The 115,343-nt window shown below is 71.3% G+C and carries 97 protein-coding genes and 2 riboswitches (1 of these 99 running past the window's edge); of the genes, 51 read left to right on the top strand and 46 right to left on the bottom strand.

From position 1 onward, the window contains the following. The 5 genes from MBA17_RS36665 to pgsA all read right to left on the bottom strand — a co-directional run. A protein-coding gene (locus MBA17_RS36665) for a DUF3048 domain-containing protein (RefSeq protein ID WP_238502117.1) crosses the window boundary here: on the bottom strand, positions 1 to 136 show its beginning. Its footprint begins 881 nt before the window's first position; the window shows 136 of its 1,017 coding nt (coding positions 1–136); the start codon lies at positions 134 to 136; its stop codon lies beyond the left edge, outside the window. Positions 137 to 311: 175 nt separating this feature from the next. Further along, the gene (locus MBA17_RS36660; RefSeq protein ID WP_238502115.1) at positions 312 to 854 is read right to left on the bottom strand and encodes a hypothetical protein; all 543 of its coding nucleotides are present in this window, start codon (positions 852 to 854) and stop codon (positions 312 to 314) included. After that, on the bottom strand, positions 851 to 1,990 hold the full coding sequence (locus MBA17_RS36655) for a glycosyltransferase family 4 protein (RefSeq protein ID WP_238502113.1): 1,140 nt from the start codon (positions 1,988 to 1,990) through the stop codon (positions 851 to 853). The genes MBA17_RS36660 and MBA17_RS36655 overlap by 4 nt, the downstream gene beginning before the upstream one ends. After that, positions 1,987 to 2,880, bottom strand: a complete 894-nt coding sequence (locus MBA17_RS36650) for a phosphatidylinositol mannoside acyltransferase (protein WP_238502112.1) — start codon at positions 2,878 to 2,880, stop codon at positions 1,987 to 1,989. Before MBA17_RS36650 ends, MBA17_RS36655 begins: the two co-directional genes overlap by 4 nt. Positions 2,881 to 2,887: 7 nt before the next feature. Further along, positions 2,888 to 3,535, bottom strand: a complete 648-nt coding sequence (gene pgsA, locus MBA17_RS36645) for a phosphatidylinositol phosphate synthase (protein ID WP_238502111.1) — start codon at positions 3,533 to 3,535, stop codon at positions 2,888 to 2,890. 217 nt (positions 3,536 to 3,752) lie between these two features. Between pgsA and MBA17_RS36640 the strand changes: the two genes are divergently transcribed. The 4 genes from MBA17_RS36640 to MBA17_RS36625 all read left to right on the top strand — a co-directional run bounded on the left by MBA17_RS36640 (position 3,753) and on the right by MBA17_RS36625 (position 10,976). Then, positions 3,753 to 5,876, top strand: a complete 2,124-nt coding sequence (locus tag MBA17_RS36640) for an elongation factor G-like protein EF-G2 (RefSeq protein ID WP_238502110.1) — start codon at positions 3,753 to 3,755, stop codon at positions 5,874 to 5,876. 227 nt (positions 5,877 to 6,103) lie between these two features. After that, complete coding sequence (locus MBA17_RS36635; protein WP_238502109.1) at positions 6,104 to 7,714, top strand: glycoside hydrolase family 10-like protein; 1,611 nt, start codon at positions 6,104 to 6,106, stop codon at positions 7,712 to 7,714. A 104-nt stretch (positions 7,715 to 7,818) separates the two neighbouring features. Then, complete coding sequence (locus MBA17_RS36630; RefSeq protein ID WP_238502108.1) at positions 7,819 to 9,972, top strand: alkaline phosphatase family protein; 2,154 nt, start codon at positions 7,819 to 7,821, stop codon at positions 9,970 to 9,972. 152 nt (positions 9,973 to 10,124) lie between these two features. Further along, on the top strand, positions 10,125 to 10,976 hold the full coding sequence (locus MBA17_RS36625; protein ID WP_238502107.1) for a DUF2382 domain-containing protein: 852 nt from the start codon (positions 10,125 to 10,127) through the stop codon (positions 10,974 to 10,976). Between the two features lie 215 nt (positions 10,977 to 11,191). Here the strand turns inward: MBA17_RS36625 and MBA17_RS36620 are convergent, their stop codons facing one another. The 10 genes from MBA17_RS36620 to MBA17_RS36575 form a co-directional block, all read right to left on the bottom strand. After that, positions 11,192 to 11,743, bottom strand: coding sequence for an HIT family protein (locus MBA17_RS36620; RefSeq protein ID WP_238502106.1), 552 nt, complete (start codon positions 11,741 to 11,743; stop codon positions 11,192 to 11,194). A gap of 56 nt (positions 11,744 to 11,799) precedes the next feature. Beyond that, positions 11,800 to 13,770, bottom strand: a complete 1,971-nt coding sequence (gene thrS, locus MBA17_RS36615) for a threonine--tRNA ligase (protein WP_238502105.1) — start codon at positions 13,768 to 13,770, stop codon at positions 11,800 to 11,802. Positions 13,771 to 13,813: 43 nt separating this feature from the next. Next, positions 13,814 to 14,419: a glycoside hydrolase family 25 protein gene (locus tag MBA17_RS36610; RefSeq protein ID WP_238502104.1), complete on the bottom strand. Its 606-nt coding sequence runs from the start codon at positions 14,417 to 14,419 to the stop codon at positions 13,814 to 13,816. Between the two features lie 11 nt (positions 14,420 to 14,430). After that, positions 14,431 to 15,606: a glycosyltransferase family 4 protein gene (locus tag MBA17_RS36605; protein ID WP_238502103.1), complete on the bottom strand. Its 1,176-nt coding sequence runs from the start codon at positions 15,604 to 15,606 to the stop codon at positions 14,431 to 14,433. Continuing rightward, positions 15,603 to 16,037 carry an MBL fold metallo-hydrolase gene (locus tag MBA17_RS36600; RefSeq protein ID WP_238502102.1) on the bottom strand — a complete coding sequence of 145 codons (435 nt, stop codon included), beginning with the start codon at positions 16,035 to 16,037 and terminating at the stop codon, positions 15,603 to 15,605. Before MBA17_RS36600 ends, MBA17_RS36605 begins: the two co-directional genes overlap by 4 nt. Next, positions 16,019 to 16,888: a sulfotransferase family protein gene (locus MBA17_RS36595; RefSeq protein ID WP_238502100.1), complete on the bottom strand. Its 870-nt coding sequence runs from the start codon at positions 16,886 to 16,888 to the stop codon at positions 16,019 to 16,021. Before MBA17_RS36595 ends, MBA17_RS36600 begins: the two co-directional genes overlap by 19 nt. A gap of 82 nt (positions 16,889 to 16,970) precedes the next feature. Beyond that, positions 16,971 to 17,867 carry a sulfotransferase family protein gene (locus MBA17_RS36590; protein WP_238502098.1) on the bottom strand — a complete coding sequence of 299 codons (897 nt, stop codon included), beginning with the start codon at positions 17,865 to 17,867 and terminating at the stop codon, positions 16,971 to 16,973. Between the two features lie 119 nt (positions 17,868 to 17,986). Beyond that, a complete protein-coding gene (locus MBA17_RS36585) occupies positions 17,987 to 19,141 on the bottom strand; it encodes a globin domain-containing protein (RefSeq protein WP_238502097.1) in 1,155 nt (384 codons plus the stop codon). Then, entirely contained in the window at positions 19,138 to 19,785 is a 648-nt protein-coding gene (locus MBA17_RS36580; RefSeq protein WP_238502095.1) for a pyridoxamine 5'-phosphate oxidase family protein, read from the bottom strand. The genes MBA17_RS36585 and MBA17_RS36580 overlap by 4 nt, the downstream gene beginning before the upstream one ends. Positions 19,786 to 20,007: 222 nt before the next feature. Further along, positions 20,008 to 21,066 carry a polyprenyl synthetase family protein gene (locus MBA17_RS36575; RefSeq protein ID WP_238502093.1) on the bottom strand — a complete coding sequence of 353 codons (1,059 nt, stop codon included), beginning with the start codon at positions 21,064 to 21,066 and terminating at the stop codon, positions 20,008 to 20,010. Between the two features lie 254 nt (positions 21,067 to 21,320). Between MBA17_RS36575 and MBA17_RS36570 the strand changes: the two genes are divergently transcribed. The 10 genes from MBA17_RS36570 to MBA17_RS36525 all read left to right on the top strand — a co-directional run bounded on the left by MBA17_RS36570 (position 21,321) and on the right by MBA17_RS36525 (position 31,330). Next, positions 21,321 to 22,682 carry a cytochrome P450 gene (locus tag MBA17_RS36570; protein WP_238502091.1) on the top strand — a complete coding sequence of 454 codons (1,362 nt, stop codon included), beginning with the start codon at positions 21,321 to 21,323 and terminating at the stop codon, positions 22,680 to 22,682. Beyond that, on the top strand, positions 22,679 to 23,557 hold the full coding sequence (locus MBA17_RS36565) for a terpene synthase family protein (RefSeq protein ID WP_238502088.1): 879 nt from the start codon (positions 22,679 to 22,681) through the stop codon (positions 23,555 to 23,557). The genes MBA17_RS36570 and MBA17_RS36565 overlap by 4 nt, the downstream gene beginning before the upstream one ends. Further along, positions 23,554 to 25,134 carry a prenyltransferase/squalene oxidase repeat-containing protein gene (locus MBA17_RS36560; protein WP_238502085.1) on the top strand — a complete coding sequence of 527 codons (1,581 nt, stop codon included), beginning with the start codon at positions 23,554 to 23,556 and terminating at the stop codon, positions 25,132 to 25,134. The genes MBA17_RS36565 and MBA17_RS36560 overlap by 4 nt, the downstream gene beginning before the upstream one ends. A gap of 190 nt (positions 25,135 to 25,324) precedes the next feature. Continuing rightward, positions 25,325 to 27,637, top strand: coding sequence for a sensor histidine kinase (locus tag MBA17_RS36555; protein ID WP_238502083.1), 2,313 nt, complete (start codon positions 25,325 to 25,327; stop codon positions 27,635 to 27,637). A gap of 63 nt (positions 27,638 to 27,700) precedes the next feature. Next, entirely contained in the window at positions 27,701 to 28,126 is a 426-nt protein-coding gene (locus MBA17_RS36550; protein ID WP_238502081.1) for a roadblock/LC7 domain-containing protein, read from the top strand. Continuing rightward, a complete protein-coding gene (locus tag MBA17_RS36545) occupies positions 28,123 to 28,509 on the top strand; it encodes a DUF742 domain-containing protein (RefSeq protein WP_238502079.1) in 387 nt (128 codons plus the stop codon). The genes MBA17_RS36550 and MBA17_RS36545 overlap by 4 nt, the downstream gene beginning before the upstream one ends. Continuing rightward, positions 28,490 to 29,092, top strand: a complete 603-nt coding sequence (locus MBA17_RS36540; RefSeq protein ID WP_238502076.1) for a GTP-binding protein — start codon at positions 28,490 to 28,492, stop codon at positions 29,090 to 29,092. The genes MBA17_RS36545 and MBA17_RS36540 overlap by 20 nt, the downstream gene beginning before the upstream one ends. A gap of 220 nt (positions 29,093 to 29,312) precedes the next feature. Continuing rightward, positions 29,313 to 29,684, top strand: a complete 372-nt coding sequence (locus tag MBA17_RS36535; RefSeq protein ID WP_238502074.1) for a ribosomal maturation YjgA family protein — start codon at positions 29,313 to 29,315, stop codon at positions 29,682 to 29,684. A gap of 157 nt (positions 29,685 to 29,841) precedes the next feature. After that, complete coding sequence (locus MBA17_RS36530; RefSeq protein WP_238502072.1) at positions 29,842 to 30,699, top strand: lytic polysaccharide monooxygenase auxiliary activity family 9 protein; 858 nt, start codon at positions 29,842 to 29,844, stop codon at positions 30,697 to 30,699. Between the two features lie 64 nt (positions 30,700 to 30,763). After that, on the top strand, positions 30,764 to 31,330 hold the full coding sequence (locus MBA17_RS36525; RefSeq protein ID WP_238502071.1) for a DUF305 domain-containing protein: 567 nt from the start codon (positions 30,764 to 30,766) through the stop codon (positions 31,328 to 31,330). An 82-nt stretch (positions 31,331 to 31,412) separates the two neighbouring features. Here the strand turns inward: MBA17_RS36525 and MBA17_RS36520 are convergent, their stop codons facing one another. After that, positions 31,413 to 32,546 carry an anhydro-N-acetylmuramic acid kinase gene (locus MBA17_RS36520; protein ID WP_238502070.1) on the bottom strand — a complete coding sequence of 378 codons (1,134 nt, stop codon included), beginning with the start codon at positions 32,544 to 32,546 and terminating at the stop codon, positions 31,413 to 31,415. Positions 32,547 to 32,617: 71 nt separating this feature from the next. Here MBA17_RS36520 and MBA17_RS36515 point away from each other — a divergent pair, with 71 nt between their 5' ends. Then, positions 32,618 to 34,087 carry a glycoside hydrolase family 3 protein gene (locus MBA17_RS36515; protein ID WP_238502069.1) on the top strand — a complete coding sequence of 490 codons (1,470 nt, stop codon included), beginning with the start codon at positions 32,618 to 32,620 and terminating at the stop codon, positions 34,085 to 34,087. Between the two features lie 213 nt (positions 34,088 to 34,300). On the opposite strand, the gene MBA17_RS36510 is transcribed toward MBA17_RS36515, so the two are convergent. The 6 genes from MBA17_RS36510 to MBA17_RS36485 all read right to left on the bottom strand — a co-directional run bounded on the left by MBA17_RS36510 (position 34,301) and on the right by MBA17_RS36485 (position 39,159). Continuing rightward, a complete protein-coding gene (locus MBA17_RS36510) occupies positions 34,301 to 35,869 on the bottom strand; it encodes an MDR family MFS transporter (RefSeq protein WP_238502068.1) in 1,569 nt (522 codons plus the stop codon). A 51-nt stretch (positions 35,870 to 35,920) separates the two neighbouring features. After that, entirely contained in the window at positions 35,921 to 36,511 is a 591-nt protein-coding gene (locus tag MBA17_RS36505) for a TetR/AcrR family transcriptional regulator (RefSeq protein ID WP_238502067.1), read from the bottom strand. Positions 36,512 to 36,695: 184 nt separating this feature from the next. Next, positions 36,696 to 37,415, bottom strand: a complete 720-nt coding sequence (locus MBA17_RS36500; RefSeq protein WP_238502066.1) for a TetR/AcrR family transcriptional regulator C-terminal domain-containing protein — start codon at positions 37,413 to 37,415, stop codon at positions 36,696 to 36,698. Between the two features lie 251 nt (positions 37,416 to 37,666). Beyond that, entirely contained in the window at positions 37,667 to 38,065 is a 399-nt protein-coding gene (locus MBA17_RS36495) for a hypothetical protein (protein WP_238502065.1), read from the bottom strand. Beyond that, positions 38,062 to 38,442, bottom strand: coding sequence for an SgcJ/EcaC family oxidoreductase (locus MBA17_RS36490; protein WP_238502064.1), 381 nt, complete (start codon positions 38,440 to 38,442; stop codon positions 38,062 to 38,064). Before MBA17_RS36490 ends, MBA17_RS36495 begins: the two co-directional genes overlap by 4 nt. 114 nt (positions 38,443 to 38,556) lie before the next feature. Then, complete coding sequence (locus MBA17_RS36485) at positions 38,557 to 39,159, bottom strand: PadR family transcriptional regulator (RefSeq protein ID WP_238502063.1); 603 nt, start codon at positions 39,157 to 39,159, stop codon at positions 38,557 to 38,559. Positions 39,160 to 39,242: 83 nt separating this feature from the next. Here MBA17_RS36485 and MBA17_RS36480 point away from each other — a divergent pair, with 83 nt between their 5' ends. Beyond that, positions 39,243 to 39,839: an NAD(P)-dependent oxidoreductase gene (locus tag MBA17_RS36480; RefSeq protein ID WP_238502062.1), complete on the top strand. Its 597-nt coding sequence runs from the start codon at positions 39,243 to 39,245 to the stop codon at positions 39,837 to 39,839. Positions 39,840 to 40,470: 631 nt separating this feature from the next. Here MBA17_RS36480 and MBA17_RS36475 read toward each other — a convergent pair. The 4 genes from MBA17_RS36475 to MBA17_RS36460 form a co-directional block, all read right to left on the bottom strand. Further along, on the bottom strand, positions 40,471 to 40,833 hold the full coding sequence (locus MBA17_RS36475; RefSeq protein ID WP_238502060.1) for a nuclear transport factor 2 family protein: 363 nt from the start codon (positions 40,831 to 40,833) through the stop codon (positions 40,471 to 40,473). A 185-nt stretch (positions 40,834 to 41,018) separates the two neighbouring features. After that, positions 41,019 to 41,168 carry a hypothetical protein gene (locus MBA17_RS36470; protein WP_238502059.1) on the bottom strand — a complete coding sequence of 50 codons (150 nt, stop codon included), beginning with the start codon at positions 41,166 to 41,168 and terminating at the stop codon, positions 41,019 to 41,021. Positions 41,169 to 41,264: 96 nt separating this feature from the next. Continuing rightward, on the bottom strand, positions 41,265 to 41,897 hold the full coding sequence (locus MBA17_RS36465) for a Pr6Pr family membrane protein (RefSeq protein WP_238502058.1): 633 nt from the start codon (positions 41,895 to 41,897) through the stop codon (positions 41,265 to 41,267). 10 nt (positions 41,898 to 41,907) lie between these two features. After that, a complete protein-coding gene (locus tag MBA17_RS36460; protein WP_238502057.1) occupies positions 41,908 to 44,922 on the bottom strand; it encodes an alpha-mannosidase in 3,015 nt (1,004 codons plus the stop codon). A gap of 183 nt (positions 44,923 to 45,105) precedes the next feature. Between MBA17_RS36460 and MBA17_RS36455 the strand changes: the two genes are divergently transcribed. Both MBA17_RS36455 and MBA17_RS36450 read left to right on the top strand, forming a co-directional pair. Next, positions 45,106 to 45,336 carry a hypothetical protein gene (locus MBA17_RS36455; protein WP_238502056.1) on the top strand — a complete coding sequence of 77 codons (231 nt, stop codon included), beginning with the start codon at positions 45,106 to 45,108 and terminating at the stop codon, positions 45,334 to 45,336. A gap of 31 nt (positions 45,337 to 45,367) precedes the next feature. Then, positions 45,368 to 45,646 (top strand): type II toxin-antitoxin system PemK/MazF family toxin, encoded by a 279-nt coding sequence (locus MBA17_RS36450; protein ID WP_238502055.1) that lies wholly within the window; start codon positions 45,368 to 45,370, stop codon positions 45,644 to 45,646. Between the two features lie 65 nt (positions 45,647 to 45,711). On the opposite strand, the gene MBA17_RS36445 is transcribed toward MBA17_RS36450, so the two are convergent. From MBA17_RS36445 to MBA17_RS36425, 5 genes are read right to left on the bottom strand one after another with little or no spacing between them, the layout of a single operon-like run. Further along, positions 45,712 to 47,103, bottom strand: coding sequence for a cellulose binding domain-containing protein (locus tag MBA17_RS36445; protein ID WP_238502054.1), 1,392 nt, complete (start codon positions 47,101 to 47,103; stop codon positions 45,712 to 45,714). A gap of 23 nt (positions 47,104 to 47,126) precedes the next feature. Continuing rightward, positions 47,127 to 48,386 (bottom strand): beta-N-acetylhexosaminidase, encoded by a 1,260-nt coding sequence (locus MBA17_RS36440; protein WP_238502053.1) that lies wholly within the window; start codon positions 48,384 to 48,386, stop codon positions 47,127 to 47,129. A gap of 25 nt (positions 48,387 to 48,411) precedes the next feature. Further along, a complete protein-coding gene (locus MBA17_RS36435; RefSeq protein ID WP_238502052.1) occupies positions 48,412 to 49,233 on the bottom strand; it encodes a carbohydrate ABC transporter permease in 822 nt (273 codons plus the stop codon). Then, positions 49,230 to 50,195, bottom strand: coding sequence for a carbohydrate ABC transporter permease (locus tag MBA17_RS36430; protein ID WP_238502051.1), 966 nt, complete (start codon positions 50,193 to 50,195; stop codon positions 49,230 to 49,232). Before MBA17_RS36430 ends, MBA17_RS36435 begins: the two co-directional genes overlap by 4 nt. Positions 50,196 to 50,208: 13 nt before the next feature. After that, the gene (locus MBA17_RS36425) at positions 50,209 to 51,453 is read right to left on the bottom strand and encodes an extracellular solute-binding protein (RefSeq protein WP_238502050.1); all 1,245 of its coding nucleotides are present in this window, start codon (positions 51,451 to 51,453) and stop codon (positions 50,209 to 50,211) included. Positions 51,454 to 51,605: 152 nt separating this feature from the next. Here MBA17_RS36425 and MBA17_RS36420 point away from each other — a divergent pair, with 152 nt between their 5' ends. Further along, positions 51,606 to 52,340 carry a GntR family transcriptional regulator gene (locus MBA17_RS36420; protein WP_238502049.1) on the top strand — a complete coding sequence of 245 codons (735 nt, stop codon included), beginning with the start codon at positions 51,606 to 51,608 and terminating at the stop codon, positions 52,338 to 52,340. A 306-nt stretch (positions 52,341 to 52,646) separates the two neighbouring features. Here the strand turns inward: MBA17_RS36420 and MBA17_RS36415 are convergent, their stop codons facing one another. The 4 genes from MBA17_RS36415 to MBA17_RS36400 all read right to left on the bottom strand — a co-directional run bounded on the left by MBA17_RS36415 (position 52,647) and on the right by MBA17_RS36400 (position 56,418). After that, positions 52,647 to 52,910 (bottom strand): DUF5999 family protein, encoded by a 264-nt coding sequence (locus tag MBA17_RS36415; protein ID WP_238502048.1) that lies wholly within the window; start codon positions 52,908 to 52,910, stop codon positions 52,647 to 52,649. Between the two features lie 246 nt (positions 52,911 to 53,156). Further along, entirely contained in the window at positions 53,157 to 53,894 is a 738-nt protein-coding gene (locus MBA17_RS36410; RefSeq protein WP_238502047.1) for an SDR family NAD(P)-dependent oxidoreductase, read from the bottom strand. Positions 53,895 to 53,910: 16 nt separating this feature from the next. Beyond that, complete coding sequence (locus MBA17_RS36405; protein WP_238502046.1) at positions 53,911 to 55,149, bottom strand: cytochrome P450 family protein; 1,239 nt, start codon at positions 55,147 to 55,149, stop codon at positions 53,911 to 53,913. A 183-nt stretch (positions 55,150 to 55,332) separates the two neighbouring features. Then, positions 55,333 to 56,418 carry an MFS transporter gene (locus MBA17_RS36400; RefSeq protein ID WP_238502045.1) on the bottom strand — a complete coding sequence of 362 codons (1,086 nt, stop codon included), beginning with the start codon at positions 56,416 to 56,418 and terminating at the stop codon, positions 55,333 to 55,335. 322 nt (positions 56,419 to 56,740) lie between these two features. Here MBA17_RS36400 and MBA17_RS36395 point away from each other — a divergent pair, with 322 nt between their 5' ends. The 10 genes from MBA17_RS36395 to MBA17_RS36350 all read left to right on the top strand — a co-directional run bounded on the left by MBA17_RS36395 (position 56,741) and on the right by MBA17_RS36350 (position 69,697). Then, complete coding sequence (locus MBA17_RS36395; protein WP_238502044.1) at positions 56,741 to 58,435, top strand: hypothetical protein; 1,695 nt, start codon at positions 56,741 to 56,743, stop codon at positions 58,433 to 58,435. A gap of 116 nt (positions 58,436 to 58,551) precedes the next feature. Continuing rightward, positions 58,552 to 59,319, top strand: coding sequence for an IclR family transcriptional regulator (locus MBA17_RS36390; RefSeq protein ID WP_238502043.1), 768 nt, complete (start codon positions 58,552 to 58,554; stop codon positions 59,317 to 59,319). Beyond that, on the top strand, positions 59,316 to 59,954 hold the full coding sequence (locus MBA17_RS36385) for a hypothetical protein (protein WP_238502042.1): 639 nt from the start codon (positions 59,316 to 59,318) through the stop codon (positions 59,952 to 59,954). The genes MBA17_RS36390 and MBA17_RS36385 overlap by 4 nt, the downstream gene beginning before the upstream one ends. Then, positions 59,951 to 61,003, top strand: coding sequence for a dipeptidase (locus tag MBA17_RS36380; protein ID WP_238502041.1), 1,053 nt, complete (start codon positions 59,951 to 59,953; stop codon positions 61,001 to 61,003). The genes MBA17_RS36385 and MBA17_RS36380 overlap by 4 nt, the downstream gene beginning before the upstream one ends. Before the next feature lie 2 nt (positions 61,004 to 61,005). Next, positions 61,006 to 61,824: an ABC transporter ATP-binding protein gene (locus tag MBA17_RS36375; protein ID WP_238502040.1), complete on the top strand. Its 819-nt coding sequence runs from the start codon at positions 61,006 to 61,008 to the stop codon at positions 61,822 to 61,824. Further along, positions 61,821 to 62,666 (top strand): ABC transporter permease, encoded by an 846-nt coding sequence (locus MBA17_RS36370; RefSeq protein ID WP_238502039.1) that lies wholly within the window; start codon positions 61,821 to 61,823, stop codon positions 62,664 to 62,666. Before MBA17_RS36375 ends, MBA17_RS36370 begins: the two co-directional genes overlap by 4 nt. Positions 62,667 to 62,695: 29 nt before the next feature. Then, positions 62,696 to 63,796: an ABC transporter substrate-binding protein gene (locus MBA17_RS36365; RefSeq protein ID WP_238502038.1), complete on the top strand. Its 1,101-nt coding sequence runs from the start codon at positions 62,696 to 62,698 to the stop codon at positions 63,794 to 63,796. Next, positions 63,784 to 65,169 (top strand): aldehyde dehydrogenase family protein, encoded by a 1,386-nt coding sequence (locus tag MBA17_RS36360; RefSeq protein ID WP_238502037.1) that lies wholly within the window; start codon positions 63,784 to 63,786, stop codon positions 65,167 to 65,169. Before MBA17_RS36365 ends, MBA17_RS36360 begins: the two co-directional genes overlap by 13 nt. Next, positions 65,166 to 66,842: a thiamine pyrophosphate-binding protein gene (locus MBA17_RS50690; RefSeq protein WP_238502036.1), complete on the top strand. Its 1,677-nt coding sequence runs from the start codon at positions 65,166 to 65,168 to the stop codon at positions 66,840 to 66,842. Before MBA17_RS36360 ends, MBA17_RS50690 begins: the two co-directional genes overlap by 4 nt. Positions 66,843 to 66,970: 128 nt before the next feature. Next, complete coding sequence (locus MBA17_RS36350; RefSeq protein ID WP_238502035.1) at positions 66,971 to 69,697, top strand: AbfB domain-containing protein; 2,727 nt, start codon at positions 66,971 to 66,973, stop codon at positions 69,695 to 69,697. An 87-nt stretch (positions 69,698 to 69,784) separates the two neighbouring features. Here the strand turns inward: MBA17_RS36350 and MBA17_RS36345 are convergent, their stop codons facing one another. Further along, positions 69,785 to 70,681, bottom strand: coding sequence for a LysR family transcriptional regulator (locus MBA17_RS36345; protein ID WP_238502034.1), 897 nt, complete (start codon positions 70,679 to 70,681; stop codon positions 69,785 to 69,787). Between the two features lie 105 nt (positions 70,682 to 70,786). Between MBA17_RS36345 and metE the strand changes: the two genes are divergently transcribed. From metE to MBA17_RS36300, 9 genes are all read left to right on the top strand, one after another. Then, the gene (gene metE / locus MBA17_RS36340) at positions 70,787 to 72,973 is read left to right on the top strand and encodes a 5-methyltetrahydropteroyltriglutamate--homocysteine S-methyltransferase (RefSeq protein WP_238502124.1); all 2,187 of its coding nucleotides are present in this window, start codon (positions 70,787 to 70,789) and stop codon (positions 72,971 to 72,973) included. Between the two features lie 93 nt (positions 72,974 to 73,066). Next, entirely contained in the window at positions 73,067 to 74,923 is a 1,857-nt protein-coding gene (locus tag MBA17_RS36335) for an ATP-binding protein (protein ID WP_238502033.1), read from the top strand. 15 nt (positions 74,924 to 74,938) lie between these two features. Continuing rightward, positions 74,939 to 76,090: an exonuclease SbcCD subunit D gene (locus tag MBA17_RS36330; protein ID WP_238502032.1), complete on the top strand. Its 1,152-nt coding sequence runs from the start codon at positions 74,939 to 74,941 to the stop codon at positions 76,088 to 76,090. Continuing rightward, complete coding sequence (locus tag MBA17_RS36325) at positions 76,090 to 78,549, top strand: AAA family ATPase (protein WP_238502031.1); 2,460 nt, start codon at positions 76,090 to 76,092, stop codon at positions 78,547 to 78,549. Before MBA17_RS36330 ends, MBA17_RS36325 begins: the two co-directional genes overlap by 1 nt. After that, on the top strand, positions 78,546 to 79,568 hold the full coding sequence (locus MBA17_RS36320) for a hypothetical protein (RefSeq protein WP_238502030.1): 1,023 nt from the start codon (positions 78,546 to 78,548) through the stop codon (positions 79,566 to 79,568). The genes MBA17_RS36325 and MBA17_RS36320 overlap by 4 nt, the downstream gene beginning before the upstream one ends. Before the next feature lie 411 nt (positions 79,569 to 79,979). Continuing rightward, a complete protein-coding gene (locus MBA17_RS36315) occupies positions 79,980 to 81,551 on the top strand; it encodes a bis-aminopropyl spermidine synthase family protein (protein ID WP_238502029.1) in 1,572 nt (523 codons plus the stop codon). A gap of 305 nt (positions 81,552 to 81,856) precedes the next feature. Next, positions 81,857 to 82,804, top strand: a complete 948-nt coding sequence (locus MBA17_RS36310) for a zinc-binding dehydrogenase (RefSeq protein ID WP_238502028.1) — start codon at positions 81,857 to 81,859, stop codon at positions 82,802 to 82,804. After that, positions 82,801 to 83,691 carry an LLM class flavin-dependent oxidoreductase gene (locus tag MBA17_RS36305; protein WP_238502027.1) on the top strand — a complete coding sequence of 297 codons (891 nt, stop codon included), beginning with the start codon at positions 82,801 to 82,803 and terminating at the stop codon, positions 83,689 to 83,691. Before MBA17_RS36310 ends, MBA17_RS36305 begins: the two co-directional genes overlap by 4 nt. A 91-nt stretch (positions 83,692 to 83,782) precedes the next feature. Further along, complete coding sequence (locus MBA17_RS36300) at positions 83,783 to 84,205, top strand: DUF6157 family protein (RefSeq protein WP_238502026.1); 423 nt, start codon at positions 83,783 to 83,785, stop codon at positions 84,203 to 84,205. Between the two features lie 220 nt (positions 84,206 to 84,425). On the opposite strand, the gene MBA17_RS36295 is transcribed toward MBA17_RS36300, so the two are convergent. After that, positions 84,426 to 85,283 carry a dioxygenase family protein gene (locus MBA17_RS36295; protein ID WP_455432923.1) on the bottom strand — a complete coding sequence of 286 codons (858 nt, stop codon included), beginning with the start codon at positions 85,281 to 85,283 and terminating at the stop codon, positions 84,426 to 84,428. A gap of 239 nt (positions 85,284 to 85,522) precedes the next feature. Between MBA17_RS36295 and MBA17_RS49860 the strand changes: the two genes are divergently transcribed. Further along, positions 85,523 to 86,848, top strand: coding sequence for an alpha-lytic protease prodomain-containing protein (locus MBA17_RS49860; RefSeq protein WP_274386503.1), 1,326 nt, complete (start codon positions 85,523 to 85,525; stop codon positions 86,846 to 86,848). A 230-nt stretch (positions 86,849 to 87,078) separates the two neighbouring features. Here MBA17_RS49860 and thiC read toward each other — a convergent pair whose 3' ends face one another. Continuing rightward, the gene (gene thiC / locus MBA17_RS36285) at positions 87,079 to 88,707 is read right to left on the bottom strand and encodes a phosphomethylpyrimidine synthase ThiC (RefSeq protein WP_238502122.1); all 1,629 of its coding nucleotides are present in this window, start codon (positions 88,705 to 88,707) and stop codon (positions 87,079 to 87,081) included. A 2-nt stretch (positions 88,708 to 88,709) separates the two neighbouring features. After that, a riboswitch (TPP riboswitch) is annotated at positions 88,710 to 88,821 on the bottom strand. Between the two features lie 138 nt (positions 88,822 to 88,959). On the opposite strand from thiC, the gene MBA17_RS36280 reads away from it, so the two are divergent. Next, positions 88,960 to 89,685, top strand: a complete 726-nt coding sequence (locus MBA17_RS36280; RefSeq protein ID WP_238502025.1) for a ThuA domain-containing protein — start codon at positions 88,960 to 88,962, stop codon at positions 89,683 to 89,685. Between the two features lie 7 nt (positions 89,686 to 89,692). Next, complete coding sequence (locus MBA17_RS36275) at positions 89,693 to 90,727, top strand: Gfo/Idh/MocA family protein (protein WP_238502024.1); 1,035 nt, start codon at positions 89,693 to 89,695, stop codon at positions 90,725 to 90,727. An 88-nt stretch (positions 90,728 to 90,815) separates the two neighbouring features. Here the strand turns inward: MBA17_RS36275 and MBA17_RS36270 are convergent, their stop codons facing one another. Beyond that, positions 90,816 to 91,448: a CHAP domain-containing protein gene (locus MBA17_RS36270; protein WP_238502023.1), complete on the bottom strand. Its 633-nt coding sequence runs from the start codon at positions 91,446 to 91,448 to the stop codon at positions 90,816 to 90,818. Positions 91,449 to 91,461: 13 nt separating this feature from the next. After that, positions 91,462 to 91,611: riboswitch (cyclic di-AMP (ydaO/yuaA leader) on the bottom strand. A 394-nt stretch (positions 91,612 to 92,005) separates the two neighbouring features. Between MBA17_RS36270 and ligA the strand changes: the two genes are divergently transcribed. The 4 genes from ligA to MBA17_RS36250 all read left to right on the top strand — a co-directional run bounded on the left by ligA (position 92,006) and on the right by MBA17_RS36250 (position 96,569). After that, the gene (gene ligA / locus MBA17_RS36265) at positions 92,006 to 94,084 is read left to right on the top strand and encodes an NAD-dependent DNA ligase LigA (protein ID WP_238502022.1); all 2,079 of its coding nucleotides are present in this window, start codon (positions 92,006 to 92,008) and stop codon (positions 94,082 to 94,084) included. A gap of 133 nt (positions 94,085 to 94,217) precedes the next feature. Further along, on the top strand, positions 94,218 to 95,312 hold the full coding sequence (locus MBA17_RS36260; RefSeq protein ID WP_238502021.1) for an LLM class flavin-dependent oxidoreductase: 1,095 nt from the start codon (positions 94,218 to 94,220) through the stop codon (positions 95,310 to 95,312). Between the two features lie 18 nt (positions 95,313 to 95,330). Beyond that, entirely contained in the window at positions 95,331 to 95,948 is a 618-nt protein-coding gene (locus MBA17_RS36255) for an FMN reductase (RefSeq protein WP_238502020.1), read from the top strand. Between the two features lie 249 nt (positions 95,949 to 96,197). Continuing rightward, positions 96,198 to 96,569 (top strand): VOC family protein, encoded by a 372-nt coding sequence (locus tag MBA17_RS36250; RefSeq protein WP_238502019.1) that lies wholly within the window; start codon positions 96,198 to 96,200, stop codon positions 96,567 to 96,569. 21 nt (positions 96,570 to 96,590) lie between these two features. On the opposite strand, the gene MBA17_RS36245 is transcribed toward MBA17_RS36250, so the two are convergent. From MBA17_RS36245 to MBA17_RS50930, 3 genes are read right to left on the bottom strand one after another with little or no spacing between them, the layout of a single operon-like run. After that, a complete protein-coding gene (locus MBA17_RS36245; RefSeq protein ID WP_238502018.1) occupies positions 96,591 to 97,232 on the bottom strand; it encodes an isochorismatase family protein in 642 nt (213 codons plus the stop codon). Between the two features lie 37 nt (positions 97,233 to 97,269). After that, entirely contained in the window at positions 97,270 to 98,415 is a 1,146-nt protein-coding gene (locus tag MBA17_RS36240; RefSeq protein WP_238502017.1) for an isochorismate synthase, read from the bottom strand. Positions 98,416 to 98,450: 35 nt separating this feature from the next. Beyond that, positions 98,451 to 101,543: a 2,3-dihydro-2,3-dihydroxybenzoate dehydrogenase gene (locus tag MBA17_RS50930; protein WP_475395193.1), complete on the bottom strand. Its 3,093-nt coding sequence runs from the start codon at positions 101,541 to 101,543 to the stop codon at positions 98,451 to 98,453. Between the two features lie 430 nt (positions 101,544 to 101,973). Between MBA17_RS50930 and MBA17_RS36225 the strand changes: the two genes are divergently transcribed. Next, positions 101,974 to 104,754, top strand: coding sequence for an AfsR/SARP family transcriptional regulator (locus MBA17_RS36225; RefSeq protein WP_238502015.1), 2,781 nt, complete (start codon positions 101,974 to 101,976; stop codon positions 104,752 to 104,754). A gap of 7 nt (positions 104,755 to 104,761) precedes the next feature. Here the strand turns inward: MBA17_RS36225 and MBA17_RS36220 are convergent, their stop codons facing one another. After that, complete coding sequence (locus MBA17_RS36220; RefSeq protein WP_238502014.1) at positions 104,762 to 105,544, bottom strand: SAM-dependent methyltransferase; 783 nt, start codon at positions 105,542 to 105,544, stop codon at positions 104,762 to 104,764. A 594-nt stretch (positions 105,545 to 106,138) separates the two neighbouring features. Here MBA17_RS36220 and MBA17_RS36215 point away from each other — a divergent pair. The 4 genes from MBA17_RS36215 to MBA17_RS36200 all read left to right on the top strand — a co-directional run bounded on the left by MBA17_RS36215 (position 106,139) and on the right by MBA17_RS36200 (position 112,041). Then, positions 106,139 to 107,047, top strand: coding sequence for a helix-turn-helix domain-containing protein (locus tag MBA17_RS36215; protein WP_238502013.1), 909 nt, complete (start codon positions 106,139 to 106,141; stop codon positions 107,045 to 107,047). Positions 107,048 to 107,310: 263 nt separating this feature from the next. Continuing rightward, positions 107,311 to 108,864 carry an MFS transporter gene (locus tag MBA17_RS36210; RefSeq protein ID WP_238502011.1) on the top strand — a complete coding sequence of 518 codons (1,554 nt, stop codon included), beginning with the start codon at positions 107,311 to 107,313 and terminating at the stop codon, positions 108,862 to 108,864. Continuing rightward, the gene (locus MBA17_RS36205; protein ID WP_238502009.1) at positions 108,861 to 111,395 is read left to right on the top strand and encodes a PEP/pyruvate-binding domain-containing protein; all 2,535 of its coding nucleotides are present in this window, start codon (positions 108,861 to 108,863) and stop codon (positions 111,393 to 111,395) included. Before MBA17_RS36210 ends, MBA17_RS36205 begins: the two co-directional genes overlap by 4 nt. 40 nt (positions 111,396 to 111,435) lie before the next feature. After that, complete coding sequence (locus MBA17_RS36200) at positions 111,436 to 112,041, top strand: TetR/AcrR family transcriptional regulator (RefSeq protein WP_238502008.1); 606 nt, start codon at positions 111,436 to 111,438, stop codon at positions 112,039 to 112,041. A gap of 42 nt (positions 112,042 to 112,083) precedes the next feature. On the opposite strand, the gene MBA17_RS36195 is transcribed toward MBA17_RS36200, so the two are convergent. Beyond that, positions 112,084 to 112,455, bottom strand: a complete 372-nt coding sequence (locus tag MBA17_RS36195) for a VOC family protein (protein WP_238502006.1) — start codon at positions 112,453 to 112,455, stop codon at positions 112,084 to 112,086. Between the two features lie 23 nt (positions 112,456 to 112,478). After that, positions 112,479 to 113,906: an FAD-binding oxidoreductase gene (locus tag MBA17_RS36190; RefSeq protein WP_238502004.1), complete on the bottom strand. Its 1,428-nt coding sequence runs from the start codon at positions 113,904 to 113,906 to the stop codon at positions 112,479 to 112,481. A gap of 65 nt (positions 113,907 to 113,971) precedes the next feature. On the opposite strand from MBA17_RS36190, the gene MBA17_RS36185 reads away from it, so the two are divergent. Further along, positions 113,972 to 114,982, top strand: coding sequence for a helix-turn-helix transcriptional regulator (locus MBA17_RS36185; RefSeq protein ID WP_238502120.1), 1,011 nt, complete (start codon positions 113,972 to 113,974; stop codon positions 114,980 to 114,982). On the opposite strand, the gene MBA17_RS36180 is transcribed toward MBA17_RS36185, so the two are convergent. Then, the coding region (locus tag MBA17_RS36180; protein ID WP_238502002.1) for a biotin/lipoyl-containing protein at positions 114,923 to 115,343 on the bottom strand (421 nt) is incomplete at its 5' end. The genes MBA17_RS36185 and MBA17_RS36180 overlap by 60 nt on opposite strands.

Genomic DNA, 115,343 nt, shown 5'->3' with positions numbered 1-115,343 from the left:
TGGGCGCCTCGGAGGCGGCGGCAGCCGTCTCAGGATTCGTGCCGGGCGCCGCCTTGTCCTCCGACGAGCACGCCACGAGCGGGGCCAGCACGGCCGCTCCTGCCAGCGTGACCGCGATCACCCGGGTTACCCGCACGACTCATCTCCTCGCTTCAGTCATGAACCGTGCAAGAGCTTACCTATGCCAGATAAGCGCACGTTCAAAATCTCTCCCATGAAATGCCGCAAACCATCACAAGCGTGCGTCACCAGCTCGCCTTGGGAGGAACGACACCAGCACCGCCCATGCGGCCCGGCGGGGAGAAACGGCGCTATTCGGCGGCCATGGTCAGCGGCGGCACATCGTCGATCTCAAAGAAACTGGGGTACTCGGTGTAACCGGCCAGGCGGAGGGTGCGGGCGAGCCAGCGGCGCTGGGCCGTCCGGGTCACGCCGACGGCGTTGTTGTAGAAGCGGCGGGAGTAGACGACCTTGGCCACGGCCGTGTCGAGCTCGTCCAGCAACCCGGCGCCGCCCGGCGCCTCGCTCAGCTTCTCCCGGAAGCGCTCCTGGTCGACGGCCGCCCGCAGGGTGCGTGACAGGTCGCTCTCGGCGTGCTCGCGCTGGTCGGGCCCCGCCGTACGGGCCTCGTGGGCGGCGGAGGCCAGGACCAGCGAGGTCGCCGGGTCCAGCAGGCGGGAGGCGGCCAGTTCGAGACAGACGGCGGCGCGCCGTACGAGTGCCACGTCGAGGGCCTCGCGGGCGAGTTCGAGCCGGATGTGCAACCGGTCGAGGCGGCCGGCGCGCCAGGAGATGTAGACGGCGGTGAGCACGAGCACCACCCCCACCACCAGGATGATCACCGAGGTCGTCATGGGGCGCTCAGCTTGTCCTCGACCACGCCCGTCCCGGGCGAGGTGACCGTCTCGTACACCCGCAGCACGTCACGGGCCACCGTGGACCAGTCGTACTTCAGCACGGCACGCCGGGCCTCCGCCGACAGCATCGCCCGCCGGTCGGGATCGGCCAGCAGCCGTTCCGCCTCCGCGGCCAGCGACGCGGCGTCGCCGTTGCTGAAGAGCGCCCCGGCCTGCCCGTCGCCGAGCACCTTGCGGAAGGCGGGGATGTCGCTGGCCAGGACGGGCGCCCCGGCCGACATCGCCTCGGCGAGCACGATGCCGAAGCTCTCCCCGCCGGTGTTGGGCGCGCAGAACACGTCGACCGAATGGTAGGCGCGCACCTTGTCGGCCTCGCTCACCATGCCCAGCAGGACCACCCTGTCGTGGAACTCGGCGGGCACCCGCTGGTAGACGTCGTCGGCGTCGCCCGGCCCGGCGATGAGCAGCCGCAGGCCCGGCCGCCGGGCGGCGAGGATCGCGAAGGCGTCGAGCAGGATCGGCAGGCCCTTGCGCGGCTCGTCCATCCGCCCGAGGAAGCCCAGCGTGTCCCCGTCGGGGCCCCAGCCGGGCAGCGGCTCGGCCTCGACGTAACGGCTCACGGTCACGCCGTTGGGGATCAGCACCGTGTCACCGCCGAACTGCTCCACCAGGCTCTTGCGCGCCGCGTCGGAGACCGCGATCCGGCCGCTGATCTTCTCCAGCGCGCTGCGCAGCATCGGCTCGGCCACCGCGATCGCCCGCGACCGCACCCAGGAGGCGTGGAAGGTGGCCACGATCGGCCCGTTGGCCGCCCAGCAGGCGAGCACCCCGAGGCTCGGCACCAGCGGCTCGTGGATGTGCAGCACGTCGAACCCGCCCTCGCGGACCCACCGCCGCACCCGCGCCGCCGACAGGAACCCGAACGACATCCGCGCGACCGACCCGTTGTACGGCACCGGCACCGGGCGACCGGCGGAGACCACGTAGGACGGCAGGTCGTCGTCGTCGGACGCGGGCGAGATCACCGACACGTGGTGCCCGTCGGCCATCAGCGCCTCCGCCAGGTCCCTGATGTGGGCCATCACACCGCCCGGCACATCCCACGCGTAGGGGCAGACCAGGCCGACCCTCATCGTGGCTCCAGGTCGTCGAGCCAGAGGCGCTGGAGCATGTGCCAGTCCTGCGGGTGCTCGGCGATGCCCTTCTCGAAGGCGGCCACCATGCCCTGCGCCACCGCGGTGACCTTCTCCTGGCGGGTGCCCTCCGCGGGGACCGGGATCTCCTCCTGGATGTCGACCCCCCAGTCGTCGCCCTCGAACCAGACGATCGCGGGCAGCAGCGCGGCGCCGGTCTGCACGGCCAGCAGCGGCGGACCGGCGGGGACACGGGTCGCGGCGCCGAAGAACTCGACCGTGACGCCCCTGGCGGTGAGGTCGCGCTCGGCGGGGAGGCAGACCACGCCGCCGTGGCGCACCCGGTGCGCGAGCGTGCCGTAGCTGTGGCCGTCGCCGCCGGTCAGCGGCAGCACGTCCATGCCCAGCCCTTCACGGAAGGCGACGTAGCGGCGGAACAGCGACTCGGGCTTGAGCCGCTCGGCGACCGTGGTGAACGGATGGCCGCTGGCCACCAGCCACGCGCCCGCCTGGTCCCAGTTGCCCATGTGGGGCAGCGCGATCACCGCGCCCCGGCCGGCGGCGACGGCCGCGTCGACGCGCTCCACACCGGTGGTGTGGCTCCTGGCGACGATCTCGTCCCGGTCCATCGACGGGAGCCGGAAGACCTCGTGGAAGTAGCGGAAGTAGGACCGCATCCCGGCCCGGCTCAGCTCGCGCAGCTCCCGGCTGCCGACGGCCAGCCCGGTGACCCTGGACAGGTTGGACTCCAGTCTGAGCACCGACTTGCCGCGCCGTCGCCACAGCTGGTCGGCGCCCACCCGGAACGCCCCGGCCGTCAGGCGCTCGGGAAGCCTGGGAACCACGGCCCACCCGGCCGCGAACCCCGCGGCGACGAGGCGGTCCGTCATGGAAGGCTTATCGGTCATCGCTCTCCCGATCGGCGGCGGAGGGTGCGGCCCCCGAGGGGACCGTGGTCTGGCGGTAGACGTGCAGCAGGCGCTGGCCGACGGTGACGGCGCTGGCCGCCGCGAGCAGCCAGAGCCCGGCGGCCAGGATGTACGGCACGCCGAGACCGTCGAGGCCGGTGGGCACGAGCACCGCGACGAGCCGTTCCGGTCGTTCCACCAGGCCGACGTCCGCGGTCATGCCCAGCCCTTCGGCCCGCGCCTTGGAGTAGGAGACCAGGGTGCCCGCCACCAGGCAGAACATCGACACCCCCGCGAGGACGAGCTGGTCGCTCAGCACGAACCAGAAGGTGAGCCCCACGAAGATCACCGCGTCGCCCAGCCGGTCGAGGGTGGAGTCGAGGAAGGCGCCCCAGGTGCTGCCGCCGCCACCGCCCATCCTGGCGACCACCCCGTCGAGCAGGTCGGCCAGCACGAAGACGGTGATCACCACCGTGCCCCAGAAGAGCTGGCCGCGGGGGTAGAAGAACAGCGCGGCGACCGCGGTTCCGAGCGTGCCGGCGGCGGTCACCACGTTGGGGCTGATCCCCCGGCGGACCAGCGCCCTGCCAAGCGGGGTCAGGACTCTGGTGACGGCGGGGCGCAGGAGTTTCAGCATCGCGGTCCGATCGTAGGCCACGTGGCGTGCGGGCTCGCATCCAACGCACGTGAGCCGAGCACTTTACCCTCTCCCCCTTGTGAGATCGGCCACATGGGTATTTGGTGAACACACCGCGTCTTGTCGGTGACCCGGAGTTCGACCCCGTACATCCATGTGACGCGGTGGCGAATCCCACTGCGGCCGCAGGGTCGCAGCAGACGACGCGGGAGGCGAAGTGGCGGACAGGACAACCAGCGGGCCTGCGGGAGCCGCGGGCAGGGCACCGGCGGCCGACCGGCCGGACATGGTGCGAAACGTGGTGCTGGTCGGCCACTCGGGTGCGGGCAAGACGACTCTCGTCGAAGCCCTGCTGACGGCCACGGACACCATCCAGCGCGCGGGACGGGTCGAGGACGGCACCACTGTCAGCGACTTCGACGAGGTCGAGGTGCGCCAGCAGCGGTCCGTGAACCTCACGGTCGCGCCGCTGGTCCACAACGGAATCAAGATCAACCTTCTGGACACGCCCGGTTACGCCGACTTCGTGGGCGATCTCCGCGCCGGGCTGCGGGCCGCGGACGCCGCGCTGTTCGTCGTCTCGGCGGCCGAGGGGATCGACGGGCTGACCCGGATCCTGTGGGAGGAGTGCGCCGCCGTCGCGATGCCGCGGGCGGTGGTGATCACCAAGATCGACCATCAGCGGGCCGACTTCGACGAGGTCCTCACCACCTGCCAGGCCGTGTTCGGCGACGGGGTGGCGCCGGTCTACCTGCCGCACGACGGCGGGCTGGTCGGGCTGCTGACCCAGCGGTTCTACGACTACACGGGCGGCACCCGCGCCGAGCGCGAGCCGCCGGCCGAGACTCTGGACACCATCGAGACGTACCGGGGCGGGCTCATCGAGGGGATCATCCAGGAGTCGGAGGACGAGTCCCTGATGGACCGTTACCTCTCCGGCGAGGAGATCGACACCAAGGTCCTCATCGACGATCTGGAGAAGGCCGTCGCCCGCGGCGGCTTCTACCCGGTGCTCGCCGCGGGCACCGGGATCGGCGCGACCGAACTGCTCGAACTCATCACGCAGGGTTTCCCTTCGCCGCTCGAACACCCGATGCCGGAGATCACCACCATCGAGGGCCGCCCGGTCTCCGGCATCACCTGCGACCCCGACGGCCCGCTCGTCGCCGAGGTCGTCAAGACCACCAGCGACCCCTACGTCGGCCGGATCAGCCTCGTACGGGTCTTCTCCGGCACGCTGCGGCCCGACATGACCGTGCACGTATCCGGGCACGGCCTGACCGACAGGGGTCATGAGGACCACGACCTCGACGAGCGGATCGGCGCCCTGTCCTCGCCGCTGGGCAAGCTGCAGCGCACGACGACGAAGTGCGTCGCCGGCGACATCTGCGCGGTGGCCAAGCTGTCGCGCGCGGAGACGGGCGACACCCTGTCCGACAAGGAACGGCCGCTGCTCATGACGGCCTGGAGCATGCCCGACCCGCTGCTGCCCGTGGCGATCCAGGCCAGGTCGAAGGCGGACGAGGACAAGCTGAGCCAGGCGCTCGGCCGTCTGGTCGCGGAGGATCCGACGCTGCGGCTGGAGAACAACGCGGAGACCCGCCAGCTCGTCCTGTGGTGCATGGGCGAGGCACACGCCGACGTGCTGCTCGACCGGCTCGCCAAGCGGCACGGCGTCGAGGTGGAGAAGATCGAGCTGAGGGTGGCCCTGCGGGAGACCTTCGGCGGCAGGTGCCAGGCGATGGGCCGCAACGTCAAACAGACCGGCGGCCACGGGCAGTACGCCATCTGTCATCTGGAGGTCGAGCCGCTGCCCTCGGGGGGCGGTTTCGAGTTCGTCGACAAGATCGTCGGTGGCGTGGTGCCGCGGCAGTTCATCCCGTCGGTCGAGAAGGGCGTCCGCACCCAGATGGAGCGCGGCGTGCTCGCCGGGTATCCCATGGTGGACGTCCGGGTGACCCTGTACGACGGCAAGGCCCACTCGGTCGACTCCTCCGACATGGCCTTCCAGATCGCCGGCGCGCTGGCCTTGAAGGAGGCCGCGGGGAAGGTCGCCACGCTGCTGCTGGAGCCGGTGGACGAGGTCTCCGTGCTGGTCGCCGACGACTTCGTGGGATCGGTGATGTCCGACCTCTCCGCCCGTCGCGGGCGCGTGCTCGGCACCGAGCCCGTCGGCACCGGACGGACCCTGGTCCGCGCCGAGGTGCCCGAGCTGGAGATCACCAGATACGCCATCGACCTGCGTTCCATGTCGCACGGCACCGGCTCCTTCCATCGGGCCTTCCTGCGTTACGAACCCCTCCCCGCCAATCTCGCCGGCAGGCTCCAAGCCGCCACGTGACTTCCGCCGGCCGGGACGGCACACCGTCCCGGCCAGATTTTTTTGCCCAGCTCCGTTAGTACAATTCACCTGAAACGACGGCAAAGGACCTCAAAACTTCCGTGGCGCTTTGTCATGGTTCTTACCGCCAAAGCGCCACACCCGGTCGCTCCGGTCACACAAGCATCACGAAACGATTTCTTTTTTCAGGCCAAAGCATGCGGACAGCGATGCCAGACTGAGGAACCATGCGAACCGGACACCGGGAGAAACGCCCGATCAAGGCGGCCCTCCTCGCCGCAGCGGCCCTCGCCGTGGCCTCGACCTCGGCCGCCTACTTCCTGGGCCCGAACGCGGCGGCCGACCAGCAGGCGGCCGACGACGCGAGGACACCCCTGAAGACAGGCGTTCAGGGTGCCACGGCGGCGGCCCTGAAGTGCGACGTGAACTCCAAGCGCCCCAAGCGCCAGCTGCGCGGCGTGTGGATCGCCACCGTCAAGAACATCGACTGGCCCTCCCGCACCGGCCTCTCGCGCGAGCGCCAGCAGGCGGAATACCGCAAGATCATGGACAACGCGGTCAAGCGCGGCCTCAACGCGGTCTTCGTGCAGGTCCGCCCGGCGTCCGACGCCTTCTACAAGTCTCCCTACGAGCCCTGGTCGCAGTACCTCACCGGAACGGCGGGCAAGGACCCCGGCTGGGACCCGCTGCCCTTCCTCGTCGCCGAGGCGCACAAGCGGGGGCTGGAGTTCCACGCCTGGTTCAACCCCTACCGCGCGGCCTACGACGCCTCGGTGAACAAGCTGCCCGCCGACCATCCCGCCCGGAAGAATCCCGGCTGGGTCGTCAAGCACGAGAACCTGCTCTACTACAACCCGGGCCTGCCCGACGTCCGCGACCACGTCACCAAGGTCGTCACCGACGTCGTCAACCGCTACGACGTCGACGGGGTCCACTTCGACGACTACTTCTACCCCTACCCGGGCGGCGGCGCCAAGTTCGCCGACCAGGCGGCCTTCAAGAAGTACGGCAAGGGCGAGAAGCTCGCCGACTGGCGGCGCGACAACGTCAACAAGCTCATCGCCCAGGTCGACGAGAGCGTGCACACCGCCAAGCCGTACGTGAAGTTCGGGGTCAGCCCGTTCGGCATCTGGCGGAACGTCGCGGAGGACCCCAGCGGGTCCAGGACCAGCGGCATGTCGGCCTACGACCAGATCTACGCCGACGCCCGCGCCTGGATCAAGGAGGGCACGGTCGACTACGTCATCCCCCAGCTCTACTGGCCGCGCGGCCTGAAGGTCGCCGACTACTCCGTGCTCGCGCCCTGGTGGGCCAAGGAGGTCAAGGGCACCGGCGTCCACCTCTACATCGGCCAGGCCCTCTACCGCGTGGGCGCCACCGACACCCCGGCGTGGACCAGGCCGGGCGAGCTGCCCGCCCACCTGACCCTCAACCGCAAGTACAAGCAGATCCGCGGCGACGTCTACTTCAGCGCCAAGCAGCTCGCCACCAACCCGCTCGGCGTGCTCGACCGGCTCGGCAAGGAGCACTACGCGCGTCCCGCCCTGCTCCCGCTGATCAAGGAGCGCGGCGGCGCGGCGCCGCCGACGCCGTCCGGCCTCAAGGCGGCGGGCGCCACGGTCACCTGGAACGCCTCCGAGGGCGCCCGCGGCTACGCGGTCTACCGGGTGGACGGCCAGCCCGGCGAGTGCGCGACGGCCGACGCCGGTAACCTGGTGGCCTTGGTGCCGACGGGCGAGAGCTTCACCGCCAAGGCCTCGGGCACCTACCTGGTGACCTCGCTCGACCGGTTGCAGAATGAGAGCAAACCCGCCCAGATCGCCGTCAAACTCCGGTGAGCCCTGAATTTCAGGGGTAGTTAAGGCCGAACACCTGGACGAACGACCCCCGGCTCCCCTACGGTCCTGCGAGTGTGTCGGGTAGCTACAGGGGGAGGTCGTCCGTGAGGCGGACGCTGGTCGCGTTTGCTGTGCTTGCCGGACTGCTCACCGCGGGAGTCGGCGGCGGGCTCGGACTGGGCGGGCTCGGCCCGGCGCGGGCGGCGGTCGCCGAGAGCGCCCCGCCCGGCAGCGGGCAGGTCGCACTCGTCGGCGTGCCCGGACTGCACTGGAGCGACCTGAGCCAGGAGAGCACGCCCCACCTGTGGCGGCTCGCGGGCGACAGCGCCCTCGGTTCCCTCTCGATGCGCACGGTGGGCACGGTGACCTGCCCCTACGACGCATGGCTGACGGTGTCGGCGGGAGTCAGGTCCGCGGTCGGTTACCGCTGCGGCCTGCCGCCCGCCCCCGAACGACGCGGCGGCGGCGCCGTCATCCCCGACTACGGCTACCTGCACAGCGTCGCCGGTCAGAAGCACGCGGGCACGCTCGGGGAGGCCCTGCGCGCGGCCGGTAGCTGCGGGACCGCGATCGGCCCGGGAGCCGTGCTCGCGCTCGCCGACCGCGGCGGCGCGGTCGGCGTCTACGCGCCGTCCCCCGCCGAGGTCACCGGTGCCGAGCTGGCCAAGTGCCCGGTCGTCGTGGCCGACGTCGACGACCTGATCCGGCCCTACCTCGCCGGCGGCTCGCTGGCCAGGACCCCCGAGCCGCTGACGCCGGCGCAGCGCGACGCCGCGCTGCGCCGCGCCGACGCCAAGGCGGGCGCCATGCTCGCGAAGCTTCCGCCGGACACCACCGTGATGCTCGCCGGCCTCGCCGACCACGACTCCGTGCCGCACCTGCGCGCCGCCATGCTGCGCGGCCCGGGTGCGGCGGGAGTCGTGCTGGGCGCGGCCTCCACCCACCTTGAGGACGTCACGATCCTCCCCGACATCACCGCCACTCTGCTGACCTTCGCGGGCGTCCAGATCCCCCCGAACGTGGTGGGGGTGCCGTGGGCGACGGGCGAGAGCCGTACGGGCTCGGTGGCCGAGGCGGCCGCGGCGTTCACCGGCGCCGACAACGCGGGACAGACGATCAGGAACATGATCGGCGTGTTCTTCTTCGTGCTCGCCGCGCTACAGCTGATCTTCTACACGGTGGCCTTCCTCCTGATGCGCCGCGGACGCGCCCCCGGCCTGGTCCGTACGGCGGCGCTGGCCCTCGCCTCCGTGCCCGTCGCGACCCTGCTCGTCAACCTGCTCCCGTGGGCGCGGGCAGACGTTCCGATGCTCGCGCACATCGGCGGCCTGGTCGCCTGCGCGCTGCTGGTCGCGGTGGCCGCCCTGGCCGGCCCGTGGCGGCGGCACCCCCTCGGCCCGCTCGCGGTCGTGGCCGGGGTCACCGCGGTGGCGCTCACCGGCGACCTGCTCACCGGGACCACCCTGCAACTCGACAGCGTGATGGGCTACACCTCGGTGGTGGGCGCCCGCTACTACGGTCTCGGCAACATCCCCTTCGCGCTGCTCGCCACCTCGGTGCTGCTGTCCGCCACCGTCCTGGCCCACTGGCTGCTCGGCCAGGGCAGGCGGGGGGCGGCGGTCGCGGTGGTGGCGGTGCTGGGCGGGTTCGCGATGATCCTCGGCGGCTGGCCCGGGATCGGCAGCGACTTCGGCGGCGTGATCGCCTTCGTGCCCGGCATCGCGGTGACCACCCTGATGATCGCGGGCCGGAAGGTGTCGCTGGTGAAGCTGGCGGGCTTCTGCGTGGCGGGCGGAGTGATCGTGATGGGGATCGCCTACCTCGACTACCTCAGGCCTCCCGGCTCCCAGACCCACCTGGGCCGGTTCGTCGGCCAGGTGTTCAGCGGCGAGGCGCTCGACGTGATCGGCCGCAAGCTGGGCGCCATGCTGGGCACTCTGCTCAACCCCATCCTGATGCCGGTCCTGATCGCCACGGCGGCCTTCCTCGTCTACGCGCTGCTGCGCCCTGGGGCCGCGAGCGCCGGCATCGTCCCCGCCGCGTTCGACCACAGCCCCGCCCTGCGGGCCGGCTTCCTCGGCACTCTGATCAGCGGCGTGGTGGGGATGCTCGTCAACGACTCCGGCGCCGCCGTACTCTCGATGGCCCTGGCCCTGGCCGTGCCGCTGGTCCTGTCCGTCGGCGTCAAGGCGCTCGGCGGTCCTCCGCGCCAAGCTGTTCCGTCTCCCACTATTCGGTCAACGCCGGTGGCGACCTGACCCTCCCGAATCAGCGGCCCGTACGGCGGTCGCTCAGCATGCTCACCGCGCGTCAGAAATACCCCCTTTTAGGGCTTTTGTATAGCAAAGTCGGTTTCTGTGAGACAGGGGGCGGTAAGCGACACATGAACCCGAACCAAGGGAGACGTGTCATGATCACCCAGCAGCAGATCCCGACCGTGATCCACCAGCACGTGTACGACAAGTCCGGCCAGCGGGTGGGCGAGGTCCGCCACGTGTACGTCGACGACGCCACCGGCCAGCCGGAATGGCTGGGCGTGAAGACAGGCATGTTCGGCACCAGGGAGACCTTCGTACCGGTACGCGACGCCGACGTGATCGCGGACCACGTGGAGGTCGGCTACGACAAGGAACGCATCAAGCACGCGCCCAACGTGGACGTCGACGCCGGCGGCCACCTCTCGGTCGAGGAGGAGCGCGACCTCTACCGCTACTACGACATCGACTGGGCGCAAAGCTGGCAGCGGGCCAACCAACCCGGCGAGGGCGGCTGGGCGCGCGAGGGCGGCCAGCAGGAGCAGCAGCGGCTCAGGGAGGACGAGCGGTTCCAGGGTGAGGGACTCGAGGAGGAACGCCCTCAGGCGGAACGTGCGGGCGAGAGCGACACGATGATCCGCTACGAGGAGCAGCTCCACGTCACCACGGAGAGCCACGAGACCGGCCGGGCGCGCCTGCACAAGTACATCGTGACCGAGGAGCAGCAGATCACTGTGCCGCTCACCCGTGAGGAGGTCCGCATCGAGCGCGAGCCGATCACCGAGGCCAACCTCGACCCGGCGATGCGCGGCCAGGACCTCACCGAGTCGGAGCACGAGGTCACGCTGCACGAGGAGCGCCCGTCGGTGACCAAGAGGACCGTCCCCGTCGAGCGGGTCCGCATGACCAAGGAGCGGGTGACCGAGGAACGGACCATCTCCGAGCAACTGCGCAAGGAACACATCGACGTCGAAGGCGACACGGACGAGCCCGGCCGCCCCTTCTGACGTCCGCGCCCCACACACAGGCTCGACGGGCCGCGTGCGGCCCACACCGCGGGCTTCGGGGCCCCGCGGCGGCCTGCGGCGCGGCCCCGCCGGCTCCGTCAGCGCGCGCGGCGGGGCCGGCCGTGACCGGCTCGCCCGCGGCGGCCGACGAATCAGGCCGAGATCGGGCCGATGGGTCAGGCCGGTGGATCAGGCCGATGGATCAGGCCGACGGGTCAGGTCGGTGGCCACGCCTCGGCGAGCATGGACCTGGTGTCCTGCAGGAGCTGAGGGAGGACCTTGGTGTGCCCGACCACCGGCATGAAGTTCGTGTCGCCGCCCCAGCGGGGCACCACGTGCTGGTGAAGGTGCGCGGCGATGCCCGCGCCCGCCACGCCGCCGAGGTTCATCCCCACGTTGAATCCCTGGGCGCCGCTCGCCTTGCGCAACGCGCGAAGCGACCGCTTGGTGAAGTCGGCGAGTTCGGCGGTCTCCCCCTGGTCCAGATCGGCGTAGTCGGAGACATGCCGATAAGGACAGATCATGAGGTGCCCGGAGTTGTACGGGTAGAGGTTCAGTACCGCGTAGACCGACGCGCCACGGGCGATGACGAGTCCCTCCTCGTCGCCCATCCGCGGGATCTCGCAGAACGGGCACCCGTCCTCGGGTCCGGCGCCCGTCGGCTTGTTCTCTCCCTTGATGTAGGCCATTCGGTGCGGGGTCCACAACCGCTGGAAGTTGTCGGGATTCCCCGCACCGGCCTGCTCGATCGGGTCGCTGTCGTGCATGCAAAGCAGCATAGGACGTGGGCGTCCGGAGAAAGGAGCCGCCCTAAGCCGGCGGATCAGACCTGGGCGCGGCGGGTGACCGCGTCGAGGATCTCCGAGACGGCCTCGTCGACGGGGACGCCGTTCTTCTGCTCGCCGTTGCGATAGCGGAAGGAGACCGCGCCCGCCGCGACGTCGTCGTCACCGGCGAGGAGCATGAAGGGGACCTTGGCCTTCTGCGCGTTGCGGATCTTCTTCTGCATCCGCTCGTCGCCCTCGTCGACCTCGACCCGGATGCCCTGGGCGGCCAGCTTCTCGGCGACCACCTTGAGGTAGGGGACGTGGGCGTCGGCGATGGGGATGCCGGCCACCTGGACGGGGGCGAGCCACGGAGGCATGGCGCCGGCGTAGTGCTCCAGCAGGATCGCGAAGAACCGCTCCACCGAGCCGAACAGCGCCCGGTGGATCATGTAGGGGCGCTTCCTGGTGCCGTCGGCGGCCTGGTACTCCATGTCGAAGCGCTGCGGGAACTGGAAGTCGACCTGGAGGGTCGAGAGCTGCCAGCGGCGGCCGATGGCGTCACGGATGTGGACATCGATCTTGGGCGCGTAGAAGGCGCCCTCGCCCTCGGCCACGATGTACGGCACGCCCGTCTTGTCCAGGGCGTGCCGGAGCGCGGCGGTCGCCTCGTCCCACTCGGCCGGGTCTCCGACGAACTTCTCCGGCCGGGTGGCCAGCTCGGCCTCGAACTCGGTCAGCCCGTAGTCGCGCAGCAGGTCGATCACGAACTGCAGCAGCGAGGTCAGCTCGTCGGCGAGCTGCTCGGGGGTGACGAAGATGTGCGCGTCGTCCTGGGTGAAGCCGCGAGCCCTGGTCAGGCCGTGCAGCACGCCCGACTTCTCGAAGCGGTAGACGGTGCCCAGCTCGAACATCCGCAGCGGCAGCTCACGGTAGGACCGGCCGCGCGCCTTGAAGACGGTGATGTGGAAGGGGCAGTTCATCGGCTTGAGATAGTAGGTCGCGCCCTCCATCTCCATCGGCGGGTACATGCCGTCCGCGTACCAGTCGAGGTGACCGGAGGTGATGAAGAGGTTCGACTTGGTCAGGTGCGGGGTGACCACGAACTCGTAGCCGGCCTGCTCGTGCCGTACGCGGGAGTATTCCTCCATCACGCGCCGCACCCTGCCGCCCTTGGGGTGCCAGATGGCCAGCCCGCCGCCGATGTCGGAGGGGAAGCTGAACAGGTCGAGCTCCGCGCCGAGCTTGCGGTGGTCGCGCTTCTCGGCCTCCTCCAGCATCTTCAGGTAGGCGTCCTGGGCGTCGCGGCTCTCCCAGGCGGTGCCGTAGATCCGCTGGAGCTGCGGGTTCTTCTCGCTGCCGCGCCAGTAGGCGCCGCCGGTGCGCATCAGCTTGAAGGCCGGGATCTCTCTGGTCGTGGGCAGGTGCGGCCCGCGGCACAGGTCCTTCCAGCACAGGTCGCCGGTCTTGGGGTCGAGGTTGTCGTAGATGGTCAGCTCGCCACCGCCGACCTCCACGTTCGCCCCGTCGTCGTCGGACGCGCCGCCCTTGAGCCCGATCAGCTCCAGCTTGTACGGCTCCGCCGCGAGCTCTTCCCGCGCGTCCTCGTCGGAGACGACGCGGCGGGAGAAGACCTGGCCCTGCTTGACGATCTCGCGCATCCGTTTCTCGACGCGCTTGAGGTCCTCGGGGGCGAACGGGTTCGCCACGTCGAAGTCGTAGTAGAAGCCGTTCTCGACCGGCGGGCCGATGCCGAGCCGGGTGCCGGGGAAGATCTCCTGCACGGCCTGGGCCATGACGTGGGCGGCGGAGTGGCGCACGATGGCGCGGCCGGTCTCACTGTCGATGGCGACGGGCTCGATGACGTCGCCATCGACGACCTGGGCGGCGAGGTCCTTGAGCTCACCCCCGGCCCGGGCGGCGATCACCGTTTTCCCGTCGGCTCCGAGCGCTTCGCCGTACGTCGTCCCCCCTGCCACCACACGCTCGGCTCCGGCGAGGGTGATGCGCAGTTCGGCGAGGGCAGACACGGCTGACTCCTAGATCGTTCTGGGACGATTGGCGTTAGGAATCCTATCGGTTGTCCAGACCCAACGAAGTCAGCTGCCGCCTGCTCCCGGCGAACACGTTGCGATCGACGGGGCTGTGGGCGTGCTGGTGGATGTGCCAGGTGCGCCAGGGCGGGGGGACCGCGGGCTCCCCCTCCGGCTTGCTCGGGCAGGAGATCCACAGCGGGTATCCCTCCAGCCCGGAGCAGTTGCCCGCCCTGGCGAAGGACAGGAAGGTGTAGACGAGCGGGCGCACCCCGCTGATCCGCTCCGCCACGTGGCACCAGCGGCGGGCGAAGCGGGCCACCCTGGCGGGCGGCAGCCCGTCGGCGCTCTCCAGATCGAGGGCGATCAGGTCGCCCCTGCGCAGCCCTCCGGCCGAGGAGATCACGCCGAGGAAATGCCTGGCCTGGTCGGCGGGGTCGCCCTTGGGCCGGGCGAAGTGGTAGGCCCCGCAGACCAGCCAGTTCTCCCGCATGCCCGCCCAGTTGCGGGCGAACCACTTGTCGGTGAAGGTGCCGCCCTCGCTCGCCTTGGCGAAGGCGAAGTCGACGCCGTCCCGCGCGTGCGCCGCCCAGTCGACCCTGCCCTGCCAGTTGGACACGTCTATGCCGCTCAGGATGCGTTTCACCTCGCGGGAGTTTAATGTCCCCGCTGTCCGCCGCTCCGCCGACGCGCCGCCGTGAGCTCGGAGAACAGCGTCTCCCAGCGAGGCATGACGGCGGTCGGGGCGTAGTTCCGCACGGTTTCGGCGGCGGCCTCGCCCATCCGTTCCCGCAGCGGGCGGTCGGCGATCACGCGGACGAGCGCGGCGCCGAGCGCCTCGATGTCCTCGGCCGGCACGAGGACGCCGTCGGAGCCGTCGGTGATGACGTCCGCCGGGCCGGTCGGGCAGTCGAAGCTCACGATGGGCAGCGCGTGCGACATGGCCTCGATCATCACCATCGGCAGCCCCTCGAACCTGGAGCTGAGCACGAAGACCGACGCCTTCGTCAGCTCCCGGTCGAAGTGCTCGGTCCGGCCCATCATGAAGACGTTGTTGTAGAGCCGCAGTTCCTCGATCTGTTCGCGCAGCCGGTCCTTCCGCGGGCCGGTTCCGTAGATCCGGAGCTGCCAGTCGGGATGGCGGCGCACCACCTCGGCGAAGGCGGGCAGCAGCAGGTCGAACCCCTTCTGCGCGAACAGCCGCCCGGCGGCGATCACGATCTTGTTGCTCTGGTCGGAGTGCGGCTGGTCGAGGGTGTGCACCGCGTTGGGGATGCGCTCGACGCGGGTGCCCGCCAGCGCCCGGGAGTATTCGACGCGGTCGCCCTCGGTGAGCACCACGACCGCGTCGAACTTCGGGTAGTGGCGCAGCACGGCCTGCCGTACGTCGGGGCGGTGGGTGGCGAGGTTCATGTGCTCCTGCGCGACCCGGACCTCGGCGCCGCCGCCGAAGCGGGCGGCCAGCAGGTTGAGGCCGGGCCTGGTGGTGACCAGCACCCCGTCGCGCAGACCGGCCAGGTAGCCGGTGACCGCGCGCTCGACCTCGGGGGTGAAGTAGCGGATGGCGAACTCGCCGCTGGGTACGGCACGGCCGCGCAGCCGGCGTGCCACCCTGGCCTGCAGCGTCGGTACGACGATGCCCGCCCGCTGGTCGACGAGGGCGGTGACGCGGACGCGTTCGTCGACGGAGAACTGCGGGCGGTCCCTGCGCCGGACCACGCTCACCAGCTCGACGTCGTGCCCGGCGACGGCCATCGCGTTCGCCTGGTTGACGACGGTGCGGATCGTGCCGCCCATGCCGTACGCGTGCAGGAGGAGATAGCGGATCTTCATGCGGCGTGCCAGTAGTCGATGGAGAGGTTCTCGTTCACGGTGTAGCGGGGCCGTACGTGCGTGAAGCCGTCGTCGATGGGCACGAGCTGCGCGGGGAAGACCATGATGGTGCTCTTGTCGCGGATGTCGTCGAGGCGCCTGCCGACGCGCAGCCGTACCTCGCCGGTGGCCAGGTGCACGTCCCACACGCCCTTGTCGGGGGCCTGGGGCGCGACCAGGTCGGCGATGGGCACCGTCGCCTCGAACGCCTGTCCCGACAGGACGGCCGGGTAGGCCAGCTCGGGGCCGCGCGGTTCGCGCAGCGAGAGGACCATCTGCCAGCCCTCCGCCGCCGCGTCCAGCCCGTGCACGAACCCCAGCACCCGGACGCGTCCCTCCTCCGGCCAGATCTCCTCGACCTCGGCGTGCGCGTTCACGGCAGGTACCCCCATGACTTGCAGATGTCCTTGAGCGCGTCGGGCACCTCATCGGCCGACGGCAGCGCGCGGCCGGGCTGCACGGCTCCTGAGCGGATCTTGTCCTTCCAGTCGCCGAGCCCCTTGCGGTACTCGTCGCGGCCGCCGTAGTCGAGCATCCCCGCCTCCCACGGCACACCGAGGAAATCGCAGATCCTCCGTGTCTCCGTCTCGGGGTCGGCGGTGAGGTCCTCGTAGCGGACGGTCAGCCCGGTGAGGGCCTTCCTGGCCCGCTGGACCGCCTTCATGTAACGCAGCGCGTCGGTCACCGCGGACGCCATGTCGCGCCGGTCGGGGCTGGCCTCCTGCCAGGACTGGGCGATGGAGACCGGGTGGCGCAGCAGGAAGACGTAGCGCGCCTGTGGCCAGCAGGCCGCGATGCGCTTGTACGCGAAGGCGTTGGCCGGGGTCTTGTCCACGATGATCTCTTTGCCGGACAGCACCAGCTCCCGGTGCAGGACCCGGTCCCACAACAGGTGCTCCAGGTCGGCCTGGTTGTGCCCGAGCGCCTCCATCGCCTTCTCCGCCAGGGAGGTGCCGAACCCCACGGTGAGCCGACGGACGTGGAGTTCGTGCGGTGCGTGAATCCGCGAATGGGCGCTGAGGATGACCCGCAGCAACGTCGAACCCGACCGTACGGGCGACAGCAGGAACACCGGATCCACCAAGCGGTCGACGGCGGGCCGCGCGGGCGGGCGCACCAGCTCGTCGGGCGCGGTGGCCGGCCGGTCGATCTCCTCGACCTGCTTGATCTGGATCCGGGTACGGCTGAAGCGGAATCCGGTCAGTTCACCGACGGTTTCGTTGACCTTGCGCTTCCAGTTCATGGCGAGGGAGGGTAACAAGAGTTCCTGAATATTTCCTGGGGGACCCATTCTCCCCACGCCGAATGCGTGGTATGGCCGAGTCTCAGCTGATATAGCCCCATGATCGGGCGATGTCCGTCAGCGCCTCCGGCACCTCGTCGGCGCCGGGCAGCGGACGGCCCGGCTGGACGGTGCCGGTGCGGATCTTGTCCCGCCAGTCGCCGATGCCCTTCACGAACTCCCCGTGCCCGTGCTCGCCGTACTGGATCATGCCGGATTCCCAGGCGACTCCCAGGAAGTCGCAGACCCGCCTGGTCTGCGCGGCCGGGTCGGCGGTGAGGTCCTCGTAGCTCAGCGTGAGGCCGTCGAGCCGGCTCCTGGCGTCCTGCAGGTACTTCATGTACTGGAAGGTGTGCCGGATCGCCTCCTCCATCGGCCGGGCGGCCGGGTCGGCCTCGTGCCAGGAACGGGCGATCGAGAGCGGGTGGCGGATCAGGAAGACGAACCGGGCGTCCGGCCAGCAGGTGGCCAGCCGCTTGAACGCGAAGACGTTGCTGGGCGTCTTCTCGACCAGGATCCGCTTGCCGCTCCTGACCAGCTCGCGGTGCAGGAGGCGGTCCCACAGCAGGTGCTCGACGTCGCTGTGGGTGTGACCGAGCGCGTCCATGGCCTGCTGGACCGGCTCGGTGGGCAGGTTGACCGTGACCCGCCGGACGTGCACCTCGTGCGGGGCGTGGATCTGGGAGTGGCTGTTGAGCATGACGCGCAGCAGGGTCGAGCCGGACCGCACCGGCGACAACACGAAGACCGGGTCCGCCAGCAGCCGGTCCGCGGCCGGGTCGGACGGCGGGCGCACCTCGTCGCCGGGCGCGCGCGGGGGCAGCAGGCCGGACCGCGGCACGCGGACGACGGGAGGCGGGACGCTCTCCGCCCGCACTCGCGTGAGGTTGTACCCGGTGATGCCTTCCAGAGTGGCGTTGACCCTGCGCTTCCATCTCATGTGACCGCAGGGTAGGAAGCGCCGGTTACCGCAGGGTGAACACAGCCTGGAAGTTGTCGCCCCCGAGGCACGGCGGACTGTGATCGGGACTCGGGCCGCGGGTACGCGCGGCCCGGAGGTCACCGTCCGCGGACCCCGTGCGGCACCCAGGGAAGCGCGACGCCGTCCTGGTCGACGGCCTCGGCGTGGATGTGGTGCCGTGGGACGCCGAGCGCCTGGATGCGCATGGCCGTGGCCTGCACCATGCCGGGCGAGCCGCACACGAAGACCTCGCTCTCCGGGTTGACGCCGTGCCGCAGCACGGTGTCGGCGACGCTCTCCCTCGGCGGGTGCGCGGGATCGTCGGAGACCGCCAGCACGAACCTCATCCGGCCGTGCCTCTCCCGCAGCCGCAGCAGGTCGGGCAGGTCGTACGCCTGGTTGCGGAGCCGTACGCCGTGGAAGAGGTCGACCGAGGGGCGTTCGTGGATCCACGCGCTCTCCTCGATGATCGCCTTGAGCGGCGCCAGCCCGGTCCCGCCCGCGACGAACACCAGGTGGGAGGCGTTGGAGCGGTTGAGCACCATGGTGCCCCTGGGCGGGCCGAGCAGCACGGTGTCGCCGACGGCGGTGTGCTGGGCGAGGGCGGTGCTGACCCAGCCGCCGGGCACCACGCGCACGTGGAACGAGAGCAGGTTGTCGGCGCGGGGCGGGTTGGCGATCGAGTAGGGCCGCCACACCTTCGGCCAGTGCCCGCTCTGCACGGTGGCGTACTGGCCGGCCTGGAAGGGGTACGGCGCGTCGGGCTGCACGATGATCACCGCGAGATCGAGCGAGCGCCGCTCGTGGCCCACCACGGTCCCCGTCCAGTACGGCGGAGCCAAGCCGGCGTCCTGCTCGGTCGCTTCGATCATCACCTTGGCGATGAGGTCGTAGGCGTCGATCCACGCGGTGTCGCAGGCGGCGGTCCACTGGCCCCCCGCGTTGGCCCGCATCGCGGCCACCAGGCACCGGCCGACCGCCGGGTAGTGCTCCGGCAGCACGCCGTACTTGCGGTGGTCGCGGGCCAGCTGGGCGAGGTAGACGGTGACGCTCTCGCTGTCCTCGAGGTTCAGCACGACCCGGGTCAGGGCGTGCAGCAGCCGGTCGCGCTGGGCGTCCATGGCCGGCGGGAACATGGCGCGGATCTGCGGATACCTGGAGAACAGCATGCCGTAGAAGTCGGCGGCGACCTTGGTCGATCGCGGCTCGATGAGGGACCAGCTGCGGCGGATCAGCCCGATGTCGAGGGTCATGGCGTGAGCGTCTGCCGCCCCTCGTCACTCGCGTGTTCCCTGGACCGCATCTCCTCGACGCCGAAGTGGTCGCCGGTGGCCGGCCTGGCGCCGTCCCTGCGGTCCTTCCTGACCATCCGGGGGATGTGCTTGGAGCAGTGGATGTACGCCTCCTCGACCTCGACCAGCACCCAGCGCTCGACGCGGCGGCCGGGCGCGGTGCGGTCGTCGTCGGTCAGTCCGTGCCTGCGGGAGGCGTCCAGGGCGGTGGTGATGCTGGCCTTGCCGTTCACGTGCAGCCCGGCCAGGTCGTCGAAGAAGTCCACGAACAACAGGCTGACGTGGGGATTCTCCAGGATGTTGCCCATGCTCGCGAGCACCCCGTTACCGCGGAACTCGGGGTAGGCGAGCATCGTTTCGCTCAGCACCCGGACGAAGCCCTTGGGGCCGGCCCTGAACGAGGTGTCGCAGTTACCCGACGCGTCGGCGGTGCCGACGAAGGCCATCTCCTGTCGCGCGATGAAGTCCTTCATCAGGGGGGTCAGCTGTTCGGCGACCTGCCGCTGGTAGAACCCCTGCGCCCGCTCACGCGTATCGAACAGCGACTGGAGCACATGCTCCCCATGCGATCCCGGCAGGCTGTCCGAATCCGTCTGGTGACCCATAAGTGATGCATCCTAAACCATGGCGACATCTATCCGGACAAGTCTTGACGAAATGCTGTCTGATCTGCATAAACGTCATTGAGATGAATCACGCTCATATTTCAGACAGCTAGTGGATCATCGACATCGCATCCATAACGGCCCACAATCAGGACTTATCATGACATGACACGGTAAAGATCATCCTGCCGGAAAGTCACACTCTGTGATCAACCGGGCGTGTCACACCGTGCGGTGGATGAGGTAACGCGCGAACGCCTGCAACTCCCCCGCCGCCTCGGCGTCCACCAGGACCTTCCCGGCGATGTCCATGGCCCGTTCCACATGCTCCCCGGCCCGGCGCTCGGCGAACTCCCGCCCGCCCGCCTCCTCGATCAGGGAGGCCGCCCGCCACAGCGACTCCTCGGCCGCCTCCCCGCCCAGCGGCCACCGGTCGTCCCCGGCCGCCAGCAACTCGGCCAGCCGCCGGCCCGCGGCCGAGTCGCCCGCGAGCGCGGCGACCACCGGGAGCGTCTTCTTGCCCTGCCGCAGGTCGCTGAAGGTCGGCTTGCCCGTCACCGCCGGATCCCCCCAGACGCCGAGCAGGTCGTCGACGATCTGCAGGGCCAGCCCGAGCTGACGGCCCATCTCGGACAGCCGGTCGACCACCGCGGACGGCGCGCCGCCGACGGTGCCGCCGAGCGCGGCGGCGCAGGCCAGCAGCGAGCCCGTCTTGCCGCCCGCCATCCGGGCGTACTCCTCGACGGTGACGGCGCGTCCTCCGGTCCAGTCGCGTCCTTCGAAGATCACGTCGTCGGTCTGGCCGTACACGAGTTCCAGCAGCGCCGCGGAGAGGTGGCGCACGGCCTGCTGACCGTGCGGGGCGGCGGCGAGGCCGCGCATCGCCAGCGCGAGCAGGCCGTCGCCGGCGAGCAGGGCCGGTCCCACGCCGTAGGTCTTCCAGACGGTGTCGCGATGCCGGCGCCGCTCGTCGCCGTCGATGATGTCGTCGTGGATCAGCGAGAAGGCGTGGACCAGTTCGACGGCCACCGCGGCCGGGATCGCCGACTCGGCCCTGGCCCCGACTCCCTCCGCGCAGAGCACGACCAGGGCCGGGCGCAGGCCCTTGCCTCCCGCGCCCTCCCTCGACTCGCCGTCGGCGTCGGACCAGCCGAAGGCGTAACCCGCGATCCGCGCCTGCCAGGGGTGCAGGCTGTGCACGGCGTCTCGCAGAGCGGGACCGACCAGCGCGCGGCATCGGGCGAGGGAGTTCGGAACAATCGCGGAGGCGTCAAGCGACACGGGATTCCTCACCTGCGGAGACCTTGGCAACGGGTACTGAGATTCCCCGCGGCACCTACCGACAAAACCGGTCAAGCCATCTAATAACACCCCGAGGGATCTTGTTCAAACGGTATGGACCATGTGATACTCCACCAGACAACGCGTGAACACCTTGAGTCAGAGCGTAACCCCCCACTCTTTCTCCTCCCCGTCTGGGTGTGTTCGCGCTGCCCACGAGTCGGAATCACCAAAGGTGAGGGATAAGTTCCGCGATGTCGCGCCGTACCAAGGGCGAGCCGTTCACGGTAGCCAGGACCCTGCCCTTCCGCCGTATCGTGCCCCCTCTGGTCCGGGACCCGGTCAAGGCGCTGGGCGAGATCGCGGCGGAGGCGGACGGCGAGATCGTCCGCCTCAACCTGGGCACCTTCCGGCCCTACCTGGTCACCCACCCTGACCACGTGCAGCAGGTGCTGCGCGGCAACGCGGCGAACTACGTGCGCGGCGGCGCGTTCTGGAAGCCGCTGCGCCGCCTGTTCGGGTCGAGCATCATGTCCGACGGCGACCTCTGGCACTCCAGCCGGAACGCCCTGCAGCCGTTGTTCACCGCCAAGCACATCGACTCGCTGGCCGAGATCATCGCGGATACGGTCGCCGACGCGATCGACGACCTGAGCCGCCGGACCGGAGACGGCGCCACGGTCGACGCCAGCGCCGAGCTGAGCCTGATCGTGAGCAGAACCGTCGCCAAGATCTTCTTCGGCGACCGGATCAGCACCGAGGAGAGCGAGCGGCTCATCCCCGCTCTCAACATGATCGCCACCTCGATCGTCTCCAGGATCATGCTGCCCCTGGTCCCCGGCAGGGTGCCCCTCCCCGGTGACCGCGCCTTCAACGAGGCCGTGGCGGCGTTCGACGACGTGATGATCCCGCTGGTCGCCCGGCATCCCCCCGGCCCCGGCTCGCACGACGTCTACTCGGCGCTGCGCCGGGCGCGTGACGCCGACCCGAGCCTGCCCGACAGCTGGGTCCGGGACAACCTGGTCGCCATCTTCGCGACCGGCAGCGAGACGGCGATCATGCAGCTGACCTGGCTGTGGCCGATGCTGGACAGCCATCCGGGAGTGGCCGCCAGGCTCCGCGAGGAGATCGACCAGGTGGTCGGGGACGACCGGATCCGGCCCTCGCACCTGCCCGGCCTCGTCTACACCAAGATGGTCCTGCAGGAGCTCCTGCGGCTGTACCCGGTGGGCTGGATGTTCTCCAGGATGGCCGTCGAGCGCGACACGCTGGGCGGGGTCACCATCGAGCCCGGCGCCGAGGTGATGATCAGCCCTTACCTCACCCACCGGCTCGAATCGGTCTGGGACCGCCCCCTCGTCTTCGACCCCGAACGGTTCGCCCCCGGGGCCACGGGGCGGCACCGCTACGCCTACTTCCCCTTCGGCGGCGGGCCGCACACGTGCATGGGCATGCACCTGTTCACCATGGAGGCACAGCTCGTCATCGCCGGGATGCTGAGCCGTTTCGAACCGTCCCTGGCCACGTCCATGTCGGTCACCCCGCGCGCCGCGGTGACATTACGCCCCCGTGCGAACGTGATGATGACCCTGCGGCCGGCGGGCCGGGCCGGATGACGGTCCAGCACATCGACGCCGGGCCGCTGACCGCGGGCCAGAGCGGCGCGGTCAGCGCCGTCGCCGGCCGGCTCCAGCGCGACATGCGCGAATGGTCCCAGGCGTATCCGTCCCTGTTCGACGCCAAGCCCTTCGACCCGGCCCTGTTCGGCACCCTGTCGCTGGCCTCGGCCTTCAGCGGCCCCTGGCTGTCCGCGGCCGAACTCCGCATGGCCAACCGGGCCTGCCTGTGGTGCTTCGGCCTGGACTGGCTGGTCGACTACGTCGCCACCTCACCCGCCGAGGTCCACGAGATCGTACGGCGGTGCCTCGCGGTCGCCGGCGGCCGGTCGGACCCGGACGACGACCTCACGCGGTTCCTGGCCGACCTGCTGCAGGAGACGGCGAGTTCCCCCGCCTTCCCCGCGCTCGGCACGGTCTGGCACGAGGAACTGGAGCGGATGCTGGCGGCGATGGCCAGGGAGGCGGAGTGGCAGGCCGCCGGCACCAGGCCCTCCTTCGAGGAGTACCTCGCCAATTCCGACAACCTCGGCTTCTCCTTCGTCTTCACCACCCACTGGATCGCCACCAGCCCCCCGCCGGACACAGGCGTCGAGGCCGTACGGCAGGCGAGCCGCGCCGTACAGCGGGTGATCCGCCTGCTCAACGACTTGGGCACCTACAGCAGGGACGTGAGCTGGGGAGATCTCAACGCCCTGATGCTCGGAGTCACCCGCGAGGAGGTGGCCGGGGAGGTGACCCGGCTGGCGGAGCTGAGCAGGGAGCTGATCCGGCCGCTCCGGGCGGAGCATCCCGCCCCCGCGGCCTATCTGGAGAGGCAGATGGACTTCTGCGCCGGTTTCTACCGGATCGCCGACTATTGGGGCGAGCTTTGACCATCCACGACCTGGTGGGCGTCGATGTGGCCGCACGGGCCCGCGACCTGGTCACCGAGCTGACGACCGAGCCCTGGGGCAGGGTCTCCCCCTCGGTCTACGAGACCGGGCGCATCGTGACCCTCGCCCCGTGGCTGACCGGGCACACCGAGCGGATCGACTACCTGCTGGCCGCCCAGCGGCCGGACGGCGGCTGGGGCGGGCCCGAGGGTTACGCCCTGGTGCCGACGCTCAGCGCGACCGAGGCCCTGCTCGGCGCCGCGCTCCGCGGCGACGCCGGCTTGGCCGCCGCCGCCGGCCGGGGGCTGTCCGCCCTGTTCGGCTGGCTGCACGGCTCTCCCCCGTTCACGCTGCCCGACATGCCGGCGATCGAGCTGATCGTGGCCTCGCTGACCGCCCGGCTCAACCGGCACCTCGACGAACTGGCCGGTTCGCCGGTGCCGGGGCTGGACCGGTGGCGGGGCAGTGCCCGCCTGGTACCGCCGCCCGGCATGGACGGAACGGCGCTGGACGCGCTGCGGTCGTGGCTGGCGTCGGGCGCCGATGTACCGGTCAAGCTGCTGCACGCGCTGGAGGTGGCGGGCGACGTGGCGGCCGGGCTGAGCGGCGCCGCGCTCACCCCGATCGGCTCGGTCGGCGCCTCGCCGGCCGCCACCGCGGCCTGGCTCGCGGGCACGGGGGAACTCGACCCCGGCCATCCGGCCAGGCGGCATCTGGAGTCGGTGGTGCGCAGGCACGGCGGCCCCGTGCCGTGCGGCATCCCGGTGACCGTCTTCGAACGGGGCTGGGTGCTGAGCACGCTGGCCCGCGCGGGAATCCCGGTCGACGTGCCCGAGGACGTGCTGTGGAGTCTGAGCGCCGCGAGCGACTCCGGCGGCACGCCCGCCGGGCCGGGGCTGCCCGCGGACGCCGACACCACCTCCGTCGCGCTCTACGCGCTGGGCCTGCTCGGCCTGCCGTACGAGCCGGGGAGCCTGTGGTCCTACGAGACGGACGCGCACTTCTGCACCTGGCAGGGCGAGCAGGGTGTCTCGCTCACGGTCAACGCGCACGTGCTCGACGCGTTCGGGCAGTACACCGCGCTCACCCCTGGCGCCTCGCCGCGGTACGCCGCCGCCGTACGGAAGGTGTCGGCGTGGCTGCGGGATCAGCAGCAGCCGGACGGGAGCTGGACCGACAGGTGGCACGCCTCGCCCTATTACGCGACCGCCTGCTGCGTGCTGGCCCTGGACGACTTCGGCGGCCCGGCGGCCCGGCCGGCCGTACGGCGGGCCGTGGACTGGGTGCTCGGCTCGCAGCGCGCGGACGGCTCCTGGGGACGCTGGTCGGGGACCGCGGAGGAGACGGCCTACGCGATGCAGATCCTGCTGATGTCCACCCCGTCTCCGGGTGTCGCACCACAGGTGGGAGCCGCCGCGGAGCGCGGTTACGCCTTCCTGGCCGAGCACCTCGACATGCAGCATGATCCACCTCTGTGGCACGATAAGGATCTCTACTCGCCCGGAGCCATCGTCCGGGCCGCGGTCCTGGCGGCGGTCCATGCTTTCCAGCGCAACTCGTTGTCAGAAACGCAGTAAAGTTCATATTTCTGACATATCAGACACATCTTGACCACTGCTGTAATGCTTCGACTTGAGTCGGATTAGCGGTATTGCTAGGGTTCCTGGGTCTGGCTTCGGCGCCGGTCATGTCGTATCTGCACCCCGGCCTGTTGGCGATCCATTGCGAACGCGCTGAGGTTTCCCTGGCTTTGCAGAATGGGTATATATGCGTTTCCGCAAATCCCGCATGGGCACCAAGATCATCGCACTCCTGGTGTCGCTTGCCGCGCTCTGGGCCTTCGCCGCCTGGGTGACCCTGCGGGAGGGGATGAACCTGCTCTGGGTGTCACGGCTCGACGCCGGAGTCGCGGCGCCCAGCGTGCGACTGCTGGAGGACCTGCAGCTGGAACGGCGGCTGTCACTGATCAAACTCGGCGACCCCGCCCGCGCCCAGCGCGAGGCACTGGCCGAACAGCGCCGGCGGACCGACGCGTCGCTGCGGAACTTCGAGGAGCTGACCGGCGGGACCGACGTCCAGTGGGCGGCGAGCCAAGCCCTGCTCGGGCGCATCGACGAGGCGGACCAGCGGCTGACGCTGGTGCGGGGCACTCGTAAGGCCGTTGACGCGGGGTCGATCGACCAGCGCAAGGCCGCCACGACCTACAACGACGCCGCCGACTTCATCTTCTACATCTACCAGTCGCTCGCGACGCTCGACGACGACAGCTTCGCCAAGGACACCCGCGCCCTCATCAACCTCTACCGGGCCAGGGAGATGCTCGCCCGGGAGGACGCCCACCTCGCGGGCGCGCTCGCCGCGGGGCAGTTCGGCAGCACGGAGTACACACAGTTCGTCCAGCTCGTCGGCGCGCAGCGGCATCTGAGCGCGGAGGCGCTGGGTGACCTGCGCGACGCCGACCCCGCCGCCCACGGGCAGGTCGTCAAGAGCGGCGTGCTCAACCGGGTCCGGTCGATGGAGGAGCTGGTGATCGGGACCGGCTCCAACGGCGCCTCGCCGCCCGTCAGCGGCGAGCAGTGGCAAGCGGTCACCAAGCCCGCGTTGACGGAGTTGCAGCAGGCCGTCGACGTCGCGGGCGACCGGCTGGTCGATCGGGCCACGCCCATCGCCGCCGGCGTCATCCTCCGCCTCGCCCTGGCCGGCGGTCTCGGCCTGCTCGCCGTCGTCGCGTCCATCGTGCTGTCCATCACCACCGCGCGCGCCCTGGTGCGGCAGCTCGACAAACTGCGCGTCGCGGCCAGCGAACTCGCCCGCGAGCGGCTGCCCGACGTGGTGAACAGGCTCGGGCACGGCGAGAAGGTGGACATCGCGGCCGAGGCTCCGCCGCTCGCCTTCGGCGACGACCAGATCGGCCAGGTCGGCCGGGCCTTCAACGAGGTGCAGGAGACCGCGATCCGGGTCGCGGTCGAGCAGGCGGAGCTGCGGCGCAGCATCCGCGAGGTGCTGCTCAGCCTCGCCAGGCGCACGCAGTCCCTGGTCCACCGCCAGCTCGCGCTGCTGGACACGATGGAGCGCAGGGAATCGGACCCGAAGGACCTGAAGGACCTCTTCCGCGTCGACCACCTCGCCACCCGCATGCGGCGCAACGCGGAGAACCTGATCGTCCTGTCCGGCGCCTCGCCCGCCCGGTCCTGGCGCCGCCCGGTGCCGATGATCGACGTGGTCCGTGGCGCGCTCGCCGAGGTCGAGGACTACACCCGGGTCACCGTGCCGCCGATGGGCGACGTGTCGCTGGCGGGCCGCGCCGTCGGCGACGTCATCCACCTGCTGGCCGAGCTGATCGAGAACGCCGTCTCCTACTCGCCGCCGTACACCACCGCCGAGGTCGTCGGCCAGGTGGTCGGCAGCGGCTACGTCATCGAGATCGAGGACCGCGGTCTGGGCATGAGCCCGGAAGACCTGGACGCCGCCAACGAGCGCATCACCAACCCGCCCGAGTTCGACCTGAGGGACACCTCCAGGCTGGGCCTGTTCGTGGTCAGCCGCCTGGCCGACAGGCACGGCATCCGGGTGTCACTCAAGGGCTCCCCGTACGGCGGGACCACAGCCGTCATCCTGCTGCCCAACGACATCGTGATCGGGGAGGGCGACGAGGAGCGCGGCCCGGAGACGGATCCCGGCACGTTGCTGCCGGTTCCGGCCGAGGGCGCGCTCTGGAACGGCGACGACGCGAAGATCGCCCGCAGGACCGCCGCATTGGGGGAATGGACCAGCATGTCGGAGCAGTCGGTCAAGCCCGTGTTGGCGGCGATCCCCGATCCCGTCCAACCGGCGCGGGAACAGGAACCGCCGCCCGACGACTCCGCCTTCACCCCCTCCGGCCTGCCCTTCCGGGTGCCGCAGGCCAGCCTCGCCCCAGCCCTGCGGACCGACGGCCCCCCGCCCGCCGAGGAGCCCACCGAGGACGAGCGCTCTCCCGAGGAAATCCGCCGGATCATGGGCGCCTACCAGGCGGGGACGGCCCGCGGCAGGGAGGAGGCGCTCGGCCGCCACGCGAGCGACGACCGCGATCCCCGCTGAACGAGCGACGACCGCGATCCCCGCTGAACGCCCCATACGAGCCAGCAGAAAGAGGACGCCCGAGTGGCCCAGAAGACAGCTTCCCCCGCCGACCTGGCCTGGTTGGTCGACGACCTGGTCAGCCGGACCAGAGAGGCGGAGCACGCGATCGTCCTGTCCACCGACGGCCTGCTCATGGCCTCCTCCGACGGGCTCGCCCAGGCTGACGCCGAGCACCTGTCCGCGGTGGCAGCCGGGATCCAGAGCCTGGCCAAGGGGGTCGGCGAGCGGTTCGAGGGCGGGGCCGTACGCCAGACGATCATCGAGATGCGTAGCGCCTACCTGCTGGTGACGGTGGCGGGCAAGGGCACCTGCCTGGCCGTGCTGTGCAGCCAGGACGCCGACGTGGGCGTCGTGGCCTACGAGATGGCCATGCTCGTCACCCGTGTCGGCCAGTACCTCACCTCACCCGCCAGGACCGCGGACGCAAGGAACGACGCCGCACGATGAATCCCTACGAGGAGCCGATAGAGGAGAAGTGGCACGACGAGCAGGCAGGCCCGATCGTGCGCCCGTACGTGATGACGCGCGGCCGTACCGAGCCGGTCCGCGGCGACTTCAACCTCATCTCGCTGGCGGTGTCCGTCCGCTCCGCGGGGGCGATGGAGGTCGGGCTCAATCCCGAGCACCTCGCCATCGTGCGGCTCTGCCAGGACCCGCTGTCGGTGGCCGAGGTCGCCGCCCACCTGGACCTGCCGGCCGGCACGGTGCGGGTACTGCTCGGCGACCTGCTCGACAAGGGGTTCATCGACGTTCAGGATCCCCAGCCGGAAGTGGACATGCACGATCTGAGAATGTATGAGGCGGTGCTGAATGGACTCCGCGCGCTCTGATCGCGTGAAGGCGCCCAAGAAGCTGCCGACCGCGATCAAGTTGCTGGTCGCGGGTGGGTTCGGGGTCGGCAAGACCACACTGGTGGGTGCGGTGTCGGAGATCCGGCCGCTGCGCACGGAGGAGGTCCTGACCGACCTCAGCGTGGGCGTCGACGACGTGGCCGGGGTCGAGGCCAAGAACACCACCACCGTCGCCATGGACTTCGGCCGGATCAGCGTGGGCGAGGAGTACGTCCTGTACCTGTTCGGGACGCCGGGCCAGGAGCGCTTCTGGTTCATGTGGGACGAACTGGCCGCCGGCGCGCTGGGCGCGGTGATCCTCGCCGATACGCGGCGGCTCGCCGACTGCTTCCCCGCCGTCGACTACTTCGAGCGCAGGAAGACGCCGTTCGTCGTCGCGGTGAACTGCTTCGACGGCGCGCGCACCTACGACCTCGACGAGGTCCGGCTGGCCCTGGGCCTCAACCCGGCCATCCCGATCGTGCTCTGCGACGCCAGGCGGCGGGAGTCCGGCAAGGAGGTTCTGATCACCCTCGTGCAGCACTCCATGGAGCGGAACAGCAAGCGCCCCACACCCGCCTGACCAGCGCGGCGGCCACAGCGGCGATCGTCATGAACCTGTTCGTGCGACCATCGCGACGCCGTGTCCGCCGCCGGACGCCTGCGGGCGGGCGTTCTCCATCGGGTTCCGCTCGACCGTGCCGCGCGGCGTCCGCCTGGGCGCCGCCGCGCTTCGCAGGACGGAGCGCGACATGTCCGCCGGGATCGTCACCGGGGATGACCGGCTCGGCTAGGGTGTCGTCGTGCGAGCTCTCGCCGCGCTCGCGGCAGTCCTGACGGTGGCCGCCGGTCTCTCGGTGCGCGCGTTCACGGACGGCGCGTTCGCCAAATACGCGGGAGACGCGCTCTACACGGTCCTGGTGTTCGCCCTGATCCTGACGGTCCTCCCGCGTCTGCGGCTCGCCGTCGCCGCCCTCGCGGCGCTCGCGGTGAGCTGGGCCGTGGAGTTCGCGCAACTCACCGGTGTGCCGGCCGAGCTGGCCGCGATCACGCCTTTGGCCCGTCTGGTGTTCGGCACGTCGTTCAACCCGCCGGACCTGTTCTGGTACGCCGTCGGCGCGGGGGCCGCCTGGGCGGTCGCCGTGACGGTGACCCGGCGTACGCGCCTCGCCTGATCCTCCGGGGGCCGCATCGGTGCGGCCCGGTGAGCCCGCAGGTTGCGCGAATCCCTTGCGGCGGCCCGGCTAATCGTGGTTAATTCTTAAGAAGGTTTCCTTTTTATTACCTGCGGTTCACCCTCCCCATCCCCCCAGAACTCCCGGAGGAGCTCAGGTGCGCGCACGACTCAAGACCGCCCTCGCCATCACCGTCCCCGCCGCCAGCCTGCTCGCCCTGTTACCCGCCACCGCGGCGAACGCGCACGGCTCCCTGTCGAACCCGCCGAGCCGGGTCTACGTCTGCAAGCAGGAGGGCCCGGAGACGCCCAAGTCCGACGCCTGCAAGGCCGCCATCGCGGCCGGCGGCACCCAGGCCTTCTACGACTGGCACGAGGTCTCCCTGCTCACCGCGGGCGGCAGGCACAGAGAGATCATCCCCGACGGAAAGCTGTGCAGCGCCGGGAGGGAGAAGTATCGTGGGCTGGACCTGGTCAGAACCGACTGGCCCGCGACGCGCGTCTCCCCCGGCCCGCTGACGGTCACCTACCACGCGACCGCACCGCACGCGAACAGCAACTTCGAGTTCTACATCACCCGCGAGGGCTGGAACCCGGCCATGCCGCTGCGCTGGGCGGACCTGGTCCCCGTCAGGACGTTCAACAACCAGAACCCGACGACCTTCACCAACTGGACGATCAACATCCCGCAGCGCACGGGACGCCACCTGATCTACTCGATCTGGCAGCGTGTCGTGGGCAGCGAGGAGGCGTTCTACACCTGCTCGGACGTCGACTTCGGCGGCGGCACCAACCCGACCCCCACGCCGACCCCGACGCCCACCCCCACCCCTACTCCGACCCCCACCCCGACGCCCACCGTCACCCAGCCGGGCGGCACCTGGGCGGCCGGCACCGCCTACACCCCGGGCGCCCGCGTCACCTACGGCGGCGCGACCTACGAGTGCAGGCAGGCGCACACCGCGCTGGCCGGCTGGGAGCCGCCGAACGTCCCGGCTCTCTGGCAGCGCGTCTGACCACCTCCCCGGCGGGCGAGCCCGTCCCGCCCGCCGGGAACCACCCGCCATGGGAGGACGCCCGATGAGGCTTCTGGTCACCGTCCTGGCCATCCTGCTGATCACGGGATGCGGCGGCGGGGAACGCGAGACGCCCGCGGCGGCGGACACCGTCTCCGCCGCCGACGTGATGTTCCTGCAGATGATGATCGAGCACCACAAGCAGAGCATCGAGATCGTACGGCTGGCGAGCAAGAAGGCGACCACCGAGGAGGTCAGGACCCTGGCGGGCGCCATCGCGGTCACCGAGGCCACCGAGGTCCACACCATGATGGAGCGCCTGCACTCCTGGGACCAGCCGCTGAGCGCGAGCGCCGACGCGCACGCCGGTCACGGCGGCATGCCCCAGACGTCGGCGAAGGAGATGACCGCCCTCCGGAAGGCGGATCGCGCGGACTTCGACCGCGACTTCCTCAACCTGCTGATCGCGCACCTCGACGACTCGGTGCAGATGGCCGACGAGGAGGTCGCCAAGGGCGCGAACCCGCCCACGGTCGAGCTGGCCCGCCGGATCAGCCGAGCCCAGACCGCCCAGATCGACCACATGCTCGGCCTCCTCGCCGGGCTGGACGCTCCCACGCCGAGCGCCTAGCGGCGTTCGGCAGGTCCTGGCGGCTCCGGTCCCGGCGGGCGGCGCCCAACTCCGGCGCTCAACGGCGGCGCTCAACGGCGGGTCAGCGCTCGAAGCGGATCCGTTCCGGTGAGACGCGCGACGGTTCGGGAAGCACCAGCGGGCCCCGTCCCGGCGTGATCGAACCGAGGATCCGCGCGCCCGCCGCACCGGTGCAGGACGGGACGGTCGCCGCCAGCCCGTGCGCGGTCAGCCAGCCGAACAGCGAGAACGCGATCGCCTCCTTGGCGTCCGAGGGCACCCCCAGTTCGTCGCTCGGCACCAGCCGGACCCCGCCCGCCGCCTCGGCCAGCATCCCCATCAGCACCGGGTTGCGCACCCCGCCGCCCGACACCACCACCGTGCCGAGCCGATGACGCCGGATCTCCGCCGCCACGGTCCGCGCGGTCAGCGCCGTGAGCGTGGCGAGCAGGTCGGCCACCCCCAGCCCGTACGGCGCGGCGACCCGTGCCAGGTAGCCGGCGTGGAACAACTCCTTGCCGGTGCTCTTGGGCGGCGGCAGCCGATAGTACGGCTCGGCGAGCAGTTCGCCCAGCAGCCCCTCGTGCACCTCCCCCGCCGCGGCCAGCCGCCCGTCCTCGTCGAAGGACGCACCGGTGGCGGCCAGCACCGCCGCGTCCATCAGCGCCGACGCCGGTCCCGTGTCGTAGGCGATGCCCTCGTCCCGCACGGTCAGGTTCGCGATCCCGCCCAGGTTCAGCGCCCCGGCGCGGCCGGGCAGCCCGGCCAGGAGCAGCAGGTCGAGGTAGGAGACCAGTGGCGCGCCGTGCCCGCCCGCGCTCACGTCGCGGGCCCGGACGTCGGAGACCACGGGCACGCCGGTCCGTTCGGCGATCCAGGCGGGCTGGCCGAGCTGCATCGTGCCGAGCACGTGTCCTTCCTCCACCCAGTGATACATCGTCTGCCCGTGGGAGCAGATGAGGTCGACGGGCCCGCACTCCTGGGCGGCGACGGCGAACGCCTGCCCGATCAGGGTGTCCAGCGCGCACACCTCGGCCATGCCGGGCCGGTTCGGCGGCAACGCCTCGACGATCCGGGCCCTGAGGTCGCGGTCGTAGGGCCGTTCCCCGATCCGCTCGACGACTCCGGTGATCTCGGTGCCGTCCGCCGACCACTCGACGACCGCGCTGTCGATTCCGTCGTGGGACGTTCCCGAGATCAGTCCTAGCACCCGCACGGAGACTCCTTGTAGAGAGTTTTCATGGCTATAGAGTTCTTCGGAGATTATCTACACGCAAAGGCACCCTCATGCACCACAGTCCCGATCTGAGCCGGCTGGCGCTCACCGTGCTCCAGCCAGGCTTCGACGGCACCGCGCCACCCGCCTGGCTGCTCCGCACGCTCGGCGACGGCCTCGGCGGGGCCGTGCTCTTCGCCCGCAACATCGAGGATCCGGCGCAGACCGCCGGCCTCGTCGCCAAGCTGCGACAGGAGAACCCGGGCGTGGTGGTCGCGGTCGACGAGGAGGGCGGCGCGGTCACCCGGCTGGAGGCCAGGACCGGTAGTTCCTGGCCGGGGAACCGCGCGCTGGGCGTGGGCGACGACGTGAAACGCACCGAGCGGGTCGCCGGCGAGATCGGCGCCATGCTCGCCGCCGCCGGCATCACCCTGAACTACGCCCCGGTGGCCGACGTGAACGCCGACCCGGCCAACCCGGTGATCGGGATCCGCTCCTTCGGACCCGATCCCGATCTCGTCGCCCGCCACACCGCGGCCTGGATCGCCGGGCTCCAGGCCACCGGGGTGGCCGCCTGCGCCAAGCACTTCCCCGGCCACGGCGACACCGTCACCGACTCGCACCTGGCGCTGCCCACCGTGCACGCGTCCGCCGACTTGTTCCGCGAGCGCGACCTGCCTCCGTTCCGCGCCGCCATCGAGGCCGGGGTCCGCGCGGTGATGTGCGGTCACCTCCTGGTCCCCGCCTTCGACCCGGCCAACCCCGCCACCCTGAGCAGGCGCATCCTGACCGGTCTGCTGCGCGACGAACTGGGCTTCGGCGGCTTGCTCGTCACCGACGCGATCGAGATGCGCGCCGTCGCCGCCCTCGGCTCACCCGCCGAGATCGCGGTCCGCGCGCTCGCGGCGGGCGCGGACGCCATCTGCGTCGGCACCTCCTCCCCCGGCGGGGAGAGCGTCCTCGCGCTCCGCGACGGCGTCGTCGAGGCCGTCCACGCCGGCCGCCTCCCCGAGGCCCGCCTCGCCGAAGCCGCCGCCCGCGTCCTCGCCCTCTCCTCGGCTCCGGCCGGCGTACCCGGCCACGTGCCCGACGAGGAGCTCGGCATGGAGGCGGCCCGTGCGGCGCTGCGGGTGACGATCGCGCCGGGCGGCGAGCCGTACGCGGTGTTGTCGGGTGCCCCGCTGGTCGTCGACATCGCCCCGCGGATGAGCGCGGCGGTCGACCTCGCCGCCCGGACCGGTCTCATCGGCGCGCTCACCGAACTGTGGCCCGATACCGAGGGTCACACGGTCACCGCCGCCGGCCACGCCCTCCCCGACCTCACACCCGACGGCCGCCCCGTCGTGCTGGTCGTCCATGACGCCGCCCGTCACCCGTGGGTGCTCGACCTCCTGGCCGACGCCGTACGGCGACGCCCCGACGCGGTCGTCGTCGAGACCGGTGTTCCCGGCGCTCCCGCCGGGGCCGTCCATCTCGCCACGCACGGCGTCTCCCGCGCCTCGGCCAGGGCCGTCGCCCGCCTGCTCGCCACAGGCACCTGACACCGGAGGCGCGCCGAACCCGGACTTGCCCGCTCTCCGATCACCTGAACCGGGCGCGCGCCGGGCTCGGGCCGGCAAGGCCGGGCACGCGGGTGCCGGGGCCACCCGGCCGTACGGTGGGCGCGCCACCGAGGTTTCCGCTCAGAAACCGACGCCGCCGGAGACGAAACCCGGCCGAGGGCCGATCGTCTCCGGCGGCGCCGGGCGAGGGAACTAGTGGGAGACGGGGGCCGCCTCCTGCGCGAGACGCTCGTCACCGCTGAGGGTGTTGAGCGGCTTCTCCTTGATGAACAGCACCGCCAGCAGGGCCAGCACGGTGATGGGGGCGCCGATCAGGAACAGCTCGGCGGTGGCGGTGGCGTAGGAGTCCTGCACCACGCGAACCAGCGGCGCCGGCAGGGTGGCGATGTCGGGCACCGCGCCGCCGCCGTCCGCCCCCGCGCCGAGCGGGCCGAGCTTCTCCGTGATCAGGCTGGTGACCCGGTTGGCGAGCACCGCGCCGAGGGCGCTGACGCCGACCGCGCCGCCCATGCTGCGGAAGAAGGTCAGCACCGAGGTGGTCACGCCGAGTTCGTGCGCGGGCACGTCGTTCTGCGCGGCCAGCACCAGGTTCTGCATCAGCATGCCGACCCCGACGCCGAGCACGGCCATGTAGATGCCCAGCAGCAGCGCGCTGGTCCGCGCGTCGATCGAGCTGAGCAGCAGCATGCCGGCCGTCATGGTGACGCCGCCCGCCACCAGGAAGCCCTTCCAGCGGCCCCACTTGGTGATCAGCTGACCGGCCACCGTGGAGGAGACGAGCAGACCGAAGATCATGGGCAGGCTCATCAGGCCCGCCACCGTCGGCGAGTGACCCAGCGCCACCTGGAAGTACTGCGAGAGGAACACCGTGCCGCCGAACATCGCCACGCCGACCAGCACGCTCGCCACCGTGGCCAGCGTCACCGTACGGTTGCGGAAGATGCTCAGCGGGATGATCGGCTCCACCGCGCGCGACTCCACCCAGACCGCCGCGACCAGGAGCACCAGCCCGCCGGCGACCAGGCCGAAGGACCAGGCGGACACCCACTCGAACTGGTTGCCGGCCAGCGACGACCACAGCAGCAGCGTGGACACCCCGACGGTGATCAGGAACGCCCCCAAGTAGTCGATCTTCACTTCACGCCGCACCACCGGCAGGTTCAGCGTGCGCTGCAGCAGCACGATCGCGGCCAGCGTGAACGGCACCCCGATCAGGAAGCACCAGCGCCAGCCCAGCCAGGAGGTGTCGACGAGCACTCCGCCGATCAGCGGCCCGGCGACCGTGCCGATGCCGAACACCGCGCCGAAGATCCCGGCGTACCGGCCGAGCTCCCTCGGCGGGATCATCGCCGCCATCACGATCATCGCCAGTGCGGTCATGCCGCCCGCGCCCACGCCCTGCACCACGCGGCTGACGATCAAGATCTCCACATTGGGCGTCAGCCCGGCGATCAGCGAGCCGGCGACGAACAGGCCCAGCGAGAGCTGGATCAGCAACTTCTTGCTGTAAAGGTCGGCCATCTTGCCCCACAGCGGCACCGTGGCCGTCATCGCCAGCAGTTCGCTGGTGACGATCCAGGTGTAGACCGACTGGCTGCCCTGCAGGTCCGTGATGATCCGGGGCAGCGCGTTGGCCACGATCGTCGAAGCCAGAATGGACACGAACATGCCCAGCATCAGCCCCGACAGGGCCTGCAACACTTTGCGCCGCGACGTCTGGCCGGTGGCCGCATCGGGCACGACGGCATCCGTGGTCGTCATTGTCTCCTCATGTTTCTGCTCACCGCGAACCTCCCAGGCCCGCGGAAATGATCAATCAGGGACGGCGAATCCGCCGGCCAGCAGGTCGAACGCCTCATCCAGCAGGTCGGCCAGCGGCCGCTCGCCCGCCGTACCGGACCAGCGCATCATCGTCGCTCGCAGGGTGGCCGCGACCACCGCGGCGACCAGCACCGGATAACCGTCGGACTCCTTGATCCCGGTCCGATCGGCTATCGCCGCCGCCAGCCCCTGTTCAAGCTCCATGCCGCTCGCCACCAGGTACGGCAGCAGCGACGGGTTCTCCTCGCAGATCCGCATCCGCTGGCGCGCCAGGTCGTGTCCCTCCTCGACCTCCGCCACCTCGGCCCGCATCACCAGCCGGAGCGTCTCCACTATCGGAAGGTCCGCCGGAGCCGCCGCCACCCGATCGGCGATCCGCGCCCGTACCAACGGCGTGGCCCCGAGGACCGCCTCCTCCTTGGAGGAGAAGTAGTTGAAGAACGTGCGGGACGAGACGTCGGCCTCCCCGCTGATGTCCTCGACGGTCACGCCTCCGATGCCACGCTCCAGCACCAGCTTCAGCGCGGACCTCGTCAACGCCTCCCGTGTCTCCTGTTTCTTCCGATCCCTCCGCCCCGTCACACCCTCCATTCTGAGTCAAACTTGCACACTCTGCAAACTTTCACATTGCGAAGTGATTTATCACACTTTGCCGTGGATCGACCAGCCCGCGTGGGGGGCCTACAAGACCGCGAGCATCGACAGCTGATCATGCCTGGCACTGTCCGGCGGGCGTGCCCGGCTCGGCGCCCGCCTTCCGCCTCGGTCAGGGGCGCTGGACGTACTTGGCGAGGCCGTCCAGTATCAGGTCGAGGCCGAACTCGAACCGTTGGTAGCCGCCGCCGTTCATCATCACGTCGACGTGGCCGGACAGGAGCGGGAACCGGTCGGGCGGCAGGTTGGTGTAGAAATCGCGGATCTGCCCGAACATCTCGCCAGCCTCCCTCTGACTTGCCCGGCGCGGCGAGCACTCACAGGCGTCGGCCGAGATGTAGAGGGAGAGGCGGTCGCCCCCCCAGGCCGCGATCCGCGGCGGCAGCCCGCCGACCAGCATGATCGCGAGCATGCCCTCGCCCGTCCTGAGCGCGTTGGGGGTGGTCGGGATGTTCGTGAGGGCGACCTTGGCGATGTCGGCGTGGGCGGTCAGCACGCGAAACGACTCCAGCGCCAGCTCCCGCAGCCGCGCCCGCCAGTGCTCCGGATCGGGCTCGGGGATCCGGATTTCCCCCAGGATCCGATCGTAGACCAACTCCAGCAGCTCGTCCTTGTTCGCCATGTGGGCGTAGAGCGAGGCTGGGCCCGTGCCGAGCTTCTGGGCGACCCTGCGCATACTCAGCGCGTCCAGCCCCTCGGCGTCGAGGATCCGCAGACCGGCCTCGACGATCAGCTCGCGGCTGAGCGGCTGCCGGGGTGAGGAGGTCTTGCGGGATTTACGCCAGGGACGGTCGGGGAACCCCACGTCGTCCGGCCGGGTCGCTACGACCATTGACGGCACCTCCGGATGTCGGCACTCCTTCGAGGCTTCCTCTTTGCATCCAACGAACAGGGTTCGCCCCTCATAGCTGGAACAGGGCTAAAGCAACAACGGACCGGCCAGAGGCGATAGCGGGCTGAAGAACGCTGGTTGCCGCCACTGGCCGTGCGGATGTGAGTGACGTAGGGAGATCAGAGTGGCGACCCTGCCCGCCACGGGCTACGCCGACCTGACGGGCATCCGGCGGAGAGAACCGTTGACATTCAGGCCGGACGGGTGGGACACCCCAGACGATGTCCCATCCGGGCGAGCTTCTCCATGAAGGCCGCACGCGTACTGCCGGCGAAACCGACGAACATGCGGTTGGCGAGCGGCACGCCCCAGCGCGCCCACCGCGCCACGTTGAAGACGCGATGCACGAGCAGCGCCCCCTCGGGATGCGGTTCGATGCTCCACTCGCCCCGATACCACCAGCCGCCCTGAAAGGAGATGGTGTGACCGGCCACCTCCACCGTGGAGGTGTGGCCGGGGACGTCTTCGATGGTGAAACGGCCGGAGCGTCTGCCATCGGGCAGCAATTCGTCGGCCACGGCGACCCAGACCTTGGCGACCGGCGCCTCGATGACCCCGGCCACCTCGGCGAGCAGCTTCTTCTTCGTCACGACGTCACCCTGGTGTTCTGGAAGGAGGCGAAGCGCCAGCCCTCGGGGGTGCGTATGGCGGTGAAGGTGACGATCGAGTCGCGCCGGCGGCCGTCCACAGCGGTGCCGCCCTGGGAGATCACCAGCGCGGCGCCGGCGGCCAGCGGCTTGACCTGGACGTCGCTGTCAGGGGCGGACATGGTGGAGTTCCTGAGCGGCCCCTCGAACAGCCATCGATGCGAGGACTCGATGGCCTGGCGCCCCCGGGTGTGCGTGCCGTCGAAGGAGATGTAGTCGGCGTCTTCGGTGAACCGCGCGGCGTAGGCAGTGGCGTCACCTGCGTTCCACGCCTCGGCGAGGCGGGTGAGCATGGTGATGATCTCCGCGTTGGCGGACATGGCGCAACTCCTTGTGGTCGCGGCGCCTATCCTGAGGTTGCGACTCCAGGCAGGGCAGGCGCCTTGTTCGGATGTCCGGCTGTCAGGGTGTTGGCGCACCCTGACAGCCGCTTCTCATGATTCGTCGAGCACGTTTTCCAGCTGGTCGCGGTTGTAGGTGCCCGACCAGCCGAGTTCGCCCGACTCCAGGCGGGCGATGAGCCGCCTGATCCAGGCCAGCTCGGTATCGGTCAAGGCCCGCTCGTAGTCGAGCTCGATCGCCAGGACGTCGGGCAGGCCACTGTCGCGCAGGGCTTTCAGGTGTCCGTTCAGCCCGGCGACGTTCCCTTCGAGTGCCGCCTCCCTGATGCGCAGGGACTGCAACGCGTCGGGCATCGGGAGGACGCCGATGAGCGAGACGGCCGCGGTGAAGACGCGGCGCTCGCCGCCCGGGTTCTCCAGAAGCGCCCGGAGCCTGGTCGCCAGTTCGTGGCGGCCCTCGTCAGTGATCTCATAGATCGTGCGTTCGGGCCGGCGGCCTTCCCGGCTGGTCTCGACGGGGACGATCAGCTCCTCGCCGGCCAGCTTGTCGACCGCGTGGTAGAGGCTTCTCGGCAGCCCCGTCACGTAGTCCTTGTGCGTGTGGACGATGAAGCGGTGCAGCTCGTACGGGTGGCCGGGACGTACCGACAGCATGGCCAGCACGGTCAGGCCGACCAGGTCGGGACGTCGTGCCATGACTCTCCTTTCTTGGTGCAGTTTGCACTATAGCTCAGGAATATCGCTATAGTGCAAAACACCATATTGAAAGAGGCACCATCATGAAGATCATGGTCATCGGACCGACCGGCCGGACCGGAAAGCACGTCCTGACGCAAGGCGTCAAGCGCGGACACGAGATCACTGCCTTCGCCCGCCGGCCGGAACTGCTCGCCGGCCGCGCCGGGCTGGCAGGCGTGCACCAGGGCGACGCGCACGACCTCGAGGCCGTACACCGGGCTGTACAGGGGCAGGACGCCGTCATCGCCGCAGTCGGCGGCAGCCGGATCGCCGCCACCCTCATCACCGCCATGCACGAGCACGGCGTACGGCGGATGGTGATGACGAGCAGCCGCTCCGTGCCCGCCACCCGGCCCCGCCTCGCGGTCTCCCTGGCGTGGCTGTTCTTCCGCGAGGCGTATGTGGACCTCGCGCGCGCCGAGGGCATGCTGCAGGTCAGCGGGCTCGACTGGAGCATCGCCCGCGCCACGATGCTCAACGACAAGCCGCCCGCCGGGCGCGTGCACATCGACTTCGAGGCCAACGCCACGGGCGGCGCGATGCAGCTCTCGCGCGCCGACTACGCGATGGCGCTGCTCGACACCGTCGAGGATCCCGCCCTGATCGGCAAGGCCCTCGGCATCTGCGGCCCCCGATAGCCTCGCTCATACGGTGGGACCATCCAGCGCCTCGGACAAGCTTGCTTTGTATGCCGCACCGCAACCGGACCCCGCCGACAAGCGCGCCACGGCGGTCGAAGGCGTCAGGACGGAACTCCAGGCGGGGACAGCCGGCGGCGCAGATGTCTCCAGGGTGGGAAGCCCCCCGCGATGGGGGAGCGGGGTCACTCCCTCAAGACACAGACGCGGGGAGAGGTTGGAGTTACGCCACTGCTGCACCACCCGGCAGGTTCTGCACTGGTCACAATGGCGCCACCGCCCGACGCTGCCACTACCAGTGACTTTGCCCCTGGTGACGCCAACCTGAGTGGGGGCCGGGAAGGCCCAGAGTTCACGCGAACTGAAGGGTCTTCAGCGGGAACTCACGTGGGTTCGGCATCTCAAGGCCTCTTTGCCTCGTGGGTTCAGCGCATTGAACGTCGCTAAGAGGGTGTCTCCGTCAGTACTGGCTTTGATCCTTTCGTGCATGGGCCGGAGCTGGGATACCAAGATCCAGTCCTTGATCTTGCCGGGATAGCCTGGCTTCCAGCGTCGGCCCGCCCCCCGGGGGCGGTCGAACCTCGTCGGTGACCATCCGGCTGGCCGGTCGTCGGACAACGTGTCGGCTATGTCAATCGGTCGTGCTGGCGTGCACGGCGATGATTCGCCAGCCGTGCGTCTCGCCGTATAGCCAAGTACGGGTGTAGCGCATCCTGGCCGCGAACGGCGCACCGGAGACGGTCCCTTCGATGGTGCCGAGAAACCACGTCACCCCGGTGCGCCCATCGGCGAGCACGGTCAACTCCTCCTCGGCCACCTTCGTCACCACCTGCGACCGAGTGCGGTGCACTTCCAGGTCGTCCGCCTTGGTCGCAACGTTCGCACCGAAGGTAAAGATCAGCCGATCATCCAGCAGCCGATCCAGCGCCTCGACATCTCCAGCGAGCTGCGCGGCCTGGAGTCGGCGCTCGGCGTCCCGCAAGTCCTCCATCATGAGGTCCACCCTCCCAGCAGCGCCGTATCCGCGCCAGGACGTTCACGCTCGGCTGATCTTTGCAGTCCGATCCAGGGACTCCGATCGTCGGTGTGTGAAAGCGAACCGGACCGAGATCGCTCATGTGTAACCACATGTGCTCCAGCGAGGTTTGATCATCGCTGGATGGGTGTGCCAGGACACCGTCACCTTGAGCAGCCTTCGGCTGACAAGCTCATCCGCAGGATCACGACGCCTATGGTGTCACGGTGGTTCGGGCGTTTCCGCGGGGTCTGCAGGAGGCGGCGGGCGGCGTTGGCGTAGCGGATGGCGGTCTTGTCGTCGATGCCGAACACGGCACAGATGGCGGCTGGTGGGGCCAGCCTTACCAACAGGCCCACTCCGGTCAGGGACGCGAAGCCAGGCGATCCCGAACGAGATCCCGAACGAGATCACGACGGTGCCGTGACGGTCTCCGCCGCCGGCGCCCCGATGCGGCGCAGTGCGATCAGGGCGTACCCGAGCACCGCGAAGACCACCGCGAGGACGACCGCCTGAACGGCCACGCCGTCATAGCCGAGCCGGTCCACGTCGAGGAACGGGTAGGGGTAACGGCGGGCGGTCCCGGGTGCGAGCAAAGCGCCCCGGCCCAGCGCGAAGACGGCGTACGCCAAGGGGTAGGCGAGCCACTTCAGCGGGTCGGTCCAGCCCAGCCGCCGGGAACGGTCGAACAGCAGCCAGTCGGCCAGCGCCATGATCGGCGTGACGTAGTGCAGCAGCAGGCTGCCCAGGTCCCGGACGTCGTCGCCCGAGCCGTCGGGGAACAGCAGCAGGGGGTTGGCACCGCCGGTCAGGACGAAGTGCGCGACCAGGCCGGTGATCACCAGGTAGAGGGTGACGGCGCCCTTGAGCGTGGCCGAGGTGTCCCGGCCGAGGAGCCGCCAGCCGTAGTAGAGGACCAGGGCCAGGTTGCTCTGCACGGTGAAGTAGACCGGCGGGTTCAGCGGGGCGGCCGCGGTGGCCCAGTTGCAGACCAGGCCGACGACTGCCATGACGACCAGCAGGATCCGCCAGGTCACACGCATTCGGACACCTTCATTCAGCGGTACGCAGGCGGAGGGTGATGATCTCGAAGGGCCGGAATCGCAGCGTGATGTCCGGCGGGGCGAGCGACCGGCCGTCGGCGAGGGGACGTTCCAGCAGGTCGGTCTCGGTGACCGAGGACAACGGCACGGCACAGATGAGCCGTGCGGCCGCGCGGCCGCCCAGCGACTCGTACAGCCGGACGATCACGTCGCCCGACCGGTCGTCGGCCAGCTTGACCGCCTCCACGACCACCGCCGGGTCGTCCACGGCCACCAGCGGGGCGACCGCCGACCCGCCGCGCACCTCGCGCGCCGGGAGGTTGAGATGGTATCCCTCGCGCACGGCGTCGCCGATCGACGCGCCGGGGACCAGCGCGTAGCGGAAGCGGTGGGTGCCCTGGTCGGTCTGCGGATCGGGGAAACGCGGGGCGCGCAGCAGCGACAGCCGTACGGTGGTGGTCGTGCCGCCGCCGGGCCGGGCCAGCCGGGTGACGTCGTGACCGTAGGTGGAGTCGTTGGCGACGGCGACGCCGTAGCCGGGCTCGCCGACGTGGATCCAGCGGTGCGCGCAGATCTCGAACCTCGCGGCGTCCCACGAGGTGTTCGTGTGCGCGGCACGGTACACGTGGCCGAACTGGATCTCCGACGCCGAGCGGTCGGCCTGGACGTCGAGCGGGAACGCCGCCTTGAGAATCTTCTCCGTCTCGTGCCAGTCGACCTCGGTCTCGATGTCGAGACGGCGGGCGCCGGGGAGCAGCCGGAGGACCTGGCGCAGGCGGGAGGCGCCGAAGGCGCGTGCGACCCGGACCGACGTGGCGTCGTGGCGGGCCACCTCCTGCGCGGCCACCAGGTCGGTCACGGTGTTGCGGTAGTACGCGTCGACGTCCCAGGCGTCCCAGCGGTTGGGCAGGTCGGGATGGATCTGCACCACGTTGCCGCGCGCGCCCGGCGGGAGCACCTCCCGTCCGGCGGCGAGGTCGACGAGGGAGACGATCAGGCCGTGCCGGTCGATCTCGGCGCGGAGCAGGCCGTTGTCCAGGACGAATCCGCCCCCGGGCTCCGCCGAGACGGTCGTGTCCGCCGCCGGGTCCGCGGGGTGCGGGCGGGGCACCGCCGCCAGCGCGGGGACGCCGTCCCGGCCCATCGGCGCGGCGTTGAAGACGACGGTGCCGTCTCCCTCTCCCGCCAGCGCCCGCTGAGCCCGCTCGATGACGGCCTCCAGCTCGGCGGCGACCCGCGCGTAGGTGCGCTCGGCCTCGCGGTGGACCCAGGCGATGGAACTGCCCGGCAGGATGTCGTGGAACTGGTGCAGCAGGACCGTCTTCCAGACGCGGTCCAGCTCGTCGTGGGGATACTCCACCAGCCCGGCGACCGCGGCCGTGGCCGACCAGAGCTCCGCCTCGCGCAGCAGATGCTCACTGCGGCGGTTGCCCTGCTTCATCCTGGCCTGGCTGGTGTAGGTGCCGCGGTGCAGCTCAAGGTAGAGCTCGCCGGACCACACCGGCGGGTCGGGATACTCCGCCTCGGCCGCGGCGAAGAACTCCGCGGGGGTGTGCAGCGAGACGCGCGGCGACCCCTCCAGGTCGGCGGTGCGGCGGGCGCGGGCCAGCATCTCCCTGGTCGGACCGCCGCCGCCGTCGCCCCAGCCGTACGGCACGAGCGAGCGGGTCGCCCTGCCCTTCTCGGTGAAGTTGCGCGAGGCGCGGGCCAGTTCGCCGCCCGACAGCTCGGCGTTGTAGGTGTCCACCGGGGGAAAGTGGGTGAACACCCTGGTCCCGTCGATGCCCTCCCAGGCGAAGGTGTGGTGCGGGAAGGGATTCGTCTGGTTCCACGAGATCTTCTGGGTGAGGAACCAGCGCGACCCCGACAACTTCACGAGCTGGGGCAGCGCGGCCGAGTAGCCGAAGGAGTCGGGCAGCCACACCTCCTCGGTCTCGACGCCGAACTCCTCGGCGAAGAACCGCTTGCCGTGCACGAACTGCCGGGCCAGGGCCTCGCCGCCGGGCATGTTGGTATCCGATTCCACCCACATGCCGCCCACCGGGATGAAACGGCCGTCGGCGACATGTCGCTTCACCCGGTCGTAGACGAGCGGGTGGTGCTCCTTGATCCAGTCGAGCTGCTGCGCCTGGGACATGGCGAACCGGAAGCCCGGGTGATCGTCCATCAGCTGGGTCACGTTCGCGGCGGTTCTGGCGACCTTGCGCACGGTCTCGCGCAGCGGCCACAGCCAGGCGGAGTCGATGTGCGCGTGGCCCACGGCGGAGATCCGGTGCGCGCTGGCGTGGGCGGTACGGCCCAGCGGGTCGGCGAGCCACTTGCGCGCCTCGCCCGCCGTAGCGGGGACGTCGTGCAGGTCGAGGGAGTCGAGGGCCCGCTCGATGGCGCGCAGGATCTCGAACCTGCGCGGCTCGTGCGTGCCCAGCTCGCGCATGAGCTGACCGAGTACGTCCAGATCCTGGACCAGCTCCCACACCCCGTGGTCGAACACGGCCAGGTCCATCCGGGCGAGCCGGTACAGCGGCTCGCGGCCCGCCGTGCTCAGCTCGCCCAGCGGGGACGGGCCGCCCGAGTAGTCGATCAGCGGATTGGCCGCCGCCTCCACCAGGAACGCGACCTCCTCACCCCCGGCAGCCGGGTCCGCCGCCGGCAGCCACGCGTTACGCGGGTTGAGTCCCTTGACGGGCGTCCCGTCCGGCAGGTGGGCCAGCCCTTCGCACTGGAATCCCGGCCGGTCGGCGTCGAACCCGAGGTCGACGACCGCCTCCACGGTCTCCCCCGCCCACGCCGCCGGCACCCGTCCCGACAGCCTGAACCAGCTCGTCCCCCACGGCGGCCCCCACGCGTCGCCCACGGCGGCCGGGCCGTACTCCTGCCCGCACGCCTCGGCGAACGGGACCGGCTCGCCCGGCGCATGCCAGACCTCGGCCGTGAGCGGCACGGCCCGCCCGTGGACCGCGGGCCGGATCCGCTCCCGCAGAACCCTCTCCAGCCGCCCCTCGACAAGCACCCGATCGTCATGCACGCCGATCACTCCCCTCCCGGAGATGATCGGCCACGGAGGCGGGATTGTCACCCGGCATCCCCGCGCGGAGCAGGCCACGAGCCCCCTCATCCCGACTCGACCAGCTCTATGCCACTTTACGTAATCATCTGATCACGCATTTCATTCGATCGCCTGCGCGGGGGCTCGTCGTACAGTGAAGATATGGGCATGCTGACTGTTGACCTCGATCGCAAAGCCGAAAAGGCTCTCGATGAGCTGACCGCCGACGGGAGATCCGCGACCGACGCCGTCCGCGGAGCCCTTCTCGTCGCCCAGCGTCTCCACCGCATGGAACTCGCGCGGATCGCAGCCGACAGGCTGGCCACCGATCCCGCCGACCAGGCCGAAGCGGAAGCAATCATGAAGGACACGGAGCACCTACGTGCGTGGTGATGTGTATCGTTTGCGCGCCCCTCGAGATGCGGTGGCACACGAGCAACGGGGCGAGCGGTTCGCCGTCATCCTCCAATCAGACTTCCTCGTCCACCTCTCGACCGTCCTCATCGCTCCTACCTCCACCGGTGCACCCTCTTCACCCTTCCGCCCCGAAGTAGAGCTCCTCGGCAAGCGAACCCAGGTCATGGTCGAGCAGATGGTGGCCGTCGCCCCGCGTCGCCTGGGCGACTTCGCCGGACGGCTCGAACCCCGAGAGCTCGAAGAGATCGACGAGGCCCTGCACACCGTCCTCGGCCTGTACAACTGACGCCCGCACGTACGGCTCGCGCGGGCGCCGCGCGAGCCGTGGCCGTGTCCAAGATCAGTGTCCGGTCAGGGGTTGGGAACGGTGTCCACCCAGGGGGTGGAGGTCGTGCGGTAGGTGGAGACGCGGTTGAGGACCTCGGCGGGCGCGACGACCTCGTTCTTGGAGTGGTAGAACCAGTCGACCTGCTGGACGTAGCCGCGCTGGGCGGAGGAGCCGACCAGGCCGCCGCTGATGAACCACAGGTTGAAGTTGACCGACTGCACGGTCTCGGGATAGTAGATGCCGCCGTGCTCGGCGAACAGGGCGCCGTCGATGTAGTACTTCACGACGCCGCCGGAGACCTGGAGGACCAGGTCGTGCCATCCGTTGTAGCTGGCCGTCACCTCGTGGTGGACGTTGACGGCGAGCCAGGGCTCGTTCCGGTAGGTCTCCCAGGTGGTGGCGTACATGATGGGGCCCTGGGCGCCCCAGCCGCCGTTGGGCAGATACTCGAAGTCCTGCTCGCTGTAGTCGGGGTCGAGGTCGGCGGCCAGCGGGGTGATCGTGAAGAAGGTCTGCACGATGTTGTCCCCGTCGGGACCGCTGACCGGGGCGTCGCTGAACTTCACCCGGGCCGCGTAGGTGCCTTCGAGGAACTTGCGCTGGTGCAGGAACTCCGACTGGCGGGTGCCCGCGCCGGTTCCGTCGGTCTCGGCCTTGAGCTGCAGCGCCCGGTTGCCGGTGCCGATGGTGGGGAAGGTGACGTTCTCCTTGGGCCAGGTGGCGCCGGGGACGCCGGGGCCGCCGCTGTTGGTGCGGACGGTCCAGCGGTGGGCGGCGATGGCCGGGTCGTCGGCGCTGGTGTAGGCGAAGTCGTCGAAGACCACGCCGGTGCCGCCGGGGACCGTCGGGGTCACCGTTGGGGTCACCGTCGGGGTCGGGTCGCCGCCGCCCTGGGGCGGAGTGCCCCAGACCCGTGCCCCGTCGTGGTGCACGGTCACCTTGGTCCAGTCGCCGTAGGTCGTACGGCCGGCGCCGAAGGAGTAGTCGTCGCTCTGGTTCAGCGTCTGCCAGTCGGCCCGGTGGAAACGCAGTTGCAGATCACCGGTCTGCCCGCCGGCCGCGAGGCTGCCGGAGGTGAAACCGACCTCCAGGTAGCGGTCCGAGGCGCCGCCGACGAATGACCCGGTCACCTTCGCACAGCCGATCACCGCCCACGAGCAGGCGAAGCGATACTGCTGGGCGGGGGTGTCGGCCTTGAAGTAGTAGCGGATCTTGACGCCGGACAGCGACACCGCGGAGCCGCCGTCGTTGACCAGGTTGAACCACGGCTCGACCTGGTCGGCGGTCGCGCCGGTGGCGCTCGTGCGGTACTGCAGCCGCAGGGACTGCTGGGCGCTCGCCGGACCGGCGAACACCCAGACCGTGACGATCAGCAGCGCGGCGGCCAACAGGCCGGGTAACACCTTTCTGCGCACTTTCTTGCCCTTTCTCGCGGGGTTCAGGGGATCAGCGGGCCGATGCGCACGCCTTGCGCGGCGAGCCTGGCCAGGTGCGGGTCGAGCCGCCGCAGGAAGTCGGGGTAGTCGCCGGCCGAGCCCCAGGCGACCTCGGCGAACGCGCACAGCCTCGGGAAGGCCATGTACTCCACGTCCCGCGGGGTGGGCATGTACTCCGTCCAGAGTTGGCACTGGACGCCACGCGCGGCGGGGTCGGGCGCGAAGGCGTAGGCGTCGGCCAGGGTGAGGACGCCTCGCTGGGCCGGCGGCTGGCCCGGCTCGTCGGAGGGGTAGTAGTCGAAGTAGGTCCGGGTGTGCGGGGTGAGGATGATGTCGGCCTGCCCGGCGTCCGCCTGTTCGGCGAGCCACACCATGGTCGTCGTCCCCGGCGCGGGGCGGCGTCCCGGCTCGTCCCAGCAGATCGGCTCGCGGCCGTGCCGCCGCAGGTGGGCGGCCATCCGGCCGATGAACCAGCCGCACGCGTCCGCCGGCCCGGACAGCCCCAGGTCGCGCATCCGCCGCCGCGCCGCGGGGCTGCGCTCCCACTCCGCCGTGGGGCACTCGTCCCCGCCGACGTGCACGAAGTCGCCCGGGAACAGCTCCATCACCTCGTCGAGCACGTCCTGGAAGAACCTGATGGTGGACTCCTCCAGGTTCAGCACGTGCTCGCTGATCCCCCACGACTCCCAGGCCCGCAGCCGCCGCGCCGGATCGTTGCCGAGACGCGGGTAGGCCGCGATGGCCGCCTGGGCGTGACCGGGCGTCTCGATCTCCGGCACCACGGTCACGAACCGCTCCGCCGCGTACCCGACGATCTCCCGGATGTCCGCGCGGGTGTAGAAGTCGCCGCCCTCGGTCAGGCGTGGATGGCGTTCGATCTCCAGCCGCCAGCCCTGGTCGTCGGTCAGGTGCAGGTGCAGCACGTTGAGCTTGTGCTCGGCGAGCAGGTCGATGAGGCGCAGCACGAACGTCTTCGGCATGAAGTGCCTGGCCACGTCGAGCATCACGCCGCGCCAGGCGAATCGCGGCCGGTCCTCGATCGTGCCCGCGGGCAGGCTCGGGCCGAGCTGGGCGAGGGTGCGCATGCCGTAGAAGCGGCCGGCCGGGCCGCCGGCCGTCAGTTCGACGCCGTGCCGGCCGACGTCCAGCCGGTAGCCCTCGTCGCCGAGGGACACGTCGTCCGGCCCCTGGCGCAGGAGGTCCTGATGGTAGAGGAGGGAACCGCCGTGGACGGCCAGCTCTCTCGGCCGCGGAATGATCAACGTGGGGTCCCTTCGGCTGGATGGCTCATCCCTTGACCGCGCCGGCGATCAGGCCCGAGGTGACCCGGCGCTGCAGGATGAGGAAGATGAGGAGCACCGGGAGCATGAAGAGGGTGGAGGCGGCCATGGTGGCGCCCCAGTCGGTGCCGAAGACGTTGCTGAACGACGACAGCCAGACGGGCAGCGTCCGGTCGTCCTGGTTCTTGATGATCAGCGCGTTGGCGAAGGCGAACTCGTTCCACGCGGTGATGAAGCCGAACAGCGAGGTCGACATCAGGCCGGGGGCGAGCAGCGGCAGCACCACCCGGCGGAAGGCGGCGGCCCGGCCGCAGCCGTCCATCAGCGCCGCCTCCTCCAGTTCGGGCGGGATGGAGGCGAGGAAGCCGCGCAGGGTGACGATCGTGAACGGCAGCGTCGTCATGAAGTAGATCAGCGTGAGCATGGAGAGCTTGTCGAGCATGCCGGTGTCGCGGGCGATGATGAACATCGACACGAGCAGCGCCTCCCAGGGCGCCATCTGGGCGATGAAGACCATCAGGATGAAGCCGCGCCGTCCCCGCCAGCGCATCCGGGCCACCGCGAAGGCGGCGAGCAGCGCGACCGCCAGGGCGAGGAGCACGGCGGCCGCGGTGACGGCCAGGCTGTTGCGCCAGAAGGTCCAGAAGCCGTCGGCGTTCACCGCGGTCGCGAAGTGTTCCAGGGTGGGATGGGCCGGCCAGAAGGTCGGGGTCTCCGCCTGGATGTCCTTCGTTGGGGTGAAGGCGGTCAGCGCCATCCAGTAGACGGGGAAGACCGAGATGACGACGACCACCAGGGCGGCGAGGTTCAGCGGCAGGCGGCGGATCACAGGTGCTCTCCTTCCTGCTTGACCATCCGCCGCAGATGGGTGATCAGGGCGACGATGAGGATCAGCACGGTGAGCGTGGAGATCGCCGAGCCCAGGTCGTACTTGTGCAGCGACTGCGCGACCTGGAAGGCGTAGACGGGCAGGGTGGTGGTGGCGCCGTCCGGACCGCCCCGGCTGACCGCCCAGATCTGCGCGAAGCACTTGAACACCCAGATCACCTCCAGCGAGGTGATCAGCCCGAACAGCGGGCGCAGGATCGGGAAGGTGACCTCCGTGAACACCTGGCGGCTGGTCGCACCGTCGATCCGCGCCGCCTCGTACAGCTCGGCGGGGACCGTGGTCAGGCCGGCGTAGAGGGTGAGGGCGGCGAACGGCACCGACTGCCAGACCACCAGCGTCACCAGGATGGCGAAGGTCGAGGTGCCGTCGGCGAACCAGGTGTAGTCCCTGAACGACTCCAGGCCCAGCGTGACCAGCAGCCAGTTGACCACGCCGAGACGCGACTGGAAGAGCCACTGGAAGATCGTGGTGGCGGCCAGCACGGGAGTGGCCCAGGTCAGCACCAGAGCGCTGAGTACGGCGAGCCGCATCCGCCGCCCCAGCCGGGCGATCATCAGTGCCACCACGGTGGAGATCACCATGATCAGCACCACGTTGACGACGGTCCAGACGAGGGTGCGCAGCACCACCGACCGGAACTCCTCGCTGCCGAGCACCGCCCGGTAGTTCTCCAACCCGACGAAGGCCGCCCCGCCACGGATCAGCTCGCCGGTCCTGAAGTGCTGGAAGGAGATCACGACGCTGCGGAGCAGCGGGTAGAGCAGCAGGTAGGCCGCGCCGAGGACGGTCGGCGCGATCAGCAGGTACGGCCACAGCGCGGTCCGCCTCGGCGGAGCGGCGGCGGGGGGCGGGCCGGTGGCGGGGGTCTCCCGGCGGCCGGCCGCCAGGGATGGTGCGGACACGTCGCTCCCCGGCTCAGGATTCGGCGGCGAGGATGCCGGTGATGCTCTGCGCGGCCTTCGCCGCCTCCGCGGCGGCCTCGCCGCCGGTGAGCACCGCGGTCATGTACTCCTTGATCACGTTCTTGGCCTCGACGGCGGCCCAGGCGGGCGAGTTGGGGGTGGCGTGGCCTCCTGCCGCGCCCTTCGCCATCGCGGCCGTCCCCTCGTTCCCGTCCAGGACCCCGGCCAGGGAGACCCGGTTGGGCACATAGCTCATCTCCTTGGCCATGTCGTTCTGGAACGTCTCCCCCGTCAGCGCCTTGACCACCTCGTAGGCGGCCTCCTGGTTCCTCGACGCCTCCGGGATGATCAGGTCGGAGCCGCCGGTGAACACCGCGCCCGGCTTGCCGGCGGTCTTGCCGGGGATCGGGAAGAAGCCCAGTTTCCCGGCCAGTTCGGGGTTGGCCTTCTCGATCGCGACCGCGCCGCCGGGGGTCGAGATGAGCTGGGCGACGTCGCCCTTGGCGAATACGCCGGCCTGCGGGGGCTTGGCCTCGTCGGAGTCCTTCGGGCCCTCGCCGAGTGCCTGGAGTTCGCGGTAGAACTCCATCCCGGCCACCGCCTGCGGGGTGTCGAGGGCTCCCTTCCAGCTGCCGCCCTGGTTCACGGCCAGCTCGCCGCCCTCGTCCCAGATGAAGCCGGCGAGGGTGTACCAGTTCTGGCCGGGGAGGTAGATGCCCTGGTCGTCGCCCTTGTCCAGCTTGGCGGTGATCGTCAGCCACTCGTCGCGGGTGACGGGCGGGGCTTTTATGCCCGCCTTGGCGAAGAGATCCTTGTTGTAGATGACCACCCGGTTGGCGGCATACCACGGCACGCCGTACTGGCGTCCCTCGATCCTGCCCGGCTCGGCGAGGCCGGGGAGCCAGTCGGCGCCGCCGAGGTCGGCGACCTTGTCGGTGAGGTCCCGCACTCCGCCGCTGGCCGCGTACTCGGCGACCTGGGTGTTGCCGACCTCGATCACGTCGGGGGCGTCGTTGCTGGCCAGGGCGCTGGTGACCTTCTGGCCGATGCCGTCCCACTCTTGGATCTGGATGTCCAGGTCGACGTCGGGACGCGTGCGCCGGTAGCCGGCCTCGAAGCGGTCGAGCACGCCGTCGGACAGGCTGTCCCGCATGACCCACACGGTGAGCCTGGTCGTCCCGCCGTCGCCGGGCTCCGCGGGGGAACTGCATGCGGCGAGGGTGGCGGCGAGGGCCAGCAATGCCGTGACGTGCCTCATGGGTACTCCGGATTGGTAATGTATTGGTAAGTAATAGGTTCGCTTACCGGCAGCGTGGTCTTAACCAGCTCTGCCGTCAAGGCCCAATTTCACCTGGAGCTTCGCCCGAATCACTGGTAAGAAATAGGTAAGATCGTGGTAATGTCAGCTGTGTGACCCTCAACATGCCGTCCGGGCTCAAGCGAGACCGGGTGCGTGACTTCCTGCTCGATCTCGTCGCCGACAAGAAGCCGCGCGAGGCGATCCCCTCCGAACGCGACCTCTGCAAGGAACTCGGCGTCTCGCGCCCCACCCTGCGGGCGGCGATCGACGACCTGGTCCGCTCCGGCCTGCTGGTCCGCGAGCGCGGCCGCGGCACCTTCACCGGCCCGCACCGGGTCACCCAGGCGCTGACCGCCACCACCGGCAGCTCGTTCTACACGCCGCCGGCCGAGGGCCACTGGCTCAGCCGCGTCCTCGAGTTCGGCGCGGCCGCGGCCGGCCCGCAGCTCGCCGCCCGCCTCCACCTCTCCCCCGCCGCCCCGGTCCTGCGCGTGGTACGGCTGCGCGTGGTCGACGACGAGCCGATGGCCATCGAGCGCATCCACCTGCCCCACGCCCTCGTCGACGGCCTCGAACCCGCCGACATGGTGTCAGGCTCCTTCTACCGTTTCCTTCGCGAGCGCTTCGGCATCGACGTCCGCAGCGCGGTGCAGACCATAGAGCCCACCGTCACCGACGAGACCGAGGCCGGGCTTTTGCACGTCCCCCAGCACGCCCCCGCGCTCCTCTTCGAGCGCACCACCCGCGACGCCGGCGGCCGCATCGTCGAGTTCACCCGCTCCATCTACCGGGGCGACCGCTACCGCGTCACCTCCGAGCTCCACTTCGACGCCCACTCCGGCTGACCCCCGGGCACGGCCGGCATCGCCCAGAGAGCGTCAACACCGAGAGCGTCTACACAGCGCGCGTCAACACCAGCGCGCGTCTACACAGGGCGTGTCAACACCAGCGCGCGTCGGCGCGGAGGAGGGCTCTGCCGCCGGACCGGACGAGCGAGGCGGCGTGTCCTCCCGCTGGCGGCGGCGCGCATCACCGCGGCATCCGCCTGACCGCGCGCGGCTCAGGCCGGTGCCGGGGGAATGGCACCGCCGCATTCCCGGGTACGGCCGCCCGGTGGGCCGCCGTCCCTCAGGTGACCTTGTCCGCCGGGGTCACCGGGAGACGCAGCGCGCCTGTGCCCGTCCCGCCCGGCGGCGATACGAGCGGACCGCGGCGGCGGTACGGCCGGCGAGTTCGACGGCGGGGCCGTGCGGCGGGATGGACCGGCCGTCGGGCAACAGCCCGCCGGTGTCCTCGAACAGCACGATGCCGTTGCAGAGCAGGCTCCATCCCTGCTCGGGATAGGACGCGACAGGATGCGCGGCCTCACGGTCGGATTCGTTGGATGAGGGGCAGGGGGGTTGGTGGCAGCACATGGCGGCACCTCGCTGATCTTGACATGTCCTCGTAGCCGGAGCATTACTCCTCGATGGAAACAGATGCCGTTATGAATCCACTAGAAGATTGATTGCGGCGACGGGTTCGCCCGGCGATAGAGCATGAACGCGTATGTCATGACAGGAGGAGACCGCGGGATCACGGCTTCCCCTCGGGTGCCTCGGGTGCCCGAGCCCACCGGGTACCGGTCGGGTGTCCGTGAGCCGCTCGGGCCGGTCGGTTGCCTAGGTTCGCAGGTAGGAGGCGCCGTTCAGGTCGAGGACGGCGCCGCTGGCCCACTCGGCCTCGGGCGAGGCCAGGTAGAGCACGGCGGCGGTGATCTCCTCCGGCCTGGCCACCCGCTGGAACGGGCTCTGCGCGCGGATCTCGGCGCCTCGCGGGGCCTTGAGGTGCTCGTTCGTCATGTCGGTCGCCACGAAGCCCGGCGCCACGGTCGCCACCGCGATGCCGTGCGGGGCGAGGTCCACCGCGAGCGACTGGCCCAGCGCGTTCAGCCCGGCCTTGCTCGCGCCGTAGGCGGGGGCGTCCGGCTCGCCGCGGAAGGCGCCGCGCGAGGAGACGTTGATGATCCTGCCCCCGGTCCGCATGTGCCGCACCGCGCACCAGGCGACGTTGGCCGCGCCGACGAGGTTGACGCCGAGCGTCTCCCGCCACGCCGCCTGCCACTCCTCGTAGGAGACCTCCGTGATCGGGTGCCGGACGAAGACGCCCGCGTTGTTGACCACCACGTCGAGGCCGCCGAGCGTCTCGGCGGCCTCGTCGACCATGCGGCGCACCTCGTCGGGATCGGCCAGATCGGCCCGCACCACCGTGTGTCCCTCTCCGGGCAGTTCCACGCTCAGCCCGGCGGTGGTACCCCGGTGGTGGATCGCGACCCGGTCGCCGATCGCCGCGAACCCCTGCGCCACCGCCCGCCCGATGCCTCTGGACGCCCCGGTGACCAACACTCCTCTTCCGCTCATCCGGCGGACGTTAGCATCAACGCGCGCGGAGCCGGAGGGGGAGCCTCGTCAGGCGCCAGGAGGCGGGCATCAGGGTGCGTTCGAGGTCCTTCGGCTCGACGGCGAGAGAGAGATCGGGGAACCTGCGGAACAGGGCCTCGAACGCCACTTCTCCTTCCTGACGGGCCAGCGCGGCGCCCAGGCAGTAGTGCAGGCCGTGCCCGAACCCGACGTGGTTCTCCCGTTTCCCGTCCGGCTCACGGGTGATGTCGAGCCGCTCGGGGATGTCGAACTCACGCGGGTCGTAGTTGGCCCCGACGAGGATGGCCATCACGGGCTCGCCCCGCCGTACCGGCATGCCGTCGAGTTCGAGGTCCTCGACCGCGTAGCGGATGCGCGTGCCCTGGATCGGACCGCACCAGCGCATCAGCTCGTGTACGGCGCGCGGCATCAGCCCGGGATCGGACCGCAGGAGGGCGAGCTGACCGGGATGCGTCAGCAGGGCCGCCGTGCCGTTGCCGATCAGGTGGGCGGTGGTCTCGTGCCCGGCGAGCACCAGCGTCAGCACCATGGTGATCATCTCGGTGTCGCTGAGCCGGTCGCCGTCCTCGTCCTGGCTGCGGATCAGCCCGGTGAGCAGGTCTCCGGCGGGCTCGGCGCGGCGCCGGACGATGAGGTCCTGGATGTAGGAGACCATCTCGCCGAGCACCGCGGCCAGTCCTCCCTGGGCGAAGGAGAACAGCGCGTTGCCCCATTCACGCCATTTCAGCCGGTCTTCCTCAGGGATTCCGACGAGTTCGCAGATGACGGTGATCGGCAGCGGGTAGGCGAACCGCTCGATCAGGTCGATCTCGTCGTCGTCTTCGAACCCGTCGATGAGCCGCTCGGTGATCTCCTCCACCCGTGGCCGGAGTTCGGCGACCCGGCGTGCGGTGAACGTGCGCGAGACCAGCCTGCGCAGCCTGATGTGATCGTCACCGTCGGCGTCGAGAATGCTGTCGAGGATGTACTTGGCCTGCTCCGGTGGAATGCCGCGTGCCCGGATCGCCTGCTCCCGCACGTTGCCCGCCTTGGGCCCCGGCACGTTGGCGGGGTTGTTGACGAACCGGCGGTCGCTCAGCACCGTCTTGACGTCGTCGTACCGCGTGACGAGCCAGATCGGGGTGTCGATGCCGGGAAATACTCCGCGGACCATCGGAGCCTGCTCCCGCATCCGTGAGAACCCGGTGAACGGGTCGCTCATCAGTTCGGGATCCATCAGGTCGAATGCGGTCATTCTCGACCTCCAAATCGGCCGGGTCGCCCCAGCGCTCGGGCGGGGATCTCCCCCCGATTGACCATAGGCACGAGCGCCTTACAGGATCAACGCCTCCATCCATCAGGAAATTGTCAAGAACCGCCGACCGGCACGCGGGGGCCGCGACCTCGGCTCCCCAGGGCCGGCCCGGCCGCTCACCGCTCACCTCCACCGCCGCAGAGTCAAGCCCATGAGCAGGTACGGCACGGCCGCGATCGTGAAGATCAGCCACGGTTCCGCCCAAGCGGACCCCAGACCGTAGGCCACGTAGATCAGCACGGCGACGACCTCGGAGCCGAATCCGGCCATCGAGGTGACCGTCGCCCGGCTCGTGTCCGCCAGTTGTTCCTGGAGGGCGGCGTCGCCCGCCGCGATGGCCCACTGGAAGATCCCGAACGCGACCGCGATCAGCGCGAACCCGGCCGCATCACCGGTCGCGGCGCCCACCGCGAGGCACACCGCGGCCACCGCCAGGGCGGGCCCGGCCCACGGGGTGCCGCGCCCCGCCAGCCAGCCGCCCGCCGTGGTCCCGACCGTCACCACCAGGATGAGCAACGGAACGCCGGCCGCACCGGCTCCGGTGGCGTCGGCGAGCAGCGGAAGGTACTCGTCGAGGGCGGTCACCCCCATCAGCGCCGCGAGGAGCAGGACGGCCCGCAGCACCCGTGGCGCCCGCCGTACCTCGGACAGGCCCTCGCGGAACACCGCGGCGAAGCCCTCTTCCCGCTCGGCGTCACCGTCGCGGCCGGCCCGTGACTCCGGTAGCCACCAGCCCGCGGCCACGCCGAGCAGGCACGCCCCCACGCTGGCCACGCCGGCCGCGAGGTAGCCGCCCCCGGCGAGCACCGGCGCGGCCACCGCGGCCGCCGCGAGCTGCGCCGTGCCGCTGACCGCCTCGGATCTGCCGATGACCCGCGCGTACGAGTCGGCCGCCCCCAGCCGCGCCAGCTCCTCGTACGCCAGTGACTGGAAGGTGCCCGACCGCAGCGAGCCGCCGATCCCCCACAGCACGAAGCCCAGCGCGAAGGACCAGTAGCCGGGGAAGAAGGTCCACAGCGCGAAGCCCGCGCCGGTCAGCCCCGGCCCGATCATCAGGAGCAGTCTGCGCGAGAACACGTCCGCCCACAGCCCGGACGGCACCTCGAACAGGAAGGAGGTGACCGACCAGATCACGAAGAGCGAAGAGATCTCCGCGGCGGACAGACCGGTCTCGGCGAACAACACCGCATAGACCGGATACAGCAGCACGAAGTCTTCGATGAACGCGTAGACGTAAAGCCTGCGCGTGAGAGAAACCTCAGGTGAAGATCAATGTCGTCGGCTCATGACCGCACCCTACCCCGCGTGACCGGACGAGCGGCACCGGTTTATCGGCCGATCCGATCGCGGGACGCCCGCAGGCAGGGCTGACACCGCCGCGGGCTCGTCCCATCAAGGGGAAGGCCGGGGAGCGCTCGCGAGTCGTCCCGCACCACCGGACGACAGGACACCACCTCTTGCCGAACTCCCCGCATGTCTCATAGTGTCATGTTAATCCGAACGTTGTCCTAAATATCATGACAAGGAAGCCATGAGCGACGTGCCGCCGACGATCCACCCCCGCGACCCCGCGTCGCTCATGCGTCCGGAACGGCTCGCCGCTCTCCAGCCGTCCCGGTTCAGCGCGAGCCGCTCGCTGCTCACCGTGATGCTCACCAAGGGCTGGTCGGTCACGCTCGACCGGTTCGACCTGGACGACCAGGGCGCCGGCACCGCGGTCTACCGGGTGGAGACCCACGCGGGCGTGCTGTCCTTCGTGGCCTTCAGCTCCGAGCCGAGGTACGTCGACCGGACCCCGCGCATCATCGGGCAGAGCTGGGACATGGTGGGCGCGCTGCTCGAAGGCGAGGCCGACGAGGACCGGATCGAACGGACCCGCGCGGAACTCCCCAAGCTCTACGCGGGCCGGGCCGCTCCCGGCACCCTGGTGTGGTGCCGCTCCAACCGGAGCCTGCGCGCGTTCGGCCACACCGTGCAGGCGCTCGCGGAGGGCCGCCAGCCGGACCTCGCCGCACTCCGCGCGGTCGGCTACCTCATGCGCAACACCGGCCTGGACGCCAACGGCACCTTCGGCACCCGCACCTTCCTCTCGTACGGCGAGCGGCACCCGCTCGCCGTGCCGTACCACGCGCAGATGCTCACGGCGTATCTCATGCGCGAGTTCAGCTTCGACCTCTGCGACCACCTCGCCCGGGCCGTCGCGCCCGGGGCCGTGCCCCTGGATCCGGCGATCAAGCGCCATCTCGGGCTCGGCAACGGGTCCGCGCTCGGGCTCGTGCTGTTCATCGCCAACCATCCCCGTCTCGTCCACCGCTGGCTGAGCGTGCGCGAGGAGGCGCTGGCCCGCGCCCGCGCCCTGGTCCCCGGCCCGGCCGACCCGGCGTACGGCACGCTCGTCGGCCTGCTCGACCGGGCCGTCGTCTACCGCGAGCAGGACCCGATGCGCTACCGCGTGTTCCCCGACGGTCAGCGCCTCGCCGGCGAGTTGCGCGCCGTACGGGAGCTCGCCGTGGAGCTGCGCGACGGCGGCACCGTGCGCGGCGAGACGCACGCGCTGCCGTTCGAGGGGCTGCGGGCGGCCGTCGCGGGCACCGTGACGGCGGAGACGGAGGAGATCCTCGACTCGTTGCTGATGGAGCTGCTGCCGCCGGAGACCGACAAGCTGTTCGAGCGGCTGGTCGTGGACGAACGGCTGGTCGGGGAGCCGGGGATGACGGTGGGCGAGCTGTCGTCCGTGCTGCGCGGGGTCTACGGCTGGGCGCTCGACCTGCCGCTCGCGGAGGAGGCCAGCCGCAGCCGGGTCTGGTACAAGTCGCGGGCGGCGGAGGAACCGCGCTCGGGGCCGCGCGAGCAGTTCCCCGGCGGGTTCGACCTGTCCTTCGACGTCCCCGGCGACGTGCGGCGGCTGGCCCGCCTGCTGGCGGCCTACGGTCCGGAGACGCGGGTGGGGCGGGTCCTGTTCGACCATCCCGAGGAGCGGGCCGCCGTCGAGCGGCTCCAGGCCCTGCGCGGCCAGCCGTACGCGCTGCCCCGGATGGACATGCTCGATCTCGGCTTCGTGCCGGTCCAGATCATCCGGCTGGCCAACGCGGCCTTCTACGGCCTGGACCGCACCAAGGACTTCCTGGACCGGACGCTGCGCGGGCTCATCTTCCAGGGGGCGCCCACCCGGGACGAGCTGGCCACGGGTGATCCCGCCGGCTGGTGGCATCCCGCCGAACCATAAAGCCCGAAAAATCCCCGTTACGCATCAAAAATCCGAATTTGATAGAGCTTAAACCCTTGTGATGGGTCACGGGCTCGCCCTAGTGTCAGTTTTATTCAAACGTTGTCCTAATATTCATGACAGGGTATCCCTTGAGCGATCAAAGCGGACCGCGTACCCAACCGCTGAGCACCGCGATCAAATGCCTGAAGATGCTGGAGGTCGTCGCCGAGGCCGACCGCTCGGTGCGCGTGGCCGAGCTGGCCAGGAACCTCGGCCTCTCCCGCGCCGCCGTGCACCAGCAGCTCGTGACGCTCGTGGCGGCGGGCTGGATGGAGCAGTCGGCCGACGGTTCCTACCGGCTGACCCTGCGGCCGGCGCGCATCGGGCAGTCGGCCCTGCGTCAGGCGGGACTCGGCGAGCGGGTGCTACCGGTGATGGAACGCCTGGTCGACGAGGTCAGGGAGGCCGTGTCACTGGCGATACTGGAACGCGGCACCGCGACGATCATCCAGCGGATCGAGCCGGGCCGCCCGCTGCAGGTCGACCTGCGGGCCGAGGCGCAGATGCCGATAAGCCGCAGCGCGTCCGGGCAGGTCCTGCTCGCCTACGCCACCGAACGCCAGCTCGCCGAACTCCGCGAACTCGGCACCGACCTGCCGGCCGAGGAGGAACTCGCCGGGGTGCGCGAGCGGGGATACGCCACCTCGCACGGCCGCTGGCTGGAGGGCGTGCTGGGCGTCGCCGCCCCGGTGTTCAACGTGGAGGGCCGGTGCGTCGGCGCGCTCAGCGTGGCCGGGCCGAGCAGCCGGTTCGACAGGGACAAGGGCATTCACGCACTACAGGACGCGGTCGCCGAGATCAACCAGGTGCTCTCCGGGCGACCCAAGGAGGCGAGATCATGACGGCGACCCTGACGGTCAGCCTGCGCGAGACCCGCGTGCTCGCGGAACGGACCCTGCTGCTGCTCGGCGTGCCCAAGGGGGTGGTCCCCGCCGTCCGCGACGCGCTCGTCGAGGCGGAGGCGCTCGGCCTCGGCGCCCTCGGGTTCCTCGACGCGGCCGCCGGTCGCCCGCCCCGCTGGCTGCCGCCCTCGCTGCACGGCGAGACGGTCGTCGAGGCGCACGGCCTGCCCGCGCCGTACGTGACCCCCGCGCTGCTCGACCTCGGCGTCGCGCTGCTGCACGAGCACGGCGCGGCGGAGCTGACGGTCCGCGGCGTGAGCGCGCCGCACCTGCTCGCGGTGCTCCCGCACGCGGCGCGGCCGTACGGCGCGGCGATCGAGGTCCGCGACGGCGACGGCGCGCACGTCGTCACCGTGCGGCACGGTGAGGCGGCGGACGACCTGCCCGGACACCTGGCGCGTGCCGTACGCGAAGGGCTGACGGTCGAGGCGGAGCTGTGGTGGCGGCTCTACCACCGCTCCAACGACGCGCTCACCGAGGACACCCCGATCTCACGCAGGCACGCGGGCGCGACCCTCGAACCCGGCGGCGCCGATCCCGACGCCGACGTCGACTATGTGGCGGTGAATCTGTGATCTTCGTTGACGGCCTGGAATGCAGCAACTTCGACAGGGAGATCTTCCGCGAGCTACGCGAGGGCGGGCTCGGCTGCGTCACCGTGACGTGCGGCTTCTGGGAGGACGGCCTGGAGTCGATGGACGCCCTGGTCGCCTGGCGCGACCTGGTGCGGGCGAACGACGATCTCGTGGGCGTCGCCACGACCGTCGCCGAGATCGAGGCGATCCACGCGAGCGGCCGCACCGCACTGCTACTCGGCTTCCAGAACAGCTCCTTCCTCGCCGGGCGGATCGGCTACGTGGAGCTGTTCGCCGACCTCGGCGTGCGGGTCGGCCAGCTCACCTACAACATCCAGAACGACGTGGGCGCGAGCTGCTACGACCTGGTGGACCCCGGGCTCACCCGGTACGGCCGCGAGGTCGTCAGGGAGATGAACCGGGTGGGCATGGTCATCGACCTGTCCCACGTCGGGGAGCGGACCAGCGTCGAGGCGATCGAGCACTCGGCCATGCCGGTCGCGGTCACCCACGCCAACCCGGCCTCGCTGGTCCCGCACCCGCGCAACAAGTCCGACGTGGTGCTCAAGGCGCTGGCCGCGCGCGGCGGCATGCTCGGGGTCTCGGGCTACCGCAACATCAGCGGGCAGTACGCGGCGAGCGCGGACGCGTGGGCCGAGATGGTGGCCCGCACGATCGACCTGGTGGGCCTGGACCACGTCGGGATCGGCACCGACCTCGGCAGGAAGGTGGTGGACGCCGACCTCCGCTGGATGCGCCAGGGCCGATGGACCCGGACGACGCAGTACGGCGCGGGCTCCGCGGCCAACCCCGGCAAGCAGCCGCCGCTGGAGTGGTTCCCCGACACCCGTGCCTTCCCCGGCCTCGCCGAGGCCCTCTCCCGGCACGGTTTCGGCCCCGCGGAGGTGGCGGCCGTGATGGGCGGCAACTGGATGCGGTTCTACCGCGAGGTGCTGCCCGCCCAGCCTCTGACCGGCCAGAACTTGACCGGCCTCCCGACCGGCCTTCCGACCGGCCCCCCGGCTGGCCCCCCGACCGGCGAGGAGTAGTGATGGCGATCGCGACCGGCCGGCAGGCCGACAAGGACGCGGCGCCGCGCCCGGCGGCCATCGGCATCCGGGACGTGTCCAAGTCGTTCACCCGGCGTGGCGCCGCCGTACAGGCGCTGGAGCACACGGAGCTCGACATCGCGCCCGGGGAGTTCGTCTCCCTGATCGGCCCGAGCGGGTGCGGGAAGTCGACCCTGCTCAAGCTCGTCGCGGGTCTGCTCGAACCCACCACGGGCAGCGTCACCGTCGACGGCAGGGAGGTCACCGAGCCGTTGCCGCAGGTGGGCGTGGCGTTCCAGAAGCCGACACTGCTGCGCTGGCGGACGGTCCTCGACAACGTGTGCCTGCCGCTCGTGATCGACGGCGACCGCCGGCCGGAGAGCCGGGAACACGCGAAACGGCTGCTGGAGATGATGGGGCTCGCGGGCTTCGAGAAGCACTACCCGCGCGAGTTGTCCGGCGGCATGGAGCAACGGGTGTCCATCGCCCGTTCGCTGGTCAACCGGCCGTCGCTGCTGCTGATGGACGAGCCGTTCGGGGCGCTGGACGAGTTCACCCGCGAGGACCTGAACGACGAGTTGCTGGGGATGTGGCAGCGCGAGCCCAAGACCGTCGTGTTCGTCACCCACAGCATCTCCGAGGCGGTGTTCCTCTCCGACCGGATCGTGGTCATGAGCGCCAGGCCCGGCCGGGTGCACGCGACGGTCCCGGTGCCGCTGCCCCGGCCACGCGGGCGCGAACTGCGTGACGACCCGGAGTTCTACGAGGCGATCAGGCATGTGCGATCCGTTCTCGACGAGGCGAAAGGAGGCGGGCGATGAAGACCCAGGCCGCACCGGGGAAACAGGATCAGGACCTGTCCTCGCTCGGCGCGCTCGACCAGGGCGGCGGCGCGCTCCGGCGGCGTCCCGACGGCGCCGGGCTCAAGTCGGCCGTGCTGGCCGTACTGATCTTCGTCGCGATCATCGCCGGGTGGCAGCTGACGGCGGACTCCGGGCTCGTCTCGCCGCTCATCCTCGCGCCGCCCGGCGAGGTCGTGCAGGTGCTCTTCCAGCTCGCCGTCGACGGCACGTTGTGGCCGAACCTGGCGGCGACCATCCAGGAGACCCTGCTCGGCTTCGTCCTCGCCGTGGTGGCGGCCGTGGTGGTCGGTTCCGTCTTCTCCTTCTCGCCGATCCTGCGCAACGCCGTCTACCCCTTCATCCTCGCCTCGCAGACCTTCCCGAAGGTCGCCATCGCGCCGCTCATCGTGGCCGCCATGGGCTACGGCCTGGCCCCCAAGGTGACGCTCGCGGCGCTGCTCGCCTTCTTCCCCGTGCTGACCAACACGATCGCGGGACTGACCGAGGTCAGCGAGGACGAGGTCAGCCTGTTCCGCGCGCTGCGGGCCAGCCGCTGGCAGGAGCTGCGCTACCTGCGCATCCCCAACTCCCTGGCGTTCATCTTCCCCGCGCTGAACAGCGCCGCGGTGCTCGCGCTGATCGGCGCGATCGTCGGCGAGTTCGTGGCCGCCCGCGAGGGGGTGGGCTACGCCATCGCGCAGTACACCGTGACCGGTGAGGTCGCCGCCACCTACGCGATGCTCATCGCCCTGTCCGTCTTCGGACTGCTCGTGTACGGCGTGCTGTCCCTGGCCGAACGCCTGGTCCGCCGGGCGAAGTGACACCCCCAACCGGCACATTGGAGTTTCCCATGACCAAGTTCTCCGTCGGCCTCCGACGGGCCGGCGCCCTCGCGCTCACCGCCGCGCTCACCGCGGGCCTGGCGGCCTGCGGCGGGTCCGACACGGCCAGCGGCTCGATCGTCTTCACCGCACCGGACAAGGCACTGACCGCGACCACCGCCTCCTACACCTCCGTGCCCATCGAGATGGGCTATTTCAAGGCCGAGAAGCTGGACGTGACGATCCAGCCGGTCGACAGCGCCCCGACGGCGATCCAGTCGGTGGCCACCGGGCAGGCGTTCATGACGTACGCCTCGCTCAACGCCGCCGTGACGGCCTACGGGAAGGACCCGGGGATCGCGGTCGTCGCCCTCACCAACGGGAGCATCTTCCGGGTGGTCGTCCCGCAGGACAGCCCGGTCAAAACGGCCGCCGACCTCAAGGGCAAGACCATCGGCGCCAACTCGCTGGCGGGGGTGTCCGCCCTGTTCGCCAAGGGGGTGCTGAAGGAGGCCGGGGCCGACCCGGCGAAGGACGCCCAGTATCTCCCCGTCGGGCTCGGCGCCCAGGCCGCCGACGCGTTGCGCAAGAAGCAGGTCGACGCCTACGCCGGCTGGGACGGGCCGAACGTCGTCGTCGGCGACCTGCTCGGCACCACGATGCGCGACATCCCCACGCCGCTGAACGACCTGACGGGCACCTCGGCGCTGGTCGTGCGCAAGGAGTCGATCAAGGAGGAGCCGGAACGGGTGGCCGGGATGGTCCGGGCGTTCTACAAGTCGATGATCTTCTCGCAGCAGAACCCGGAAGCCGCGATCAAGCTGCACTGGAAGCAGTTCCCGCAGGCCAGGCCCGCCTCCAACGTGCCCGAGGAGAAGGCTCTCGAACAGGCGGTGAAGATCCTCAAGTTGCGGATGGACATCACCGGCGGGCGCGGCGACAGCGAGAAGTACGGCGTGATCGGCGACGCCGCCGTGCAGCGGACGATCGACGTCTTCGCCGAGCACGGCATGATCCCCGGGCGGATCGACGTGAAGTCCAGCGGGCTGTTCGACTACAGCCTGGCGGACAAGTACAACAGCTTCGACGCCGAGGCCGTGGAGCAGGAAGCACAGAAGTGGCAGGCCTGACGCTCGTCGATCCCTGCGCCGGGGAACCTTTCGCCGAGGTCCCCGCCGTCTCGGCGGCCGACGTCGACGCCGCCGTGGCAGCGGCCGCGAAGGCGGGCACGGACTGGAGCCGGGTGCCGATCGCCGAGCGCGCCGGGGTGCTCCGCCGCGCCGCCGACGAGCTGGACCGGCGCCGGGCGGACCTGGTCGAGGCGATCACCATGCCGCTGGGCCTGCCCAGGCGTCTGGTCCCCGGGGTGCAGCTGGCCTCGGCGCTCGGCACGCTGCGCTCGACCGCGGAGCTGGCCGAGCGGATGGCGGAGGAGGAGGTGGTGGGCAACTCCTACGTACGGCGGGAGCCAGCGGGAGTGGTCGCCGCCATCACGCCCTGGAACTATCCGCTGATGCAGAGCGTGAACAAGGTGGCCCCGGCCCTGGTGGCGGGCTGCCCGGTGCTGCTCAAGCCGAGCGAGCTGACCCCGCTGGACGCCTTCGTGCTGGCCGAGGCGCTGGCCGTGGCCGGGCTGCCCGAGGGCGTGCTGCGGGTGCTGCCGGGCACCGGGCGGGAGGCGGGCCGGGCGCTCGCCGGCCATCCCGGCGTGGACGTCGTCTCCTTCACCGGCTCCACCGAGGTCGGCCGGCAGGTGGCCGCGCTGGCCGCCGCCACGGTGACCAGGGCGTTGCTCGAACTCGGCGGCAAGTCGGCCTCGATCCTGCTGGACGACGCCGACGTGGCCGCCGCGGTGGCGCACTGCGCGCGCACGGTGATCGTGAACAGCGGGCAGACGTGCACCGCGCTCACCCGGCTGCTGGTCCCCCGGTCCCGGCTGGCCGAAGCGGAGGAGTGCGCCGTCGCGGCGCTGTCCGCCGCCCGGCCCGGACACCGCGACGATCCGGCGGCCGACCTCGGCCCGGTGATCAGCGCGCGGCAGCGGGACACGGTCGAAGGCCACATCCTGGCGGGGACCGCCGCCGGGGCCCGGCCGATCACGGGCGGTCCCGGCGCGCCCGAGGGGCTCGATCGCGGCTTCTACGTGCGGCCCACGGTTTTCACCGGCGTCGATCCCCGGATGGCGATCGCCCAGCAGGAGATCTTCGGCCCGGTGCTGGTCATCATCGCGCACGACGGGGACGACGACGCCGTGCGGATCGCGGACGGCACGCCGTACGGGCTGTCGGGGGCGGTCTGGTCGGGGGACGTCCAGCGGGCGCTCAGGGTCGCGCGGCGGCTGCGGACGGGACAGGTGAGCGTGAACGGCGGGCCGTTCAACCCGGTGGCGCCCTTCGGGGGCTACAAGCAGTCGGGCATCGGGCGGGAGAAGGGGCTGTACGGGATCGAGGAGTTCACGGAGCTCAAGGCCATTCAGATGCCGCTTTCAGAGGAAATTTCGTGACATCACAGGCTGAAGTATCCGCGGAGATCGGCACGACGGCGCCTGCCGGCGACGGGACCGGGGCCGACCAGGTCGCCGCCGCGCTGGCCGTACTCGGGGTGCGGCGGGTCTTCGCCATCGCCAGCATCCACAACCTGCCCGTCCTGCGGGCGCTGCGGGCCAGGGGCGAGACGGAGATCGTCGGCATGCGGCACGAGCAGGGCGCCGTGCACGCCGCCGACGGGTACGCCAGGGCGACGGGCGAGCTGGGCGTCGCCGTGGTCAGCACCGGGCCGGGCACGGCGAACGCGATGGGCGGCCTGTTCGAGGCGTCCTTCGCCTCCTCCCGGGTGCTGCTGATCACCGGCCAGGTGGAGACCGCGCACCTCGGCCGGGGACGCGGCTACATCCACGAGGCGGAGAACCAGAGCGACATGCTGCGCACCGTCTGCCGGTCGGTGTCCGTGCCGCGCCGGGCCGGGGACATCGGCGCCGAGGTGCTCCGGCTGGCCGGGGAGGCGATGACCGGGCGGCCTCGTCCGGTGGCCGTCGAACTGCCGATCGACCTGCAACGGGCGGCGGCTCCGGTGACGGACGGACGGCCGCCGGTGATCACCCGTGACCCGGTCGACGACGCGGGCGCGGCCGAGGCGGCGCGGCTGCTGTCCGCCGCCCGCCGCCCGCTCATCTGGGCGGGCGGCGGCGTGACCGGTTCCGGAGCCTCGCGGGCGCTGGCCGCCCTCGCCGAGGCCGCGCGGGTCCCGGTGGTGACCTCGCGGGAGGGCCGGGGCGCCCTGCCCGAGGACCACCCGCTCTGCCTGGGCTGTTACCCGGCTGTCGAGCCGCTCCGCTCGTACGTCGAGTCGGCCGACCTGCTGCTCGCGGTCGGCACCCGATTCCAGATGTATCCCACCGACTCCTGGCGGCTGCGGCTGCCCGCGAACCTCGTGCACCTCGACGCCGACCCCTCGGTGATCGGGCGCAGCTACCCCGCGCGGCTCCCGCTCGTCGGCGACGCCGCCCTCGGCCTGACCCAGATCGGCGACCACCTCACCGGAGCCCCCGCCAGCCGGCCGGATCACCGTGATGCGTACCTCGCCGAGGGCCGGGCCGCGCTGGCCGCCGCCCGGGCAGTGATCGGGGCGGAGATGGGCCCCGATCACGAGGCGATCTGCGCGTCGATCCGGCGGCGCCTGCCGCGCGACGGCGTCGTGGTCCGGGACGCGACCGTGCCCGCCTACGTCTGGGGAGACCGCGTCCTGCCCATCCTCGCCCCCCGCACCTCCATCCGCCCCACGGCGGCCGGCATCGGCCCCGGCCTCCCCCTCGCCATCGGCGCGGCCCTGGGGTCCGGCGCGCCGGCGGTCCTCATCCAGGGGGACGGCGGGTTCATGCTGAGCGTCGGCGAACTGGCCGCCGCGGTCCAGTCCCGCGCCCACGTGATCGTCTGCCTCTTCGACGACCGGGGGTACGGCGTGCTGCGCGAGATCATCCGCGACTCGTACGGCGGCGCCGTGCACGACGTGGACCTGGCCACCCCCGACTTCACCGCGCTCGCCGCCTCGTTCGGGATCCCGGCGTTCAGGATCTCCGGCCCGGACGGCTTCGACACCGAGTTCGCCGCCGCCGTGGCCCGCCCCGGCCCCACCCTCCTGCACATCGACCTGGCCGCTCTGGCACCGATCAACCGCTGATCAAATTCAATCTTTATTGCCCTATTCCTCACCTCACTTTGCCGGTATATGGTCACGTTGCGACTCGAAACGTTCAACTTCGGTCGCTGCTCGCTCTTGGGGGGCCGATTCCTCGTCAAGGAGCTGCCGTGATCAGACGTTTCCTCTGCGCCGCGTTACTCCTGTGCGCCTCGTTGGCGGCGCTGCCGTCCGCTCCCGCGCTCGCGGCGCCGCCGCTCACCACTCCGTGGACCGCGCAGGTCACCCCGGACAACGCGCTGCCCGAGTATCCGCGCCCGCAGCTGACCCGCCCCGACTGGAGCAACCTCAACGGCCTGTGGCAGTTCGCCGGCACCGGCTCGATCGACACTCCCCCGGTCGGCCAGAACCTCGCCGGTCAGGTGCTCGTCCCCTATCCCATCGAGTCGGGACTGTCCGGGGTGCAGCGCCACGAGGACCGCATGTGGTACCGCCGCACGTTCACCGTGCCCGCGTCCTGGTCCGGGCGGCGGGTTCAGCTCAACTTCGGGGCGGTGCACTGGGAGACCAGGGTGTGGATCAACGGCACCGCCGTCGGCACCCACACCGGCGGCTACGACCCGTTCGGCTTCGACATCACCGCGGCCCTGCGCGCCGGGGCCAACGAGATCATCGTGGGCGTGTGGTCGCCGGTCGACTCCGCCGGGGTCCCGGTCGGCAAGCAGCGTAAGAACCCGGGCGGCATCTTCTACACCGCGTCCTCCGGCATCTGGCAGACCGTCTGGCTGGAGCCGGTCAACGCCGCCCGGGTCACCCGCCTGGAGACCGTCCCCGACGTGCCCGGCGGCGTGCTCGACCTGGTGGTCCGCGGCGCCGGGATCGCCGGGCAGGCGGTGCGGGCCGAGGTTCTCAGCGGCGGCCAGGTAGTCGGCGCCGCGACCGGGGCCGTGGGAGCCCACCTGCGCGTCCCGGTGCCGAACGCCCGGCTGTGGTCTCCCGACGATCCGTTCCTCTACGACCTGAGAGTGACTCTGACGGGGACCGGTGGCGGCGACACCGTGGGCGGCTACTTCGGCATGCGCTCGGTGGGCAAGGCGATGGTGGGCGGCGTGCTGCGGCCGACCCTCAACGGGCGCTTCCTGTTCCAGATGGGCACACTGGACCAGGGGTACTGGCCGGACGGGATCTCGACCGCGCCCACCGACGAGGCCCTGCGCTTCGACCTGGAGCAGCAGAAGGCGCTCGGGTTCAACACCGTGCGGAAGCACGTCAAGATCGAGCCCGCCCGCTGGTACTACTGGGCCGACCGGCTCGGCCTCCTGGTGTGGCAGGACATGCCGTCCATGCGCACCGGCGTGAACCCCTCCGCCGCCGACCGCGCCAACTTCGAGAGCGAGTTGCGCCGCATGGTCGACAACCTGCGCGGCGTCACCTCGATCGTGCAGTGGGTGCCCTTCAACGAGGGCTGGGGCGAGTACGACCCGGCCAGGATCGCCGACCTGGTCAAGAGCTGGGACCCGACCCGGCTGGTGAACAACAACTCGGGCTCCAACTGCTGCGGCTTCGACGGCGGCAACGGCGATGTCATCGACGACCACATCTACGTCGGCCCCGGTTCCCCGGCCAGGCCGACCGCGGCGCGGGTGGCGGTGCTCGGCGAGTTCGGCGGGCTCGGCCTGCGCAGCCCCGGGCACGAGTGGCCGGGCAACGGGTTCGCCTACGAGATGACCCCCGACGCCGCCACCCTCACCAACCGCTACATCCAGATCAACGAGCAGCTCAAACCGCTGATCGTGAACAACGGTCTGTCGGCCTCCATCTACACGCAGCCCACCGACGTGGAGAACGAGGTCAACGGCCTGTGGACCTACGACCGCAGAGTGCGCAAGATGGACGCCACCCGGGTCCGCGACGTCAACCGCTCGGTGATCGCCGCCGCCACCGGCCTGACCGCTGACGCCCTGGTCTCCCTGCGGGTCACCACTCCCGGCTACACCGACCGCTACCTGCGCCACCAGGCCTCCCTGGCCCGAACCGACGTCGTCACCCCCGCTTCCCCCGACGCCCTCAAACTGGACGCCACCTTCTTCGTACGGCGCGGCCTCGCCGAACCTTCCTGCTTCTCCTTCGAATCACGCAACTTCCCCGGCCACTACCTCCGCCACGCGGACTTCCGGCTCCGCAAGGACCCCCGTGACAACAGCGTCCTCTTCGACCGGGACGCCACCTTCTGCGCCCGCCAGGGGCAGGCCGGCACCGGCGTCTCCCTGGAGTCGCTCAACCTTCCCGGCCACTTCCTGCGGCACCACAACGAGGCGATCTACGTCGCGCGCAGCGGCGGCCCCAACGCCTGGGACACCGCGACGTCCTTCGCCGCCGACGTCACCTGGCTCGCCGGCACCCCGTGGTGGCGCAGCGGCGCGGACCTGACGATCGGCGCCGCCCAGTCGCTTCGGGTCACCACTCCGGGCTACACCGACCGCTACCTGCGCCACCAGGCCTCCCTCGCCAGGACCGACGTCGTCACCGCCACCTCCCCCGACACCCTCAAACAGGACGCCACCTTCCTCGTACGGCGCGGCCTCGCCGAACCTTCCTGCTACTCCTTCGAATTACGCAACTTCCCCGGCCACTACCTCCGCCACGCCGGCTTCCGGCTCCGCAAGGACGCCCGTGACAACAGCGCCCTCTTCGACCAGGACGCCACCTTCTGCGCCAAGAGCGGCCTGGCGGCCGGCGGTGTCTCCCTGGAGTCGCTCAATCTCCCCGGCCACCACATCAGGCACTACGCCGAGGAGGTCCACGTCGCCGTCCCCGGCGGATCGCACCCCTACGACAGCCCCGCCGGTTACAACGAGGACGTGACCTGGGCGGTCACCACCCCCTGGAGCCCGTGACCGGTCTCACCCGGCCGTGAGGGGCTTGACGATCTGTTCGAGCCCCTCACGCTCCACCTCGCCGCCGAGGAACGGCCCCGGGGCGCTCTACCTTGTCCACAACGCCTCCTGAACGGCCTGGACCAGGGCCATCAGCTCGGCCGCCGGCTCGCCGACCGGCCAGGCGAGCCCGTAGGTCATCCGCAGTTCGCCCACGTCGAGCGGCACGAAGGCGATGTCCTGCCTGCGGATCGTCTGGACGATCAGGTGCGGGACGGGCAGCAGCCCCGCGCCGGCCGCGACGAGATCCAGCGCGGCGGCGAAGTCGTCGATCTCGTCGGCCACCACGCGGTGCCGGAACCTGGCCGCGAGCCGCGCGTGGGCGCCGCCCGGCGGCCGGTTGCGCGGCAGCAGCAGCTCGTGCCGCGCGAGTTGCTCGGGCCGGATCCGCGGCAGGGCGGCGAGCGGATGGCCGGCGGGCACGGCGAGGTGGCCGATCGTCACGTGGAACCTCGCGGCGGTCGGCACGCCCTGCGGGAACGGCGTGCCGAGGATCGCCGCGGACACCTCCCGCCGGGCCAGCGCCTCCGTGGCGGCGCTCCAGCCGGCGGCCCGCAACTCCACGTCGATGGCCGGACGGCGGCCGGCGAGCCTGCGGGCGACCCGTGCGGCCAGCACGCCGACGACCGGTGGATAAGCCAGGCGAATGATCGGTCGCGCGGGCGCGGCCAGCCGTACGGCCTCGGCGGAGAGCGCGGCGGCGGCCTCCAGCATCGTCTCCGCGTACGGCAGCAGCGCGGCGCCCGCGGTGGAGAGCCTGACCTCGCGGCTGGTCCGCTCGAACAGGCGGACCCCCAGTGACCGTTCCAGACGGCCGATGGCCTGGCTCATCGCCGGTTGGGAGAGGCCCAGCTCGGCCGCTGCCCCGGAGAAGCTCAGGTGCCTGGCGACGAGCGCGAAGCAGCCGATCTCGCGGAGCGGCGGGCGCTGCGTCGGCTGGTCCATACCGCTCATCGTTTCATAAGCAGCATGGATGGATGTCCCCGGATCGAGGTGATCGACGGCAGGATGCCCTGCGATATGACCACCTCAACGCAGGGAGCAGGCGTGATGACCCCATTCCCCACCTCCACGGTGCTCGGGTACCCGAGGATCGGCCCGCACCGGGAGCTGAAGCGGGCGCTGGAGTCGTACTGGGACGGCGGCTCCACCCGGGAGGAGTTGCTCGGCACGTGCGCGCGGCTGCGTGCGGAGACCTGGCGGCGGCTGGCCGCGCTCGGGCTCGGCGCGCTGCCGTCCAACACCTTCTCCCTCTACGACCAGGTGCTCGACACGGCGGTGCTGCTCGGCGCGGTGCCCGAGAGGTTCGCGGCGGCGGCGGACCCCTACTTCGCGATGGCGCGCGGCACCGACGGGATCGCGCCGCTGCGCATGACCAAGTGGTTCGACACCAACTACCACTACATCGTCCCCGAGGTCGGCCCCGGCACGGTCTTCCGGCTCGACGCGGCCAAACCGGTCTCGGAGGTGCGGGAGGCGCGGGCGCTCGGGTTCCCGACCCGGCCGGTGATCGTCGGCCCCGTGACGTTCCTCCTGTTGTCGCAGGCCGCGCCCGGCGCCCCCGCCGGGTTCCGCCCGCTCGACCGGCTCGACGACGTGCTCGGCTGCTACGCCGAACTGCTGACCGCCCTCGCGGCGGAGGGCGTGGACTGGGTGCAGCTCGACGAGCCCGCGCTGGTGGCCGGCCGTACCCCGGCGGAGCTGGCGGCGGCCGGCGACGCCTACCGGCGGCTCGGCTCGCTGCCCGGCAGGCCCGCGCTGCTGGTCGCCTCCTACTTCGGCGACCTCGGCGACGCGCTGCCCGTGCTGGCGGACACCCCGGTCGAGGCGATCGCCGTGGACCTGGTGCGGGGCGGGACCGAAGGGCTCGGCGCGCTCGCCGGGAAGACCGTCGTCGCCGGCGTGGTCTCCGGGCGCGACGTCTGGCGCACCGACCCGGACCGCGCCCGCGCCGCGCTGCGCGCCGTCGCCGAGCACGCCGGCCAGGTGGTGGTCAGCACGTCCTGCTCCCTCCTGCACGTGCCGTACGACGTGGCGCGTGAGACGGACCTGGACCCGGCGCTGCGCGGCCGTCTGGCCTTCGCGGAGCAGAAGGTGGCCGAGGTCGTCGAACTGGCCGCCACCCCGTACGGCGAGGCGCAGGCTCCCCCGGCGACGACGACGGCGCGCCCGCTGCCCGGCACGCCGCCCCGCGAAGGCCGGAGTCCCTACCCCGTGCGCGCGGCGGCCCAGGCCGGGCACCTGCGGCTGCCGCCGCTGCCCGTCACCACGATCGGGTCCTTCCCGCAGACCGGCGAGCTGCGCGCGGCCAGGGCCGCGCTGGTGGCGGGCGAGCTGGACACCGCCGGGTACGAGAAGCGGGTCCGGGCCGAGATCGAGCAGGTGATCCGGCTCCAGGAGCGGCTCGGCCTCGACGTGCTGGTGCACGGCGAGCCGGAGCGCAACGACATGGTGCAGTACTTCGCCGAGCACCTCGACGGCTTCGCGGTCACCCGGCACGGCTGGGTCCAGTCGTACGGCTCGCGCTGCACCCGGCCGCCCCTCCTGCACGGCGACGTGCGCAGGCCGGCCCCGATCACCGTCCGCTGGACCACCTACGCCCAGTCGCTGACGGACAAGCCGGTCAAGGGCATGCTCACCGGGCCCGTCACGATCGTCGCCTGGTCGTTCGTCCGCGATGACCTGCCGCTGCGCGAGGTGGTGTTCCAGGTCGCCGACGCCGTACGCGCCGAGGTGCGGGATCTGGAGGCGGCGGGGGTCTCGATCATCCAGGTGGACGAGCCGGCGCTGCGCGAGCTGATGCCGCTGCGCGACGCCCAGGACGCCTACCTCCGCTGGGCGGTGGACGCCTACCGGCGCGCCACCTCGGGCGCGAGCGACCGCACGCAGATCCACACGCACCTGTGCTACTCGGGCGCCGAGGAGATCCTGACCGCGATCGACGCCCTCGACGCCGACGTGACCAGCATCGAGTCGGCCCGCTCGCACGCCCGTATCCTCGCCGAGCCGGCGGTCGCCGGATTCGCCCGGGGGCTCGGCCCGGGGGTGTACGACATCCACTCCCCGCGTGTGCCGGAGACCGGCGAGGTGACGGACCTGCTGGGCGCGGCGTTGCGGGCGCTGCCCGCCGGGCGGGTCTGGGTCAACCCCGACTGCGGCCTGAAGACCCGCACGTACGCCCAGGTGGAGGCGGCACTGACCAATGTGGTGCGGGCGGCGCGCCGGCTGCGGGGATGACGTCACGCTCCGGCCCGCGCACCGGCGGGCCGGAGCGGCCCCGAGTTCACGGGAAGCACCTGAGCACCATCGTTCACGGGTTAACCTGCGGACGTGGATCGTGAGCAACCAGGGAACGGCGTGGCACATGCGGACGACCGGCCGGGCAACGGCGTGGCCGCCGCGCCCCAGGCGCGTGCGGACGGCCTGCCGGGCGGCGCCGTGGCGGCTGCCGCGCCGCAGGCGGAGGCGGTCGGGCGGGTGCTCGGCACGCAGGCGGCGTCCCCCCTGTCGTTCTGGGTGGGGCTGGAGCCCGGCCACGTCCTGCAGCTCGACGACGTGGTGGTGACCCGGCGCACGGTTCCCGGTCACGGTGACGTGCTGATCGCGGGGATCGTCACCAACGTGGAGGCCAGGCACGAGGGCGCGGCCTACGACTCCGACGTCTTCCTCATCGCCGGGGGCGCGCTGCCCGCCGCCGTGGTGGAGACGGCCGAGGTACGGGTGACCCGTGTCGAGCCCGAGGTGTTCGTGCCGCCGCTGCCGGGCGCGGTCGCCTACCGGGCCATGGACGCCGACCGCGACCAGGCCCTCTACTTCGACGTCATGGAACGCCGTGTCCCGATGGGGCTGGGCCGCGACGGCCAGCCCGTGTACGTCAACTTCGACTTCCTCGACGGCACCCGGGGCGCGCACGTGTCGATCTCCGGCGTGTCCGGGGTGGCGACGAAGACGTCGTTCGCCACCTTCCTGCTGTACTCCATCTTCCACTCGGGCGTGATCGGCGCCGAGTCCGCCAACACCAAGGCGCTCATCTTCTCCGTCAAGGGCGAGGACCTGCTCTTCCTCGACCACGCCAACAACCGGCTCGACGACCGGGCGTCGGCGGCCTACGCCCGGCTCGGCCTGCCCGCCCGGCCGTTCACGGACGTCCACGTCTTCGCGCCGCCCCGGCCCGGAGATCGCAACGGCGTGCCGCACGTCTCCGCCCGCACCCAGGGCGTGAGCGCCTTCTACTGGACGCTGGCCGAGTTCTGCCAGGAGGAGCTGCTGCGGTTCGTCTTCGCCGACGCCGACGACGAACGGGCGCAGTACACCCTGCTCGTCGGCCAGGTCGCCGCCCGGCTGCGGATGAACGCCGAACCCTCCGGCGACTCGGGAGCGGTGCTGATCCGGTTGCCCGACGGCAGCCCCGGCCAGCCGTGCCGCACCTACGAGGACCTGGTCGAGCTGATCGACGATCAGCTCACCGGGGAGGGCACGCGGTCGGTGTGGGCGGGCGCGCAGATGACGCTGGGCACGGTCAACGCGTTCCTGCGGCGGCTGCGTTCCTCGATCCGGCCGCTGTCGCCCGTCATCCGGGGCGACCTGCCACGCGGCCGGCCGCACTCGATCAGCACCTCCGACGCGCAGGTCTCGATCGTCGACCTGCACAACCTGCCGGAGCGCGCCCAGCGTTTCGTGGTCGGCGTGGTCCTGCGCGGGGAGTTCGCGCGCAAGGAGAGCTCCGGGACCGCGCGGCCGCTGCTGTTCGTGGTGCTCGACGAGCTGAACAAGTACGCGCCGCGAGAGGGCGACTCGCCGATCAAGGAGATCCTGCTCGACGTGGCCGAGCGCGGCCGGTCGCTGGGCGTGATCCTGATCGGCGCGCAGCAGACCGCCTCGGAGGTGGAGCGCCGCATCGTCGCCAACTGCGCGGTCAAGGTGGCGGGCCGGCTCGACCCCGCGGAGGCCGCCCGCTCGGAGTACGGCTGGCTGACCTCGACCGCGAGGGACCGGGCCACGATCGCCAAGCCGGGCACGATGTTCGTGGCCCAGCCGGAGATCCCGGTGCCGCTGGCCGTCAACTTCCCGTTCCCCGCCTGGGCGACCCGCCCGTCGGAGGCGGCCGCCGGGCCCTCCCCCTCCGCCACCGCGTCCGACCCGTTCGCCGGCCTGGCGGGCGTCGAAGACGACGTTCCCCCGTTCTGATCCGGTGAGGTGATCATGAAGTTCCTGCACACCGCCGACTGGCACGTCGGCAAGGTGCTCAAGGGCCGCTCCCGCGTCGAGGAGCAGACCGCGGTGCTGCGCGAGCTGGTGGACCTCACCCGCCGCGAGGACGTCGACGCGGTCATCGTCGCGGGCGACCTCTTCGACACCTCCGCCCCCTCCCCCGAGGCGCAGGGACTGGTCATGCAGGCGCTGATGGCCCTCCGGGAGGACGGGCGCGACGTGGTGGTCCTCGCGGGCAACCACGACAACCCCCGCCTGCTCGACGTGTACCGCCCGGTGCTCGGCGAGCTGGGCATCCACGTCGTCGGGTCCTTCCGGCGGCCGGAGAGCGGCGGCCTGCTGTCCTTCACGGCCCGTTCCGGCGAGCCCGTACGGCTGGCCGTACTGCCGTTCCTCTCGCATCGGTATGTGGTGCGGGCGGCCGAGGCGCTCACCGGGACCGCGGCCGAGCACAACCGCGGCTACGCGGGACGGTTCGCCGAGCTGGTGGGCGCGCTCACCGCCGACTTCGCGCAGGACACCGTCAACCTGGTCGCGGCCCACGCGACCCTTCCCGGCGGCAGGTTCGGCGGCGGTGAGCGGGAGGCGCAGTCGATCTTCTCCTACTACGTCGAGCCGACGGCGTTCCCGCCCGCCACCCAGTACGCCGCCCTCGGCCACCTGCACCGGCGGCAGCGGATCCCGGGCCCCTGCCCCATCTGGTACAGCGGATCCCCGCTGGCGGTCGACTTCGGCGAGGAGGCCAACACGCCCGGCGCGCTGCTGGTGACCGTGCAGCCGGGACGCCCGGCCGCAGTCCGCGAGGTGGCCGTCACGGCGGCCAGGAGGCTGGCCACCGCGAAGGGCTCGCTGGCGGAGCTCGCGGCGATGGCGGAGGAGTACGGCGACGCCTGGCTCCGGGTGGTCGTCGCCGAGAAGCCCCGGCCGGGACTCGCCGACACGGTGCGCGAGATCCTGCCCGGCGCCCTCCAGGTCGACCTCGACGAGCGGTTCCGGCCGTCGGCGCAGACCAGGACGGGCCGGGGCGCCGGCGTGGTCCGGGGGCCCAGGGAGCTGTTCCGCGGCTATCTCGCCGACAGAGGCAGAGACGACGGCGAACTGTCGGCCCTGTTCGACCGGCTGCACGACGAGGTGACGAGCTGATGCGCCCGTACCGCCTGCGCATGGAGGGGTTCGGCAGCTTCCGGGAGCCCGCCGACGTCGACTTCGCCGACGTCGACTACTTCGCCCTCGTCGGCCCGACGGGAGCCGGCAAGAGCACGGTCATCGACGCGATCTGCTTCGCCCTCTACGGCACGGTGCCGCGCTGGGCCAAGGAGAACGTGGTCTCGCTCGCCCTCGCCCCCTCGGCGTCCGCCGGCAGCGTCGCGCTGGTCTTCGAGGCGGGCGGGCGGCGGTTCGGCGTGGTGCGCGTCCTGTCGCGCAACGCCAAGGGCGTCGTCGGCACCAGGGAGGCGCGCATCGAGGAGCTCGATCCGGGCGCGAGCGCGGCGGACCACGGGATCGTCGACCTGCTCGCGGCGGCCGTCAGCCCGCTGGCGGAGGGCGCGGACGCGGTGACCGCCGAGGTCGAGCGGCTCACCGGCCTGGAGTACAAGTACTTCACCCAGTGCGTGGTGCTGCCGCAGGGACGGTTCGCCGAGTTCCTGCACGCCAAACCGGCGCAGCGGCAGGATCTCCTGGTGCAGCTCCTGGACGCCGCCGTCTACGAGGGCATCCGCCGGCGCGCCGTACAGGAGGAGGAGACGGCCGCCCGCAACGCCGCGTTCGCCCGGGACCAGCTCGCCGAGCTGGCCGGCGCCGACGAGGAGGCCGAGCGGGCCGCCGCCGTCCGGCTGAAGACGCTCCGCGAGATCACCGGGTGGATCGACGCCGAGATCGAGGCCCTGCGGGAACGCGACGCGGCGGTGCTGGCGAAGGAGGCGGAGCGCCGCGAGACGGCGGCCCTGCTGGCCACCCTGACCTCGCTCGCGCTGCCCGCCGAGGTGCCGACGCTGGCCGGCGGGCTGCGCGCCGCCACGGACGAGGTCACCGCGCTCGCCGCCGAGGTGGCCGCGCTGGAGGCGCGGGAGCAGCGCGCCGAGGACGCCCTGGCCGCGCTGGGCGACCGGGCCGCGCCCGCGCACGCCCTGGCGGTTCTCGACGACCTCGACCGCGCCACCGGAGAGCACGGCACCGCCGCCGCGCGGGCCGCCGCCGCCGCGGACGCGACCGGGCCGCTCGCCGACCAGGTGGGGCGGGCGAAGGACGAGCTGGCGGCGGCCGAGACCGCGCGTGACCGCGAACGCACCGCGCACGCCGCCGTCGCCCTGGCCGCCCGGCTCGCCGTCGGCGACCCGTGCCCCGCCTGCCTGCGCCCGGTCACCGAACTGCCGCACCATCCCGCGCCCGCCGACCTCCAGACGGCGGAGCGGGCCGTACGGGAACGCGCGAAGGACCGTGACCAGGCGGTCGCACGTCATCACGACGCGCAGGTCACGGCGGCGAGGCTGCAACAGGTGGCCGACGGCCTGGCGGGCACGATCGCCGAACTGACCGGTCAGGTGGGCGGTCTGGCGAGCGGTGACCGCGAGTCGATCGAGACCGCCCTCGCCGCCATCGAGGCCGCCGAGAAGGACGCCACGCTGGCCAGGCAGGACACGCGGGGCGCGCGGGAGCGGCTGCGCGGGGCGGAACGGCACGCCGAGCGGCTCCGGCGTACGGCCGAGCGGTCCTGGCAGGAGGTGGCCGCCGCCAGGGACACCGTGGTCGCACTCGGCGCGCCGCCGCTCGACCGAGACGATCTTCACCGGGCCTGGACCTCCCTGCTGACCTGGCGGGACGAGGCGGCCGAGGGCCGGCGGCAGGCGATGACGGCGCTGGAGGAGGACCTGGCGCGGGCGGTGGAACGCCGTGACGAGGAGCGCGCGGCGCTGGTCGCCCGGCTGCGCGGGCACGAGCTCCCGGTGCCGGAGGGCGCAGCGCCCGGCCGGATCACGCAGACGGTCGCGGCCGAGACCGCCCGGGCGGAAGCCGCTCTGGACCGGGTCCGCGAGGCTCGCGAGCGGGCCTCGCGGCTGACCGGGCGGGCTCGGGAGTTGGAGCAGGAGGCACGGGTCGCGCACGATCTCGCACTGCTGCTGCGGGCCGACCAGTTCGAGCGGTGGTTGTGCGCCGAGGCGCTGGAACTGCTGGTCACGGCGGCCTCGGAGACCCTGCGTGAACTGTCGGACGGGCAGTACGAGTTCGCGCTCGGGGCCAGGAGCGAGATCGAGGTGATCGACTACGCCGAGGCCGGGATGCGCAGGAACGTGCGGACCCTGTCGGGCGGCGAGACGTTTCAGGCCGCCCTCGCGCTGGCGCTGGCGCTGTCCGACCAGGTCGCCGGCCTCGCCGCGGCGTCGTCCCGCAGCCTCGACTCGATCTTCCTGGACGAGGGCTTCGGCACCCTCGACCCGGCCACCCTCGACACGGTCGCCACCACCCTCGAACGGCTGGCCGCCGGCCGTGAGCGAATGGTCGGCCTGGTCACGCACGTGCCCGCGCTGGCGGAACGGGTGCCCGTACGCTTCGAGATCAGCCGCGACGGCAGCGGATCGCACCTTGAGCGGAGAGCCACGTGACCGCCACCTCGCAGGAGACCACCGGCTTCACCGTCGATCCGTGGGATCCGGGCTACGCCGCCGCGATGACCGCCGAGGCCCTGGTCGAGAACGGCTCGGGGCTGGGCGCCAGCACTGCCGCGCTCGACCTGGACGTGGAGGTGCCCGCCGCGTCGTGGCGGCCGATCGGGCCCGCGCCCGGCACGACCGTGCCCGCCGTACTGCTGATCGCCGACGGGGTGCGCAGGATCGACGCCCGCGTGTGGATCGACGATCCGGGCGGCGCGATGCCCGCGCCGGGGATCACCGCCTCCTACGCCGCCGGGATCGTCCGGTGCGAGCCGGGTTCGGGCGAGCCCGCGACGCTCGCCGCCCTGGCGGTCCGGCGGTCCCTCGTCACCCCGTCGCCGCACGCGCCCGACCTGGTCACCGGCCTCGGCGCGTACACCGCCTGCCCGGCGTCCGACGGCAGCGTCGAGGAGCTGTCCCTGGCGTTGCAACAGCAGGTGACGAAGCTGGAGGTCGACCTCGCCGCCGACTACCGGGCCACCGGCGGCGACGAGCTGCTCCTGGTCGACGGCCCGCTGCGCGGCCGGACCCACCTGCGGCGCACGGTCGGCTACATCAAGACCCACCACACCGCCTACCTGCCCGCGCCGCAGGCGGCGATCGTCACCCGGCTGCGTGCCGGGCAGCGCACCCCGGTCTTCCTGATGGGCACGAGCTGGCGCCGGCACGCGTGGTACCTGCGGCTCCCGACCGGTTCCACCGCGCCGTGGGCGGGGATCGCCCGCTGTGAGGCGGGCGCCGACCTGTCGGGCGACGAGGTGGTGGCGCTGGCCGACGCGATGGCGCTCGTCCTGCCCACCCTCGCGGGCGTCGACTACAAGGATCCCCGGGCGCCGCAGAACCTGGTGCCCATCGGCGGGCTGGAACGGCTGCTCCGTCACCGGCTCGGCGACCCCCGGCTGCTGTACCGGGCTCTGCGGGTCGCCGCGGCCGCCTCCGGGAACGGTATCGGGCCAGGTGGCGGGTCATGAGGAGCCGTTTCGCGGACGTGGTGTTCCTGGCCTGTCCGCAGGAGTGACCGACGCGGCGGCGCGCACGGGTCTGTTCCCGCCGGCCTGCGCGCCCCCCGCCGGTCAGGGGACGGTCAGCAGCGGCATGCTCGCCGGATGAGGCATGAGGGTGGCCTGCTGCCGCACTTCGGGCTGTCCTGGTGGGTTCTAGTGGTGCTTTGGTTCGGGAACGGGAGGGTTGGCGGTCTCCAGGTCGGCGGAAAGGCACTGCCCGCGGAGAACGACTGCGGCTGAGGCGGTGAAGGTGTCTCCGCCGCGGCCGGCTGCTCGTCCGGTGTGCGGCGCGGATCACCGCCGCCGGAGCGGCGGGAGGCGGGCCCGTGCGCCGGTAGGGTTGCGTGAATGGAGCCGGCGCGAACAGAACTTGAGGGAGTGGCCCGTCTGCTGGCCGAGGCCGGGGTCGACGCCAGGCGGCTGCGGGCCGCGCTCGCGCTGCTCTGCGACGGCGCCTGGTGGACCCTCGCCGACCTGGTCAGGGAGTCGGCGACCGCCAGGCGAGGCGTCGAGGCGCTGCTTCGCGAGGTGGAGCCGGAGCGCTCCGGCGACCGCTTCCGGCTCTCGCCCGCCCAGGCCGCCGCCTGCCGCGAACTGGTCGGGGAGGAGCCCGGCGCGCCCGCCGACCCGGTCGCGCATCTGCTGCCCCGGCATGCCGGCGTGCTGGAGCGGATGGCGACGCTGATCGCCGGCGCGCCGCGCGGCCGGTACGCGCTCGACCACGTGGCCGCGACTCCGGAGACGGTGGTGCGCAGGGCGCTGCTGCTGGGCGCGCGGTTCTGGCTGCCGGGCGCGCGACTGCTCTGCGTGGGCGACCACGACCTGACCTCGCTGGCGGTCGCCTTGATCCATCCGTCGGCCCGGGTCACCGTGGCCGACATCGACGAGCGCATCCTGGCCTACATCGACGCGCAGGCCGAGCGCCTGGGTCTCGACGTGCGCACCCGCTGGGCCGACCTGCGCCTGGGCCTGCCGCTCTCCTGCCGCGACCAGGCCGACCTGGCGATCACCGACCCGCCGTACACCCCCGAGGGCGTCGGGCTGTTCGTGGCCAGGGCCGTGGAGGGGCTGCGCGATCCCGAGCGGGGCCGGGTGCTGCTGGCGTACGGCGCGAGCGAGCGCACTCCGATGCTCGCGCTCAAGGTGCAGACGTCCCTGCACGATCTCAACCTCGCCTACGAGGCGATCTATCCAGACTTCAACCGTTATTTCGGTGCCGAGGCCATCGGTTCGGCCGCCGACCTCTACATCCTGCGCCCCACCACCAAGACCGGCCCCGCGGTCACCGCCCGAGCCGACCGTTACGGCACCGCCATCTACACCCAGGGCCCCCAGTCCGTCGAGTCCCACACCGACTCCGCGCCCGCGGTGCACCCGCCGGAGACGCCGAAGGAGTTCCAGCCCGAGGTGCTCGTCGGTGACTGGCCGAAGGACGTCTTCCCCGAGAGGCCGCGCGCCCGCCTGTCCACCTGGCTCGCCAAGCCGTACGCCTCCTCGCCCGAGCGGGTCGCCTGCGCCGTGCCCGCCGGGATGGAGGCCGCCGTCCCGCGCCTGCTGCTGGCCACCCGCGCCCAGCACGTGCGGGTCTCGCTGAACGAGCCGCCGCGCGACCTGCCGGCCCTGGCCGACCTGCTGTCCCCGGTCTACGAACTGGTCCAGGAGCCGGCCGCACGAGGTCTGATCCTCGACGCGGTACGGCTGCCGCCCCCGGGCGACGGCCCGGCCCGGCTGCTGCGCAGGATCATGGACAACGCCCACGGCAAGGTCGCCAACACCTGGCGCGAGGGGCTGATCAGAGCAGGCGGCGACCTCACCAAGAAGCAGGCCCGCGCGGTGGTCTCCGAGGTCGCCCCCTGGGCCGACGACGTCACCCTGCTGGAGCTCCCCGCCCACCGCCTGCTCGACCTGCGCGCCGCGGTGACGGCCTCACTCCTCCACACCACCGGCTGAGCGGCACACCGCCTTCACGAGGACGCCCGCCCTTGTCCGCCACGACGAAGGCGCCGCCGATCATCCCAGCCCCAGGGATCGCCCGGTGGCCCTGTCGTCAGGCGGGGAAGTCCCTGGGGTTGATCGGGCGGGTGTTGACGTTGCCGATCTTCGCTGTGGACTCCCTGGAGTGATGATCAGCCTCACCATGGACACGTCTCGACCACCTGCCATATCCGAGGGTCGGGGCCGGGTGAGTTCCGGTTGACCTCAACCGCCATTGAGGTTGCAGGCTTGTCCCGGAAGACGATGACCGGGAGGAAACGATGCGCGCGGTGTGGTTGCGGGAGTTCGGCGGGCCGGAGGTGCTCGTCGCGGGGGACGCGCCGGATCCGGTGGCAGGGCCGGGGCAGGTTGTGGTCGAGGTGGCGTTCGCCGGCATCACCTTCGTGGAGACGCAGTTCCGGGCGACGGGGAACGGGCCGTTCACGGGCGAACCGCCGTTCATCCTGGGCAACGGAGTCGGCGGAGTGGTCGCCGCGGTCGGCGCCGGGGTGGACGAAGGGCTGGTCGGCAGGCGGGTGATCAGCTCGACGGGCGGTTCCGGTGGGTACGCCGAGCGGGCCGCGGTAGACGCGGCCGGGCTCTTCGAGGTGCCCGGCGGTCTGGCGCTCGACGACGCGCTGGCGCTGCTGGCCGACGGGCGTACCGCGATGATGCTGGTCAAGGCGGCCGAGCCGGCCGCCGGGGAACGGGTGCTGGTCGAGGCGGCGGCGGGCGGGGTGGGCTCGCTGCTGGTCCAGCTGGCACGGGCGGCCGGCGCCGAGGTGGTCGCGGCCGCCGGTGGGACGCGCAAGGTCGAGCTGGCCCGCGAGCTGGGCGCGCAGGAGGTGGTCGACTACCTGGAGCCGGGCTGGGCGGACGCCGTCGGGCGGGTGGACGTGGTGTTCGACGGCGTGGGCGGGCCCATCGGCCGAGCCGCGTTCGAGCTGCTCGGCGAGGGCGGCAGGATGCTCAGCTTCGGGCTCGCCTCCGGCGAGTGGGCGGGAGTCTCCGAGGAGGCCGCGGCGGCGCGCGGGGTGGCGCTGAGGCAGCCGAAGGTGACGCCGCAGGAGATTCGTGACCGCACGGAGAGCGCGCTGGCCGAGGCCGCCGCGGGCCGGCTGCGGCCGGTGATCGGCCAGCGGTTCCCGCTGGAGCGCGCGGCCGACGCGCACGCGGCCATCCAGTCTCGCGCCACCGTGGGCAAGACCCTGCTGGAGGTGACCCGGTGAAGGTCGGGATCAACCTGCCGTCCGTCGGTGTCGAGGGGGCGGGCGACCCCGGCGCGCACGCCCGGCACGCGGAGGAGGCGGGGCTGGAGTCGGTGTGGGTCGGCGACCACCTGATCCCGGTACGCCCCTTCCTGGACAGCACGCTGGTGCTCGCCACCGCCGCCGCGGCCACCGAACGGATCAAGGTCGGCTTCGGGGTGATGATCCTGGCGCTGCGCCCGGTCGCCTGGGCCGCCAAGCAGGTGGCGTCCCTCCAGCACCTGTCCGGCGGCCGGGTGCTGCTCGGCGTCGGTTCGGGGGGCAGCGTGCACGGTGACGCCGCGTGGCGGGCGGTCGGCGTGCCGTACGGGGCGCGGGGCAGGCTGACCGACGCGGCGCTGGAGGTGCTGCCCGGCCTGGTGGCGGGCCGACCGGCCGTGGTGAACGGCGAGGAGGTCACCCTCTCGCCGGGCGCGGCCATGCCGCCGGTCCTGATCGGGAGCGGACCGGCCACGATGCGCCGCGTCGCGCGGTTCGGCGACGAGTGGTACCCGGCGTTCTCCTCGCCCGCCTATCTCGCGGCGGGGATCCGTGAGCTGGCGGAGCTCGCCGAGCGGTACGGCAGGCCCGTGCCGGGGGTGACCGTCTCCATGAGCATCGGCCTCGGCGACCTCCCGGCGTCCGCGATCGACGCCCAGGTCCGCTCGCTCACCCAGTACGGCATGACGGAGGCGCAGGCCAGGGAGGCGTTGATCACCGGGAGTCCGGCGCGGGCCGCCGAGCGCCTCGCCGAACTGGCGGCGGCCGGAGCGGGACGCGTCATCGGCATGCCGTTCAGCGGGGACCGGTTCCGGCAGAGCGAACTGCTCGCCGAGGCGGCCCGGCTGGTGAACGCGCCGCCCGGGTGACGCCGCGGCGTGCCCGACGTGATCGGACAGCACGGACGACCTCCCGGCAGCCGGGGAGCGGCTCGGCCACGAGATCGGGCATCATGGACGCGTGGACGTGAACTATCGCGACACGTTGATCGCCGTAGCCGACGACTGCCAGGTCAGCACCGCAGTGGTGCCGCCGTCGCGGAACGGGCGGAAGACGGTCGCCACGGTGCAGTTCGAGCTGATCGGTGACGACCCCGGCGGCCTGACCCAGGAAGACGTCCTCTTCGAGAGCTGGCTGAGGAGGCAGGAGTCGCCGGAGCCGCCGGCGGCCGAGCGGGCGGAGTTGCGGAGGCAATTCTTCGCCGGGCCCCAGGCGTGCCTGCGTGCCTCGCCGCTGCCGAAGAAGTACGGCTGGGGCCTGCTCTTCGACGAGGCCGGACGGGTCCGGCTGTGCCCGATGGAGTCGGCCGAGTACAAGCGGATCACGCGTGGCGAGGTGCCCGGCGTGCAGGTCCTGAAGGCGATGCGATCCAGCCGCGCCTGAGGGCGGATCGTGGTGACCGAGGCCGACTGCGCATCCACATCCGCGAGGGGGAACCGGTGGCGGCGAACGGCTCGTCGCCACCTACCAGGAGTGGTACGGCCGGGCCCCGCCGTACCACCGTGGTGTTCCCGCGTGACCCGGCCGCCCCGCACGGGCTGCGGTGGCGGCACGTGCACGGGACCTGGATGCCCCGCGGCTGGCGGGGCGCATCCGACTGCGGTCAGAGGCGCTGCCAGAGGGCGGGCACGTTCGGGGGTTCCCAGCCGGCCTGGGCCGTGTGCCCCTGGAGGCAGCGGTAGGTCGCGCCGCCGTACGTGACCTGCGCGCCGCCCTGGTAGCTCGTCCCGGCCTGCCAGGTGCCGCCGCCCGGAGGCGGAGTGCTGGGCGGCGGAGTGGTCGGCGGCGGGGTGCCGGTGAAGTTGAGCACGAAGTCGAACGTGGCCTCCCTGCGGGAGCCGACCGTCTGCACCGTCATGAGCAAGGAGGGGTTGAAGATGGTGTCGGTGTTGTTGCGCGGCTCACCGGGGAAGTAGAGCTGGGTGGTGAGCACCGGCCGGTTCGGGGCCTGGACCTTGACGTGCAGGTGCCTGGTCCGGCCGGGGTAGAGGCCGGGCACGATCGTGGTGAGCTTGAACGCGCCCTGGGCGTCGGTGAACTGGTGCCCGCGGAAGGTGTAGCCGATGTTGTCGTAGGCGCCGTTGGTGTCCGCCTGCCAGAAGTCCAGCAGCGCGTTGGGAACCGGCTGGCAGGAGCGGTTGAACACGTATCCGCTGACGGTCAGGGCGACGCCCGCTCCGGTCAGCACGCTGCGCCGCGGCGAGTTGGGCTTGAAGTACGGGCCCTCGGTCTGCGCGATCGTCGGTGAGTCGCCGTCGTCGCAGAACGGCGTGGGTTCGAGGAGAGCGCCGGAGTCCGCCGCGTTTCTGGCCAGCGCGGGCACCTGGCTGATCAGCAACGGCATCGGGACGGCGATCAGAGCGGCTTTCAGCAGCGTTTTGCGGGTGATTCCCCCGCTGCCCGGTTCTGTTTCGGCGCTCTCTTCCCGAGGGTGCTCTTCCGGAGTGTTCTCGACGTTCATGTGGCCTCCTTGGCCTGGGGGGGCGTTCCCAAGCTGACACCGAGCAACAAGAAGTCAGTACCCTACGAATTTCCATAATTCCGCGATATGGCCATTTCTTTGAAAACAGAGATACCCCGTGGTCGGCGCCGGGATTGACTGGTATTCATAACACTTCGATAGGGGAAAATTGGGAGGGCCACTCCTCGTGCTCTCGCCGTTAGCTTGACGGCACCCCCCGAAACACGAGGAGAGATCACATGCTCCGCAGGAAAGCCGTGACCGTGGGCCTCGCGCTCACTCTCACGATGGTGGCCGTCCCGGCCATCGCCCTCGCCGTGACCGGTGAGGAACCCGCCGCCGGCGACCCCGCCCCCGGGCTGATCGACGCACTGGAACGCGACCTCGGCATCACCGCGGAACAGGCCGAGATCCGCCTGCGCAACGAGAACACCGCCGCCCTGACCGAACCGATCCTGAGCGGACGGCTCGGCGCCGCCTACGCCGGCACCTGGGTCACCGGTCCCACCTCCACACTCGTGGTCGCGACCAGCGACGCCGCGCGGGTTCCCGTCATCCGGCAGACGGGGGCGGAGGCCAAGCTGGTGAAGCACTCCCTCGCCACCCTCGACGCCGCCAAGGCCCGGCTCGACCGGCACCTGGCCGACGCGACCACGGCCGTGCCGACCTGGTTCGTCGACGTGCGGAGCAACAGCGTCGTCGTGCGGGCGGCCGACCCGGCCAGGGCCCGGACACTGATCGCCGCGAGTGGCGTGGACCGGGCCCTGGTCACCGTACAGAAGTCGAACGAGAGTCCGCGGCCGCTCTACGACGTCCGCGGCGGCGACGCGTACTACATGGGCGGCCGCTGCTCGGTCGGGTTCTCCGTGACCAAGGCCGGCTCCCAGGGCGGCTTCGTGACCGCCGGTCACTGCGGCAGGGTCGGCACCGCCACCCAGGGCAACAACCAGGTCGCGCAGGGCACCTTCCGCGGCTCGTCCTTCCCCGGCAACGACTACGCGTGGGTCGAGGTCAACGCGCAGTGGACCCCGCGCGGCGTCGTCAACGCCTACAGCGCGGGCATCATCCCGATCACCGGCTCGCAGCAGCAGGTCGTCGGCGCCTCCATCTGCCGCTCCGGCTCCACCACGCAGTACCGCTGCGGGACCATCAGCCAGCACAACACCAGCGTGACCTACCCCGAGGGCACCATCACGGGTGTCACCCGCACCACCGTCTGCGCCGAGCCGGGCGACTCCGGCGGTTCCTACTTCTCCGGCGGTCAGGCCCAGGGCGTCACCTCGGGCGGCTCCGGCAACTGCTCCTCCGGCGGCACGACCTACCACCAGCCGGTCAACGAGATCCTCTCCGCGTACGGCCTCGCCCTCGCGGGAGCCGGCGGCGGTCCCGACCCCACGCCCACCCCGACCACGACCGTGCCGGGGGGCACCTGGTCCGCGAACACCTCCTACGCCACGGGCGCCCAGGTGACCTACGGCGGCGCCGCCTACCGGTGCCTCCAGGGCCACACCGCCCAGACGGGCTGGGAACCCCCGAACGTCCCCGCGCTCTGGCAGCGCCTCTGACCTTTCCCCGCGCCGGTCCGCCGATGCCCCGCGCCTGCCACGCGGAGCATCGGCGGACCCATGCCTCAGGCCACCTGGGGGGTCGAACCTTCACTCCTTCGTCCTCGGCATCGTCGAGGCGAGCGAGGTCGGCTTCGCGCTCAGCCGGCTCACCCCAGGTCAGGCGGGGCCGGGGATCTCGGGTTCGAGGGCGGCCCCGCCCCGCCGTCCGGACCGGCGCGGGAACCCGGTCAGTTCGCCGAGTCGACGGGCTCGACGGGGAGGTAGATCCGGCCTCCCTCACGGGTGAACTCCTCGGACTTCTCCTTGAGGCCCGCGGTGAGCGCCTCCGCAGCCGAGAGTCCGTGGGAGTCGGCGTAACGCCGCACATCCTGCGTGATCTTCATGGCGCAGAAGTGCGGACCGCACATCGAGCAGAAGTGCGCGGTCTTGGCCGGGGCCGCGGGCAGGGTCTCGTCGTGGAAGGAACGGGCGGTGTCCGGGTCGAGCGCGAGGTTGAACTGGTCCTCCCAACGGAACTCGAAGCGCGCGTCGGACAGGGCGTCGTCCCACGCCTGGGCCCCGGGATGCCCCTTGGCCAGGTCGGCGGCGTGAGCGGCGATCTTGTAGGCGATGACGCCGGCCTTCACGTCGTCCCGGTCGGGCAGGCCGAGGTGCTCCTTGGGGGTGACGTAGCAGAGCATGGCCGTGCCGTACCAGCCGATCATCGCGGCGCCGATCGCCGAGGTGATGTGGTCGTAGCCCGGCGCGATGTCGGTGGTCAGCGGCCCGAGCGTGTAGAAGGGCGCCTCGGCGCACAACTCCTGCTGGAGCCGTACGTTCTCCTCGATCTTGTGCATCGGCACGTGGCCCGGCCCTTCGACCATGACCTGGCAGTCGTGTTCGGCGGCGACGGCCGTCAACTCCCCGAGGGTGCGCAGTTCGGCGAACTGGGCCTCGTCGTTGGCGTCGGCGATCGATCCGGGGCGCAGGCCGTCCCCCAGCGAGAACGTCACGTCGTAGGCGGCGAGGATCTCGCACAGCTCGGCGAACCGCGTGTAGAGGAAGCTCTCCTCGTGGTGCGCGAGACACCAGGCCGCCATGATCGATCCGCCTCTGGAGACGATGCCGGTCTTGCGCCGGGCGGTCAGCGGCACGTAGGCGAGCCGTACGCCCGCGTGCACGGTCATGTAGTCGACACCCTGCTCGCACTGCTCGATCACGGTGTCCCGGTAGACCTCCCAGCTCAGGTTCTCCGGCCGGCCGTCGACCTTCTCCAGCGCCTGGTAGATGGGCACGGTGCCGACGGGGACCGGGGAGTTCCGCAGGATCCACTCCCGCGTCTCGGAGATGCGCCTGCCGGTGGACAGGTCCATGATCGTGTCGGCGCCCCACCGGGTGGCCCAGCGCATCTTGTCGACCTCCTCCTCGATCGAGGAGGAGACGGCCGAGTTGCCGAGATTGGCGTTGATCTTCACCAGGAAGTTCCTGCCGATGATCATCGGCTCGGTCTCCGGATGGTTGACGTTGGCGGGCAGTACGGCCCGGCCCGCGGCCAGTTCGTCCCTGACGAACTCCGGCGGAACGCCCTCGCGCAGCGCGACGAACTCCATCTCCGGCGTGATGGCGCCGTGCCGCGCATGGCCCCGTTGCGTGCGATGGCCCAGGCGCCGGGCCTCCTCGATCCAGCCGGCGCGCAGCGGGGGCAGCCCGGCCGCCAGGTCGGTGAGGTGACCGGGGTCGGTGTACGGCCCCGAGGTGTCGTAGAGGACGACGGCGTCGCCACTGGTCAGGGGGATTTCGCGAACGGGCACCCGGATATCGGGGCGCGAGCCGGTCAGGTACTTCTTTCTTGCGGGCAGCACAACATCGTCTGAGATCGTCACAGCGATCGACAACTCCCTACGCCGGCATTACCCGGTCAGGTTCCGGCGGTCGGCGACCCGTCGTGTCGCCCTCTCAGCCCGGTCGGCCGGGCTCCCGCGTACTGTCGCCTCCGACGTTAACCCACCCCCACCCCTCGCACGCAACCCCTCGCGGCAAGGTGATCCCGTTTCCGGTAAATGGGTTGAATTCCCCTTAAAGCGGCGACAAAGGATCAGGAGACCGGCCCTGCACAAGGAGGCACACGGGTGAGCATCAACGTCACCGTCTGGGGCGAGAACGTCCACGAGCAACGTGAGGAGGACGTACGGCGGCGCTACCCCGACGGCATGCACGGCGCGATCGCGGCCGGGCTGGCCGAGCACCTCGGCGACGGGGCCCGCGTGCGCACGGCCACCCTGCAGCAGCCCGAGCACGGCCTGACGGAGCAGGTCCTCGCGGAGACGGACGTGCTGACCTGGTGGGGCCACGCCGCGCACGACGACGTGGCCGACGAGATCGTGGAACGGGTACGGCTGCGCGTGCTGGCCGGGATGGGCCTGCTCGTCCTGCACTCCGGGCACTACTCCAAGATCTTCAGATCCCTGATGGGCACCAGCTGCACGGTCAACTGGCGGGACGCGGCCGAGCGCGAACTGGTCTGGCCCGTCGACCCCGCCCACCCGATCGCCGCCGGCGTCCCCCGCCCACTGGTCATCGACGCCCAGGAGACGTACGGCGAGCCGTTCGGCATCCCCGCGCCCGACGAGCTGGTCTTCATCAGCTCCTTCGCGGGCGGCGAGGTGTTCCGCAGCGGCTGCTGCTACCGGCGCGGGCACGGCCGGGTGTTCTACTTCAGCCCCGGGGACCAGGCCTATCCCGTCTACCACCAGCCGGAGATCCGCCGGATCCTGGCCAACGCCGTCCGATGGGCCGGGTCCGCCTCCACCCCGGCCGAGCCGCCGCACAACGCGCACACCCCCATCCAGTGGTAGGAGCCGCATGACCTTCAGCACCATCCCCGATGACCGGCCGCTGCGCGGCGTCATCGTCGGAGCGGGATTCATCGGCGGCCAGTGGGCCCCCGAACTCCTCCTGCACCCCGGCACCCGCCTCGTGGGCTGGGCCGACGTCGAGGAGAGCCGGGCCCGCGAGGCCGCCGACTCCCTCGGGCTCGACGACCTGCCCGTCAGCTCCTCGGCCACCGGCCTCCTCGAGGGTGCGGAGCCCGACTTCATCGTCAACTGCACCGTCCCCGCCGCGCACCACGAGGTGACCGTGGCCGCGCTCGAACGAGGCGTCTCGGTGATCAGTGAGAAGCCGATGGCGGTCACCTTCGCCGAGGCCAAGTCCATGGTCGCGGCGGCGGACCACGCTCAGCGGCTGTTCGCGGTCAGCCAGAACCGCCGTCACCTGCCCGGTCTGGCCGCCTACCGGCGTACCGTCGCCGGGCTCGGGCCGCTCGGCATGGTGTCCTCGGAGTTCTCCATCCCGTACCGCGGCGCGCCTTTCCTGGACACCCTGGAGCATCCGCTGATCCAGGACATGGCCATCCACCTGTTCGACGCCGCGCGGGCCGTCTCCGGCACCGATCCCGTCTCGGTCTACTGCGAGTCGTTCCAGCCGCCCTGGACCTGGTACCCGGGGAACTGCTCCGCCACGGCGGCATTCGAGATGACCGGCGGCGTTCGCTACACCTTCACCGGCAGCTGGTCGGCCCCCGGGTTCCCCACCTCGTGGACCGGCCGCTGGCAGGCGACGGGCACCCGGGGGGCCGCCCGCTGGGACGGCGACGCCACCGTGTCGGTGGACCCGGCCAAGGGCGAGACGCTGGAGACGTACGAAGTGGGGCCCGACCCGTTCCCGGGCAGGACCAGGTTCCAGGGGCTGGCCGAGCAACTGGAGGAGTTCGTGACCGGCCTGCGCACCGGCCGGCCGCCGCAGGGCGAGTGCCACGACAACCTCCGCAGCCTCGCGATGGTGACGGCGGCGCTGGACTCGGCCCGCGCGGGGACCAGGGTCGCCGTACCGGTCTGACCCGCTCGGATCGGGCCCGCGCCGCCATGCCGGTACAACGCGAAACCGCCCGCACCCCTCAAGCGGGTGCGGGCGGTCTGCGAGTCCGTCAGGCCTTGTACTGCGGGTAGCCGTAGCCGACGACGTCGGACTTCGGGCGGACCCGATGCTCCACCTTGCCGTTGCCGGTGTTGCCTTCGATCGTGGAGATGGTTCCGTCTCCGTTGTCCTTCTTCACCAGGCCGACGTGGTCGATGGCGCTGATGTCCTTGGCGCCGCCCCAGTCGTAGAACACCACGGCGCCAGGCTTGGCGTCGGTGCCCCAGCGCTGGTTGGTCTTGAACCAATTGGCGTAGGTCACCGTGTAGGCGTCCCAGCCGACGCTGGACCGGACTCCGGCCTTCTCGCCCACCCAGGAGACGAACATGGCGCACCAGGGCGCGTTGGCGTACGAGGTCACGCTGCCGCCGTCGCGGGCGGTGGTCTCCTTGGCGCGCTGCGAGCTCATGTACCAGGAGTGGAAGGGGGTGCCGCCACCGCTGGCGTTCTCCTTCACGCCCACCTGCTGCTCGGCCACCCGCAACACCGCGGCGGCCGAACCCTGGGTGAGGTTCTGTGTGGTGACGCCTGCCCTGCCCTCCATGGGGTTGTCGGCGGCGAGGACGGGACCGCCCGCGAGAACGGCGCCTGCGACAACGGCGGCGCCGGCCGCGGACATGATGGTACGGGGGAAGTGCTTCATGCGGGGGTTCAACTCCTTGCTTCCATTCCGCCTACCGGGTTAGCTGTCGGGTTCGGGCGTGGAAGTGCCCTACGGAGCGCCATCAGAAATCGGCGCCCGATTCACCCCAGAGGTGCTGTGGGTCCCCGGTTCCGCGAGAGTGCGGATTCGGCGGCCGCGTCCCTGCAGACACATGTCCATGCAGGTGAGGCGCGGTCTCGGCAGTATCAGGCAACTAGAACGCACTTTGCGTCAAGGTTATGCCCGTTGACTCCCATGAAAGTATGCGCTGACCCTGGAACAGTGCAAGAGGGATTCACGGCCTGACTACTAAACCCCTTACGGGGCAGGGCTTCAGGACCGCAAACTTTACCTTTACCGACCCGGGACAGGCGTTCGGAGATGGTCCCGGACCAGTTCGGCGAATTCCTCGGGAGTCGTAATCCGCACCCCCAGTCCCACGGCTTTCTCCTTCTTCGTCTCCAGGTCGCCGATGCCGAGGGCCGCGCGGCTCGCACGGCGGCTCAGGCCCGGTTCGTGAGGCCCGAATTGTCGGTGGCACCAGGCAGGATAGGTCTATGACCGACACGCCCCCCAGCACCGTTCTGGCCGACGACACGGCCTACGCCGAAGCCGTCCAGCTTGCCGTGGATTCCGCCGCCGCCTACTACGCCGACGGCACCTCGACGCTCGACGACGACGCCTACGACCGGCTGGTCCGCGGCATCCAGGCGTACGAGGAGGCACATCCCGAGGCGGTGCTCCCGTTATCGCCGACGGGCAAGGTGGCCGGCGGGGCCGTGGTGGGCGATGTGCCGCACACCGTGCCGATGCTCAGCCTCGACAACGTGTTCGGCGCCGAGCAGCTCGCCGACTGGGCGGCCGGGCTGGAGCGCAGGCTCGGCAGGCCCGTCACGGTGTGGAGCGTGGAGCCCAAGCTCGACGGGCTGGCGATCTCGGCCCGCTACCGGAACGGCCGCCTGGCGCAACTGGTCACGCGTGGCGACGGCACCGCGGGCGAGGACGTCTCGCATGCCGTCGGCACCATCGTCGGCCTGCCCGCCCGGCTGGCCGACGCGGTCACGGTGGAGCTGCGCGGCGAGGTCATGATGACCGCCTCGCAGTTCGAGGAGGCCTGTGCCAAGCGGCAGGCGCATGACGGCACGACGTTCGCCAATCCGCGCAGTGCGGCGGCGGGCACGTTGCGGGCGCAGGACCGGCCCTACGTGTGCGAGCTGACGTTCTTCGGTTACGGTGTCCTGCCGCCGCCCGGCGACGACTCCGAGCTGGCCGTACGCCTGCGGGAGCTGCCGCACAGCGAGATCATGGGCTGGGTGGCCGGGCAGGGCGTGCAGACCACGGTCGCCACGCCCGTCGCCGGCATCGTGGCCGACACGCTGGAGCGGGTGCAGGAGCGCGTCGGGGAGATCGCCGCGGCCCGTGCCGAGCTGGCGTTCGGCATCGACGGCATCGTGATCAAGTGCGACCTGGCGGCCGACCAGGCCGAGGCGGGGTTCAGCTCCCGGGCGCCGCGCTGGGCGATCGCCTACAAGCTGCCCGCCACCGAGAAGATCACCAAGCTGATCGGCGTGGAGTGGAACACCGGCCGCACCGGCATCATCGCCCCCCGCGCGGTGCTGGAGCCGGTCGAGCTCGACGGCAGCGTCGTCACCTACGCCACCCTGCACAACGCCGCCGACATCCGCCGCCGGGGGTTGATGCTGGGCGACAGCGTGGTCGTCTACAAAGCCGGCGACGTGATTCCCCGGGTCGAGGCTCCGGTCGTGCACCTGCGCACCGGTGATGAGCAGCCGATCGAGGTCCCGCAGGTCTGCCCGTCCTGCGGCGACGCGATCGACGCCTCCCAGGAGCGGTGGCGGTGTGTACGCGGGCGCGCCTGCCGGGCGATCGCCTCCATCGGCTACGCCGCCGGCCGCGACCAGCTCGACATCGAGGGCCTGGCCGAGAGCCGTATCCAGCAACTGCTGGACGCCGGATTGATCACCGATTTCGCCGATCTGTTCTTCCTGGCCCGCGAGCAGGTGCTGGACCTGGAACGGATGGGCGAGACCAGCACCGACAACCTGCTGGCCGCCATCGAGCGGGCCAAGGCGCAGCCGCTCAGCAGGGTGTTCTGCGCGCTGGGCGTCCGCGGCACCGGCCGATCCATGAGCCGCCGCATCGCCAGGCACTTCGGCAGCATGGACGCCATCCGCGCGGCCGACGCCGAGGCGATCCAGGCGGTGGAGGGTATCGGCCCGGAGAAGGCGCCGGTGGTGGTGGCGGAGCTGGTCGAGCTCGCCGGCCTCATCGACAAGCTGGTCAAGGCCGGGGTCGCCATGACCGAGCCGGGCTGGACGCCGCCCGCCGATCCCGGCGCCGAAGCGGAGGCGAGTGACACGTCCGAGCTGCCGCTGGCCGGGATGTCCGTCGTGGTGACCGGCGCCATGAGCGGCGAGCTGGCGGCGCTTACCCGCAACCAGATGAACGAGCTGATCGAGCGCGCCGGAGGCAAGGCGTCCTCCAGCGTGTCGGCGAAGACGTCGCTGCTGGTGGCCGGAGAGAAGGCGGGCTCCAAGCGGACCAAGGCCGAGAGCCTGGGCGTGCGGGTCGTCGGCCCGGAGGAGTTCGCCGGCCTGATCGGCCCGTTCATCTGATCAGGGCTGGGTGCACGAGGTCGTCACGCCCTGTGGCCGGAGGCGGGATTCGACCGTTGGCCGCGTTCAGGAATAAGGCCGCTCACCACCACGCTTATGGCGGTTGAATGTTCAACGAAGGATGGTGAGCACGATGCAGTTCGGGATCTTCACCGTGGGGGACGTCACCATGGACCCCGTGACGGGCAGGATGCCGAGTGAACACGAGCGGATCAAGGCGATGGTCGCCATCGCGCTCAAGGCCGAGGAGGTCGGTCTCGACGTCTTCGCGACCGGCGAGCACCACAACCCGCCCTTCGTGCCGTCGTCGCCGACGACCATGCTCGGCCACATCGCGGCGCGGACCGAGCGGCTGATCCTCTCCACGGCCACCACCCTGATCACCACCGGCGACCCGGTCAAGATCGCCGAGGACTTCGCGATGCTCCAGCACCTGGCGGACGGCCGGGTGGACCTGATGCTGGGCCGCGGCAACACCGGGCCGGTGTACCCCTGGTTCGGCAAGGACATCCGCCAGGGCATCCCGCTGGCCATCGAGAACTACGCGCTGCTGCACCGCCTGTGGCGGGAGGACGTCGTCGACTGGGAGGGCCGCTTCCGTACCCCTCTGCAGTCCTTCACCGCGACGCCCCGCCCGCTCGACGGCGTGCCGCCCTTCGTCTGGCACGGGTCGATCCGCAGCCCGGAGATCGCCGAACAGGCGGCCTACTACGGTGACGGGTTCTTCGCCAACAACATCTTCTGGCCCAAGGAACACTTCATCCAGCTCGTCGGGCTCTATCGGGAGCGCTTCGCCCATTACGGTCACGGCACCCCCGAGCAGGCCGTCGTCGGGCTCGGCGGGCAGGTGTTCATGCGCGCGAGGTCACAGGACGCCGTGCGCGAGTTCCGCCCCTACTTCGACAACGCGCCGGTGTACGGCCACGGCCCGTCGCTGGAGGAGTTCACCGAGCAGACCCCGCTCACGGTCGGCAGCCCGCAGGAGGTCATCGACAAGACCCTGACCTTCCGTGACTCCTTCGGCGACTACCAGCGTCAGCTGTTCCTGATGGATCACGCCGGGCTGCCCCTGAAGACCGTGCTGGAGCAGCTCGACATCCTCGGTGCGGAGGTCGTGCCGGTCCTTCGCAGGGAGTTCGCCGCCGGCAGGCCGGCGGCGGTGCCCGACGGCCCCACCCACGAGGCCCTGCTCGCCGCCGCCGCACGGCCCGTCCCCGCGTCGTCCTAGCCACCGATGGAGAACCCGATGAAGCCCATGAACCTCGTGGTCGTCACGGCCGGCCTCGGCAAACCCTCCACCACGCGGCTGCTGGCCGACCGGCTGGCGGAGGGCGCCGTCCGCTCCCTCGCCGGAGAGCGGACGGTCGAGACCCAGGTGGTGGAGTTGCGCGACCTCGCCGTCGACATCGCCAACAACCTGGTGACCGGGTTCCCGGGCGCGCGGCTGCGCGACGCGCTCGAAGCGGTACGGCGGGCCGACGGCCTGATCGCCGTCACGCCCATCTTCACCGCCTCCTACAGCGGGTTGTTCAAGTCGTTCTTCGACGTGATCGACAACTCCGCGCTCGACGGGAAACCCGTGCTCGTCGCGGCGACCGGCGGCACGGCCCGGCACTCGCTCGCCCTCGAACACGCCCTCCGCCCGCTGTTCGCCTACCTGCGCGCGATCGTCGTGCCCACCGCCGTCTACGCGGCGTCCGAAGACTGGGGCACGGCCGGCGACGCGGCCACCGGCGACCTCGCCACCCGGATCGCCCGCGCCTCGGGTGAGCTGGCCGGCCTGATGTCGCACCGGCCGGCGGCGGCCGGGCGGAGCGACACCGTCGTACCGTTCGAGCAGCAGCTCGCGGCCCTGCGTCCCTGACGGCACTGCGTCCCTGACGGCACTGCGTCCCTGACGGCACTGCGTCCCTGACGCGACACGGCATCCCTGACGCGACGCGGCATCCCTGACGCGACGCGGCATCACCGGCCGCGACGGCAGACGTGCCCGGAATGCCGGGGTGCCACGGCGTGTTGATCCAATACGGGCACCACACCGGCGGGCACGCTCAACAGCGCACCGGCCGGGGTGATGCCCTGGACGGGGAAGCGTCGTCACGAGGAGGACCTGATGTCCGTCGACCTGAACCACACGATCGTGCCCAGCAGGGACAAGGAGACGTCGGCGAAGTTCCTGGCCGACATCCTGGGCCTTACGGCCGGCGCGCAGTGGGGGCCGTTCGTCCCCGTCGAGACCGCCAACGGCGTCACCCTCGACTACATGGACGTGCAGGAAGTACGGCCGAACCACTACTGCTTCATCGTCACCGAACCCGAGTTCGACACGATCTTCGACCGGATCCGCGTTCAAGGGCTCGACTACTGGGCCGACCCCGGTCACAACAAGCCGGGTGAGATCAACCACCTGTTCGGCGGGCGTGGCGTCTACTTCGACGACCCCGACGGGCACAACATGGAGGTCATCACCCAGCCCTACGCGTGACCGGGCCGCGGCCCCTGAGGCTCAGATGCGGGCCACCTCCTGCTTCAGGGCACGAATGATCGCCTGGGTGCGGACCGTGACGGCGCACCGCTGCGACGCGTAGGTCAGCGCCATCCGGTGGTGGTCGAGCGAGAAGTCGGCCACCGCGTCGGCGACCACGAACGGCTGCACGTCGCGCATGAACGCCTCGGTGGCGGTCATCAGCACCCCGATGTGCGCGTAGATCCCGCAGATGATGATCTGGTCCCGCTCGCCGAGCCGGTCGGCGAGGCTGGTGCGCTGGAAGGCGCTGTAGCGCCACTTGGTCACCAGCACGTCACCGGCCCGCGGGGTCAGCACGCTGGCGATCTGCGCCTCGACCGGGTCCGGGCCGATGCCCGGACCCCAGAAGTCCTGCTGGAGGCCACGCTCATTGCGCGACTGCGCGCCGGGCTGGGCCGAGTAGAAGACCTGGATGCCGAGGTCGGCGCAGCACTCGCGGAGGGCGAGCACGTTCGACATGAGTTCGGCCAGCGGCGACCTGCCGGGCGCGAAGGCGTTCAGGAAGTAGTTCTGCATGTCGTGGATGAGCAGCACGGTACGCCGGGGGTCCGGCCGCCAGTGCACACGGTTCTCCGGCAGTCTGTCCGGCATGGGATAGGGCGAGATCGGGGCGATGGCCATGGCGGATGGTGTCCTTTCACAGTGATCTCGAAAAGCTTCAGACGTCAGTGGTGATGCCGAGGGCCTGCATCAAGGTGTGGAACTTGGCGGAGGTCTCCGCGAGCTCGGAGTCGGGATCGGAACCGACGACGATGCCCGCGCCCGCGAAGAGCCGGACCGCGTCGGGGAAGACCTCGGCGCAGCGGATGGCGACCGCCCACTCCCCGTCGCCCGAGGCATCGCTCCAGCCGACCATCCCGGTGTAGAAGCCCCGGTCGAACGGTTCGAGGTCGCGGATCGCGGACCTCGCCTCCTCGGTGGGGGTGCCGCACACCGCCGGCGTGGGGTGCAGCGCCGCGGCCAGGGTGAGGGACGAGGTGTCCGGGTCGCGCAACCGCCCGCTCACCTTGGTGGACAGGTGCCACATGGTGGTGGTGGAGATGAGCTCGGGTTCGCGGGGCACCTGCAGCCGCGCGCAGTACGGCCGGAGCGCGTCGGCCACGGCGTCCACGACGAGCCGGTGCTCGTGCCGGTCCTTGGCGGAGGCGAGCAGGTCCAGGGCCCGCTGCCGGTCGACGTGCGGAAGGGGGGAACGGGCGGTCGAGCCCGCCAGCGGGTTGGCTGCGACCGTGCGGCCGCGCCGCGAGACCAGCAGCTCCGGGCTCGCCCCGATGAGCGTGCGGTCGCCCAGCGGCACCGCGAACGAGTGGTGCGCGCGGCCGATCAGATAGGCCAGGAACTCACGGACGTCGATGACCCCGTCGGTGAACAGCTCCACCGACCGGGCCAGCACCACCTTGGCCAGCGAGCCCTCGTCGATGCGCCGCAGGGCCCGCCGTACGCCTTCGCGGTACGCCTCCGGGTCGGGCACGCACTGCATCCGCCATCCCGAGGGCCTGGCGCGGGTGCGGGCCCTGATCCTGGTCGGCGGCCCCGACCAGTCGACGGTGGCCGGCACCGTGAGGCGGGCGGTGCCGTCGAACGCGATCGCGCCGGCGGCGATGCCGCCCCCGCCTGCCAGGGCGGCGGGCACCCGCTCCGGTAACGTCGCGAGGTCTCCTGTCACGATCCCCCGCACCCCGCTGGTCAGCAGGGTGTGGCGGGGTGAGGTGAACAGCACGGAGCGGCCTACGTCGTACCGGCTCAGCAGGCCCTTGCTTTGCTCGGTCCACACGGCGGGAAGGGGAACAGGTCGCACGGACATTGGGCTTCTCCCGGTGAGTGGGGGTGGGAGGGGGGTCAGGCGCACAAGGTGGCGCCTCCGTCGACGTAGAGGTTGTGCATGGTGATGTGGCGGGCACGGTCGGAGGCGAGGAACGCCACCGCGTCGGCGACGTCGAGCGGGCTGGCGATACGGCCCAGAGGTATACCGACTCGGTATTGTTCGGGGACGCCGTTGATCACGGCGTCGGTGTCGCCGAACCCGCCCGACAGCTTCCTGAGCATGTCGGTGTCGGTGGATCCGGGCGAGACGACGTTGCAGCGGATGCCGTACGGCGCGAGCTCCAGGCCGAGGCATCTGGTGAACATCACGGCTGCCGCCTTCGAGGCGGCGTAGGCGGCCATTCCCATCCGCGGCACCCCCGCCGCGTTGGACGCCACCGTGATGATCGTTCCGCGGTGGCGGGACGCCATCCGCCGGGCGACGGCGCGGGAGAGGTGGAACACCCCTTCCGCGTTGACCGCGAACGTGTCCCGCCAGTCCTCCTCCGACATGGAGGTGACCGGTCCCGTGCGCAGGATCCCGGCGACGTTGACGCAGATGTCGATCGGGCCGATCTCCCGCTCGATCCTGGCGATCGTGTCCCGTACGGCGATCCCGTCGCGCACGTCGGTCACGTACGCCTGGGCTCCCGGTGTGCTGTGCGTGACCTCCAGCAGGGGGTCACCCCGCACGTCGAGAGCCGCGATCTTGGCCCCCGCCTCGGCCAGCACGGCGCAGACCGCCGCGCCGATCCCCTGGGCCGCTCCGCTGACCACCGCGATCCGGCCTCTGATGCCCGAATCTCGGCCGTGACCTGTCGCGCCGATGGCGTTCATGGTTCGCTCCCAGGTGGAGTCGGAGGGGATCGCCGGGATCGGGATACCGGCGCCGGGCGGCGGCGGCGACCCCGACGGCCCCGATGGCACGGGCTCGGTCACCCGCGCCCGCTCGGCCGTGTCCGGCCCGTCCGCATGGACCTGGCCTGCTTCCTGGCCTGCTTCCTGCACTGCTTCCTGCACTGCTTCCTGTACTGCCGCCTGGCTCGCTGCCTGGTCCGGCTCCATGGCGGGGATGGGCTGCGTCGCGGGTTCCGGTGCACCGGCCGGCAGCCCGATGGGCGCCGGAACCCAGCCGGTCGAGGGTTCCGGCTCGCGCGCCGGCAGCCACCCGGTGGTGGGAATCCAGTCCGTCGCGGGTTCCGGCTCGGCCACGGGCCCCACGCCCGTGGGACCCGTGGCCGGGCTCACCTCGGTAGCGGGTCCCCCACCGGCAGCCGGTCCCGTGACGGTGGGTTCCAGGGTGGGAGCGGGGGTTGGTTCGGGAGCTGAGGTCGATTCGGGAGCTGAGGTCGATTCGGAAACTGAGGTCGGTTCGGAAGCTGAGGTCGATTCGGGAGCGGGGAGCGGCTGTCCGGCGGCCGTCCGGGGCTTCGGGGTCCGTGGCGGGTCCGGGGCGGCGGGGAGCATCGGCGCGGCCCAGGGCATCGGGGCGGGTAGCAGGATCGGTTCGGACAACGGGACGGGCGCGGGCAGCGCGAGCGGCGCGGCGGGCCGGGCCGGCGGCATCAGCTCGGGCAACGGCACCGGCGCGGCGAGCGGCATCGACATGGCCACCCGGCCGGGCAACGCCGGCCGCGCGGGGACGTACGTCCGGGCGGGCATGATCGCGCGGGCCGGCCGGGCGGCACGGGACGGCCTCGCCGTACGTGCCGGAGCGGCGTGCCGCGGGGACCGGGCCGGCCTCGGGGAGGCGGTGGACATGCTGATCCGCATCAGGGCGAGCGCCCCGGCCCCGGCCACCACGACGATGCACGCGGCGAAGACCGACGCGTATCCGGCGATCGGCCCGCCGAGGAAGGGCTGATCGACCACGATGGCCGCCGCGGCCACTCCCACGGCGCCACCGGCCAGCCGCGCGGTCATCGTCGCCCCGGCCGCCGCCGCGTGCTGTGACGGCTCGGTCCCCAGGGTCCCGACCGAGGTGGCTCCCGTGCTCAGCGCGCCCAGGCCCAGCCCGGCCAGGCCCAGCGCGACCAGCCCGGTCGTCGTGGGTCTCCCCTCCCAGATCGCCGCCAGGCACGCGACGCCCACCGCCACCGCGCCGCCGTAGATCACCCAGTCGAACCCCCAGCGGCGCCCGGCCACCCCGGCCAGCACGCTGGCCACCGCCACCCCGCCGGAGAGCGGCACCAGCAGCAGCCCCACCCGCATGGTGTCGAAGCCGAAGTCCCGCAGGTACAGCGGCACGATGGCCAGGATGGGGAAGGTGGTCAGCCCGTGCAGCAGCGAGAGCGTCCACCCGTAGGCGAATCCGGGCCGCCGCCACAGGCCCCGCTCCATGACGGGCGCCGGGTGATGCCAGGACCGCATGGCCGTGCCGACCAGCAGCACCAGCCCGACTCCGGCGCAGGCGGCCAGCCACGGCGACCGCCATCCCCAGGTCGAGCTCTTGGAGATGGCCAGGACGAGCACGGCCATCCCGGCGGCGAGCATCGCCACCCCCCAGCCGTCGGGCAACTGCCCGCGGACCGTCCGTGACCGGGGGATCCAGATCGTGGTCAGCAGCAGTGCCAGGCCGACGACCACGCTGGGCGCGAACAGCGCGTGCCAGCCGTACGTCTGGGCCAGCCAGCCGCCGCCCACGTGGGTGGCGACGCCGCCGAGGCCCGCCCCGGCGCTCCAGACCGCGACCGAGACGCCGCGCCACCGCGCGGGCAGTTCGCTGAGCAGCAGCCCGAGCGAGGCGGGGACCATCGCCGCCGCGCCGACGCCCTGGCCCACCCTGGCCAGCAGCAGCACCGGCCAGGACGGCGCGAGCACCGCGAGTACGGCGCACGCGGTGAACAACGCCAGCCCGGCCACCAGCAGCCGGCGACGGCCCACCATGTCGGCCAGCCGCCCGGAGACGGCCAGCAGCGCCGCGAACGGCACCAGGGAGGCGGTGCCCACCCACTGCACGTCGGCCAGCGGGATACCGTTCCCGACGGCGTCCGCGCCGATGAGCGGGATGCAAAGAGTGGCGGCGATCATGTCGGCCATCGACACGGCGTGCACTCCGGCACACGCCACCATCATCAGACGTGGCCGGCTGAGTCCCGGCCCGGTTCGTTCCACAGTTGTCACGGCCATCGGCGAAGCTCCAGGGTCAATGTCCGCATACCGAATCCGAATGTCGCCGGAATCGTGTGAACGGAACTTCCTGATAACGCGTCGGACCACCCAGGACACGTGCGACTTGCCGTCGCGGAAGACCCCACCGAACCGGCTGGCAAGTTTCCGTTACCTGAGATCGGGGCGACGGTAGAGGCCAGTGGTCAGCGAGAGGTTCGCCACCGGTTACCAGCAGGTGGACGGATTAGCGCGAAGGTTGACCTATGGGATTAACTATGTGCCAACGATGCAACTCCGCAGTCGGCCAGAACCCGCCTAACTCGTTTCACCTCGATTGCTATGGTGATCGTCCGCTGATTCGCCCGGCCAAAGGGGGCGCCCGGTGTACTTTGCGATCCTGGGGCAGACCAAAGTGGTCTCCAGCGAAGAATCCCTCGCTCTGTCCCTCATGATGAGACGTGCACTCGCCACACTGGTGACGGCGGGGCCCCAGGGCCTGTCCGCCGAGACGCTGATGGAGGCGGTGTGGGGTGACCACCGTGCGCGCGGTGGCCATCTGAAGACGCTGATGGCGAAAATAAGGGGCGTCCTGCCTGGACGGATACCCAAGGGGGACGCGGGTCGCTATCGGCTGGCCCTCGATCCCGCCGACACCGTCGATCTGGACACCTTCCGCGCACTCGTGCGGGACGGCACGACCGCCGAGGCCACCGGAGACCCCTCGGGCGCCGCGAAACTGCTCGGCGGGGCGCTGAAGCTCTGGGGCGACCCGCCGCTGTGCGACCTGAATGGCGACTCGGAGATATTACGGCCATTACGCGAGGGCCTGCTTTATGAACGCCAGGCCGCGATGTTCATGCTTCTCCGGGTGCGCATGGAGCTCGGCGAGCACCGCGACATTCTGGCGGACCTGCGCCACGAACTCGCCCGTGACCCGCTGTCGGAGCAACTCCACGGGCTCTTTATGACCGCATTGCACCGCTCTGGGCAACGCGCAAAAGCACTCAGACACTACGAAAGCGCCGTCGACCTCCTACTGCAGGAGACGGGTAGCGGACCTGGCCAATATCTCCGTCAACTTCGCACCGAGATCGATTTCGATGAATCACCATTCCCGGCGGCACCATCCGCCCCATCCGAATCGGGAGTTCGCGGAATTCCGGCCCAGCAGTTACCACCCGATGTGCTGGACTTCACCGGCAGGAGGGACCGGATCGCCGAACTCACCACGTTCCTCACACCTTCCGCTGACCGGGCGGGGGTTCCCACCGCCGCCATCACCGGCCCGCCGGGGGTCGGCAAGTCGGCGCTCGCCGTCCATGTCGCCCACCTCCTGCGCGAGCACTACCCCGACGGCCAGATCTACGTCCAGCTCGCCTCCCTCTCGGAGCGCCCCCGCGACACCGGGGAGGTCCTCGGCGACCTGCTCGGCTCGCTCGGCGTCCCGCCCGGTGACCTGCCCACCGGGAACGGGCAGCGCACCGCCCTGGTGCGTTCCCTGCTCGCCGGCCGCCGGGTGCTGCTCCTGATCGACGACGTCGCCGCCGCCCACCAGGTACAGCCGTTGCTGCCCGGCACCGCCGGGTGCGCCGTCATCGTCACCAGCCGCATCCATCTGGCCGGGGGCGGCTTCCGCACGTTCTGGCTGGAACCGCTGAGCCCGGCCGAGGGGGTCGCGTTGCTGGCCGACATCATCGGGCGGCCACGGGTCACCCGCGAGCGGGGCGCCGCCTACGAGGTGGTGGCCGCGTGCGGCGGCCTGCCGCTGGCCGTGCGGATCGCCGGGGCCCGGTTGTCCGTGCAGCACTCCTGGCCGATCGCCTATCTCGCCAAACGGCTGACCCGCCGAGCCGACGGCTGGCTCGGCGAACTGGCCGCCGACGAGATGACGATCAGCGCGAGCATCGCCGACAGTTACACCGCCCTCCCCGCCGACGCGCGCCTGGCCTTTCGCGCCGTGACGCTCGCCGGGCCGGGCGACTTCCCCGAATGGCAGGCCGCGATGCTGCTCGGCGCGGCGGACGCGGGGCCGGTCCTGGAGACCCTGACGCGCCACAGCCTCCTGGTCGGCACCGGCATCGATCCGCTGGGGCAGCCGCGCTACCGCATGCACGACCTGCTCCGCCAGTACGGCCTGGAGCGGCTGGCCGAGCACCTCGACGAGGAGGAGGTGACCATCGAGCGGCTGCTCCTCGGCTGGCTGGAGCTGACGAGCTGGGCGAGCGCGGCCGTGGCCTGCGAGCCGTACCTTCCCCCGCCCGCGCCGTTGAGCCGGGAGCGGTTCGTGTCCGCGGCGACGCTGGCGCTCATCGAGGGCGACCCCGACCGGTGGTTCGCCACCGAGATCGAGGGCATCCTGGCGATGATCCGGCTCGCGTGCGAACGGCGGCGGCACCGGCTCGCGTGCGGGCTGGCCATGCGGGTGACGGCCTACCTGGAGCGCAAGGGGCGGCTGCGGGACGCCGAGGACATGTGGCGCGACGTGATCGTCGCGGCGACCGCCGGCGGTGACGCGCACGTGGCGGCGCAGGCCAGGTTCCGGATGGTGCCCCTGATCACCCGGCAGCCGGGCGGGCCTGAGCGGGCCGTGCCCATCCTGGACAGTTGCGTGGCCGTCTTCACCAGGATGGGCGACGCCCGGTCCCTGGGGCGGGTGCTGTCGTTGCGGGCCTTCTGCAGGTACAAGGCGGCGGTCGCCCGGCCGGGCGCCGGGCGGCTGGATCTGGCGTCGGGCGACGCCGACCGGGCGCGGGAGCTGGCTCACACGGTCGGCGACGAGCACACCCTGTTCACCGCCGGCCGGACGACGGCCCTGATCGCCAGCGCCCGCGGGTTGCACGCCGAGGCCGTCGGCCAGGCGGAGGCGGTGGTGACGATGGGCGAGCGGCTCAGAAGTCACGGCGTCGCGGCGTCCTACGACGGCTTCGCCGTACGGGCGCTGATCCGGGTGCTGATGGCCGCCCAGGAGTACGAGCGGGCCCTCGTGCTGTGCGAGCACGGGCAGGCGCTGGCCCGGCGGGCCGCCCACGCCTCGGCGGAGGCGGCCTGCGTCGAACGGGCGGGCGACGCGCTGACGGCGCTGAACCGGCACGCCGAGGCGGCCGAACGTTACGGGCGTGCCGCCGAGCTGTACGAGGGCGACGCCGCCGAGCGACGCCGCGCCAGCTGCCAAGGAAAGATCATCCACACCTGCGCGGCGACGCGCCCGCCGATCGGGACACCTCCGTGAGGACGGCTCACGGCTTGACCGCCACCGCGCCCAGCAGACGCATCGGCCCCGGCTTGAACTCCGCCGCGCCGTCGGCGTCCCACGCCCCCACGTCCACCAGGCCGGGCACCAGGACCCGCAGGCCGTCGAAGAATCTCATGATCTCCGCCGTGGTGCGCAGGACCAGCGGCGCAGCCGTACCGTTGTAGACCTCGTCGATCCGGCGGCGCACCCCCGGATCGAGGTCGTCGGAGGTGACGTGGGCGAGCCCCAGGCAGCTGCCCGGCGGCATGGCGTCCATCACCCGGGCGACGAGTCCGTAGGGATCGTCCTCGCCGTGCACGAAGTGCATGACCGACAGCAGCAGCACCCCGGTCGGCTCGCCCGGGTCGAGCACCCTGATGGTCTCCGGGTGGTCCAGGATCGCCTTCGGCCGCCGCACCCCGACCTCCACGAACGCCGTCCGCTCGTCAGTGGGGATCAGCGCGCGGGCCTGGGCGTGCACCAGCGGATCGTCGTCGACGTAGACCACGCGGGCGTCCGGGCGCACAGCCCTGGCGACCTCGCTCACGCTGCCGGCCAGCGGCAGGCCGGAGCCGATGTCCAGGAACTGCCGGACGCCGCGCCCCGCCATGTGGCGCACGGCCTCGGCGAGGAACCGGCCGTTCTCCCACGCCAGGTCACGCGCCTCGGGGGAGACGACGGCGACCCGGTCGGCCGCGCCGTGGCCTGCACCGCACAACAGGAAGTCGAAGGCGCGCGCGGGCGATGGCCTGGATATACCCGGCCCCTTGCTCGATTGCAAGCTCATCCATCGCTCGTTTCTGTTGGGCCCTGGCCGCACCGCGAGACGATCACATGTTCGACGAGGTCCCACCCCTCAATGAGCTCGCACGCCTTCCGCATCGGGCATGGCCGGGCATACCTCTACAAAGCGGCCATCCCCACATGGTCCCTTTGATCGTCGTCTGATGTGGAGCACACGATCACAATAGAATGAGAAAACTTCATGATCTACTTCCACCGGGCTCAATGAGGTCACCGCTTTGAGCCTGCCGGGCGAATACGAGGCCGGCTCGCCGCGGTGCACCGAGATTCCTTATCAGGAACGGGTTCGCGAGTTTACGGCGTGGCTATGTCATAATCAACACAAACAGATGAAACCGTACGTAGTCGATTGAACCCACCTGCCTGGGAGCCCTGCCACGAGGCGTCCGCCAGAGGGTCACGGACACCTGGCCCGCCGCTCCCGGCATGGCCGCTGCCAGGCGGAAGTGTTCGTTCAGACGCTGCGGCAAGCGTTTCCCGAGCTTCCACGCCTAACCCGAAGGGCGCATATCGCCTCCAGAACCGGATTGAAATGGAAGGCTTTGGCCTGGTGGTCACCGGATCTGGGAGGGTTGACATGAATACCGCTCGGGATGCACGCGACGAGGCGAAGAATCCCGCGCTTCAAGGCCGGTCGGCCAGATCGACCGTGTTGCGCCTGTTGGTCGGCGCGCAGCTACGCCGGCTCCGCGAGGCGTGCGGAATCTCGCCCGACGACGCGGCCTACGAGATCCGCGCCTCCGCCTCCAAGATCAGCCGGATGGAGCTGGGCCGGGTCGGCTTCAAGGAGCGAGACGTCGCCGACCTGCTCACCCTGTACGGCATGACCGATCCGGGCGACCGGGAGCCGGTGCTGGAGCTGGCCAGGCAGTCGAACACGCCGGGATGGTGGCAGTCCTACGGCGACGTGGTGCCCGGCTGGTTCGAGAACTACCTCGGCCTCGAACAGGCCGCCTCGGTCATCCGCGGCTACGAGGTGCAGTTCGTCCCCGGGCTGCTGCAGACCGCCGACTACGCCCGCGCCGTCATCAGGCTCGGCCACCCGACGGCGCGCGAGTCCGAGATCGAACGCCGGGTGAGCCTGCGGATGAACCGCGCCCAGATCCTGCACAAGCCGGACCCGACCAAGCTGTGGGTCGTCGTCGACGAGGCGGTGCTGCGCCGTCCCATGGGCGGCACGGCGACCATGCGAGCCCAGATCCAGCATCTCATCGAGCTGAACGCCCTGCCCAACGTCACCATTCAGGTGATCATGCTCAGCACCGGCGGCCACGCGGCGGCCGGCGGGCCCATCGCCATCCTGCGCTTCCCCGAGCGCGATCTCCCCGACGCGGTCTACCTCGAACAGCTCACCAGCGCGGTGTACCCCGACAAGCCGGCCGACGTCCAAGGCTACTGGGACGTCATGAACCGCCTCACGCTCGCCGCCGAGCCCGCCGCGGCCACCCCGGGGATCCTGCGCGCGGCCCTCGACCAGCTGCCCTGACCGGCCCGCCGACCAGCCGGTGACCATCGGGGTGGCCCCGCGGCACCCCTGAGAGCCGCGCGTGGCCGGCGACGGTGCGGCGGTTGCCCTACGAGCCGCGCGCGGCCGGTGCACGTGCCGGCAGGGGAAGCGGTGGTTGATCGATCCCGGCGTGGGACACCCTCGGCCCGCCCGCATCCTGACGACCCCACTCGCCGTTAGAAAACGTTGCGTTCTCTACTTGTTCACCGTATCGTTCGATTAGAGAACGCAGCGTTTTCTATTTGTACGAGGCGGAGGCGACGCACATGCGGCATGCGGAGACGCCCGGTGGGCGGGCGGGGACGGATCCCGGCCGCAGGGCCGTGCTCAGGGTGCTCCCCAGCCTCATGCTGGCGATGCTCCTGGGCGCACTGGACCAGACAATCATGGCGCCCGCGCTGCCCACCGTCGCCGGTGGGCTGGGCGGCCTGGACCGGATGTCCGACCTGGTCACCGCCTACCTCGTCGCGGCGACCGTGTCCATGCCGCTGTACGGCAAGTTCGGCGACAGGTTCGGCCGCAAGCGGGTCCTCCAGGTCGCGATCGTGCTGTTCCTGATCGGCGCGGCGTTGTGCGCGACCGCGGAGTCGTTCACCGCGCTGACCTTCTACCGCGCGCTGCAGGGCCTGGGCGGCGGCGGGCTGATGATCGGGCCGCAGGCGATCATCGGTGAGATCGTCAGCCCTCGCGAGCGGGGCCGCTACCTGGGCCTGATCGGCGGAGCGTACGTGGTCGCGGCGGTCGCGGGGCCGGTCGTGGGCGGCTTCTTCATCGACCGGCTGAGCTGGCGATGGATCTTCTACACGTACCTGCCGCTGGGGCTGCTGGCGCTGGTCGCGCTGAGCGTCATGCTGCGCCTGCCCAGGCCGGAGCGAGGGCCGCGGATCGACTACGCGGGGGCGTTGTGCCTGGCCGCGGCGGTCATCGGGCTGATCCTGCTCACCAGCGGGGTGAGCGGGGACAGGACGTGGGGAACGGTCGCCGCGCTGGCCGCCCTGACGATCGCCGGCTGCGCGGGCTGGCTCCTCGCCGCGCGGTTCGCGGCCGACCCGATCATCCCGTTGCGGCTTTTCCGCGATCCGTCCTTCGCGATCCCGGCGGCGATCAGCTTCCTGATCGGGTTCGCGATGCTGGCCACGGTCAGCTACACGCCGAGCCTCCTGCAGATCGCCATGGGGGCCTCGGCTTCGGAGTCCGGCCTGGTGGTGATGACCCTGATGACGGGGATCCTGACGGCCACCACGGTCTCCGGCCGCCTGATCACCAGGACCGGCCGTTACAAGGCGTACCCGGTGGCCGGGACCGTGCTGGCGACCGCCGGGATGGGCCTGCTGGCGAGCGTGGACGCGGCGAGCGGGCCGTTCCCCGTGGGGGTGGCGATCCTGCTGCTCGGCCTCGGCATCGGCCTCGTCATGCAGGTGATGGTGCTGGCCGCGCAGAACTCCGCCGACCACCGGGACCTCGGCGCGGCCACCGGAACGGTGACCTTCCTGCGCCAGATCGGGGCCACGGCCGGGGTGGCGGTCGTCGGATCCCTCGTCACCGCCCGATTCCTGCAGGCGCTGCCCGGATCCGGCCAGGACGCGAACAGCCTCACCCCGGAGCTGCTCGCCACCCTGCCCCCCGCCGACCGTACGGCTGTCGCCGGGGCGTTCGGTGAGGTCGTCCCGCAGGTCTTCGGGTACGTGACGCCGCTGCTCGTGCTCGCCTGCGCGCTCGCCCTCGCCCTGCCGGCCAGGCCGCTGCGCGACACCGCCCACGTGACCATGCCAGAAACCTCAAGGAGCAAGTCGTGACAGAGTCCCGCCACACCACGGTCGCGCAGCCGGTCGGCGCGCTCGTCGCCCCGCTGGCCGCCTTCGGCCGGCACGACCTCGACCGGGCCGGGGGCAAGGGCGCCAACCTGGGCGAACTGATCAGGAGCGGGTTCCCGGTGCCCGGCGGCTTCGTGGTGACCACGGACGCCTACACCGTGCTCGTGGAGCGCGGCGGCCTGGCCGCACGGATCGCCGCGCGGCTGGCCGCCGGAGAGGACGACGGCGCGGGCATCCGGGACGACTTCGCCGCCGTCCCCGTTCCCGCCGAACTGCGCACGGCCATCGCCGCCGCCTACCGGGACCTCGGGGAAGGGCCGGTCGCGGTGCGGTCGAGCGCCACGGCCGAGGATCTCCCCGGGGCCGCCTTCGCCGGGCAGCAGGACACCTACCTCAACGTCATCGGCGAGGAGGCGGTGATCAGCGCGGTGCACGACTGCTGGGCGTCGCTGTGGACCGAACGCGCCATCGCCTACCGCGCGCGGCGGGGCGTGGACGCCACCGACGTCCGCATCGCCGTCGTGGTGCAGAGCATGGTCGACGCGGAGAGCGCCGGGGTGATGTTCACCGCCAACCCGGTCACCGGCGACCGCGACGAGGTCGTGATCGACGCCGGCAGCGGCCTCGGCGAGGCCGTCGTCTCCGGGCTGGTCACGCCGGACCACTACGTGCTCGACCGCGCGGGCCGGATCAGGGACCGGCGGGCGGGACGGCGCGAGGTGGTCATCCGCGCGGCGGCGGGCGGCGGCGTCACCCACGCCCCCGGCGACCTGTCGGCGGGGCCCGTCGTGACCGAGGAGGCGCTGCGCGAGCTGGTCTCCCTCGGCACGGCCGTGGCGGAGCGGTTCGGACGGCCGCAGGACATCGAGTGGGCGTGCGCGGAGGGCGTGGTGCGGCTGCTCCAGGCCCGGCCGATGACCGCGCTGCCGCCGCCTCCGCTGCGACGCCCGCTGAACCCCCTGCAGCGCAGAGTCGTCCCCTTCCTGGTGGAGATGCTCCAGGTCCGCCCGTATCCGCTCGACCTCACGACGTGGATGCGACACGGGCCGCTGCAGATGGTCTCCGAGATGACCGGCAGCATCGGCGTCCGGTTCCCCGCGATCGAGCGGCTGCTGCCCGAGGAGGACGGCGTCGTCGCGCGCCTCGAACCGCCGGACCCGCGCCCGACGGCCAGGACCCTCCTCGCCCCGTTCAGCCTGCTGTCCCGGGCCCGGCGGTACGACCCGGCGCGGTGGACGCTGGACCCCCGGTTCGCCATGTTCACCCGGCGGGTACGCGAGGAGGCCGCCCGCGAACCCGCGTCGCTGGCCTGGCCGGCCCTGTCCCGGATGCCACGGGAGATCCTGAACCTCATGCCCCCGATCACCGACCTGCGCATCGACTACCTGCCCCGCTCCGGGCTGTCGCTGCTGGCGCTCGGCCTGAAGCTGAAGCTGCTCGGGCTGGGCCGGCTGATGCCGCTGCTGATCGTGGGCGCGCCGACCCGGACCGGCGCGGCCAACGACTCGCTCGCCGCCCTGGCGGCGATGGTCCGGGCGGACGACCGCCTGCGCCGCGTCTTCGCGGAGCCGGCACCCGGCCCGCTGGCGGCGGCCGTGCGGGAACTGCCCGAGTTCGGCGAGTTCAGGGCCGCCCTGGCGGAGTTTTTGAAGGAGTACGGGCACCGGGAGACGGCCTCACCGCTCCTGGTCTCCGCGCCGACCTGGGGGGAGGCGCCCGACACGATCCTCGGGCTGGTCAAGGTGCTGGTCGGGGAACCGCCTTCGGCCGTCTCCGCGCATCGTCCCGAGGAGGCGCTGCGGCGTCTGCTCGGGCATCCCGTCGTGCGGTGGACCGGGCTGCGCTCCCACCTGCGCCGCCAGGTCGAGGCCGCGCGCGCGGGCGTGGCGTTCCGCGAGGACACCCACTTCTACGGCACGCAGGCGCTGCCCATCCTGCGGCGTTGCCTGCTGGAGATCGGGGACCGGCTCCGCCGGGCGGGGGTGCTGGCCGCCCGGGAGGACGTCTTCCATCTGCGGCTGGCGGAGATCGAGGGGATCGCCGACGTCGAGCGGCTCGGCGGGCGGGAACTGGCCGGGCTGCGCTCCGCCGTACTGGCGAGGTCGGCCAAGCGGGACGAGCTCGCGGGCGTGCGGATGATCGACTTCAGCGCGGTGTATCCGCCGGCGAAGGGCGGCGGGGACGCACTGGTCAGCGGTACGCCCGCGGGCGGCGGCAGGGTCACCGGACCGGTTCGCGTCATCCGCGACTCCGCCGAGTTCGGCCGGTTGCGCAGCGGTGACGTGCTGGTCTGCCCGTACACGAATCCCGCCTGGACGCCGTTGTTCCAGCGCGCGGCGGCCGTGGTGGTCGACACGGGGGGAATCGCCTCGCACGCCGCGATCGTCGCCCGGGAGTACGGCATCCCGGCGATCATGGGTACCGGTGTGGCGACCAGCGAGCTCACCGACGGGAGGCTGGTGACCGTGGACGGCGACCTCGGTCTGGTCACCGCGGCGGAAACGGCTTCCTAGAATCTTCCCAGCCCCGCACGCCGACCGAGAGGGGGTCTCCATGCCGGATGTCACGGCCGACACAGACCACCGCAAGCTGCCGCGGCGCCGTGGCGAAGCGCTCAACGCGGCCATCTACCAGGCGACCATGGCCGAACTCGCCGAGGTCGGCTATGCCCGGATGACCATGGAGAGCGTCGCCGAGCGCGCCCAGGCCAGCAAGGCGTCTCTCTACCGCCGCTGGCCGAGCCGCGCCGAACTGGTGATGGAAACCGTCTATCGCACGTTCCCCGACCCGACCTCGATGCCCGACACCGGGAGTCTGCGCGGGGATTCCCTGATGGTGCTGCGGCAGGTGGCCGAACAGCTCGCGGGGCCGGTTGGGGAGGCCCTGCGCGGGCTGCTCAGCGACGTGCTGCGCGACCCCGTCCGCGCGAAGGAGATCCGCGAACGCGCCCGGGGCAACAGCGTGAAGGTGATGGCCGAGATCGTGCGCAGAGCCGCCGTCCGGGGCGAGTGCGACGCGGCGGCGGGCACCCAGCGCAGGCTGGAGGCGGGCCAGGCGCTGCTCCGGCACCATTTCCTCTTCAACGGCGCACCGGTGCCCGACGAGGTCATCGTCGGGATAGTCGACGAGGTCATGCTTCCCCTGTTCACCTCGCCGTGAGGCGCGGCCCGCCCGCGCGCACCGGCGGGCGGGCCCGCCGGCTCACCGTTCCTGGAGCACCGACAGCACGTTGCCCGCGGGGTCCCTGAACCAGGCGATCAAGGGGCCGCCCTCGCGGAAGATCCCCTTCTCGTCGGTCTTCATGCTCTCGTACCTCTCGAAGCGGACGCCACGCCGCGTCAGCTCGTCGACGGCCGTCTCGATGTCGTCCACCGGGAAGTTCAGGATCGTGAACGAAGCCGGGGTGTGGCTGGGCTTGGGATAGATCAGCACGTTCGTACCACCGGCCAGGTGCAGCATCGCCAGACCGTGCTCCTCGGTCACCTTCAAGCCGAGTACGTCGCCGTAGAACTTCTTGGCCTTCTCCATGTCGTCCACCGCGAAGCCGCTGAACGCCTTGGTGTCACCGAACATCGGTCTCTCCTCCTCTTCGTCCGTCATTCCTGGACTGCCCCCTCGCGGGCGTCGCTCACCTGTGACGTGGGAGCCGATGCCGACGCTTCGACATCCACGTTCGCGATGATGTCAAAGATCCCGGCCGGGTCGTGAATCGCCTTGAGGGCGGTCCGGCGCGGGTCGCCGGGGCCGTGCGCGCCGGTCCGCCGCTCGCCGAACACGAAGTTCGGCGACCTGCCCAGGGTCCACGGCGTCACGACGTCGAGGACGCGCCGGTGGACGGGCAGGACGGCGTCGAGGCCGCCGCCGGGGGCGTCGAGAGGCGAGAGGATCTGCAGGAGGTAACGGGCGTCGCGGTGCGCGACCGCGTTGCCCGGGACGGGCGGCCGGGCGAGGGCGCCGCCGAGATGACGGACCCCGACGATGCACATCACCGGGGCGTCCGGTCCCGTCAGGCGGGCCACGGTCGCCAGGGTCTCGGCGTCGAGGTCGCTCAGCATCGCGTTGTCCCCGTGGTAGGCGTGCGGCGTGTGGGGCTCGTCGTGGATGGAGCCGGACTCGGTGTAGGGCAGGTCCCGCAGAGTGTCCAGCAGGTACGGCCCGGCCGCGCGGAGCGGCGCCACCAGGCGCTCCCCCGCCGCCGCGTCACCGGTGAACGCGATCTGGACGCCCGCGACGCGCCGGCCCCTGAACGGTTCGGGAAACGCGGGCAGATCGGGGAACGGGATCAGCGACACCGCCGAGGTCAGCTCCTCCGGGACCGTGGCGGTCCAGCGCAGGTAGGCGGGCAGCAGATCGGGTACCCGTTCGGCGTCGAAGAACAGGGAGCCGCCGTACAACCGGGTGACCGGCACGAGGCCGGCCCGCAGCCCGGTGACGACGCCGAGTCCGTCGCGCCCGCCGCACAGCGCGTGGAACAGCTCGGGATCGCGTCGCGCGGTGACGTGCCGCAACCGGCCGTCGGCGGTGACGATGTCGATCTCGTGCACGTGGTCGGCCGCGTAGCCGTAGCGGCGGGCCAGCAGGCCGAGGCCGCCGCCGAGGGTGTAGGGGACCGCGCCCACGTCCAGGCTGGAGCCGCTCAGCGGCGCCAGCCCGTGCCGCGCGGCCGCCGAAACGACTTCTCCCCAGGTCGCGCCCGCCTCGATCCAGGCGGTGCTGGTGCCGGGGTCCACCCGGACCCCGTTCATCCTGCGGGTGCTGATCAGCAGGCCGCCCTCGGCGGCGGCCGTCAGCCCGTGACCGGCGGCCTGCACGGCCACGGGCAGCCGGTGGGCGGCGGCGAACTCGACGGCGGCGCGCACGTCCTGCGCGCCGAGCGCGCCGACGATCATGTCCGGCCGGTGCCGGAAGCCGGTCTGGTAGCCGGTTCGCTCCGCGTCGTAACCGTCGTCGCCGGGTCTGAAGACGGGGCCCGCCACCCGTCCGGCCAGCGTGTTGATCTCTTCGGTGAAAGTTCTTGTGGACATGGACCCGACGCTATGCGGGCTTTAGGACATCAAATGTCCTTAAAAGAGGGCAAACTAAATTCGTGATGAGAGACATGCCCGCCAGGCTCCTGCGCCTGCTGTCGCTGCTGCAGACCAGGCGCGAATGGCCGGGGGCCGAACTGTCCGAACGGCTCGGCGTGACCGGCCGCACCGTGCGCCGCGACATCGAGCGGCTCCGGGCGCTCGGGTACCCGGTGGACGCCACCACCGGCGTCGCGGGCGGCTACCGGCTGGCCTCGGGCACGAACCTGCCGCCGCTGCTGCTCGACGACGAGGAGGCCGTGGCGGTCGCGGTGGGGCTGCGCACCTCGGCGGGCAGCGGCGTGGCCGGCATCGAGGACTCCTCCGTGCGCGCGCTGGCCAAGCTGGAGCAGGTGCTGCCCGCCCGGCTGCGAGCCCAGGTCGCGGCGGTCGGCGACACCACGGTCAAGGTGCCGCGCCGCCGCGGGCCGCGCGCCGATCCGGCGACGCTGACCGTGCTCGCCACGGCCTGCCGCGACCACGAGACGGTGTCCTTCGCCTACACCGGCCGGGACGGCGCGCAGGCCACCCGCAGGGTCGAGCCGCACAGCCTGGTCGCCGCTTACGGCCTCTGGTACCTCATCGCCTTCGATCCCGGACGCGACGACTGGCGCACCTTCCGCGTCGACCGGGTCGCCGACCCCGTCCCCGGCCACCGGCGATTCGCCCCGCGCGCGCTGCCCGCCACCGACGCCGCCGCCTTCCTGGCCGCCACCATCACGTCCGCGCCCTACCGTTACACCGCCGAGGCCACCGTACGGGCCCCCGCCGCGCTGGTGCGGGACCGCCTGCGCACGCTGATCCCCGGCAGGATCGTCCCCCTCGACGACCACACCTGCGCGGTGAGCTTCGGCGCCGACTCCCTCGACCTCATCGTCGGTGATCTCGTCGCCCTGGACGCCGGCTTCTCCGTCACCGGTCCCGCCGAGCTTCTGGACCGGCTGCGAACCGTGGGCCGGCGGCTCACCGAGGGCTCAGCCGCTGATCTCGCAGATCGTGACGCCGGCGGTGACGCCCTCGCCGACCCGCGCTGACAGGCCGGTCACCGTGCCCGCCTTGTGGGCGGTGAGCGGCTGTTCCATCTTCATCGCCTCCAGCACCACGATCACGTCGCCTTCGGCCACCGCGGCCCCGTCCTCGACGGCGACCTTGACGATGGTGCCCTGCATGGGCGAGGTGAGGGCGTTTCCGCTCGCCGCGGCCGCCGCCCGCCGCCCGCCGACGCGCCTGGCGGGCTTGGCCGCACCGGCCGGTACGGCGGCGCCGAAGCCGGCGGGCAGGACGACCTCCAGCCGTTTGCCGCCCACCTCGACCGTGATGTGCTCACGCCCGGCCGGCTCCCCCTCCGCAACCGCCGCCGCAGCCCCCGCATACGGCTCGATCACCCCCGCGAAC

The sequence above is a fragment of the Dolomitihabitans soli genome (genome assembly GCF_022213955.1).
GTDB classification, from domain to species: domain Bacteria; phylum Actinomycetota; class Actinomycetes; order Streptosporangiales; family Streptosporangiaceae; genus Streptosporangium_A; species Streptosporangium_A soli.
The sequence above is the reverse complement of the archived record's forward strand: the minus strand, read 5'-3'. Positions and strand labels throughout refer to the sequence as shown.

Bases quoted from the DNA above. Each gene is read 5' to 3' on its own strand.
- MBA17_RS36225 (WP_238502015.1), top strand. From the start codon at position 101,974: ATGATGAGACGTGCACTCGCCACACTGGTGACGGCGGGGCCCCAGGGC.
- MBA17_RS36260 (WP_238502021.1), top strand. From the start codon at position 94,218: ATGCAGTTCGGGATCTTCACCGTGGGGGACGTCACCATGGACCCCGTG.
- MBA17_RS36255 (WP_238502020.1), top strand. From the start codon at position 95,331: ATGAAGCCCATGAACCTCGTGGTCGTCACGGCCGGCCTCGGCAAACCC.
- MBA17_RS36345 (WP_238502034.1), bottom strand. From the start codon at position 70,681: ATGGACCAGCCGACGCAGCGCCCGCCGCTCCGCGAGATCGGCTGCTTC.
- MBA17_RS36325 (WP_238502031.1), top strand. From the start codon at position 76,090: ATGCGCCCGTACCGCCTGCGCATGGAGGGGTTCGGCAGCTTCCGGGAG.
- MBA17_RS36490 (WP_238502064.1), bottom strand. From the start codon at position 38,442: ATGTCCGCCAACGCGGAGATCATCACCATGCTCACCCGCCTCGCCGAG.
- MBA17_RS36405 (WP_238502046.1), bottom strand. From the start codon at position 55,149: ATGACCGCATTCGACCTGATGGATCCCGAACTGATGAGCGACCCGTTC.
- MBA17_RS36330 (WP_238502032.1), top strand. From the start codon at position 74,939: ATGAAGTTCCTGCACACCGCCGACTGGCACGTCGGCAAGGTGCTCAAG.
- MBA17_RS36270 (WP_238502023.1), bottom strand. From the start codon at position 91,448: ATGAAGCACTTCCCCCGTACCATCATGTCCGCGGCCGGCGCCGCCGTT.
- MBA17_RS36565 (WP_238502088.1), top strand. From the start codon at position 22,679: ATGACGGTCCAGCACATCGACGCCGGGCCGCTGACCGCGGGCCAGAGC.
- MBA17_RS36655 (WP_238502113.1), bottom strand. From the start codon at position 1,990: ATGAGGGTCGGCCTGGTCTGCCCCTACGCGTGGGATGTGCCGGGCGGT.
- MBA17_RS36540 (WP_238502076.1), top strand. From the start codon at position 28,490: ATGGACTCCGCGCGCTCTGATCGCGTGAAGGCGCCCAAGAAGCTGCCG.
- MBA17_RS36635 (WP_238502109.1), top strand. From the start codon at position 6,104: ATGCGAACCGGACACCGGGAGAAACGCCCGATCAAGGCGGCCCTCCTC.
- MBA17_RS36275 (WP_238502024.1), top strand. From the start codon at position 89,693: ATGACCTTCAGCACCATCCCCGATGACCGGCCGCTGCGCGGCGTCATC.
- MBA17_RS36650 (WP_238502112.1), bottom strand. From the start codon at position 2,880: ATGACGGACCGCCTCGTCGCCGCGGGGTTCGCGGCCGGGTGGGCCGTG.
- MBA17_RS36510 (WP_238502068.1), bottom strand. From the start codon at position 35,869: ATGACGACCACGGATGCCGTCGTGCCCGATGCGGCCACCGGCCAGACG.
- pgsA (WP_238502111.1), bottom strand. From the start codon at position 3,535: ATGCTGAAACTCCTGCGCCCCGCCGTCACCAGAGTCCTGACCCCGCTT.
- MBA17_RS36620 (WP_238502106.1), bottom strand. From the start codon at position 11,743: ATGCACGACAGCGACCCGATCGAGCAGGCCGGTGCGGGGAATCCCGAC.
- MBA17_RS36605 (WP_238502103.1), bottom strand. From the start codon at position 15,606: ATGAAGATCCGCTATCTCCTCCTGCACGCGTACGGCATGGGCGGCACG.
- MBA17_RS36245 (WP_238502018.1), bottom strand. From the start codon at position 97,232: ATGGCCATCGCCCCGATCTCGCCCTATCCCATGCCGGACAGACTGCCG.
- MBA17_RS36370 (WP_238502039.1), top strand. From the start codon at position 61,821: ATGAAGACCCAGGCCGCACCGGGGAAACAGGATCAGGACCTGTCCTCG.
- ligA (WP_238502022.1), top strand. From the start codon at position 92,006: ATGACCGACACGCCCCCCAGCACCGTTCTGGCCGACGACACGGCCTAC.
- MBA17_RS36295 (WP_455432923.1), bottom strand. From the start codon at position 85,283: ATGAACGTCGAGAACACTCCGGAAGAGCACCCTCGGGAAGAGAGCGCC.
- MBA17_RS36365 (WP_238502038.1), top strand. From the start codon at position 62,696: ATGACCAAGTTCTCCGTCGGCCTCCGACGGGCCGGCGCCCTCGCGCTC.
- MBA17_RS36595 (WP_238502100.1), bottom strand. From the start codon at position 16,888: ATGAACTGGAAGCGCAAGGTCAACGAAACCGTCGGTGAACTGACCGGA.
- MBA17_RS36425 (WP_238502050.1), bottom strand. From the start codon at position 51,453: ATGAGGCACGTCACGGCATTGCTGGCCCTCGCCGCCACCCTCGCCGCA.
- MBA17_RS36590 (WP_238502098.1), bottom strand. From the start codon at position 17,867: ATGAGATGGAAGCGCAGGGTCAACGCCACTCTGGAAGGCATCACCGGG.
- MBA17_RS36455 (WP_238502056.1), top strand. From the start codon at position 45,106: ATGGGCATGCTGACTGTTGACCTCGATCGCAAAGCCGAAAAGGCTCTC.
- MBA17_RS36580 (WP_238502095.1), bottom strand. From the start codon at position 19,785: ATGGGTCACCAGACGGATTCGGACAGCCTGCCGGGATCGCATGGGGAG.
- MBA17_RS36660 (WP_238502115.1), bottom strand. From the start codon at position 854: ATGACGACCTCGGTGATCATCCTGGTGGTGGGGGTGGTGCTCGTGCTC.
- MBA17_RS36515 (WP_238502069.1), top strand. From the start codon at position 32,618: ATGCACCACAGTCCCGATCTGAGCCGGCTGGCGCTCACCGTGCTCCAG.
- MBA17_RS36415 (WP_238502048.1), bottom strand. From the start codon at position 52,910: ATGTGCTGCCACCAACCCCCCTGCCCCTCATCCAACGAATCCGACCGT.
- MBA17_RS36310 (WP_238502028.1), top strand. From the start codon at position 81,857: ATGCGCGCGGTGTGGTTGCGGGAGTTCGGCGGGCCGGAGGTGCTCGTC.
- MBA17_RS36585 (WP_238502097.1), bottom strand. From the start codon at position 19,141: ATGACCCTCGACATCGGGCTGATCCGCCGCAGCTGGTCCCTCATCGAG.
- MBA17_RS36570 (WP_238502091.1), top strand. From the start codon at position 21,321: ATGTCGCGCCGTACCAAGGGCGAGCCGTTCACGGTAGCCAGGACCCTG.
- MBA17_RS36195 (WP_238502006.1), bottom strand. From the start codon at position 112,455: ATGTTCGGTGACACCAAGGCGTTCAGCGGCTTCGCGGTGGACGACATG.
- MBA17_RS36625 (WP_238502107.1), top strand. From the start codon at position 10,125: ATGATCACCCAGCAGCAGATCCCGACCGTGATCCACCAGCACGTGTAC.
- MBA17_RS36220 (WP_238502014.1), bottom strand. From the start codon at position 105,544: ATGAGCTTGCAATCGAGCAAGGGGCCGGGTATATCCAGGCCATCGCCC.
- MBA17_RS50930 (WP_475395193.1), bottom strand. From the start codon at position 101,543: ATGGCCGTGACAACTGTGGAACGAACCGGGCCGGGACTCAGCCGGCCA.
- MBA17_RS36545 (WP_238502079.1), top strand. From the start codon at position 28,123: ATGAATCCCTACGAGGAGCCGATAGAGGAGAAGTGGCACGACGAGCAG.
- MBA17_RS36475 (WP_238502060.1), bottom strand. From the start codon at position 40,833: ATGATGGAGGACTTGCGGGACGCCGAGCGCCGACTCCAGGCCGCGCAG.
- MBA17_RS36600 (WP_238502102.1), bottom strand. From the start codon at position 16,037: ATGGGGGTACCTGCCGTGAACGCGCACGCCGAGGTCGAGGAGATCTGG.
- MBA17_RS36525 (WP_238502071.1), top strand. From the start codon at position 30,764: ATGAGGCTTCTGGTCACCGTCCTGGCCATCCTGCTGATCACGGGATGC.
- MBA17_RS36410 (WP_238502047.1), bottom strand. From the start codon at position 53,894: ATGAGCGGAAGAGGAGTGTTGGTCACCGGGGCGTCCAGAGGCATCGGG.
- MBA17_RS36485 (WP_238502063.1), bottom strand. From the start codon at position 39,159: ATGGCACGACGTCCCGACCTGGTCGGCCTGACCGTGCTGGCCATGCTG.
- MBA17_RS36465 (WP_238502058.1), bottom strand. From the start codon at position 41,897: ATGCGTGTGACCTGGCGGATCCTGCTGGTCGTCATGGCAGTCGTCGGC.
- MBA17_RS36390 (WP_238502043.1), top strand. From the start codon at position 58,552: ATGACAGGGTATCCCTTGAGCGATCAAAGCGGACCGCGTACCCAACCG.
- MBA17_RS36240 (WP_238502017.1), bottom strand. From the start codon at position 98,415: ATGTCCGTGCGACCTGTTCCCCTTCCCGCCGTGTGGACCGAGCAAAGC.
- MBA17_RS36500 (WP_238502066.1), bottom strand. From the start codon at position 37,415: ATGGTCGTAGCGACCCGGCCGGACGACGTGGGGTTCCCCGACCGTCCC.
- MBA17_RS36190 (WP_238502004.1), bottom strand. From the start codon at position 113,906: ATGTCCACAAGAACTTTCACCGAAGAGATCAACACGCTGGCCGGACGG.
- MBA17_RS49860 (WP_274386503.1), top strand. From the start codon at position 85,523: ATGCTCCGCAGGAAAGCCGTGACCGTGGGCCTCGCGCTCACTCTCACG.
- MBA17_RS36215 (WP_238502013.1), top strand. From the start codon at position 106,139: ATGAATACCGCTCGGGATGCACGCGACGAGGCGAAGAATCCCGCGCTT.
- MBA17_RS36385 (WP_238502042.1), top strand. From the start codon at position 59,316: ATGACGGCGACCCTGACGGTCAGCCTGCGCGAGACCCGCGTGCTCGCG.
- MBA17_RS36200 (WP_238502008.1), top strand. From the start codon at position 111,436: ATGCCGGATGTCACGGCCGACACAGACCACCGCAAGCTGCCGCGGCGC.
- MBA17_RS36185 (WP_238502120.1), top strand. From the start codon at position 113,972: ATGAGAGACATGCCCGCCAGGCTCCTGCGCCTGCTGTCGCTGCTGCAG.
- MBA17_RS36395 (WP_238502044.1), top strand. From the start codon at position 56,741: ATGAGCGACGTGCCGCCGACGATCCACCCCCGCGACCCCGCGTCGCTC.
- MBA17_RS36250 (WP_238502019.1), top strand. From the start codon at position 96,198: ATGTCCGTCGACCTGAACCACACGATCGTGCCCAGCAGGGACAAGGAG.
- MBA17_RS36555 (WP_238502083.1), top strand. From the start codon at position 25,325: ATGCGTTTCCGCAAATCCCGCATGGGCACCAAGATCATCGCACTCCTG.
- MBA17_RS36375 (WP_238502040.1), top strand. From the start codon at position 61,006: ATGGCGATCGCGACCGGCCGGCAGGCCGACAAGGACGCGGCGCCGCGC.
- metE (WP_238502124.1), top strand. From the start codon at position 70,787: ATGACCCCATTCCCCACCTCCACGGTGCTCGGGTACCCGAGGATCGGC.
- MBA17_RS36480 (WP_238502062.1), top strand. From the start codon at position 39,243: ATGAAGATCATGGTCATCGGACCGACCGGCCGGACCGGAAAGCACGTC.